82 protein-coding genes are annotated in these 96,814 nt (G+C 61.3%); 39 read left to right on the top strand and 43 right to left on the bottom strand.

All coding sequences use genetic code 11. The features are described 5' to 3' along the window. Positions 1–133: 133 nt before the first annotated feature. From ROG8370_RS07875 to ROG8370_RS07855, 5 genes are all read right to left on the bottom strand, one after another. Entirely contained in the window at positions 134–508 is a 375-nt protein-coding gene (locus ROG8370_RS07875; protein WP_139838077.1) for a hypothetical protein, read from the bottom strand. Positions 509–839: 331 nt separating this feature from the next. After that, positions 840–1,703, bottom strand: a complete 864-nt coding sequence (locus tag ROG8370_RS07870) for a glycoside hydrolase family 26 protein (protein ID WP_245827265.1) — start codon at positions 1,701–1,703, stop codon at positions 840–842. A gap of 220 nt (positions 1,704–1,923) precedes the next feature. Then, a complete protein-coding gene (gene galE, locus ROG8370_RS07865) occupies positions 1,924–2,907 on the bottom strand; it encodes a UDP-glucose 4-epimerase GalE (protein WP_085826531.1) in 984 nt (327 codons plus the stop codon). Then, positions 2,904–3,887 carry a UDP-glucuronic acid decarboxylase family protein gene (locus ROG8370_RS07860; RefSeq protein WP_085826530.1) on the bottom strand — a complete coding sequence of 328 codons (984 nt, stop codon included), beginning with the start codon at positions 3,885–3,887 and terminating at the stop codon, positions 2,904–2,906. Before ROG8370_RS07860 ends, galE begins: the two co-directional genes overlap by 4 nt. 275 nt (positions 3,888–4,162) lie before the next feature. Beyond that, complete coding sequence (locus ROG8370_RS07855; protein ID WP_085826529.1) at positions 4,163–5,386, bottom strand: tetratricopeptide repeat protein; 1,224 nt, start codon at positions 5,384–5,386, stop codon at positions 4,163–4,165. 336 nt (positions 5,387–5,722) lie between these two features. Between ROG8370_RS07855 and ROG8370_RS07850 the strand changes: the two genes are divergently transcribed. After that, on the top strand, positions 5,723–7,498 hold the full coding sequence (locus ROG8370_RS07850) for an SLC13 family permease (RefSeq protein ID WP_085826544.1): 1,776 nt from the start codon (positions 5,723–5,725) through the stop codon (positions 7,496–7,498). Between the two features lie 13 nt (positions 7,499–7,511). On the opposite strand, the gene ROG8370_RS07845 is transcribed toward ROG8370_RS07850, so the two are convergent. The 4 genes from ROG8370_RS07845 to ROG8370_RS21260 all read right to left on the bottom strand — a co-directional run bounded on the left by ROG8370_RS07845 (position 7,512) and on the right by ROG8370_RS21260 (position 14,906). Further along, complete coding sequence (locus ROG8370_RS07845) at positions 7,512–8,852, bottom strand: HlyD family type I secretion periplasmic adaptor subunit (RefSeq protein WP_085826528.1); 1,341 nt, start codon at positions 8,850–8,852, stop codon at positions 7,512–7,514. Position 8,853: 1 nt separating this feature from the next. Then, positions 8,854–10,779: a type I secretion system permease/ATPase gene (locus ROG8370_RS07840; protein WP_245827263.1), complete on the bottom strand. Its 1,926-nt coding sequence runs from the start codon at positions 10,777–10,779 to the stop codon at positions 8,854–8,856. A gap of 157 nt (positions 10,780–10,936) precedes the next feature. Further along, positions 10,937–13,006 carry a type I secretion protein ATPase gene (locus tag ROG8370_RS07835; RefSeq protein ID WP_245827262.1) on the bottom strand — a complete coding sequence of 690 codons (2,070 nt, stop codon included), beginning with the start codon at positions 13,004–13,006 and terminating at the stop codon, positions 10,937–10,939. 151 nt (positions 13,007–13,157) lie between these two features. Beyond that, positions 13,158–14,906: a hypothetical protein gene (locus ROG8370_RS21260; RefSeq protein WP_170925200.1), complete on the bottom strand. Its 1,749-nt coding sequence runs from the start codon at positions 14,904–14,906 to the stop codon at positions 13,158–13,160. A 798-nt stretch (positions 14,907–15,704) separates the two neighbouring features. Here ROG8370_RS21260 and ROG8370_RS07820 point away from each other — a divergent pair. Beyond that, complete coding sequence (locus ROG8370_RS07820) at positions 15,705–16,421, top strand: helix-turn-helix transcriptional regulator (RefSeq protein WP_245827261.1); 717 nt, start codon at positions 15,705–15,707, stop codon at positions 16,419–16,421. A 2-nt stretch (positions 16,422–16,423) separates the two neighbouring features. Continuing rightward, positions 16,424–16,924, top strand: a complete 501-nt coding sequence (locus tag ROG8370_RS07815; protein ID WP_085826523.1) for a hypothetical protein — start codon at positions 16,424–16,426, stop codon at positions 16,922–16,924. On the opposite strand, the gene ROG8370_RS07810 is transcribed toward ROG8370_RS07815, so the two are convergent. Both ROG8370_RS07810 and ROG8370_RS07805 read right to left on the bottom strand, forming a co-directional pair. Further along, complete coding sequence (locus tag ROG8370_RS07810) at positions 16,912–17,637, bottom strand: DUF4386 domain-containing protein (RefSeq protein WP_085826522.1); 726 nt, start codon at positions 17,635–17,637, stop codon at positions 16,912–16,914. The two genes, ROG8370_RS07815 and ROG8370_RS07810, sit on opposite strands and share 13 nt — an antisense overlap. Before the next feature lie 116 nt (positions 17,638–17,753). Continuing rightward, a complete protein-coding gene (locus ROG8370_RS07805) occupies positions 17,754–20,480 on the bottom strand; it encodes a trypsin-like peptidase domain-containing protein (RefSeq protein WP_085826520.1) in 2,727 nt (908 codons plus the stop codon). Positions 20,481–20,775: 295 nt separating this feature from the next. Between ROG8370_RS07805 and ROG8370_RS07800 the strand changes: the two genes are divergently transcribed. The 4 genes from ROG8370_RS07800 to ROG8370_RS07785 all read left to right on the top strand — a co-directional run bounded on the left by ROG8370_RS07800 (position 20,776) and on the right by ROG8370_RS07785 (position 24,740). Then, on the top strand, positions 20,776–21,048 hold the full coding sequence (locus tag ROG8370_RS07800; RefSeq protein ID WP_139838073.1) for a hypothetical protein: 273 nt from the start codon (positions 20,776–20,778) through the stop codon (positions 21,046–21,048). A 30-nt stretch (positions 21,049–21,078) separates the two neighbouring features. Then, entirely contained in the window at positions 21,079–23,022 is a 1,944-nt protein-coding gene (locus ROG8370_RS07795) for a S8 family serine peptidase (RefSeq protein ID WP_212580068.1), read from the top strand. 63 nt (positions 23,023–23,085) lie between these two features. Next, on the top strand, positions 23,086–23,802 hold the full coding sequence (locus ROG8370_RS07790; protein WP_139838072.1) for a hypothetical protein: 717 nt from the start codon (positions 23,086–23,088) through the stop codon (positions 23,800–23,802). Next, complete coding sequence (locus tag ROG8370_RS07785; RefSeq protein ID WP_085826516.1) at positions 23,799–24,740, top strand: ATP-grasp domain-containing protein; 942 nt, start codon at positions 23,799–23,801, stop codon at positions 24,738–24,740. Before ROG8370_RS07790 ends, ROG8370_RS07785 begins: the two co-directional genes overlap by 4 nt. A 71-nt stretch (positions 24,741–24,811) precedes the next feature. Here the strand turns inward: ROG8370_RS07785 and ROG8370_RS07780 are convergent, their stop codons facing one another. Continuing rightward, complete coding sequence (locus ROG8370_RS07780; protein WP_139838071.1) at positions 24,812–26,794, bottom strand: hypothetical protein; 1,983 nt, start codon at positions 26,792–26,794, stop codon at positions 24,812–24,814. A 365-nt stretch (positions 26,795–27,159) separates the two neighbouring features. Between ROG8370_RS07780 and ROG8370_RS07775 the strand changes: the two genes are divergently transcribed. The 5 genes from ROG8370_RS07775 (at position 27,160) to ROG8370_RS07755 (ending at position 33,421) form a co-directional block, all read left to right on the top strand. Beyond that, positions 27,160–28,188, top strand: coding sequence for a Kelch repeat-containing protein (locus ROG8370_RS07775; RefSeq protein ID WP_085826514.1), 1,029 nt, complete (start codon positions 27,160–27,162; stop codon positions 28,186–28,188). Positions 28,189–28,346: 158 nt separating this feature from the next. Next, positions 28,347–30,812 (top strand): Lon protease family protein, encoded by a 2,466-nt coding sequence (locus ROG8370_RS07770; RefSeq protein WP_085826541.1) that lies wholly within the window; start codon positions 28,347–28,349, stop codon positions 30,810–30,812. Further along, a complete protein-coding gene (locus ROG8370_RS07765) occupies positions 30,809–31,573 on the top strand; it encodes a hypothetical protein (RefSeq protein ID WP_085826513.1) in 765 nt (254 codons plus the stop codon). The genes ROG8370_RS07770 and ROG8370_RS07765 overlap by 4 nt, the downstream gene beginning before the upstream one ends. Positions 31,574–31,695: 122 nt before the next feature. After that, the gene (locus tag ROG8370_RS07760) at positions 31,696–32,838 is read left to right on the top strand and encodes a site-2 protease family protein (protein WP_085826512.1); all 1,143 of its coding nucleotides are present in this window, start codon (positions 31,696–31,698) and stop codon (positions 32,836–32,838) included. A gap of 4 nt (positions 32,839–32,842) precedes the next feature. Further along, positions 32,843–33,421: an NAD(P)H-dependent oxidoreductase gene (locus ROG8370_RS07755; protein WP_085826511.1), complete on the top strand. Its 579-nt coding sequence runs from the start codon at positions 32,843–32,845 to the stop codon at positions 33,419–33,421. 66 nt (positions 33,422–33,487) lie between these two features. On the opposite strand, the gene ROG8370_RS07750 is transcribed toward ROG8370_RS07755, so the two are convergent. Next, the gene (locus ROG8370_RS07750) at positions 33,488–33,925 is read right to left on the bottom strand and encodes a host attachment protein (protein WP_085826509.1); all 438 of its coding nucleotides are present in this window, start codon (positions 33,923–33,925) and stop codon (positions 33,488–33,490) included. A 130-nt stretch (positions 33,926–34,055) separates the two neighbouring features. Between ROG8370_RS07750 and ROG8370_RS07745 the strand changes: the two genes are divergently transcribed. Then, complete coding sequence (locus ROG8370_RS07745; RefSeq protein WP_085826540.1) at positions 34,056–35,606, top strand: ATP-binding protein; 1,551 nt, start codon at positions 34,056–34,058, stop codon at positions 35,604–35,606. Here the strand turns inward: ROG8370_RS07745 and ROG8370_RS07740 are convergent. Next, complete coding sequence (locus ROG8370_RS07740) at positions 35,573–36,349, bottom strand: response regulator (protein ID WP_085826508.1); 777 nt, start codon at positions 36,347–36,349, stop codon at positions 35,573–35,575. The two genes, ROG8370_RS07745 and ROG8370_RS07740, sit on opposite strands and share 34 nt — an antisense overlap. Positions 36,350–36,513: 164 nt before the next feature. Here ROG8370_RS07740 and ROG8370_RS07735 point away from each other — a divergent pair, with 164 nt between their 5' ends. Next, a complete protein-coding gene (locus ROG8370_RS07735; RefSeq protein ID WP_085826507.1) occupies positions 36,514–37,236 on the top strand; it encodes a helix-turn-helix domain-containing protein in 723 nt (240 codons plus the stop codon). Positions 37,237–37,315: 79 nt separating this feature from the next. On the opposite strand, the gene ROG8370_RS07730 is transcribed toward ROG8370_RS07735, so the two are convergent. Both ROG8370_RS07730 and ROG8370_RS07725 read right to left on the bottom strand, forming a co-directional pair. After that, positions 37,316–37,747 carry a DUF2267 domain-containing protein gene (locus ROG8370_RS07730; protein WP_170925199.1) on the bottom strand — a complete coding sequence of 144 codons (432 nt, stop codon included), beginning with the start codon at positions 37,745–37,747 and terminating at the stop codon, positions 37,316–37,318. A gap of 21 nt (positions 37,748–37,768) precedes the next feature. Continuing rightward, a complete protein-coding gene (locus tag ROG8370_RS07725) occupies positions 37,769–38,965 on the bottom strand; it encodes an EI24 domain-containing protein (RefSeq protein ID WP_139838070.1) in 1,197 nt (398 codons plus the stop codon). Positions 38,966–39,136: 171 nt separating this feature from the next. On the opposite strand from ROG8370_RS07725, the gene acsA reads away from it, so the two are divergent. The 4 genes from acsA to ROG8370_RS07705 are packed head-to-tail and all read left to right on the top strand — an operon-like array spanning position 39,137 to position 44,362. Continuing rightward, a complete protein-coding gene (gene acsA, locus ROG8370_RS07720; RefSeq protein ID WP_085826504.1) occupies positions 39,137–40,882 on the top strand; it encodes an acetate--CoA ligase in 1,746 nt (581 codons plus the stop codon). Continuing rightward, positions 40,879–42,882, top strand: a complete 2,004-nt coding sequence (pdhA, locus tag ROG8370_RS07715; protein ID WP_085826503.1) for a pyruvate dehydrogenase (acetyl-transferring) E1 component subunit alpha — start codon at positions 40,879–40,881, stop codon at positions 42,880–42,882. Before acsA ends, pdhA begins: the two co-directional genes overlap by 4 nt. After that, a complete protein-coding gene (locus ROG8370_RS07710) occupies positions 42,879–44,120 on the top strand; it encodes a dihydrolipoamide acetyltransferase family protein (protein WP_085826502.1) in 1,242 nt (413 codons plus the stop codon). Before pdhA ends, ROG8370_RS07710 begins: the two co-directional genes overlap by 4 nt. Continuing rightward, on the top strand, positions 44,117–44,362 hold the full coding sequence (locus ROG8370_RS07705) for an acyl carrier protein (protein ID WP_085826501.1): 246 nt from the start codon (positions 44,117–44,119) through the stop codon (positions 44,360–44,362). Before ROG8370_RS07710 ends, ROG8370_RS07705 begins: the two co-directional genes overlap by 4 nt. Positions 44,363–44,378: 16 nt before the next feature. Here ROG8370_RS07705 and ROG8370_RS07700 read toward each other — a convergent pair whose 3' ends face one another. From ROG8370_RS07700 to ROG8370_RS07690, 3 genes are read right to left on the bottom strand one after another with little or no spacing between them, the layout of a single operon-like run. Continuing rightward, positions 44,379–45,593: an efflux RND transporter periplasmic adaptor subunit gene (locus ROG8370_RS07700; RefSeq protein WP_085826500.1), complete on the bottom strand. Its 1,215-nt coding sequence runs from the start codon at positions 45,591–45,593 to the stop codon at positions 44,379–44,381. Positions 45,594–45,598: 5 nt separating this feature from the next. Then, positions 45,599–47,974 (bottom strand): ABC transporter permease, encoded by a 2,376-nt coding sequence (locus ROG8370_RS07695; RefSeq protein ID WP_245827259.1) that lies wholly within the window; start codon positions 47,972–47,974, stop codon positions 45,599–45,601. Continuing rightward, positions 47,971–48,678 carry an ABC transporter ATP-binding protein gene (locus ROG8370_RS07690; RefSeq protein WP_085826499.1) on the bottom strand — a complete coding sequence of 236 codons (708 nt, stop codon included), beginning with the start codon at positions 48,676–48,678 and terminating at the stop codon, positions 47,971–47,973. Before ROG8370_RS07690 ends, ROG8370_RS07695 begins: the two co-directional genes overlap by 4 nt. Positions 48,679–48,907: 229 nt before the next feature. Between ROG8370_RS07690 and ROG8370_RS07685 the strand changes: the two genes are divergently transcribed. After that, the gene (locus tag ROG8370_RS07685; protein ID WP_139838069.1) at positions 48,908–50,710 is read left to right on the top strand and encodes a PHA/PHB synthase family protein; all 1,803 of its coding nucleotides are present in this window, start codon (positions 48,908–48,910) and stop codon (positions 50,708–50,710) included. Positions 50,711–50,859: 149 nt separating this feature from the next. On the opposite strand, the gene ROG8370_RS07680 is transcribed toward ROG8370_RS07685, so the two are convergent. After that, positions 50,860–51,516, bottom strand: a complete 657-nt coding sequence (locus tag ROG8370_RS07680; RefSeq protein WP_085826537.1) for a GntR family transcriptional regulator — start codon at positions 51,514–51,516, stop codon at positions 50,860–50,862. A gap of 169 nt (positions 51,517–51,685) precedes the next feature. Between ROG8370_RS07680 and ROG8370_RS07675 the strand changes: the two genes are divergently transcribed. Beyond that, the gene (locus tag ROG8370_RS07675) at positions 51,686–53,128 is read left to right on the top strand and encodes an NCS1 family nucleobase:cation symporter-1 (protein ID WP_085826498.1); all 1,443 of its coding nucleotides are present in this window, start codon (positions 51,686–51,688) and stop codon (positions 53,126–53,128) included. 117 nt (positions 53,129–53,245) lie between these two features. Here ROG8370_RS07675 and ROG8370_RS07670 read toward each other — a convergent pair whose 3' ends face one another. Further along, a complete protein-coding gene (locus ROG8370_RS07670) occupies positions 53,246–55,969 on the bottom strand; it encodes a cation-translocating P-type ATPase (RefSeq protein WP_085826497.1) in 2,724 nt (907 codons plus the stop codon). Between the two features lie 223 nt (positions 55,970–56,192). On the opposite strand from ROG8370_RS07670, the gene ROG8370_RS07665 reads away from it, so the two are divergent. Beyond that, complete coding sequence (locus tag ROG8370_RS07665; protein WP_085826496.1) at positions 56,193–56,900, top strand: Crp/Fnr family transcriptional regulator; 708 nt, start codon at positions 56,193–56,195, stop codon at positions 56,898–56,900. After that, positions 56,882–57,457 (top strand): DUF4202 domain-containing protein, encoded by a 576-nt coding sequence (locus ROG8370_RS07660; protein ID WP_085826495.1) that lies wholly within the window; start codon positions 56,882–56,884, stop codon positions 57,455–57,457. The genes ROG8370_RS07665 and ROG8370_RS07660 overlap by 19 nt, the downstream gene beginning before the upstream one ends. Positions 57,458–57,464: 7 nt before the next feature. On the opposite strand, the gene ROG8370_RS07655 is transcribed toward ROG8370_RS07660, so the two are convergent. From ROG8370_RS07655 to ROG8370_RS07620, 8 genes are all read right to left on the bottom strand, one after another. After that, a complete protein-coding gene (locus tag ROG8370_RS07655; RefSeq protein WP_085826494.1) occupies positions 57,465–57,734 on the bottom strand; it encodes a hypothetical protein in 270 nt (89 codons plus the stop codon). A 4-nt stretch (positions 57,735–57,738) separates the two neighbouring features. Beyond that, on the bottom strand, positions 57,739–58,287 hold the full coding sequence (locus ROG8370_RS07650) for a cytochrome c oxidase subunit 3 (RefSeq protein WP_085826493.1): 549 nt from the start codon (positions 58,285–58,287) through the stop codon (positions 57,739–57,741). Beyond that, complete coding sequence (locus ROG8370_RS07645; protein WP_085826536.1) at positions 58,284–60,221, bottom strand: nitric oxide reductase activation protein NorD; 1,938 nt, start codon at positions 60,219–60,221, stop codon at positions 58,284–58,286. Before ROG8370_RS07645 ends, ROG8370_RS07650 begins: the two co-directional genes overlap by 4 nt. Positions 60,222–60,230: 9 nt before the next feature. Beyond that, positions 60,231–61,031, bottom strand: a complete 801-nt coding sequence (locus ROG8370_RS07640; protein WP_370738328.1) for a CbbQ/NirQ/NorQ/GpvN family protein — start codon at positions 61,029–61,031, stop codon at positions 60,231–60,233. A gap of 17 nt (positions 61,032–61,048) precedes the next feature. Then, positions 61,049–62,413: a cbb3-type cytochrome c oxidase subunit I gene (locus ROG8370_RS07635; protein ID WP_085826491.1), complete on the bottom strand. Its 1,365-nt coding sequence runs from the start codon at positions 62,411–62,413 to the stop codon at positions 61,049–61,051. 15 nt (positions 62,414–62,428) lie between these two features. Beyond that, the gene (locus tag ROG8370_RS07630) at positions 62,429–62,881 is read right to left on the bottom strand and encodes a c-type cytochrome (RefSeq protein WP_085826490.1); all 453 of its coding nucleotides are present in this window, start codon (positions 62,879–62,881) and stop codon (positions 62,429–62,431) included. A 330-nt stretch (positions 62,882–63,211) separates the two neighbouring features. Next, on the bottom strand, positions 63,212–64,411 hold the full coding sequence (locus tag ROG8370_RS07625; RefSeq protein WP_085826489.1) for an NnrS family protein: 1,200 nt from the start codon (positions 64,409–64,411) through the stop codon (positions 63,212–63,214). A gap of 11 nt (positions 64,412–64,422) precedes the next feature. Then, entirely contained in the window at positions 64,423–66,459 is a 2,037-nt protein-coding gene (locus tag ROG8370_RS07620; protein WP_085826488.1) for a NosR/NirI family protein, read from the bottom strand. A 111-nt stretch (positions 66,460–66,570) separates the two neighbouring features. Here ROG8370_RS07620 and ROG8370_RS07615 point away from each other — a divergent pair, with 111 nt between their 5' ends. The 11 genes from ROG8370_RS07615 (at position 66,571) to ROG8370_RS07565 (ending at position 76,329) form a co-directional block, all read left to right on the top strand. After that, positions 66,571–68,325: a nitrite reductase gene (locus ROG8370_RS07615; protein ID WP_085826487.1), complete on the top strand. Its 1,755-nt coding sequence runs from the start codon at positions 66,571–66,573 to the stop codon at positions 68,323–68,325. A 76-nt stretch (positions 68,326–68,401) separates the two neighbouring features. Beyond that, positions 68,402–69,178, top strand: a complete 777-nt coding sequence (cobA, locus tag ROG8370_RS07610) for a uroporphyrinogen-III C-methyltransferase (RefSeq protein ID WP_085826486.1) — start codon at positions 68,402–68,404, stop codon at positions 69,176–69,178. Next, on the top strand, positions 69,171–69,470 hold the full coding sequence (locus ROG8370_RS07605; RefSeq protein WP_085826485.1) for a c-type cytochrome: 300 nt from the start codon (positions 69,171–69,173) through the stop codon (positions 69,468–69,470). The genes cobA and ROG8370_RS07605 overlap by 8 nt, the downstream gene beginning before the upstream one ends. Then, positions 69,467–70,708: a cytochrome D1 domain-containing protein gene (locus ROG8370_RS07600; RefSeq protein ID WP_085826484.1), complete on the top strand. Its 1,242-nt coding sequence runs from the start codon at positions 69,467–69,469 to the stop codon at positions 70,706–70,708. The genes ROG8370_RS07605 and ROG8370_RS07600 overlap by 4 nt, the downstream gene beginning before the upstream one ends. A gap of 3 nt (positions 70,709–70,711) precedes the next feature. Continuing rightward, positions 70,712–71,701 carry a siroheme decarboxylase subunit beta gene (gene ahbB, locus ROG8370_RS07595; RefSeq protein ID WP_085826483.1) on the top strand — a complete coding sequence of 330 codons (990 nt, stop codon included), beginning with the start codon at positions 70,712–70,714 and terminating at the stop codon, positions 71,699–71,701. After that, entirely contained in the window at positions 71,698–72,159 is a 462-nt protein-coding gene (locus tag ROG8370_RS07590; protein WP_085826482.1) for an Lrp/AsnC family transcriptional regulator, read from the top strand. Before ahbB (ROG8370_RS07595) ends, ROG8370_RS07590 begins: the two co-directional genes overlap by 4 nt. After that, the gene (ahbB, locus tag ROG8370_RS07585) at positions 72,156–72,647 is read left to right on the top strand and encodes a siroheme decarboxylase subunit beta (RefSeq protein ID WP_085826481.1); all 492 of its coding nucleotides are present in this window, start codon (positions 72,156–72,158) and stop codon (positions 72,645–72,647) included. Before ROG8370_RS07590 ends, ahbB (ROG8370_RS07585) begins: the two co-directional genes overlap by 4 nt. Beyond that, complete coding sequence (gene nirJ, locus ROG8370_RS07580; protein ID WP_085826480.1) at positions 72,647–73,864, top strand: heme d1 biosynthesis radical SAM protein NirJ; 1,218 nt, start codon at positions 72,647–72,649, stop codon at positions 73,862–73,864. Before ahbB (ROG8370_RS07585) ends, nirJ begins: the two co-directional genes overlap by 1 nt. Then, entirely contained in the window at positions 73,839–75,401 is a 1,563-nt protein-coding gene (locus ROG8370_RS07575) for a nitrite reductase (RefSeq protein WP_085826479.1), read from the top strand. The genes nirJ and ROG8370_RS07575 overlap by 26 nt, the downstream gene beginning before the upstream one ends. Continuing rightward, positions 75,398–76,099 carry a CbiX/SirB N-terminal domain-containing protein gene (locus ROG8370_RS07570; protein ID WP_245827255.1) on the top strand — a complete coding sequence of 234 codons (702 nt, stop codon included), beginning with the start codon at positions 75,398–75,400 and terminating at the stop codon, positions 76,097–76,099. The genes ROG8370_RS07575 and ROG8370_RS07570 overlap by 4 nt, the downstream gene beginning before the upstream one ends. Then, on the top strand, positions 76,096–76,329 hold the full coding sequence (locus tag ROG8370_RS07565) for a hypothetical protein (protein WP_085826477.1): 234 nt from the start codon (positions 76,096–76,098) through the stop codon (positions 76,327–76,329). The genes ROG8370_RS07570 and ROG8370_RS07565 overlap by 4 nt, the downstream gene beginning before the upstream one ends. A 53-nt stretch (positions 76,330–76,382) precedes the next feature. On the opposite strand, the gene ROG8370_RS07560 is transcribed toward ROG8370_RS07565, so the two are convergent. The 9 genes from ROG8370_RS07560 to ROG8370_RS07520 all read right to left on the bottom strand — a co-directional run bounded on the left by ROG8370_RS07560 (position 76,383) and on the right by ROG8370_RS07520 (position 86,282). Further along, on the bottom strand, positions 76,383–76,763 hold the full coding sequence (locus tag ROG8370_RS07560; protein ID WP_085826476.1) for a c-type cytochrome: 381 nt from the start codon (positions 76,761–76,763) through the stop codon (positions 76,383–76,385). A 32-nt stretch (positions 76,764–76,795) separates the two neighbouring features. Beyond that, complete coding sequence (locus ROG8370_RS07555; RefSeq protein WP_085826475.1) at positions 76,796–77,686, bottom strand: FAD:protein FMN transferase; 891 nt, start codon at positions 77,684–77,686, stop codon at positions 76,796–76,798. Continuing rightward, a complete protein-coding gene (locus ROG8370_RS07550; protein ID WP_085826474.1) occupies positions 77,683–78,195 on the bottom strand; it encodes a nitrous oxide reductase accessory protein NosL in 513 nt (170 codons plus the stop codon). The genes ROG8370_RS07555 and ROG8370_RS07550 overlap by 4 nt, the downstream gene beginning before the upstream one ends. Continuing rightward, positions 78,192–79,013, bottom strand: a complete 822-nt coding sequence (locus ROG8370_RS07545) for an ABC transporter permease (protein ID WP_085826535.1) — start codon at positions 79,011–79,013, stop codon at positions 78,192–78,194. Before ROG8370_RS07545 ends, ROG8370_RS07550 begins: the two co-directional genes overlap by 4 nt. Then, a complete protein-coding gene (locus tag ROG8370_RS07540) occupies positions 79,013–79,918 on the bottom strand; it encodes an ABC transporter ATP-binding protein (protein ID WP_085826473.1) in 906 nt (301 codons plus the stop codon). Before ROG8370_RS07540 ends, ROG8370_RS07545 begins: the two co-directional genes overlap by 1 nt. Next, positions 79,908–81,176 carry a nitrous oxide reductase family maturation protein NosD gene (locus ROG8370_RS07535; protein ID WP_085826472.1) on the bottom strand — a complete coding sequence of 423 codons (1,269 nt, stop codon included), beginning with the start codon at positions 81,174–81,176 and terminating at the stop codon, positions 79,908–79,910. Before ROG8370_RS07535 ends, ROG8370_RS07540 begins: the two co-directional genes overlap by 11 nt. 4 nt (positions 81,177–81,180) lie before the next feature. Beyond that, positions 81,181–83,091: a TAT-dependent nitrous-oxide reductase gene (nosZ, locus tag ROG8370_RS07530; protein WP_085826471.1), complete on the bottom strand. Its 1,911-nt coding sequence runs from the start codon at positions 83,089–83,091 to the stop codon at positions 81,181–81,183. Continuing rightward, positions 83,084–85,273, bottom strand: coding sequence for a NosR/NirI family protein (locus ROG8370_RS07525; RefSeq protein WP_085826470.1), 2,190 nt, complete (start codon positions 85,271–85,273; stop codon positions 83,084–83,086). Before ROG8370_RS07525 ends, nosZ begins: the two co-directional genes overlap by 8 nt. 67 nt (positions 85,274–85,340) lie before the next feature. Continuing rightward, complete coding sequence (locus ROG8370_RS07520; protein ID WP_085826469.1) at positions 85,341–86,282, bottom strand: LysR family transcriptional regulator; 942 nt, start codon at positions 86,280–86,282, stop codon at positions 85,341–85,343. 202 nt (positions 86,283–86,484) lie between these two features. Between ROG8370_RS07520 and ROG8370_RS07515 the strand changes: the two genes are divergently transcribed. From ROG8370_RS07515 to ROG8370_RS07490, 6 genes are all read left to right on the top strand, one after another. After that, complete coding sequence (locus tag ROG8370_RS07515) at positions 86,485–87,372, top strand: amino acid ABC transporter substrate-binding protein (RefSeq protein WP_085826534.1); 888 nt, start codon at positions 86,485–86,487, stop codon at positions 87,370–87,372. Between the two features lie 72 nt (positions 87,373–87,444). Beyond that, positions 87,445–88,167 carry an amino acid ABC transporter permease gene (locus ROG8370_RS07510; RefSeq protein WP_085826468.1) on the top strand — a complete coding sequence of 241 codons (723 nt, stop codon included), beginning with the start codon at positions 87,445–87,447 and terminating at the stop codon, positions 88,165–88,167. Next, positions 88,167–88,823, top strand: coding sequence for an amino acid ABC transporter permease (locus ROG8370_RS07505; RefSeq protein WP_073195565.1), 657 nt, complete (start codon positions 88,167–88,169; stop codon positions 88,821–88,823). Before ROG8370_RS07510 ends, ROG8370_RS07505 begins: the two co-directional genes overlap by 1 nt. Beyond that, positions 88,820–89,551 (top strand): amino acid ABC transporter ATP-binding protein, encoded by a 732-nt coding sequence (locus ROG8370_RS07500; RefSeq protein WP_085826467.1) that lies wholly within the window; start codon positions 88,820–88,822, stop codon positions 89,549–89,551. The genes ROG8370_RS07505 and ROG8370_RS07500 overlap by 4 nt, the downstream gene beginning before the upstream one ends. Positions 89,552–89,561: 10 nt before the next feature. Further along, positions 89,562–90,638: a D-cysteine desulfhydrase family protein gene (locus ROG8370_RS07495; protein ID WP_085826466.1), complete on the top strand. Its 1,077-nt coding sequence runs from the start codon at positions 89,562–89,564 to the stop codon at positions 90,636–90,638. Between the two features lie 141 nt (positions 90,639–90,779). Further along, a complete protein-coding gene (locus ROG8370_RS07490; RefSeq protein WP_085826465.1) occupies positions 90,780–92,468 on the top strand; it encodes a glycoside hydrolase family 26 protein in 1,689 nt (562 codons plus the stop codon). Here the strand turns inward: ROG8370_RS07490 and ROG8370_RS07485 are convergent. From ROG8370_RS07485 to ROG8370_RS07465, 5 genes are read right to left on the bottom strand one after another with little or no spacing between them, the layout of a single operon-like run. Next, the gene (locus ROG8370_RS07485) at positions 92,465–92,797 is read right to left on the bottom strand and encodes a hypothetical protein (protein ID WP_085826464.1); all 333 of its coding nucleotides are present in this window, start codon (positions 92,795–92,797) and stop codon (positions 92,465–92,467) included. The two genes, ROG8370_RS07490 and ROG8370_RS07485, sit on opposite strands and share 4 nt — an antisense overlap. After that, positions 92,797–93,771, bottom strand: a complete 975-nt coding sequence (locus ROG8370_RS07480; protein WP_085826463.1) for a hypothetical protein — start codon at positions 93,769–93,771, stop codon at positions 92,797–92,799. The genes ROG8370_RS07485 and ROG8370_RS07480 overlap by 1 nt, the downstream gene beginning before the upstream one ends. 4 nt (positions 93,772–93,775) lie before the next feature. Then, the gene (locus ROG8370_RS07475) at positions 93,776–94,267 is read right to left on the bottom strand and encodes a hypothetical protein (protein WP_139838066.1); all 492 of its coding nucleotides are present in this window, start codon (positions 94,265–94,267) and stop codon (positions 93,776–93,778) included. Beyond that, positions 94,209–96,209, bottom strand: coding sequence for a hypothetical protein (locus ROG8370_RS07470; protein WP_085826461.1), 2,001 nt, complete (start codon positions 96,207–96,209; stop codon positions 94,209–94,211). Before ROG8370_RS07470 ends, ROG8370_RS07475 begins: the two co-directional genes overlap by 59 nt. An 18-nt stretch (positions 96,210–96,227) precedes the next feature. Beyond that, the gene (locus ROG8370_RS07465) at positions 96,228–96,569 is read right to left on the bottom strand and encodes a hypothetical protein (protein WP_085826460.1); all 342 of its coding nucleotides are present in this window, start codon (positions 96,567–96,569) and stop codon (positions 96,228–96,230) included. Positions 96,570–96,814: the final 245 nt, after the last annotated feature.

Raw genomic sequence — 96,814 nt, 5'->3', positions numbered from 1 at the left:
CCTCAGAAAAATGAGCCTCCGACCCGGCTGCGGCTCATTTTTCTGAGGGTACGATCATAAAGCGATTCTTTCACGCTGAAGCGGGTCCGACTGGAAGTCGGAGGGTTTGCTCCACGGCGTGGATACTAAACCATCAGCGCGTATAGCACTGCGATTTCTTGCCAAATCCCGAGGGGGAACAGATGTATGACCCGTTACCGTGACGCGCGACGTTCGCGGCCAAACGCTTGCGCTCTCGCGTCGAAAGCCGGGCCTTGAGGGCGCGAGCCGGCTTTGAAACGTGATGCCAATCGTATTTCACCGCCGTGGCTTGCGCGTCCGGCGCCGTTTTACCGCCTGCAACCGCAGGAGCGGCCAGAGAAATCAGGGCAGTCGCAACCGCGACAGCCATTGCATGTTTCGGGGTCTTGCTGATCGGTTTCATTGACTCTTCCTTTTCCATGACCTTCGAGAAAGCTCCGCACGCCGCAAAAAGCGGGTAAAAACGTTCCTGTTGTCCACGGATCATCCGTCGATTTTGCCTGTACAGCTTGAACACTGCCTCTATGACAACGGATACAGTGCAACCACCGGCGCAAACAACCATTAGTTGGAATTACACCAGATCACCGTGGCGTTTTTGCGGCCATTGCCGGGCAAAACCGTGCCCTGCGCAAACCAGGTTCACGCCACAGTCGCCGGTTTTCATTAATGAATTATGAAGACCCGGCAGCGCATTTACGGTGGAACATACACCCGCTTCTCGTCGGCAAAAAATTGCCGGCCCGCCCTTCAAACGCAAAAAAGGGCACCGCTTTACGCGATGCCCCACCTGAGCAAGCGGCCAATTCGGGCCGAATTTATTCCGTCACGCGTTTGCCGATGCGCCAATCCGGCAGGCCAAAACCGTCCGGCCAGGGGTAAACTTCGTGCTGGTTGAAATAGACCACACCGACAAGGCTGGGAAACTGGGGATAGATCTGACGCACTTCGCTTTCCCATTTGTCCACATAGGCCTGATTGCCGACATAGCCCAACTCGGCCACCACGATCGGCTTGCCGAATTGCACCGCGCGCTCATAACGCGGCGTCAGGATATCAACAAAGCTCAGCTCCTTGCCGAACTTCTGAATCTCCCAGGCCTGAAGCCCGAACACCGAAAGCCCGACCAGATCGACATAGTCGTCACCGGGATAGAATTCAGGAAGATTTTCATACCCCAGCGGCGACCACATGAACTTTGCGTTCGGCGCTTCGGCCTTGCAGATGTCGACGACGCGCCGATACCCGGCGATGTAATCATCGGGTTTCCAGCCCGCCCAGATGAACTGACTGGTGTAATCATCCATCTCCTGCGCCCAGCGAACGGTAACGGAACTGTCCATCGTGCCAAGCACCGCGCAGATACCGCGCATGTATTGGTCATATTCCCCCGACAAGAGATTGCGCCGCAAGATATCGGGCGAATTGCGCTCGGAGCGCGACCAGGTCCAGGGTTCGATCGTGGCAAGCACCGCGCGATCTCTCTCTATGGCATAAAGATCGGCATCCACGAGGCTAGGCAGGAACACATCCTCCCAAGGCAGGAAGAGATGTTCGATGGCCACTTCCGGGTCGGCTTCAAAGTCGCCGTTCGGATCGTAGACCCCAAACGGCATTTCGCCCGGAGGCGCGGCCGAAACCGGCGTGAAAGGCAAGAGCGCGACGCATGCCGGTAGCAGCACCGAACACCAGCCTGGTTTCATTGCATTTAGCACTGAGGACATGCTTCTCATCTTGTTCTCCTTACCTTTTGGGGGGAGTGAACGGCAGTGCCGCCATCCCGTTGGGATGCATCAAAGGCCAAGACCCGATGCAAGCATGACGTATCGGGGCCTGACCCGAGCAAAAGCGCGACCGGGGCCGGGTCGAGGTTTGGGGCAAGGATCGGGATCACTGGAAAAGTCATGCCACCTCCACCCCAAAGCTTGGCGCCGCGTCGCGGATCAACGTTTCAAGATCACTGCGCTCTGCAGTCAGATCAAGTAGCGCCCGCGCCTTTGACGGATCGGCCACAAGGATCGCCGGATCCCCGATCCGCCGCGGCTGGTGCCTGACCGGCAACCGCTTGCCGCTCAGGCGTTCGATCAAGGCCAGCAACTCCAGCACAGAGTGGCCCTTGCCACTGCCGAGGTTGACGGCGAAACTCTCTGCCCCGGCCTCAAGGCGGGCCAAGGCCGCAACATGGCCACGCGCAAGATCCTGCACATGGATATAGTCGCGCACACAGCTACCGTCAGGCGTGGGGTAATCGGTTCCATAAACCTCGAACTCGGTGATCCGCCCAGAGGCCGCCATCAGCGCCAGGGGGATCACATGGGTTTCCGGCGCATGTCTTTCGCACAGCTCGCCTTCGGGATCGGCACCGGCAGCGTTGAAATACCGTAGCGCGGCAAAGCGCATGCCATGTGCCGCCTCGACGTCGCGCAGGATGTGTTCGCAGATCAGCTTGGTCTCGCCATAAGGATTGACCGGGCGTTGCGGTGTCTGCTCGGAAATCGGGATGATCTCGGGGGTGCCATAGGTGGCGCAACTGCTTGAGAGGATGAACGTTCTGACGTCCCCCTCCTGACAGGCCTTGACCAAGGAAATCATCCCGCCGACGTTGTTGTCGTAATAGGTAATCGGGTGCTTCACGGACTCGCCAACATAGGCAGAGGCGGCGAAATGCATCACCATCTCGATCCCATATTTTGCAAGCGCCGAAGCAACCGCCGCCGTATCACGGATATCGGCCTCGATCAGGGGGCCCCATTTCACCGCCGTCGCGTGGCCCACCGACAAGTTGTCGATGACCACGGGGGTATAGCCGCTGCGCGACAAATGTTTGCAGACGTGGCTACCGATATAGCCCGCCCCGCCTGTCACAAGTACAGGTTTGCCCGTCACTGGATCAACTCGCTCATGCTCTGCCCCTCAAGCTGCCTTTGAAAGTGCGCGATCGTGCGTTCAAGCCCCTCCTCAATGCCGATTTTAGGCGTCCAGCCCAGTTTTTGCTTGGCAGAGGTGATGTCGGGCCGCCGGATTTGAGGGTCATCAACCGGCAAATCGCAATAGACCAAGCGCGACTTTGACCCGGTCATGCGCAGCACGCGTTCCGCGAGGTCCAGAACGGAGTACTCTTCCGGATTGCCAAGGTTGACGGGATGATGGGTCTCGGGCGAAGACGCCATAAGCAGCATCAGGCCGCCGATAAGATCCTCGTGAAAACAGAAAGACCTGGTCTGCGTGCCCCTGCCGTAAATCGTGATGTCCCTGCCCTGCAACGCCCCGATGATAAAGTTCGACACCACCCGGCCATCGTCCTGTCGCATGCGCGGCCCGTAGGTATTGAAGATACGGGCAATCCGCGTGTCGACATTGCGTTCCTGATGATAATCATGGATCAGCGTTTCGGCACCGCGCTTGCCCTCATCATAACAAGCCCGCGGCCCATAGACATTCACATTGCCGAAATAGGTTTCCGTCTGCGGATTGAACGCCGGATCGCCGTAGACCTCGGATGTCGAGGCCTGCAAGAGCCGGGCACCATGGCTCTCGGCGAGTTCCAGCATATTCATCACGCCAATGACGCTGGTCTTGAACGTGTGAATAGGGTCGGCCTGATAGCGCACAGGCGACGCCGGACAGGCCAGGTTGTAAATCTCATCCACAGGTTCATTGATGGTGATCGGGTTGATCACATCATGTTCCTTGAAGCTGAAATTGGGGTGCCCGCTGTAAGTTTTATTATTCTCCAACCGCCCTGAAATCAGACTGTCGATGCAAATCACGCGACAACCGTCACCAAGCAGGCGTTCACATAGCCACGACCCCAGAAAACCGCTTCCACCAGTAACCACCACTGTTTTTTGACTCGTCTTCAACATGCTTAAAACTCCAAATCATTTCGACGGCACAAAGACCTGGCAAATACTAAACTCCAGCCATTTCCCCCCGCGTCCTCCCCAAATTCAGACAACCTCATCGTCAAAGGTTTTCAGGAATCGGCAATGATATAGATCACAAGTGAGGCTTTAATTTCATGCACTTGGCAATCCTAACGTGCGCAAGCAAACACCGAAACAACCTCAAGAAGAAGCCCTTAAGGCACTCGTAACGGGACCGCCCCCCCCAAGGGCGGACCGGCACGGCCTCTCCCTGATCACATCGCCAAAAGCCCGCCAATCACATCCGGATGCATGACCGTGTCACCACATCGACGGTTGTCCTTCAAAGACTGGCATTCGCGCCAGATCGACCGAAGGGTCGCCCGCGTGGCAAGTCCGTTCACCTGCCCCTGATAGTGGCCGCGACGCTTCATGTCCGCCTGCAACAGGTAAATCGCGAAATTGGGATTGGCCGCATATAATTGCTTGCCGAACCACGGCGAGGCGTATTCCTCATGCGCAAAGAAATGGTCGGCGAGCGCTTTGTAATTGCCGACGATCTTTGTTTTCGCCGCATCAATCGAAAGCTTGAATTGCGCGATCTCCGTCGGCGTCAACAGCTCGGAGAACCGCTCAAGATAGCCTTCGGCGCGCTTGGGCTCCTTGCGGATGTTGAGCTTGTTGCCGTCCCTGACAAGGCTCACCAGATGCTTCAGCGCAGGCTTGTTGCCCTGTTCTGCGGCCTGTTCAAGCTTTGCAATCGTCTTGGGGCCGCTGGCGCGCATGCTGATCCCCCACATCTGGCGGGTGGCATCAAGCACTTCGATCCTGGGCGCCCGGGCCTCGCGGGCCAGCGTGGCAAACTCATCGAACTTGCCCCGCGCCCCGGCACCGAGATAGCCGTACATCGCCCCCTCCGCCAAGGTCACCCAGGCCGAGCCCCGTCCAAGCGCGCCCGCGCGCCGCAAATAGGTCTCGCCTGCCTTGGCGTCGCGTTCGCCCCACATCAGGAAAGCGCCGAGGTTTTCCAGCCCCTCGCCATTGCCATCTTTGGCCGCCTCTTCAAACAGAGCCGTCGCGCGCTCGACATCCTGAGGCAACCAGTCGCCGTACAAAAGAAACGACCCCAAAGCGACCTTGGCCTTGGTGTCGCCCGCCGCTGCGGCCTGTTCCAGAAAGGGCAGGCCCGCGTCGACATCGCGCTCGATGATCCAACCGCCGACAAGGTTTTCACCAAGAACGCGCGAGGCCACGATGTCACCGCCATTTGCCGCCTGTTCAAGCAGGCGCCTGCCCGCCGTCACATCTTGGGACACGCCACCAAATCCATAGAAAAGCGCCTCACCCAGATCGCGCTGCGCCGCAAGGTCGCCGGCCTCGGCCCTGATCTTGAGATCGTTCACATCCAGAGACTGGGCGTTTGCAGGCATCGCCATGCACGCCGCCACCACGAAAGAGGCCAGAAGCCCCCGAAACCCACTTGAAGTAAAGTGTCGCATAATCCTCCCCCGAAGTAATGCGCGCGCTGCCTATTGACAGGCCCATAATATCATTAAAGCACAGCTAAGTATCTGGACGCTGTGACATATATCAAAAACAAGCAACTTTAAGTATGTTCTGCAAGGAACGTCTCACAGGACGTACTCATAATTCTTTCAGTATACACACAAAAACGTGAAACGCCAAATTCTGGTTTCTCTCGACCATTTTGAGTTTTGCCGCGACCGGCGCAGACAACGTGCGATCTGCAGGTCATTTCTGCCAACCGACCAGCGAAGTTTGCTTTCTGGAAGTTTCGCTACTAACCATTGTGCAAGCGGGAGAAAATGTACCAAATGCCGTCTGACCAAACCTTGATCTTCGGAATTTTCGCGGTTCTCTTCGTGCTCCTGATCTGGGGCCGCATCCGATATGACCTTGTCGCATTCGGAGCGCTGGTTCTGGCGTCCGGCCTTGGGTTGGTGCCCAAGGACGAGGTGTTTTCCGGGTTTGGCCATGCCGCCGTTGCCATCATCGCGCTGGTTCTCATTTTGTCGCGCGGCCTTGTCGGGTCTGGCGCGATCGAAAAACTCGCGGCGCGCTTGCTGGATGCCGAACGCCCCCTGCCGCTGCATATCGCCATCATGGCAGTGGTCGGCGCGGGCCTGTCGGCCGTCATCAACAACGTGGCCGCCCTTGCCATCCTGATGCCGCTTGATATCGACACCGCGACCAAGGCGAAACGCGCCGCCAGCCAGACGCTCATGCCGCTCTCTTTCGCGACAATTTTTGGCGGGATGATCACCTTGATCGGAACCCCGCCCAATATCGTGATCGCCGCCTACCGTCAGGATGTGCTTGGCGCGCCCTTTGGAATGTTCGATTTTACGCCGGTCGGCCTGGCTGTCGCCATCGCCGGGATCGCCTTTGTCACCCTTCTCGGCTGGCGCCTGCTGCCGACGCGCAAGGGCGCGCTTGATCAGGAAGCCGAATTCGCCAAGGGCCGCTATATCGCCGAGCTGCGCGTCGGTGACAAATCCCTCGAAGAGGCGACCACGGTCGCCGATCTCTACCCGCTTGCCGACGAACACGACCTGCACATTCTGGGGCTTGTCCGGGGCGGCAGGCGACAGCCCGGCTTTGCCGCGAGACAGGAAATCCGCCCCGGTGATTTCATCGTCGTCGAAGGCGAACCAAAAGCGATTGAAACCTTCATGGGCAAAGGCGCGCTGGAGTTTTCGGGCTCTGAAAAGCATTCCGGCGGCGTGGCGTCGGGCGGCTTGATCCTGACCGAGGCGATTGTGCCGGAGGGCGCGCGCATTGCCGGGCGCACCGCGCGCGGCCTCAGCCTGCTGTACCAGCATTCCGTCACTCTTCTGGGGGTGTCGCGCAATGGCCGCCAGTTTCTGGACCGGGTGCGCCTTCTGACGATCAAGCCCGGCGACGTTCTCTTGCTGCTCGGCGCCCCCGAGCGCAGCGCCGCCGCCGCCTCATGGTTGGGTGTGCTGCCGCTCAAGGGCCGCGAAACCCAGGTGGTGCAGCGCTCAAAGGCCGGGCTGTCGATCGCGATATTTCTCGCCGCCATCGGCGCGGCAGTGCTCGGCTGGGTGTCTTTGCCGGTCGCCCTCTCTGCGGCCGTCGTGGCCTTTATCGCCAGCGGCCTTGTGTCCGGGCGCGAGGTTTACGAGTCAATCGAGTGGAAGGTGATCGTTCTTCTGGCAAGCCTGATCCCGCTGGCCGAAAGCTTCGAACGCTCGGGCGGCGCAGAACTTATCGCCTCGCACATCCTTTCGCTGACAGAGGGGTTTCCGGCTTGGGTCTCGCTTTTGATGCTGATGATCGTCACCATGACGCTGTCGGATTTTCTGAACAACGTGGCGACCACCCTGATCGCGGCCCCGATCGCAATCGGCATGGCGAGCGCGACCGGCACCAATCCCGATGCCTGGCTCATGACGGTGGCGGTGGCCGCCTCCTGCGCCTTTCTGACCCCGATCGGGCACAAGAACAACACGATCATTCTTGGCCCCGGCGGCTATCGTTTCGGGGATTACTGGCGGATGGGCCTGCCGCTTGAAATCCTTGTCATCGCGGTCGGCCTGCCGACTATCCTGATCGTCTGGCCGCTGTAACCGGACGAACCGCTCACTGCTCTCGGAAAGCCCGGTTCATGCTGTCGACCACCGGCTTCATCAAGTACTGAATGAAGGTCCGTTCCTCGGTCTGGATCATGATTTCGGCGGGCATGCCCGGTGTCGGGGTAAAGCCGCGCACGCGTTCAAGCTCGGATGGCGGGACAGACACGCGGGCGACATAGATTTCCTGCGGCTGGTCCTGGCTTCGGTCAAGGATCGCATCCGCCGAGACATAAAACACCCGCCCCGACAGGATCGGGGTGGTGCGCGCATTCAGACCGGTCAGCCGCACGGTGGCCTCCTGCCCTTGGTGCACCACATCAATTTCATTGCGGGGGATGCTGACCTCGATGATCAGCGGCTCGCCCGACGGCAGGATTTCGGCAATCGCCTTGCCGCTTTCGATCACGCCGCCAGCCGTGTGATAGTGCAGCGTGACCACGGTGCCCGACACCGGCGCGCGCACCTCGGAGCGGCGCAGAATATTTTCCGCCCGGATCGCCTGTTCGCGCACACTTTCAAGTTCGGACTGAACAAGCTGCAATTCGTCCAATGCCGCGCTTTGGCGCTCGCTGATCGTCTGTTCGATCTGCGCCTGATAGCGTTTGGTCACTTCGGTGATTTCCTCGACTTCGGCGGTCAGTCGCCCGGCCTGACCTTCGGCCTCGGCGATGGCGCGCCGGATCGTATTCACATCGGTGCGCCGGACCAGCCCCTGATCCAGCAATTGCTGCTTGCCGGCCAGATCTTCCTTCAGGATCTCGATCTGCTGACGGGTCGCCGTGAGCTGCATGTCATAGCCCCGCGAGCGCACCGTGAGCGCCTCGATGCTCTGTTTGAGAAGGGCGATGTCATTGCGCAACTGCCGGGACGCGGCATCAAAGGTGATGGTCTGGGCGTCCAGCATCGAAGCCACGTCAAAATCAGAGCGCAGTTTTTGCACATGGGTCGGAAACTCCAGCTTTTCGGCGCCGGAATGTTCGGCCAGAATGCGCGCTTCCATCGCCTCCAGCCGGATCTGGCGCAGGAAAAGCTCGCGCTCGTTGGCAAGCGCCGCGGTCTCGTCAAGCAACAGGATGGGCTGGCCCTTGATGACGGTATCGCCCTCTTCGACCAGAATTTCGTTGATGATCCCGCCTTCGAGATGCTGCACGATCTTGTTGCGCCCGGTGGCCACAAAGCTGCCCTGCGAGATGACGGCGGCGGCCAGCGGCGCGCGAAAGGCCCAGACGCCAAAGCCGCCAAAGGCCATGACGAACAAGACCACCCCGAAAATGATATGGCGCGAGACCGAACGCGGAACCTCGTCATACCATTCGGCGGGTTCGTGATAGAGGGTGACATTGCTCATTTCATGCAACTCCCGAATTGCCATTACCTTGGGCCGTTGGCAGGCTGCCGCCTCCCTTGTTACGTTGCGCCAGTTGTTCAAGCACCTGACGACGCTGACCGAACATGGCGATATTGCCGTCCGCCAGCAGCATGATCTTGTCGACCACACTCAGCAGCGAGGGTTTTTGCGTGATCACGACCACGGTGATGCCATGCTCGCCCGCATGTTTGATCGCATTGGCAAGCGCGCGGTCGCCCGCGGTGTCGAGGTTCGAGTTCGGCTCGTCCAGCACAAGAAAACGCGGATTGCCGAAAAAGGCGCGGGCCAGGGCGATACGCTGTTTCTGACCGCCCGAGAGCGGCGATCCATCGGCCTGCACCATCGTTTCATAGCCATGCGGCAGCATCGCGATCATGTCGTGAACATCCGCCAGCATCGCGGCGTGATAGATATCCTCGTCCCGCGCATCGGCGCGCATGCGGGCGATATTGGCCTTGATCGACCCCGGAAACAGCTGAACATCCTGCGGCAGATAGCCGATGTTTTCGCCCAGTTGCCGCGTGTCCCAGTTGCGCAGGTCCATGAGATCAAGCCGGACATTCCCCGAGGTCGGCAGGATCGAGCCGACCAGCATCTTGCCAAGGGTCGTCTTGCCGGCACCCGAATTGCCGATCACCGCCAGCGACTCGCCGGGATTGAGGCTAAAGGTCAAGCCGTTCAGGATCACCTGCTTGGTGCCTGCGGGCACATACAAAAGCCGTTCGACATTCAGGCGGCCTTCGGGATTTGGCAGCACCAACTTTTCAAAACGCTCCGCCGAATTGAGCATCAGCGCGCGCACCCGGTCATAGGCAGAGCGCGACAGGATAAACCCGTTCCAGCCCTCGATCGAGCCTTCGATCGGGGCAAGCGCGCGCCCGGCGATGATCGAGGCCGCAATCACCATGCCGCCGGTGATCTCGCCCTCGATGGCCAGAAACGCCCCCCAGCCCAGCATCGCGATCTGGGTCAGAAGACGCGCCCCGCGTGACACCGCCGCCCAGACAATGTTGCGATCCTGTGCGCGCACCTGTGCGCGCAGCGAATTGGCGGTGTCCCGCCCCCAGAGGGCCACCGCCTCTGGCACCATTGCGAGTGCGTTGATGATCTGGCTGTTGCGGGTCATGGAATCCAGATGCATGTTCGCCCGGCTCTGCGCCACATTCGCCTCGCCAAAGGGTTTGGCGGTGACCTTTTGGTTGATGAGGGCGATGATCATCAGCAGAATCGCGGTGACCACGACGATCATTCCAAGATGCGGATGCACTAGGAAAATCGCAAAGATGAACAGCGGCGCGAACGGCACATCCAGAAAAGAGATCAACGTGCCCGAGGTCAAAAACCCGCGCAACTGTTGCAGATCGCCAAGGGTCTGATACTGGCGCCCGTTGTCCTGAAGCGAGGCATGCGCTGCCGCACTCAGCACCGGGGCGCCAAGCCGCACCGCCACCTCAACCGCCGTGCGCATCAGGATAAAACGACGCACCGCGTCAAAAACCGCCTGCAGAACCACCGCGCCCACGATGACCACCGTCAGCATCACGAGGGTATCAAGAGACCGGCTTGTGAGCACCCGGTCGGAAATCTGGAACAGGTAGATCGGGATCGCCAGAACCAGAATGTTCGTGGCACAGGTCAACAGCATGACAAAGCTCAGGTTCCGGCGCACGACCCTTACACCATTGTTGAGCTGTTCAACGAATTGATCCGGCGTGGCGCGTTTATGAAAGCTCGACGGGGTGCCGCCCCCGCCGCCACCGCCGCCGCTGCCACCACCCGGCCCGCTCGGCGGCTTGCCGCCGCCATCGGACTTCAGGATCGGGCCTGCGGTGCCCTCGATCTGTTGACCGCCCAACCCCTTGGCCTCGGATCCCTTGCCTTCAATGACGGGTTGGTCCTTGGGCATGACCCTTTGCTCCGGTGTCAGGGGCATCGGATCAGGGTCTCGCACCCTGGAGTGGTCCTCTGATTTATGTGCGGTCTCGGCGTTGTCTGCCTGTGAAGCGGGTCCGGCTTTTGCAAAGCCTTTGGGGTCATTCAAGGTCATAAAAATGGGTTTCCTGTCAGGCAAGCATTGTTTGCATCATGTCGGGCGAAGAAATGCTTTCGGGGGCGGTCGGCGTAATTGCCGCGTCGCTGGCGCCGCTATCGGGCGTCAGCATGTCGTCGGACAAAAAGGCCACCGCCTCGGACGCAAGCGCGGGCATATCCACGCCCAAAGGATCCGCGTCGGTATCAATAAGTTCGGCCTGATAGAGCAGCGCGTCATCGTAAACCTGACCGCCGACCGAGACCTCGGAATCCACCCCGAATTCATTGATCGAGGCGATATTGATCACCGCATTGGACCCGGCCGTGACGTTGACCGCCGCCCCGGTCGCCTGTTCAAATCCGTCCATCGCAAGATGCACCTGGTCGGAATCGCCCAGAATATTGGTCTGTTCGATCCAGTTGACCATGGTCATGTCGCCCTCGATATAAAGCACGCGCAGGATATCGACGCCTTCAAACACGCTATCGTGGGCGACGCTCTGATCAATCGTCAGCCCCCCCGCCGCCAGATGATCGGCCGCAGCGGCAAAGTTGTCCTGCATCTCGCCATAGCTGTCGATCCCGACGCCGCTCACCATCGCGCCGTTGAACACCAGGTTGTCGCCGCCGCTGACCGCACCCGGACCAAAGCCCGAATAGGTCACCGTATCGTTGTCGATTAACACGTTAAGCTGACTGATCCAGTTGACGGAAATCATGTTGCCGCCACAGATGATCAGGTCATAGCCAAAGCCAAGTTCGGACAGATGCGCCACATTCACGACGGTGTTGTCGCCAAGCGCGATATAGGTGTTCGTGCTGCCAAAGGTGATATCGGCGCGGTCGTGATCGGTCTGAAACGTGTATTGGGAAATCTGGTTGATGCTGATCAGGTCACCGTCGATCCGGGTCACGGCCCAGTTGGACGGCAGGCCAAGATCGGGCTCCGCCTCGGGGTCGAGATCGGCGGCCTCGGTCTCGTCCGGCACGGGGACCGAGCTTTCAAATGTCATCGACGCCGCGTTGATCGCGACAGAGTTCAAGGCCTCGCCAATGCGGCCGCTGTCGTGGTCCACCAGAAGGTTGACCTGCACGATGACATCAAGATTAAGCACGTCGCCCATCACCGAAATGAGAGGCGCATCAAGCCAGGCAGAGGTGATCGAAACCTCATTGACCAGGGTATTGGCCCCGGCAACCACCGCATGGCCGGGGTCGATCTCAAAGGGATTGTTGTCACTGTCGCCGGGGTTCAGCGCCTCGAAGGGATCGGGCCATTCGGTGCCGGGCGTTGCATCCTCGGTGCTGTCGGTCCCGCGGGCCTGACTGTCGCCCCCCTCGCCACCAGCGGCCTGCGCCGCCTGAAATGCGGGCATGACATCCTCAAGGCTTGGCAATTCCTCGACGGTCTCGGCATTGACGTGCATCCCCAACGCCTCGGACCCAAGCAGAATGGTCGCGGAGACGCCGCTGAGCGTGCTGGCGTCAGTGGTAAGAATGAGGTCGCGCAGGGTGATTGCATCCACAAGCGCCATGTCACCCGGCAGGATGATCTCCGCGCTGAGCGGGGCGGCAATCGCCGTTGCAATCATGTGATACTGCGCCAGCTGGTCAAGATATGCCGAAGGCGAGATGAACTCCACCTCTCCGGGGCCCATCAACAGAAGGTCGTCATCTGAAAGAAACGCTTGCTGGAACGACAGGACGACCACGCTGGAGGGTGGCTCAAGTGTCAGCAACGGACTTGCCGGTCCCGCGTCGGGCAGGCTGCGGAAAATCATCGGCAATGTATCCGCGAACGGGATCGGGAACGGGTATGAACCGGGCGCATAAAAGGCAGTCGGATCGAAATGAGGATTTCCAAAGAACCCCGCAGAATTGGTCGTCGGCGTCTCTGAATGGCCGAGACCGGGGTTGAAGTCCTTGAGTTCGTGAGTGGCTTTGAATTTGATATCGACTGTTTCCAGAGCGTTAACCTCTGGCTCAGCGGCCTTCAGCGCTTTGAATTTGTCATAAGTGTCGCGCAACCGCTCCTCTTCGAGAGTCGTATGAAAAATACCGATCATATGCGCGACGATTTCCGTCACTTTATCCATAGACATCGCAACCTCGCTTTACGTTCAAATGGTTGCCGGGTTCAGGCTGGTTTCCCGCTGATGGTGCGCAGTATTTTGCGCTCAGTCTGAAAACGCGCCTTTCCTGAAAGGGGTCTGAGCCCAGAGGGCTCCGGGCTCAGACCATGTTGTGTGACGCTTATGCGCCGTCGCTGTCGTCGCCGATGAAGCTCGAGCTGAACGAGCCGCCAACGACCGTCATATCAACGGTGTTGCCAAGCACGTTGGCACCCATGACGATGTTCTGGTTGAACGCCGTGGTGTCGATCTGCGAGGCAGCCGATGCAAAGGATTCGCCGGTCACGAAACCATCATCACCGTTGTTCGACCCCCACATTCCGGCGTTGCCACCGTTGCCGCCACCGCCAACATAGGCGTCACCGCCTGCGCCGGATGTGCCGCCACCGGCCTGGACGCCGCCGACCCACGATTGGCCGCCAAAGCCTGCGCCGGTATCACCGCCCCATGCATGGCCACCATAGCCGTCGCCGCCGTCACCACCGACCGCGCCGTTCTGGCCGCCGTAGCCCGCGGTGCTGTTCAATGCACCCGAGGCTGCATAGGCACCACCGACGTCACCGCCGGTCGAGTCACCGGAGGTCGCTTGTCCGATGCCCATACCCGCTGCGCCAGAGGCCGCACCGGCGTTGCCGCCGTCCCCACCTGCGGCATCCGCAGCGCCAAGACCGGCGCCAATGGCACCCGCGTCGGCATCGCCGGTTTCACCGTTGTTGGCCCCGGCAAGTCCGAGGTTCAACAGGCCAAGCCCGGCACCCAATGCTCCGGCATCGCCGGTATTGCTGCTGTCAGCACCGGCACCCGCCGCACCGCCACCAGCACCGATCGCACCGGCATCGCCACCGTCACCACCTTCGGCATTTGCACCCGAAAGCCCGACGCCGCCGCCAAGGCCTGCTGCGAGCGAGCCCGCATCGCCGCCTTCACCGCCGGTCGCACCGGCACCGGACGACGCACCGCCGAGCCCGAGACCAACACCGACAGATGTCGCCCCGGCGCCATTGGCGCCCGTGCCGCCAGCCGCACCGGCATTTCCGCCGTTACCGCTTGCGCCACCGGTTGCGCCACCTGCGCCGCCGATCCCCAGACCGCCAAGGGCCGCGCCACTATTGGCATTGGCCTGACCGCTGGCCGAACCGCCATCAGACCCGGCAGCGATGCCGTCATCCGCTTCGGCATAGCCGCCCGTGGATGTGTTGGTCTGGCTGAGCGACCCGCTGTTGGATACGCCGCTCAAGCTGTCGTTGTCATAGAGGTTGTTGGATTGCGCGTTGACCGTCGCAGAATCATTCCCCGCCCCGTTCAGCGCATCGTTGAGGATGTCTTCGAGGTTGAGGTCATTGCCGGGGCTATAGTTGATATCGCCCCTGGCCATGATGAAATCACCGGCGTTGGAATGATCCAAGTCGATGTCGGCAAAGTCGTCATCGGTCGGCTCATATCCGGTCAGACCGATATCGACGTCCACGTTGACGTCGGTGTTAGACGTGTTCGTGTTGGCGTTCGCATTGCCGTTGGCGTTGATGTTGCCATTGCCGTTCAGGTTGCCGTTACCGTTCAGGTTGCCGTTGCCGTTGGCATTGCCATTGGAACTGGCGTTCTGGTTGCCGTTGGCATTGCCATTGCCGTTCAGGTTGCCATTGCCATTACCGTTCAGGTTGCCGTTGCCGTTCAGGTTGCCATTGCCGTTGCCGTTCAGGTTGCCGTTGTCGTTGTCATTTTCGGATGACTGCGCCTGAGCCTGAAGCTGGGCCTGAAGCTCGGCTTGCGCCTGACCTTGGCCCTGACCCTGACCCTGACCCTGATCTTGGTCCTGGTGCTGATGACCATGACCGCCCATTGGGAAAAGCAGATTTCTGTTACCAGACATTGTGGTATCTCCGTCAAAGACATCTACGGGATCGCCACTCTATCAAAAGCGATCAACGTGCAGATGTGGTTTTCAATTGGAATGTGGTGTCGGGCGCGTCGGACGATGACTCGATCCAAAGGTCACCCAAGTGCGATTGTGCCGATATCCGTTAAGCATACCCCCTTTTCGCTTGCGTCGAGAGGATCTGCATCGGTTTGATTTGAGATAACGCCCCAAGTCTCTCCCCGGCAAAGCCCCCCAGCATTTGCCATCACGTGGTCGTGACTTGATAAGCTTCACAAAATATGACGGCGCCGGTAAGCCGCACAAAAGGTTAAGCGGCCGAGCGCCAGCATCCTTCTGCTTTCAAAAGATAAATTGAATCTCACCTGTGTGGAAACCGAAGAATTACTCCGAATCTACTAGTCCTAAACGACATGTTTTCCGGCGCGCGTGGCTGTGTTCTCACCGGCGAAAATGTGGAAACAGGCGGATACTGACCGAAAGATATGTTAACATTGTCGTGAGATCACGCCGTTTCAATAAGGCCGTGACCTCAATTTACCGAGTAGATTTTTTTAATAATTCTCATAAAAACAATTGGTTGTGAGGCAAGCACAACAGAAAAAGCGCTTTGGATCCGTGCATCGATGAAACATTCAAGATCAGCGGCTCTACCGGAAGTTGCTTAGCGACGACTGACAATTATCAAAAGCATGGCCGTGAAAACCTGTTTTACTCGGGGTGCTTACGCTGGGGAGACAACAGATGCTCAAACTCGAGGGGGTTTGAAATATCGTTATGTTAAGTGGAGAAATGCCAAACGGCAGAGTTTTCGACGGTTTCTTTGTCGGCAGTCCACTCAGTTTTTCGGATGCCGTTCTGAATCTGGCGGAACGTGAACTCGGGTACCTCAACTTTACCCGGATCGCCGCAGTCGGCGACCTGTTTGACATCGAGGCCGAGGAGCGCACATCGGTGCGGATCATCCTGGTGGATGAAACAATGGTTGGTGACCTTGAACACTTGATTGTCAAGTTGCGCGCCGAATTTCCGAACACGCATTTCGCCTTGGCCTATCGAAATGCAAGCAGTGCCTGCAAAATTGTCGAGTCCACCCATAAAACGCCGGACCTACGGCATGTCGGATTTTTGCCGATGCAAATAGAGGTGGATCGCTGGGTGTCGGTGCTGCGCCTGCTTGTCTGCGGCGAACGCTACGTGCCGTCAGAACTGCTTTCGCCTGAACAATCGCCCCATGCCCTGTCGCCCGGCCCGAGGCCCAATTCACACAGCGAGACCGCCGACGCCGAAGCCACAGCGCAAGACGCGCATCTGACAGATCGGGAATTGCAGGTTCTGCGCTCGGTCGCGGAAGGTAAGCAAAACAAGATAATAGCCGACGAACTCAAGCTGTCGCAGCACACGGTAAAGCTTCACCTGCATCACGTCATCGCCAAGCTTGGGGTGAACAACCGCACCGAGGCCGCGGTCTGGTTCCTGGGAAACAAAGATAAGATCGAAAGGCGCTGATCATGTCCGAGCCGGGACAGCCGATCGACTTTGATGCCTTTTTGCTGCTGATTGGCAAACTCAACTACGCTTGGACCAACACCGAGAGCCTGCTGATCCATCTGATCGCCGGGCTGTCCGGTATGGACAAGGAAACGGCCACGGTCGTCTTCCTGACTCTCAACACCACGCGCGCGCGCATCGACATGGTCGAGCGATTGGCCAAACTTCCCCGGATCAGCCAGGCCGAGCGGGATCGGATGCTTATGCTGACCAAACGGATTCAGGGGCAATCGGCGCTGCGCAATCGCTATAACCATTGTATCTACGCCTTCGACGGCGAGGGCAGCAATCCACGCACGATCCTCATGCGCATAGCAGATCGTAAGGACAAGCTGATGATGGGACAGGTCAATGACCTCGATACCGCCGCCGCCGGACAGGTCGAAGACGCAATCGCCGAGCTGACCCAGATCAACCGCGATATCTGGCAATCCATCGCCGATTTCGACTATCCCGGATAACCGCCCGGCCCGGGGCCACCGCAGATCACCAGCCAGAGCCCAAAGCCGACTTCGCTCAGCGTCACAATTACCAGAAGCGCGATACTCGCATAATCGAGCGCGGCGATATCGGTGAAGGTCAGCTCGACAATGCCCTGCAAAAGGTATCCGAACGCGCCGATAGTCAGGCCCCAGCCCAACGCATGCGGCACACCGCTTGACCTTAGGATCAGCCAGCCAAGCGCAAGCAGGTGCACCCCGAAAAACAACTGCCAGACGAAAACGCCCATCGCATGCGCGTCAAAAAAGACCTGTGCAAGCGCGTTGACCTGCGCCCTCTGCGGCCCGTCCGCCCCGCTCGCCAAAGCATAGGGCATCACCCAGATCAACAGGTTGATCGCCATCACCATGATCATGCCCGCGCGTGCAATCAGGGCAATCAGCGCCATCTTCGGCCCGACAGGGCGAAACAGGTCAAACAGGATGGCGGTGATCGCAATCTCGAACAGGATCACCGCGCAATCGGCCAGAACGCCCAGCTTGAACAGCCCCTGACGGGCAAGCAGGTTGCTCACAGAGGCCGCAGCGTCACCCGCCACGACAAGCTGCGCCGGAACATAGCCGATGCTGAAGCCAGCACAGAGCGCAATCGCAAGGTAAAGGGCGCCCGCCATGCGCGCCGTGCGCCTGTCCCAGTGCGGGAGTGCGTCATAGGCCATGGCATGGTCTTTCATCGCGTGGGTCCTTCGAAACAGGTGGCATGCGGGTTTAAGCTTACCCTGAATGACGCCGCATGTGACCTGACCATTCGTCCTGTTCTGATCTCTAATTTTGCGTGGCTTGGCCGCGTTCAATCCTTGCCAGCTTCTCCAATCTGCATCGGCGCGTCGCGGCTGACCATGCGGATGACAAGCGGCACGTGATCCGAGACATCGCGCGTGAAATCCGCCACCGTCTTGTCAAGCCGCACAATGGCCGCGTCATCGCCGCTGATCGGTGACATGCGCACATCATTGCTGACCACGATGTGATCAATCAACGACCGATACCGCGCGCCTACATAAGATAGCGCGTTGTCGGCGGCATCATCGGTGGTCAGCGTGAATAGGTCAGGCGCATCGGTCAGAGGGCTGAGCACGTCATTGTTCAGGGTCTCGTTAAGATCGCCGCCAAGCACCACAGGCAGCTTTTCGGTCTCGCGGATATCGGCAATCACCTCGGTCAGGATTTCGGCAGCAAGGCGGCGGCGGGCCTTGCTTTGCGGATCACCGAACGCCTTGAGGTGCAGCAGGATCATGATGAACTCCACCGGCTCGCCGCCCTTGGTGTTGGGCGCGACCTTGACGTTGGCGATCAACGGGCGGCGCGGAAAGGCGGTGCGCCCGGTCCCGGTTGTCGCGGCCCAGGCCGATTTGTGGCGGTTCATGATCTTGGCGGAAATGTTCACCTCGGTGGTCTTGCTGTCATAGAGAACGGCAAGATCCTGACGCCCCCTGACGTTGAGGTATTTGTAATCATAGCTCTGCCCAAGCGCCTGAAGCGAGGCAATCAGCCGGTCCATCGCGTCCTTTTGCACCTCGACAAGCCCCATGGCATCAAGCGACAGATGACCCAGCACACCGGCAACCGCTTCCACCCGCGTCTCGGAAATCGCGTCGTTGAAATGTTCGATGTTCCAGAACCCGATATCGGCAAATTCAAGCGAGCCTTTGTATTCCGGAATTTCGACTTCCTGGGTGCTCGACCCGGTGATGCCCGCGATATCAAAGAACCCCAGATGCGGCGAACTGTCGGGGACCGTCGAGAGCAGCTCCAACAACCCCGGTGAGCCGGTCGCCTCGCTGTGCTGGCGGGCCACAAGATGCGACACGATGGCCGCGATCCGCACGCCCTCGTTGGTGGTGACGCCATTCTCGATCCAGCCGGCGTGATGCAGGGCGACCAGATCCCAGGCGTTATTGAACACCGGGCTGCCGGACGATCCCGGCTCGGTATCGGTTTCATACCAGACGACCTTGTCCTTGACCCGCTGCACGTCATTGTTGTGAAGCGCCACCTCTTTCGGGCGGCCGCGCGGGTGCTGCACGATATTGACCTTTTCACCGCGCGTCACCGTCGACGGGCTGCGCAACAGCGGGATCGGATCAAACTCGTCCAGCGCGGGATCGTCACAGCCGACGATGGTGAAATCCAGCTCTTTCGAAGTCACGAAAAACCGGTCCGGATCAAGGTTGACCATCAGGCTTGCGCCGCCCTCTTCAAACCGGAACTCGGCAATCGCTTCGCGGGCTTCCTCCTTGTCGGCGATGACATGGTTGTTGGTCATGATGAACTTGCTGGTGCCGATCAGAAACCCGGTGCCGGACCCGCCCGGCAGGTTGATGCGACAGACCGAAGCCGCCGCATCGGCCCCGCGATAGAGAAAGCTGGCCGGCAGGAAATCGGCCCCGCCCGAGATTTTCTCGAAGTGCTGCGAGATGTCCTGTTCGATCTCCCTGCGTCGGCCTTCGTCTTCGGTCGGCGGCAGGGGCGTTTCCAGCAATTCGCGCCCCCGGAAATCGACCAACTCGCGAAAGGCCTGCGGTTCAAGATCCTGCGCGTCGATCATCGCCTCTTTGCCGGGCGACAGCGGCGCGGTGGTCTCGAACTCGGTGACTGAGCCGAACATCGAGGCAATCACCGAGCGGAATTTATCGGCGGCGTCGGCATAGCCACGGTTGTTGGGGTGCAACTCGTCGTGCCAGTTGTCGCCCACCGCATTCAAACAGCTGACGCGCACGACCGAGCCCGGAAACTCTGCCGCCAGCGTCACGAGGGCCGCGTTGAAGCGGTTGATCATCTCGGCCACGATCTGCGCCTGAAGCGCCTTGTCCTTGATGCCGAGGCTGGCCATCGGCTTGCCGAGCCAGCGGGCGTTGTCGGGCTGGGCGTAATCATAGCCGTGGCAGAGAATTTTCAGCCCCGGAAATTCGGCGAGCAGCGCGGTAAAGATCGAGCGATAAACGCCGATGATATCCTTGAGGCGCTTGCCAAAGGTGGCGTTGGGATAGTCCTTGGCCGCCCTGCCCGCCTTGAACGGATGCACTGCGGTCTTCAGCATGCCGTCGCCCAAAAGGTCATTGCCGCCGCCACTGATCAGGAACACATGCGGCTTTTGCTGGCGCACCGCCTGCATTATCTCGTCCTGATCCAGCATGTCCTGCACCAGATCACCAGCCGCCCCGAGGCTATAGATCGCGAAATCGTCGAACAGCTGGTCGATCACATCGCGCAGCAGGAACGGATACTGAAACCAGCTATCGCCTTCGGACACGATGCGAAGTCCACTCCAGCCGTTGTCGATCTTGCGCTGATACCTTTTCTGGCGGCGGCGTTTGGACATGGCATTGAAAAACCGCATGGCGACATCGGCCTCGACGCCCTCGTCATCCACCAGTTCCGGATTGATCCGCACCTGCGGGGCAAAGGCATCCGAAACGTCGGGCGCCTCCACAAGATAGGCGGCGATCTCCTCGTCCGGGGTGTCGATATCGCGAATTTTGGCTTTAAGCTCCGACAGTGTGATTTGCTGTGTCATAAGGCACCTTTGGGTCTATGGGTGAGGCCCGGAAAACCGGGCAAAAAACCGGCGTGAAAAACCCTTAATACTTGTATTCCCAAAAACATGACCTGGGACTGAAACCGATCATGCCACGGAAAACGCCAAATTCGCGGCGTGATCCGGCAACCGCAGGCAGATCGGCCAATTTTTGCCGGTAAAGCAAAGCCTAGGTCGAAAATCGCGGCCTGAACTGATATTTATCAAGTGGTGCGATCGCAACATCACTACCCTCAAACGTGCATTCACCACGCGTCCGACAGGAGTGTTTCAGTTGACTGAGCCCGTGTTAGTGACAGTGATTTTAAAACCCGTACCGGACCCGTCCGGCACGACAACGATGGCTCATGCCTTTGCCATGCTGAACGACTGGGCAGCCACACAGGATGTGACTGTGCAGCCCCCTGTAAATACTGACGCTGAAACCCTGCGGTTTGCGGCTGTTCTGACCTCTGATGAGGCTCAGGCAGACGCGCTGATTGCGGATCTTTTGGGCAAGGCGTTCGTTGACACCAGTTACAGAAAGCCAGCTGACGCCCTTCCCTAGGTCATTTTCAACCAAGGAGGAGGTCAAGACATGACTGACGACACATTGAACACCGCGCCGCCATCGCCGCGCGAAACCATCGTTGTGATGCAGCCCGACGCGGGCCTGCGGTCTTCTGCCGGACGATTTGAGACAACCACGGCCGAGCCGGTCTCGGACCTGGAAAAGGTTCTGAAGAAATACAAGGCCAGCATGTTGCCGATGTTCGGCAGCACCGAAGAACGCGTCGAACTTGAAATGATGGAGGAATCCGCCGAAAGCGATGCCCCGATGCCAGAGTTGAACCGGTTCTACAGGCTCGACGTCGAAGACGCCAAAGCCGAAGAAGCCGCCGAGGCCCTGGTCAAGCTAAGCCAGGTCGAGGCCGCCTATGTCAAACCCGGCGCAGAGCCCCCGGTGATGCTGGATGACGACCCCGTACCGGGCCTTGACGAGCCGCCCGTGACGCCGAATTACGTGTCGCGTCAGGGTTACCTCGATCCCTCGCCCACAGGTGTGGATGCAAGGTGGGCCTGGGCACGCGGCGGCGGGCGCGGCCAGAACGTGCGCATCATCGACATCGAAGGCGCCTGGCGCTTTACGCACGAGGACCTGCGCCAGATGCAGGGCGGCGTGGTCGGCGGCACCCAATCCACCAATATCGGCTGGCGCAACCACGGCACTGCGGTGCTTGGCGAATTTTCCGGCGATCACAACAGCTTTGGCATCTCGGGCATTTGTGATCAGGCCACGGCATCGGCGGTGTCGATCTTTGGCGGCATGGGTTCGGCGGGGGCGATCCGCCATGCCACATCGCGGCTGCGGCGCGGCGATGTGATGCTGCTCGAACTGCACCGTCCGGGGCCGCGTCACAACTTTCAGTCACGCGGCGACCAGAAAGGCTATATCGCGATTGAGTGGTGGGAGGACGATTTCGCGGCCATCCTCGCCGCAACCCGGCGCGGGATCATCGTGGTCGAGGCCGCCGGCAACGGCGCCGAGAACCTTGATGACAACCTCTATCAGGTGCGCCCCGCCGGATTTCCCGGCAGCTGGACCAACCCGTTCCGTCGCTCGAACCGCGATTCCGGGGCGATTGTCGTCGGGGCAGGCGCGCCGCCGCCCGGCACCCATGGGCGCAACCACGGGCCGGATCGCTCGCGGCTCGACTTCTCGAACTATGGCGCGCTGATCGATGCCCAGGGCTGGGGCCGCGAGGTCACGACCTGCGGTTACGGCGGGCTTCAGGGCGGGAGCGAAGACGTCTGGTACACAGATACCTTCTCGGGAACATCCTCTGCCTCGCCGATCGTGGTGGGGGCCATCGGCTCGTTGCAGGGCATGGCCCGCGCCCGTGGCACGGCGGTTCTCAGCCCGGCCAAGGTGCGCCAGTGCCTGCGCACCACAGGGGCCGCGCAAACCGACGGACCGGGGCGCCCGCGCACTCAGCGCATCGGCAACCGCCCCGACCTCAAGGCGCTGCATCGCTGTGCGTTCGGCCCGGTCATCAAGGCCAAGGAAATCACCAAGGAAACGGTGAAAGAGATCGAGAAGGTCAAGGAACGCAAAGAGTTCATCAAAGAGCTGAAGGAAAAAGACCGCAAAGAGGTCAAGGTGAAGGAATTCAAGGAGGGTAAGGACAACAAGGAGATCAAGGAATTCAAGGAGAAGGACAAGGATCGCTTTGAAAAGGCCCTTGAAAAGCGCTTTGACAAGCAGCTTGAGAAACAGGCCGAAAAACAGGTTGAAAAGCAGATCGAGAAGCAGGCCGAAAAGCAACGTGAAGGCGGCCTGACACCGGGCGGTGGTGACATCGAGACCCGCATTGCCTCGCTTGAGGCGATGGTCGGCGACCTGACGCATTTCATCACCTCGGAACTGCGCCCCGATCTGGCACAGGGCGCGCAGGATTACGCGGGGGACTACGATGACCCCGAACTTGCGGCGCAACTGGCCAAGGATGAAAAGGACAGCAAAGACACCGAAACCTTCTGATCCCATCCCGGTGGCCCCGCCGCGATCTTGGCGGGGCCAGCCCTTTAGGTGAAAGCCATTGATATGATACTATTTTTATGCTCGCCCAACGATATATCGGCGCGCCATTTCGTGACCGGCCTGCGGCGCCATCATGGTCTCGCCGCTCAGATCATCACCCCGCAGGAATTGGTCTATGCCCCTGATATGGAGCATCGGCTAAACGGCACCGACACCTTTAGCAGCGTGACGCTAAAATCGCACGGCACGCTCGACAGCCGTTCGATCACCGGCGTGGTCAACCGGCTGGAGTTTCTGCCCGACGCGCATCTGGCGCGGGTCAATGCCACGGACCGCGCCTATAGTCAGCAGGAGTTGCTGGCGATCTGGTCAAGCTGGATAAGTGCGCTGCCCTGCCCCGTCATCAACCGGCCAACGGCGATTTGCGTGACCGGGCCGCTCTTTCACCCCGCCATCTGGCAGCACCACGCCGCCGCGGCGGGCCTGCCGACGGCACCGATGCTCTATGACGTTGATCTGCCCGATCCGGTGGCGCCCGCACCGATGCACTCGGTGATCGTCTGCAAGGACCAATGCCACGGCGCATCCCTGCCGCCCGGTCTGTTCGGGGCCTGCTGCGATCTGGCACGCCTTGCCGGGCTCGACATGCTTGAGGTGATGTTCGGTCAGGGGCCGTCGGGCGCGGTGTTTTCGCATGCCTCGCCGATCCCTGACCTTGGCCGCGCACAACCCGGCCTTTTGGCACAGGTGGCGCACATCTTTCAGGAGGGTGCGCCATGATCGTGCTGGCCGGATTACCCGATGAGCCGCCCCTTGCCCGCGTCGCGACCGCGCTGGATGATCTCGGCATTGCCTTTCGCATGATTGACCAACGCCGCCACGCCGATCTGCATCTCACCTTTGATCCGGCGGGCGCGCAGGGCGTCTTGCAGGGCAATCTGCGCTGTGCGGGACAAGACGATATCGCCCTTGAAGAGGTCACCGGCCTTTATCAGCGGCTGCATTCCGACGAGAGTTTTCCCGAGCTGTGCAAGCTGGCGCAGGACGATCCGGCGCGGCAACGGTTTTCGCGTTTCGTGACGCTTTTCACGGTGTTTTCCGACCTCTGCACCGGCAGGGTTCTGAACCGGACACCGGGGATGGGCACCAATAATTCCAAGCCGTTTCAGGCCCAAATCATTGCCCGCGCCGGTTTTGGCATTCCGCGCACCCTGATCACCAATGCCCCGGAGCGCGCCCGCGAATTTGTAGAGGATGCAACGACGCAGGGCCGCGAGGTGATCTTCAAATCCGCCAGTGCAGTGCGCTCGATTGTGCGCAGCGTCACGGCCGATGATCTGGCCCGGCTTGATCATTTGCGCATCTGCCCGGTGCAGTTTCAGGAGCGTGTCGAGGGCCGCGATGTGCGGGTGCATGTGGTCGGGAGCGAGGTCTTTGCCACGCGCATCACCACCACGGGCGTCGATTACCGCTATGCCAGCCGCGACGAGGGCGGCTCTACCGAGCTTGAGCCATTCGACCTTCCGCCCGAGGTGGCGAAGCGGGCCGTTGCCCTGTCGCAGATGCTTGATCTGCCGCTGGCGGGCATTGATCTGCGCGAAACGCCCGACGGCGATTGGGTGTGTTTCGAGGTCAACCCAAGCCCGGCCTATTCCTATTACGAGGCCAATACCGGTCAGCCGATTTCAACCGAGATCGCGCGGTATCTGGCGGGCTGATCGACCGAATGCACACGAAAAACGGCCCCCGTTCCGCTTGGGAACAGGGGCCGTTCGCATCGCGCACCGCCCTAGCGAGAGACGCAGAACGAGCGCCACATCGTCGTGTGCCGACTAACGGGGCTAAAGTAATTCGCGGCGGGGACAAAGTTGAGCTGGATCGCCCGATCCCAGGCCCGGAAATGCACCGTGAAACCGCACACATCCGGCAATTCGGTCGGAACGCTTTGCGCCGCCGCAACGCTTGCATAGGCCGCCGTCAGATCAAACCCGGTCTTGAGCGGCACAAGGATTGAATTCGGCGGCTGTGTACCCGTGCCATCAAGATCGGCCCGCCCGTCATCAAACTCGGGCTGATCGGCCGCAGTGGTGATCATATGGGCACCAACCACAAATCCACCCGACCAGCGCAGATCATATTTCCAGAAATGATCGTCATTGATCCGGCCCTTCATATCAAGAACCACAGGTTTGCCATCGCCTTCGACCTTGCATTGATCGCCAAGCGGCGAGGTCGCAGAGGCGCGGTAGATGTCAAACCACATATCGCCGGTGCCCGAGAAGGTCTGCAACAGGTTGTCCGGCAGGCTGATGCGGTCATTGTCGATCTGAACGCTCACCGCGCCGCTCACGTAGGTGGGGCTCGCAGCCCCGATTTCACGCATCACGAGGCGCACCCGCACCAGGGCATCACTTGCCCCGGCGGTCGAATCCCAGACCGCCAGGCTCGGCGGATCACCGCAGCCATCAAAGCGGCGATAATCCGTCACCGCGAACCAGCCAAGCGGGTCGCTGTCATAGACATCGTTGCGTGAAATCGGACAGGGCGACGCGGGAGTAGGGCGCACTATCCGGCGCCAGTTGTCGCTTGCGGGATGCACGACACCGGGATCGGCAAAGGTCGGAAACCCCGCGCCCTGGTCGATCTCTACCCGGTACTCGTACTTGGCAAGCTCCGGGCAGTTCACCACTTCGGGCATCGAGCCCTGAATGCGGATGTCATTGGCAAAAGGCCGCTGCGTGACCCCCGCAAAATCGGCAAGCCCGGTTGTAGGGTCGATCACCCCGACCTCGACGTTGCTGATGAAGGTGATCGACGGGGGCGCGCATTGCACCACGTCCCCCACGGTCTCATGCAGGGCATCAAGGCCCAGATCGCGGGTTGCCGGTTCCAGTGTTTTCAGCAGATCCCCCGCCTTGAGCCAGATCGACGGCCCCGGTTGAAGCACATCGCCATCGGTAAAGGGCACCCGCCCAAAGCCGACGATCTCGGTCGACATCAATTCGACCGGGACGTTTTCAATCGGGTCGAGCGCCGGGGTAAAGGCATCAAGCCCGTAATCGGCGCCGCGCACCGGAACACCGGCAGGAAGGGCCGGCAGCAGCGAGGCATTCGAGCGCACAATCACGCCGTCACGCGCCGACAAAAGATCCCCATCCAGAAACATCGGCTTGCCGATTTCCGGCGGCGTGCCTTCGGTCGAAAACCAGATGTCGATATCCAGTTCCTTCAAAAACCCCGCAAGCTGATCGGGATTGTCCCGAAGCCTGCCGGTGCGGGCCAGCTCTGCAAGACGGCGCAGCCGATCCTCCTTGCCGATGAGCGTGACCGCATCAAGGCCAAGATCAAGGGAACGCGGCAGCTTGAACCGCGCCAGAAGCGCCGCGTTGGGAATAATCCCGCCATTGGTGAACAACAGATCGCCCGCCGTGAACTGATCGCCGTTGGGGCTATCGAGTTCGGTGGAAAAGGCAATCAATTCACGTTTTTCATCGACCGCCGCGACCGCATCAAGACCAAGGTCGACCCGCGCAATATCGAACCGGCGGATCAGATCGGCGTTGCGCCGACAAATCCGCGCGCCCGTGGAAACATGCCAGGCCAAGAGGTCGCCATCCGAGATGATCGGATTGCCATCCGCGGGTTTCGGCCCTCGTGTCAGAAAATCCTCGGACGTTGAAAACAACAGGCCACTGCACGGATCGTCCTGTGCAAGGGCGCCACCCGGCAAACCGGCGACCGCCAGGAAAAACCCTCCGAAGGCTGCGGCCAACAACGGCCTCAATCGGAAACTGTGGTGTGAGACGTATTGAACACTCATCGACATAGCGAGGTCCTCCAATAAATATCCTCTGAGGCCGCCAAGGGTAGGCGGAAATTTTTTGTCGGAATTGACCGCAATCAATGCAGGGTTGTTTCAACCAAGGAATGACTACCGCCTAACGGAAACTGGCGAAACTTTGCCTGTTTGATGTTTCACCCGCCCAAGGGCCGCCAAAGGCCGCCGCCCGGCGCACCCATCGCGAGCCTCGACCGATTGATGCGAATCAACTTGAGGGTGTTGGAAATGCGCCACCATGGCCTCCGCGCCATGACCGCAAAACCGGGCGGGCGCATCGGATTGCAAGGAGGGTGATCATGCCATCTGTGTTTTGGAAGTACGTGCCGCTCAAGCCGATTTTCTACAATGGGCTGAACAAATTGTTCGGGCTGCGGTTTCTGAGTTGGCACACGCAAGCCCCGCTCCCGGTGGCGCGCCGCAACCCAAGTGCGGTTGTGGTCAATGACAAGATTTATGTCTTCGGCGGCGACGAGTTTGAAAAATATGTCGATGGCTACCTGATCACGATCCCGGGCGCGGACGTGTTGGAATACGACATGGCGAGCGGGGCATGGAGCACGGTAGGCACGATGCCCACGCCTCGCTCGCATTGTGCGGCCCTGCGATACGGCGCCACCAAGATCTGTGTCGTCGGCGGGTTCTCAAAAGAGCCCTATTCCTGGGGAAAGAGCAATGCGATCCAGATCTTCGATGTCGCCACAAAGACCTGGTCCTCGGGCGGCACGATCCAGATGCCGACAACCCTTTATGCGGCGGTCTTGATCGAGGATCGCTACATTTACGCCTTTGGTGGCCTTGGCGGCGAGGCCAGCGGCTTTCACCACTCGAATTACGTCTATCGTCAGGATATCGTGGACAACCTGTCGTCCTGGCCGGGAACCTACACCCCGATGCCGACGCCGCGCTATGGGCTGAGCGCGGTCGTGGGCAAGGATGGGTTAATCTATGCCCTCGGCGGGATGAACGATGCCGGTGCGCTCGCCACGGTCGAGGCCTATGACCCCGCCGCGAACACATGGCAAACCCGGTCGCCCATGCTCATGGCGCGCCGCCAGTTCGACGCCGTGGTCGGGCCAAACGGCCACATCTACGCCTTCGGCGGCATGAGCATGGGCGCCGCAATTCCATGGGCCGAGAAATACGATCCAACTACCGATAGCTGGTCGCCTCTGCCCGACCTGCCGGGCGCGCGCATGGATCACGCGGCCGTCCTTGCGCCGGACAACAGGATTTTCGTCATTGGCGGCCAGGAAAAAGACGGCTGCTTTGCCGATGCCGTGTTTCTGGACGCTGTCATCGCGTCCTCAGAGCCGGTCACCGATTGATCATCCGCAAAGATCGAAATCCGGCCTGATTGATCAACATCAAGGGTCTGCGGCGCGATCCATGTCACACAAAAGGTCTCGCGGAAGGGCGCAAGCCCGTCAGATCGCACCCCATTTTGGCGAGGGGCAACAGACGCCTGAGATCAGAGGCCCTCATCATGGCAAAGAAGAAACCCAAGGCAGATTTGCTCCCGACAGGGCTCGCGCCCGAGGTGCTGCGAGTGGAATGCGATCCGGGCGACATTGGCTTTGAGACCACCGCCAATCTGCGGTCCGTGCAAACCATGATCGGGCAGGACCGCGCCATCGACGCCATCAACCTTGCGGCCCGTATCGCGCATAAGGATTTCAACATCTACGTTCTGGGCCGCATGGGCATGGGCCGTCATGAAACCGTGTCCAAGCTGATTTCCGAACAGGCCGCTGACCGCCCTGCCCCTTCGGATTGGGTGTATGTCAACAATTTCGACGCGCCGCACAAACCCAACGCCATGCAGCTTCCGGCGGGCTCGGCGTCGCGTTTGAAATCCGCCATGCAGGATCTGGTCGACGATCTGGCCAACGAGATTCCGGCGCTGTTTGAATCCGAGGAATATCAGACCCAACGCCGCGCCATTGAAGAGGAATTTGGGCAAAGACACGAAGAGCCGATTGCGGAATTTGCCGAGCGTGCCGCGAAAGACGGTGTCGCCCTCTTGCGCACGCCGATGGGGTTCATGCTGGCCGCAATCATTGATGGCAAGCCGATAAAGCCCGAGGTCTATGAGGCGCTCGCGCCAGAAGAACGCGAAGAAATCGACGCCAAGGTGGAGCGGCTGCAAGACCAGCTTGCCGACGTGCTTCGTCATGGGCCGCAACTTGAAAAGGAATACCGCCAGCGGATCGAAGAGTTGCATGCCGGGCTGGCCGAGCGGGTCGTGTCGCTTCGGGTCAAAGAGGTCGCAGATCAGTTCAGGAAAATTGCCGAGGTCGGCACCTATCTCGAACATGTCCGCAAGGACATGATCTCGAACGCCGAGTTATTTCTGATCTCCAAGGAAGAGGAGAACAACGGCCCCTTCCCCGAAGTGATCCGAAAATTCCACCTTGAGCCACAGTTTGACAGATACGCCGTCAACATCATGGTCTCGCATGATGTCTCAAAGGACGTCGCCGCGCCGGTTGTCAGCGAAGACTTGCCAACCCTGCATCACCTGACCGGCCGGATCGAGCATATTTCGGAAATGGGCACGCTGGTGACCAATTTCACCCTGATCAAGCCCGGCGCCCTGCACCGCGCGAATGGCGGCTTTCTCGTGCTTGACGCCGTGCGCCTCTTGTCCGAGCCCTACGCCTGGGAGGCGCTCAAGCGCAGCCTGCAAAGCCAGTCGATTTCGATCACCTCGCTTAGCGACCGGCTTGGCCTTGTGTCGACCATCTCGCTTGAGCCGGACCCGATCCCGCTCAACCTTCGGGTGGTTCTGATCGGCGACCGGCGCCTGCACATGCTGCTTTGCCTGCTCGACCCGGAGTTCAACGAGCTGTTCAAGCTTCAGGCCGATTTTGAGGATGACCTGCCCAGAACCGCCAAGAACACCCGCCTTATGGCGCGGGTCGTCGCGGGCTATGCCCAACAGGAAAACCTGCGCCCGATGAGCGCGGCGGCGGTCGCGGCGCTTCTGGATCAGGCGGTGCGGCTGGCCGATGACAGCACGAAATTCACCCTGCAACTTGGCGCGCTCAAGGACGTGATGCGCGAGGCGGATCACTATGCCGGGCAAGCGGGCAAGGAGCAGATCACCGACGCCGATATTGCACAGGCCATCAATCAGGCCGACAGACGCGCCTCGCGCATTCAGGAGCGCCTGCAAGAGGCGGTCGCGCGCAAGACCATCCTGATCGACACCGCCGGATCGGTGGTTGGACAGGTCAACGGCCTCTCGGTGGTCGGCACCGGCCAGCATTACTTTGGCCGCCCGTCGCGTATCACCGCGCGCGTCAGGATGGGGGCCGGCAAGGTGATCGACATCGAGCGCGAGGTTGAACTGGGTGGCCCGCTGCATTCAAAGGGCGTGCTGATCCTTGGCGGTTTCCTGGCCTCTCGCTATGCGCGTGACGTGCCGATGTCCCTGCATGCCAGCCTTGTGTTTGAACAAAGCTATGGCGGTGTCGACGGCGATAGCGCCTCGTCCGCCGAGCTTTACGCGCTGCTCTCGGCCCTGTCCGGCGTGCCCATCCGGCAAGGGTTTGCGGTCACCGGATCGGTCAACCAGAATGGCGAGGTTCAGGCCATCGGCGGCGTCAATGAAAAGATCGAAGGTTTTTTTGACACCTGCAAGGCGCGGCGGCTGACCGGCGATCAGGGCGTTCTTATCCCGGCGGCGAATGTCGAGCATCTGATGCTGCGCCGCGATGTCGTCGAGGCGGCAAGAGCCGGTAAATTCAGGGTGATTGCGATCAAGACCATCGATGAAGGCATCGAGGCCCTGACCGGGCGCGTGGCCGGCAAACGCAAACGCAGCGGCGCCTTTCCCGAGGGCAGCATAAATGCGCTTGTGGAGGCGCAGCTAAAGACCTTTGCCGAGACCCGACGCCGCTTTGTCAAGGATGTCGCGGCCCCGCCAAAGCCGGAGGATAGGACGTGACCACCCCGCCGCGCGCCGAAACCCGCATCCTGATTGGCGCCGGGTCTTTTGCCGATGCAACCGCCGCCCTCAAGATCCTCGGCCGATTGGCGGGGGGGGTGAATGTCGCCTTTGGCGGGCTGTTGATCGAAGACCGGGACATGCTGAACATCTGTCAGATTCCAAATCAACGGGTTGTGTCGGCCAGCGGCACGCTTGTCTTCGCCCCAAGCCCGGCACAGCTTCGCACCGTCCTTGAGGCCGATGCAAAGGCCTTTCAGCGCTCCCTCGCAGAGATTGCCGGGCCTGCCGGTGCCGCCTGGAGCTTTGAGCATTCTATCGGCGATCTTGTGCAGCAAGCCCTGACGGCCTCTGCCGGGTGGGACATCGTCGTGGTCGGGCACCGAAGCGTGCATCCGATGCGCGGCAAGATCATTTCGCTCAGGGCCGCGCCGGTGGCGGATGACGCGCTTGAGGCGTTTTCCGATCAGCTGGCCAGCGCCCTGGCAGTCGACCATCTCCTGTTCTCGGTCGGTGGCCAATCCGATACCACACCCCGGTCACATGCCTTTGCCGACCTCGACGGCGCACTGGCGGCTCTGGCGCGCATGAATGTTCAGGCGGTCCTGCTTGACCTCGCGCACGGGCCAGTCCGCACTCCGGATCAGCTGCGTCAAGTGCTTGAGGTCGCGCGCTGTCCTCTGTTTGTGTTCGGGGCGGCGGGTTCGGGCGATCAACTTGAGCACAGCACGCAAATCCCGCCCAGCCAAGACCGCCCCTAGACCCGCCGCAAGGCGCAAATTCGCTTCTTCCCCGGCACAACAAAAAGACTGCGCCGTTTGAGCAAGATCAACAAATCGACGCATCGTCTCGCTAGACTGGCAGCAAGAAATGAGGGGTGGCCATGTTCAAGAACGCCGTCAAGATATTCACACTCAACAAGTTTGACATCAAGGTTGATCCAAGCTGGCTATTGATTGCCGCGCTGATCACCTGGAGCCTGTCACGCCAGTATTTTCCAAACGTCCTTCCGGGGCAGACAAGCGATGTCTATCTGGTCATGGCGATTGCCGCGATGCTGTGTTTTTTCGGCTCGCTCCTGCTGCATGAGCTGGCCCATTCGGTGGTGGCCCGAAGCTATGGGTTGCAGATCAAAAGCATCACCCTCTTTCTTTTCGGCGGCGTGGCCGAGCTTGCATCCGACCCCCAAACCGCCGCCGTGGAGTTTCAGGTGGCCCTGGTCGGCCCGGTGATGAGCTTTGCACTGGCCTTTGGCTTTTGGGTGTTTGCCGGGGTCGTGGCGATGGCGTCGATGCCTGCACCGATCATCGAGGTTCTGTCCTATCTTTCGGTCATCAACCTTGTGCTGGCGTTGTTCAATCTTGTCCCGGCCTTTCCGCTGGATGGCGGTCGTGTGTTGCGCGCCTATCTGTGGCATCGCAACGGCGACATCCTTCGCGCGACCGAATTGGCGGCGAAATCAGGCGCGGTTTTCGCCTATGCCCTGATGGCCCTGGGCCTGTTGGCGCTCTTTCAGGGCGCGACGGTGACCGGGCTTTGGCATATCCTGATTGGCGGTTTCGTGCTTTTTGCCGCAAGAGGAAGCTATCAGGCGCAATTGATGCGCAGCGCCTTTGACGGCAAAACCGTCAAGGCCCTGATGACCAGAGATCCGGTTGTTGTCGGGCCGGACATGACGCTGAACGACATGTTCAACCTGATCATGTTGAAACACCGCATCAGCTTTGTTCCGGTGGTCGAGGATCGCGTTCTGCTTGGTCATATCGACACGGCGGTTCTTACCGGGATCGACCGGGAAAACTGGGCCGACACCCGCGTCGGCGATGTTTTCACCACGCTGGACGTGTCAACCAGGGTGCGCTCTGACCTGCCGATCAGGGATCTGATATCGCTTATCGCCAAGACCGGGCGGCGGAAGTTTCTGGTGACAGACAATCACGCCTTGCTCGGGGTGATCACCCTGTCGGATTTGACGGCCTATCTCCACCTCTCGGCAATGCTTGCCCATCCATCCAAGGGCGGTTGAGGTCATGACTGAAATCCTGATCATCCAGGGCCATCCCGACGCCTCGGAGACTCATCTGCGCCATGCGATAGCTGAGGAATATCGCAGCGGCGCCGAGGCCGCAGGCCACCGCGTGACGGTGATTGATATCGCCCAGCAGGATGTGCCTTTTCTGCGCACGCAGGCGGAGTGGGAAGGCTCGGATTGGCCACCTATCTGCGCCCCGGCGCAGGCCGCGATTTCGGCGGCAGAGCATCTGGTCTTTGTCTACCCTCTCTGGATAGGGGATGTTCCTGCCCTGCTGAAAGCCTGGATCGAACAGGTGTTTCGCAAGGGCTTTGCCTTTGAGATGGACCGGCACGGATGGCATCCTGCACTTCGCGGAAAATCGGCGCGGGTGATCGTGACCATGGGTATGCCGGGCTTCGTTTACCGATGGTTCTTTTTCGCGCATTCCCTGCGCAGCCTTGATCGCAATATCCTAAAGTTCTGCGGCATCCGCCCGGTCCGCTGGAGCATCCTCGGCCATGCCGAAGACCCAAACGGACGGGCGCAGACCCGGTTTCTGGCAAAGGCCAGACAGCTTGGCCTGCGCGCCCGCTGACCGTTTTCGGGGGCCACTCGTAAAGCCCCCGATCACAGAATTCATCTCGACCGTTTCAGGGCCGAGCTAGGTGGCGATGATGTCGTCCAGATGCCTTTGCAGGCTGTCCAGCGGCACATTCGACAGATCCTTGGAGATTTCACCCACAATCACGCCTCGCACTGGCGGCGTAAGCGCCTTGCGCATCACCCCGAGCATATGCGGGCCTGATACCATCACGAGCCGGTCAAAGTCTTTTCTGGCAAGCGAGACCTCAAGATCACGGGCAATCTCCTTGGCGAAGACCTGATCGGCGTATTCTTGCGGGTCACCCTGATCGACCGCGCTGATGCCCGGCCCGGCGCTGCTGTGGCCAACCCCGGCCTCGGATGAAAACCCGGTCGCGGGTTTAGCACTCCAGGCCTTATCCTCCAAGACGGCAAGCCCTTTGCCCGGCCCTCTATTGACCACGACACTGGCATTGCGCGCGTCTGCCAAAACTACCCAAGTCACAATCGGTTTCATGTCACACTCCAGAATTTATATCTTCGTCCTTTGTCGCAGATGATGGCGCCCGGACCTTGAGCAATATCAATTGTGACTTGCGTTAAACCTCGAGATGTTGGCACGCTTGGGAAACAAGACGGGACAGAACGTGGAAAACACCGCCCAGGACAGCGCATTGCTGAATGCAATCATGGACGCCGCCGTTGACGCGATGATCATATCGGACGCGCGGGGCGTGATTCTGCGTGCCAATCGGGCCGCAGCGCAGATGTTTGGATACGATATCACCGAGATGATCGGGCAAACCATCAACCTTCTGATGCCCGAAGCGTTTGCCAGCCTGCACGACGGGTTCATGTCGCATTACACCCGGACCAGCGAGAAACATATCATCGACACCGGCCGCGATATCAAAGGTCAGCGCAAGGACGCAAGCGTTTTCCCCCTGCATATTTCCGTTGGCGAAACAGAGACGGCGGGCGGCGCGATGTTCGTCAGCATCATGCATGACCTGACCTATCGCCATGCGACCCAGGCGGCCCTTTCCCGGTCACAACGCCTTGACGCCATCGGCCAGATGACAGCGGGAATTGCCCATGATTTCAACAACCTGCTAACGGTTGTGATCGGAAATCTCGAATTGCTGGAAATGCGCGGGCCAACGGACAAGCAGACGCCGCTGATCCGCGACGCGATGGATGCCGCCGAACTTGGCGCCGATCTGACTTCGCGGCTGATGGTGTTTGCGCGTAAAAGCAACCTCAAACCGGTGGAATCCAACCTACGTGACCTTTGCAAGGTGGCCTTGAACCTCCTCAAGCGCACCCTTGGTGCAGCCTATCGCATAAGAACGGATTTCGCGGCGGATCTGAAACCCGTCATGGTCGATCCGGTCGAATTGAAAGCGGCGCTGATCAACCTTGCGCTGAATGCACGCGACGCCATGGGGCAAAAGGGCGAATTGCTGATTTCCCTTGCCAACGTCACGATCGACGACACTTATATGGCGCAGGAAACCGACATAGAGTCCGGCGAATATGTGCGCCTTTCGGTAAGCGATAATGGCAAAGGCATGACACCCGAGGCCCAGCGACGCGCCTTTGAACCCTTTTTCACCACAAGGACCGAAAGCGGCGGCACCGGGCTTGGCCTGTCCATGGTTTACGGCTTCGTGCGCCAGTCCGGTGGCCATATCACGCTCTATAGCGAACTCGGCCACGGCACGAGTTTCGGGCTGTATTTTCCGGTCTCCGGCATTTGTGCCGCCCCCGAGAGCGACGAGGTCTTTCAACAGCGCGAGGGCGCCTTGCCACATGGTCATGACCAGGTCGTGCTTGTTGTCGAGGACAATCCCAAAGTGCGCCAGCTTGCGGTCGATCGCATCCGCAAGCTTGGCTATCACACCGAAGAGGCCGAGACCGGCGATGCCGCCTTTGAAAGGCTACAGGCGGGCTTGCAGGCGGATATCGTGTTTTCCGATCTCGTGATGCCCGGCAAGCTGAGCGGATACGAGCTTGCCGCAAAGGTTCAAACAGAATTTCCGTCAATCAAGGTCCTGTTGACATCCGGCTATGCAAGCGATGTGGTCACCGCAAAAATGCAGCATTCGCAAAGCCAGAATATCCTGCACAAGCCCTACCATCACGCCGATCTGGCGCAGCGGCTTCAGGCGCTTTTGGTTGCGCCATCCGAGGATTGAGTGATCTCCACATCGCCGACAAAGGTATAGCCGATACCGCGCACGGTCTTGATCAGCTTGGGTTCTGACGGATCGCGTTCGATCTTTTTGCGCAGGCGCGCGACCTGATTGTCGATGGTGCGGTCAAGCGGGCTCCATTCGATACCGCCCACCAGATCCATCAACTGATCGCGCGACAAGACACGTTTCGGGCGTTCCAGAAACACCTTGAGCAGCTTGAAATCGCCCGTCGTCAGCCCACAGTCGGTGCCATCCCTGTCCAGCACCTCAAGCCGATCCGCCAGAACGGTGATCCCGTCAAAGCAATACCTGCCGCCGCTCTCGCCCTGTGCCGTCACAGGTGCGGCGTCAACGGGGTCGTCCGATACGGCGGGGCCACTGCTTCGGCGCAGAACGCTGCGCACGCGGGCCACCACTTCGCGGGTGTGAAACGGTTTGGTGATGTAATCGTCAGCACCGATTTCCAGGCCGACGACGCGGTCAATCACATCGTCTTTGCCACTCACCATGATGATCGGCACCTGCGACGTGGCGCGGATCGCGCGCGCCACTTCAATACCGTTGTCGGCGCCAAGATTGATATCCAGCGTGACAAGGTCGGGCGCAAAGGCCTTGATTTGCTCAAATGCCTCTTCGGCATTCATGGCCTCGCACACGCCGAGGCCTTCACCCTCCAGAACATTGCGCAGGAGGGTTCTGATCTTTGGATCGTCATCAACAACAAGAATCGTCTTGCGCGTCATCGCTCAGCCTTCTCCGGAAATTTGCAGATACAGACAGTCGAACCATTAATCAGGGGATATATGCCCCTTCGATACAAATTGATGCAAAACTCATAACATCCAGCCTAACCCCTATTACAATGGCTGTCCAAGTTGACCTCATTAAACCTTAGGGGGTCCTGCCAATGTATGTCACTATTTCATCTGAACAAGCAAACAATGCGCGGCCGCTTCGCTCTGCAAGCAAGCAGCCGACACCTATTGCCAAGGCTTTCAAAGCTGGCGCCAACCTTTATTTCGAAGGCGACAGAGTCGAACGCATTTACCAGGTATGCTCTGGCGTCCTGCGCCTCACTCGCCTGCTCGAGGATGGCCGCCGTCAGGTGATCGCCTTCGGCTTTCCCGGTGATATTGTTGGATTTCCCTGTGATGGGCGGTATCATACCGATTGTGACGTTCTGACCGAAGCGCGGTTGCAGGCCTACCATTTGTCGGCGCTGGAAGGTGAGAGCGGCAACCCGGAGCTTCACAAGGAACTGCTTCAGGCGGCCCTGCGCGAGATAAGCGCCATGCAGGATCACTTCATGATGCTTGGGCGTAAATCCGCCATCGAAAAGGTTGCCTCATTTTTGTGCGTCCTGACTGAAAGAATGAGCAGGGACACAGGGCCACGCAATCAGGCGTTCTTGCCGATGAGCCGCTCAGACATTGCCGATTTTCTGGGCCTGACCACGGAAACCGTCAGCCGCACCCTGAGCCAGCTTCGCAAACGCGGGATCATTGCGATCAACAATATCCATACAATCATGGTCTTGCAGCCCCAGGCGCTGTTCGGGCTGTCGCAAGGGCATGAAGGCATGGATTGCCCGACAAAGCCCGACCTGCACGGTCTCGCGCGGGCCTGCTAAAGCATGTTGCTCAAAAGCGGGAACCGGTTTTGAGCGTCTCGGACATGCTCTGACGTCACAAACACGCCCGCCAGCGCCCTCAGGGCGCTGGCCACAACGACCGGATATCTTCGGACAGGCTGACGCGGACATCGTGAATTTCGCCCGCGCTCAGACGGTCATTCAAGAGCGCAAAGACGCATGCGATATCTTCCGCTCCGCGATATTCATCGGTGTTTTCCATCTGTGAGGCGATATAACCTGCGAAGGCTTGAGCCCTGCGCTCCTTGATCGGTGTTTTCTTGGGCATCCAGCCCTCAAAGAACATGCCCCGGATCAACAGAGGAAGCTGCGCGGAAAGCTGTGCAAGCTCATCCGGCGACAGGTGATCGCGCAGATGTTGCAAGGTCACCCGCAACAGCCGCAGCACGCTGCGGCTTGAATACCACCCCAGACGCGCGGTCAGGTCGTTGATCCATTCGTGGGTCAGGTGAACCGTGTGGTCAATCACTTCGAGACCTTGGGCAGACATGCGTATTCTCCTTTTGCGGGGTCAAGTTTTGGTAGGCTTCATGTCGACATCAAGCGACTGGCCCGAGTTGCCTATGAAATGGGTCAATAGCGTCGTGGTCATCGCGCCGATCCCCAGGAGAACAAGGGTGTAATTCGCCACCCAGCCGACAAAGGGGATAAAGTTCAACAAGGCGATGACAATGATCGCTCCCGCGAACACCACGAGGCGGGCCGCCGTCCCGGCCTCGGGATCGCCCCCGAAGCCAACCCAGACACGCATCGCCACCGCATAGGCCCCAAGCGCATAGCCAAGCGTCCATGCCGCGATGATGCCGAGCACGACAATCGGCACAAAGGGCAATCCGACAATCGTCAGACCGGTGACCGGCACCATGCCGAACAGGACCGACAGCCCGGCAATCCCCGCAATCAGGGTCCGGCCGGGGCCTGCGACAATGCTTTTGCGCATGGCCTCAAGACGTTTCGGCATGACCCCGAGCGCAAGCGCGCCGAGAGCGACGAAAAACAGCAGTGAAATGATGAACCCAAAGACGATCGAGGCGAATGTCGGCAACATCGGCATTTCCCGCATCCGGCCCATATCCACGAACTCATCCCACACCTCAAGGGGCGACAGTTTCTTGAACACCACGCGGCTCGCGGGGGCCACTTGCTCGGGCACGTCAATTCTGTCTTCCATGCTATAGGTGAGCGTCCCTGTGACGACCGCCTTTGGCCCAAAAGACAGGGTCTTGGCAAGAATACGCACATCCCCCGTGATCGGCGCGTTCAGCACGACCTCTCGCCCGCTCACGGACAAGGCACCCGCAACTGGCCCCTCGATGGTGACGGTCTTGCCCAGAAGACGCGCATTGCCACTGGTCTGCGCGCTGTCTTCGGTGCGCAGGCTAATGCCGGCGGCCGTAAGATCGCGGGCAATCGCCCCGCGCAAAACAACCGTCGCCCCGAACGCATAAAGGTCTTCGCGCGTGTCGGCGCTGACCGAGACATCGAAACCGGCCACGTGCAAATCCCCCTCGCTCACGCCACGCGCCACCGCCGATTGCGCGGCGATAAAGCTGTCGCCTTGGGTATCGAGTGTCTCGGTGATCGACGCTCCGGACATGAAGGTATCGCTGCCGCTCCGGGTCACCGTGACCGGTTCGCCCAAAGCGGGCAGAGCAAGCCCCACAAGCAAGCAGAGGGCTGCAATATGTCGGGACAGGGAAAGAGGCATGGTGGTCTCCTGAAGGTTTCGCATCAGACTCTCGAAGTCATACCCCGCTTGCCCGCTGCGCAATTGACGCGGATCAATCCGGCACCGAACCCGAATTGATCTTGATCATCCGCGCGCCAAAGCAACGGTCTAACATTGTTCTGGATCAGTGCGCCGAGGACAAAACCAGACATGCCAGAGGACACCATCATCAAGTCAGAGGCGGCGGCAAAAGCCGCAAATATGGTCGACTACGCAGCCACCTATGACAGCTTTCGCTGGGAGGACGCGCGCCGCGAGATTGATGGATTGCCGGGCGGGCACCTCAACATCGCCTATGAGGCGATTGAGCGGCATGTCGCGGCCGGTCACGGCGCGCAGGTGGCGCTGCGCTGGATCGCGAAATCCGGTGAGCGGACCGATTACACTTATCTCGAGCTGTCGCAGCTGACCAATCGCTTTGCCAACGTGCTGCGCAGTCACGGCATTGAAAAAGGCGCGCGGGTCTATTCGCTGTTGGGGCGCACGCCCGATCTCTACATCGCGGCGCTTGGCACGCTAAAGGCGGGCTGCGTGTTCTGCCCGCTGTTTTCCGCATTTGGCCCAGAGCCTATTCGCGCGCGGATGGAGATCGGCGGCGCGAATGTCCTGATCACCACGGCGCGGCTTTACAAACGCAAGGTCAGCGCCCTGCGCGATCTGCTGCCGGATCTGCGCCATGTGTTTCTAAGCGATGGCATGGCAGAGGGCACCGACCAACTGTCGCCCCTGATGGAGGCCGCCTCGCCCGAGTTCACCGCCGAACCGATGCACCCCGAAGACACCGCGCTTTTACATTTCACCTCTGGCACCACCGGTAAGCCCAAGGGCGTGGTGCATGTGCATGACGCGGTTGTGGCCCATCACATGACCGGGCGCCTCGCGCTCGACCTGAGGCCCGGCAATACCTATTGGTGCACCGCCGATCCCGGATGGGTGACGGGCACCTCCTATGGCATCATCGCGCCTCTGAGCAACCGCGTGACGATGATAATAGACGAGGCTGAATTTGACGTGGCCCGCTGGTATGACATCCTCGACCGGGAAAGCGTGAACGTCTGGTACACCGCGCCCACAGCGATCCGGATGCTGATGAAGGCGGGCGTTGAGGCCACCAAAGGGCATGATTTCTCGTCCCTGCGGTTCATGGCCAGTGTCGGCGAGCCGCTGAACCCCGAGGCGGTGATCTGGGGCAATGACGTCTTCGGCATGCCATTCCACGACAATTGGTGGCAGACTGAAACCGGCGGCATCATGATCGCCAATTTCGCCGCGATGGATGTCAGACCCGGCTCGATGGGCAAGCCGCTTCCGGGGATCAGGGCGGGCATTGTCGAGGTGACAGAGGATGGCCTTTGCGAGGTAACCAAGCCTCTGGCGATAGGCGAGCTGGCGTTGCGCCCGGGCTGGCCGTCGATGATGCGCGGCTATCTGCACGAAAATGCGCGGTATGAAAAATGCTTTCGCGACGGCTGGTATCTCACCGGCGATCTGGCGATGCGCGACAGTGACGGGTATTTCTGGTTCGTGGGCCGCAGCAATGACCTGATCAAAAGCGCCGGCCACCTGATCGGCCCGTTCGAGGTTGAAAGCGCGCTGATGGAACACGAGGCCGTCGCCGAGGTCGCCGTCATCGGCGTGCCCGATGAAACGGCTGGCGAGCGGGTCAAGGCCTTTGTCGGGCTGAAACCGGGCTATGCGCCCACCGAAGAGTTGATGCTTGAGCTAAGCGGCCATGCCCGCAAACGGCTTGGCCCCGCCGTTGCCCCGAAAGAAATCGCGTTTCGCAAGAACCTGCCGAAAACCCGAAGCGGCAAGATCATGCGTCGCCTGTTGCGGGCGCGCGAATTGGGCCTGCCGGAAGGCGACATATCGACATTGGAAAGTGATGAGCAATGACAGCGCCCCCTCTCAAACCCCGTCTCGATCATGACCACGTGCGCGACCTGCTCAAGGCGATGATCCGCATCCGCCGCTTTGAAGACAAATGCGCAGAGCTATATACCCAACAGAAAATCCGCGGCTTTCTGCATCTCTATGACGGGGAAGAGGCGATTGCCGCGGGCATCATCCCGCTTCTGGGTGCGCAGGATCGGGTGGTGGCGACCTACCGCGAGCATGGTCATGCCCTGGTGCGCGGCATTGCGATGAGCCACATCCTGGCCGAAATGTACGGCAAGGCCGAGGGCTGTGCCGGGGGGCGTGGCGGCTCGATGCATCTCTTTAGCCGCGATCACCTGTTTTACGGCGGCAACGCCATCGTGGGCGGCGGCTTGCCGATGGCCGTGGGCCTTGGTCTCGCCGACCGGATGGAAGCGCGCGATAGCGTGACGGCCTGTTTTTGCGGCGAAGGCGCCGTTGCCGAGGGCGAGTTTCACGAAAGCCTGAACCTTGCCGCGCTCTGGGGGCTGCCGGTTCTGTTTGTCTGCGAAAACAACGGCTATGCCATGGGCACAGCCCTGAGCCTGTCTGAATCGCAAACCGACATCAGCGCAAAAGCCGCCTGCTATGGCATAGAGAGCGCCTCGGTCGACGGCATGGATGTCGTCGCCGTCGAGGTCGCCGCACGCCGCGCCCTGCGCCACATCGCAGAGACCGGCCAACCCTATTTCCTTGAATGCCGCACCTATCGCTTTCGCGCCCATTCGATGTTTGACGCCCAGCTTTACCGCTCCAAGGAAGAGGTGGCGGAATGGCGCGAAAAGGGGCCGATCCTGCGGTTTCAGACATGGCTTGATCAAAACGGGCTGCTGCATTCGGATGAGGTCTCAAAAATCATCGTCGAGATCGACGAAGAGATCGCCACGGCCGTCGCCTTTGCCGAGGCCGGGACAGACGAGCCGCTGGAAAGCCTGACGCGGTTTGTCATGTCGCCCGAGCGCCCGGCCCCGCCCGCGCCCGTTAAACCCGGCCCGATGATCCCGACCACCTATCGCGAGGCCGTCCGCGGCGCAATTGTCGATGCCATGACGCGCGACCCCAAGGTGTTCTTGATGGGTGAGGATGTCGGCCATTACGGCGGCTGCTATGCGGTCAGCAAGGGCCTGCTGGATCAATTCGGCCCCGAGCGGATTCGTGACACGCCCCTGTCGGAATCCGGCTTTACCGGGGCCGGGATCGGCGCGGCAATCGCCGGAATGAGCCCGATCGTCGAGGTGATGACGGTCAATTTCTCGCTTCTGGCGCTGGATCAGATTCTCAACACCGCCGCCACCCTGCGCCACATGTCCAACAATCAGTTTGGCGTGCCGGTGGTGATCCGCATGGCGACGGGGGCCGGCAAACAGCTTGCGGCGCAACATTCGCATTCGCTTGAGGGCTGGTATGCCCATATTCCGGGATTGCGCGTGCTGGCCCCCGCCACGATGGAGGATGCGCGCGGCATGCTCTGGACCGCCTTGCAAGACCCTGATCCGGTGCTGATTTTCGAGAACGTGATGCTTTATAACCGCGAGGGCGAGATTGCCGAAAACGCCGGTCCCGTCGATATCGACCGCGCCGCGATCCGGCGGGATGGCAGCGATGTCTCGCTGATCACCTATGGCGGCTCGCTGTTCAAGGCGCTTGAGGCCGCCGATCAGCTGGCCGAGGCGGGCATCTCGGCAGAGGTCATTGACCTGCGAAGCCTGCGACCGCTCGACATGAAGACGATCATCGCCTCGGTCACCAAGACCCGCCGTGCGGTGATGGTCGATGAAGGCTGGAAAAGCGGAAGCCTCGCGGCAGAGATCGGCATGCGGCTGGCCGAAGACGCCTTTTACGACCTCGACGCGCCGCTTGCCCGCGTCTGTAGCCAAGAGGTGCCGATCCCCTATGCACAGCACCTCGAACAGGCCGCAATCCCCCAGACCGCGCGGATCGTCGCGACGGTCAGACAGATAATGGACACCACGCCATGAGCGCATTTCTCATGCCCTCGCTTGGCGCAGATATGGAGGCCGGAACCTTGGTGGAACAGTTGATGTCGCCCGGCGACAACGTAAGGCGCGGCGATGTAATCGCCGCTGTCGAAACCCAGAAAGGCGTGATCGAAATCGAGGTTTTCGAGGATGGCGTGCTTGAGGATTGGCTTGTCGATCCGGGCACCAAAGTCCCGGTCGGCACGCCGCTCGCGATGATCCGCTCAGCGGCAAACAGCGCCGCCGACCCGGACACGCCAGAACCCGAAGCGCCCCAGCCGCATGATCCCAAACCCGCATCTGTGCCGCGCGAAGACCCTGCGCCGCACGATCCTGCGCCTAAAGGGCCGGGCCCGGAAGTGCCGGCGCCAGAGGGGCCCTTCCCCGAAATCCCGATGCCCGAAGACCGCGCCCGAAGCGAGGTAAAGCCGATCCAATCCCGCCCACGCATAAGCCCGGCGGCGCGCCGTCTGGCGGCGCAGACCGGGGTTGACCTAAGCCGCCTCGCCCCCGGCGCGGCTAGGCCGATCACCCGCTCGGACATCGCGGCCATGGCCAAGCCGAAGCCCGAGGCGCAAAGCGACATGCGCGCCGCCATCGCCGCCGCCATGAGCCGTTCCAAACGCGAAATCCCGCATTATTACCTGTCCCATACCGTCGATCTGACCAAGGCAGAGGCCTTTATCACCGCCGAGAATGCCACGCGCGCGCCGGATGAAAGGTTGCTTTTGGGCGTGCTTTATCTCAAGGCGCTTGCCCGCGCGGTGAAAAAGGTGCCGGAAATGAACGGCACGTTTGAAGAGGGTCACTTTCATCAAAGCGAGGCGGTGCATGCGGGTCTTGCCATCGCGCTGCGCAGCGGCGGATTGGTGGCCCCGGCCCTGTTTGACACCGACAGGCAAAATCTTGACGACCTGATGACGTCGATGCGCGACCTGATCGCGCGGGTGCGCGCCGGGCGCTATCGCGCGCGCGAGTTGTCAGATGCCACGATCACCCTCACCAGCCTTGGGGATCGCGGCGTGGATCAGCTTTACGGCGTGATCTATCCGCCGCAGGTGGCGATTGTCGGGGTCGGAACCCCGGCCCTGCGCCCCTGGGTCGAGGGCAAGAAAGTCGTACCGCGCCTCACCGCCACACTCACGCTTGCAGCCGATCACCGGGTCAGCGACGGCCGCCGTGGCGCGCTGTTTCTCAGCGCAATCGCCAAGCACCTGCAAGATCCGGAAACGCTATGACAGAGACAAACATTGACGCCGCCCTCGCCGAAGAACTTCACCGCATCGCGCCTGATATCGCGCTGGATGACATCGACCGCACGCAGGATCTGCGCGAGGAATTCGATATCGATTCAATGGATTTCCTGACCCTCGTCACCGCGCTTGGCAAACGCTTTGACCTCGACATGCCCGAGGCCGATTATCCGAAAATGCAAAGCTATGACGCCTTGCTGGCGTATTTGCGCAGCAAAATGGCATAGGCGGCAAATCGGCCAATCACTCGGACACAAGCGCCTCGATTTCCGTGCCTTCCGCGATCTCTTCCGCGGGGTGTAGGATCACGGTTTCGCCCGCCTCAAGCCCGCTCAGGACCTCGGCAAAAGAGGTGTTGCGCCGCCCGATCTCGAGGCGTCTCAGGCGCGCGGTGGTTCCCTCGGCCACGAACACCGCCCAACTGTCGCCTTGCCGAAAGACGGCACTCAGCGGCACGGCAAGAACATCGTCGCTTTCCCATTCAACCGCGCGCAGGAAAACCGAAAACCCGTCGCCAAGCTCGGGGCGTTGCTCGGGCGGGGTTATCAGGTCAAACACCACATCGACGCGCTGTTCTTCGATGCCGAGGGCCGAAACCTTGGTATAGGCCGACGGCTCGATCTTGGAAATCCGCGCCTCAAGCGGGTCATCGCCGCCCCAGCGTTCGACAATCGCGCGATCGCCCAGATCAAGGCGGACGGCATCGGTCGACAAAAGATCGGCGACAATCTCAAGGTCATCGGGCTGACCCACCGACAAAAGCCGCATGCCCGCAACGACGGGGCGTTCGCTTATGACGTCGATCTCAAGCACCCGGCCATCCGTCGGCGCGGTGAGTTGCAGGCAACAGCTCCCCTCGCCGTCGCCGCCCGCGTCGCCCGGTTCGATCAGGGCCGCGCGGGCGCGTTCAAGCGCGCTATTGGCCATCTCAAGCCCGGACACGGCGGCGGTTTCGGCGGCGCGTTTCATGCCAAGCATCTGTTCTGAATCCTCAAGCCGCATCTGCGAGGCCACACCGCGTTCGACAAGGGCCTTGCTGCGGTCGTATTCGCGCTGCGCATGGGTCAGATCCTCTTGCGCCTCGCGCACCCGGCTGCGGGCGACCTGAAGCGCGGCCTCGGCTTCGCGCACGGCGGCCTCGGCCTGAATGCGGCTGCGCGGGTCAAGCAGGTTTGAGGAAAGCGGCTCGACCACGGCGACCACGGTTTGCCCGGCAATCACCCGGTCCCCGACCCGCACCGGCGCGCGCAGCGCAGTGCCGGTGATCGGCGACGAGACCTCGTAAACCTCGCGAATGCGGGTTTTGCCATCGGCATTGATCGTCACCTGCATCGGGCCACGCGTCAGCCTGTGCAAATCCACCGCAACGGGATCGGTGTGCAGCGTGACATAAACCAGCGAAGCAACAATCGCCGCACCGATAAAGCCAAACACAAAATTGCGCGATGTCAGGGCCATTTGTCTTACTCCCGTGTTTTCATGACCTGAACAAGGTCAAGCTGATCAAGTCGACGCCGCACAATCAGCGACGACAGCAGTGACGCCGCCAGCACGATAAGGCTGGCGCGGGCAAATCCCGAAGGCTCAAGCACGAGCGGGATCGCGTAAAGGTCGCTGCTCGACCCCCGAACCAGGGCCGCCGCGATGCCCGAGCCCAAAAGCCAGCCCAGGGGCTGTGCCAGCACCGCAAGGATCATGGTTTCGCCGATCAGGATGAAGGACACCTCGCCACGCGTGAACCCCAGAATACGCAGGCTGGCCAGTTCGCGCGCCCGCTCCGAGAGCTGAATGCGCGCGCCGTTATAGGCGACGCCAAAGGTGATCAGCACCGCGATCACCAGATAGATCGTGGTCATGATTGTGACGTTATAGCTGATCGTGTCCTGAAAGGATTGGCGCATTTCGGTGGTCATCACCAGACCGCCAAGCTCTGGCGTGCTTTTGAGAACCGCGTGCAAGGCCGGGATCTGGCGGCTATCCAACAGAACGTTTGCCGCCGAAATCCGCGGCGCCTGCCGCAACATCGCATTCAGGGTTTCAAGATCCATATAGGCGCCAAGGCCGACATATTGCGTCACGATGCCAACCACGCGCACGCGGTGCGTCTCGGCGCGCCCGCCCTTGAATTCGGCCTCGATCACATCCCCGACCCGAACCTCGAGCTGTGACGCCAGACGGCGTGACAACAAAATCCCATCCTTGGGCGCCGTGATCACGCGACCGGCACTATCGACGACGCGCGCCAGATCAACACCAGGGCGGTGCGCCTCGATGGCGACGTCCTTTTCAAGGTGGCCATGGCGCAGGATCGCGGCCTGAAACTGCTGGCCCTCGGCCACAAGAACGCCGGGCAGATTGGCAACCGCCGCAAGCGCGGTTTCCGGGATATCAGGGGCAAAGAACAGCGTGGCATCCTGGCGGTTGGTTTGCTGAAAGGTCTTGTCGATCATCGCGTCCAATGCATCCTCGAAAAAGCTCGACGCGATCAGAACCGCAACCGCAAGCGCCAGACCAAGCGAGGTAAACCCAGAGCGCAGCGGCCACCGCATCAGGCTGCGCAGGATCATCATCATCGGCTGTGACAGGTGCAGGAGGGCCAAAAGACGATCCAGAACCGTCCGCTTGAAGCGCGGCGGCGCGGGCGGCGCCATCGCCACGGCGGGGGGCAAACGCGCAGCCCCGAGGGCGCTTTTGCTTGCGCCCACCGCCACGCTGACAAGCGCCAGAACCCCCGAGATCGCATAGGCGTTAAAGGACATCCGATAGACCAGATAGGGAAAGTCGAAGAAGTTGGCATACATCTGCGCCACCGCATGCGACAACCACGTGCCCACGCCCCAGCCCAGAAGCGTGCCGGCAACCGCGATCAGCCCCGCCAGCAACAGGTAATGCAGGCAGACCTCGGCGTTGGAATAGCCGATCGCCTTCAAAAGCCCGATTTCGGCCCGGTCCAGAGCGATGATCCGACCGATCACCATGCTGACGAGAAAGGCCGCGATACCATAGAAAATCGGCGGCAGGATCATCGCGCCGGTGCGCTGCTGTTCGATCTCGGCGTCGATAAAGCTATGCGAAATCTGCTGGTCGCGACCAAAGGCCCCAAGCCCGCCATAGGGCTTGAGAAGGTCATCCACCCGGTCGATCACGTCCTGTTCACTGGCCGAGGGGTCAAGCTTGAGCGACACGCTGTTGAAGGCGCCCTGCATGTCAAAGGCGGCCGACACCGCGCGTTCGGACATCCACAAAATGCCAAAGGTCTTGTTGTCGGGCAAAAGGGCGCCGGGACCGATGGTATAGATGAACTCGGGCGACAACAGCATGCCGGTCAGGGTAAGTTCGCGCTTCTGCCCGTTGAGATTGGCAAAAAAGGTATCGCCGAGGCGCAAGCCGTTGGCGCGCGCAAAAGGCTCGTTTACCGCCACCTCGTCGCTGCGCGTCGGCGACGGAAGCCGCCCCTGACGGACGATCGGCAGGTTCAGCATCACCTCGCCGTTGACCGGCAGCGACAGGATGCGCCCGGTGATCGTTTCAAGACGGCCCGGAACATCAAGGATCACATGTTCGTCCACCCGCGCCGCGACACTGCGCACGCCGTCGATATCGCGCATCGCCGCGACAAGCGATTGCGGCGCGCGATTGGCACTGGCAAAGACATCGGCAAACCGGTTGCGCTGATAATAGGCGGCACGCGTATCCTCAAGCGCGCCATACATCCCATAGGTGGTCAGCAAGATCGCCACCCCGCAGGCCAGCACAAGCGCAATCGCGATCGCCTGCGCCCACAAGCGGCGAAAATCGCGCAGCAGCTTTTTATCGAGCGCGCGCATCGGACCGATCACCACGAAATCTCTGAGGGCGCGATCTGTGCCTCGTTCACCTCGACCCGCGCCACGCGCCCGTCCTGAAAGTAGATCACCCGATGCGCCATTTTGCGGATCATCGCGTTGTGGGTGATCACCGCCGTCGTGGTGCCAAGGGTGTCGTTGATGGCCTTGAGCGCCTCAAGCACCTGCACGCCGGTCTTGCTGTCAAGCGCGCCGGTCGGCTCGTCACAGAGCAAGACCTCTGGCCGCTTTGCAATCGCGCGGGCGATGGCGACGCGTTGCTGTTCGCCGCCCGACATCTCGGCCGGGAAATGATCCAGCCGATGCCCGAGCCCGACCATCTCAAGCGCCTCTTCGGCGGCCATTGGATCACGCGCGATATCGGTCACAAGCTGTACGTTTTCGCGCGCGCTCAGGCTTGGGACAAGATTGTAGAACTGAAAGACAAAGCCGACATGATCGCGCCGATACCGGGTCAACCCCCGGTCGCCAAGCGCGGTCAGCTCCAGATCGCGAAACCAGACCCGCCCTTCGGTGGCATGATCAAGACCGCCGAGAATATTCAGAAGGGTCGATTTGCCACTGCCAGATGGGCCAAGCAAGACGCTCAACTCGCCGGCAAAAAGCTCAAGATCAATCCCGGCCAACGCATGAACCTTAAGTTCACCCGTATCATAGACCTTGGTCACGCCTTGGGTTCTGAACACGATTTCGGGCATCGTTCCTCCTTGTGGCTTCACACTAGCCCGCCCGCCGGTTCGGACCTTGATGTAGCGCAACCGCCCGGTCCTAAATGCGTGGCGGCAGAGGCCATTTGCGACCGGGCAAGCGGTTTTGAGCCATTCCCCCCTGACGCAGATCAATGCAACGCGCCGATGCCATGCCTATGGTGCAGACGCTGCGCCGCGCAAGATGTTTGGGCGGCTCCCTTTTGCGACAGGAAAAACCATGGCCAAAACCACCCCAAAGCCGGTTGCCAATCTGCCTGTCACGGTCACGGCAAAGCCCGACGAGATTGTACCACGGCCCGTGGCGCATCCGCACAAGAACCTTGACCGGTCCATTCGCGCCGCGCTTGCCCATACAACGGGGGGTGTTTCGCCCTATTCGGTGTCACAGGCCTGGAACGACTGGGCGCTGCACCTTGCCCGCTCGCCCGGTCGCCAGCTCGAGCTTGCCGAATGCGCCCAGACCAACGCCCTCAAGATGATGTTCTATGCGACCGGCGCCCTGAGCGGCAAAGACACGCCCGCCCCCTTCGCCGCCAAGCCCCATGACCACCGCTTTGCCCATGACGCCTGGGACAATCCGCCGTTCAACCTTTGGAAACAAGGCTTTCTGGCAGTGCAGGACTGGTGGGATCACGCCACCGACACCACCCGCGGGCTTGATCCGCAGGATGCAGAGCGCACCCGCTTTCAGGTGCGCCAGATGCTCGATCTGATGTCGCCCTCCAACTTTCCCGGCACCAACCCCGAAATCATCGAAGAGACCATCCGCGAGGGCGGGCGCAACCTGATCGAGGGCGCCAGCCATTTCACCGAGGATGTGATGCAAACCCTCACCCAGACCCACAAACCCGCGCCCGAGGGCTATCAGATCGGCACCGATCTGGCCTGCACGCCGGGCGAAGTGGTGTTTCGCAATGACCTGTTCGAGCTTATCCAATACACGCCCAAGACCAAGACGGTGCGCGCCGAGCCGGTGCTTTTCGTGCCTGCATGGATCATGAAATACTATATCCTCGACCTGTCACCGCAGAATTCGATGATCAACTATCTGGTTGGCCAGGGCTTTAGCGTGTTCATGATTTCGTGGTGCAATCCCACGGCGGATCAGGCCGACTTGTCGCTTGAGGACTATCGCAAACGTGGCGTTCTGGCGGCGCTTGACGCGATCAATGCGATTGTGCCCGATCAAAAGGTCCACGCGAACGGCTATTGTCTTGGCGGCACCCTGCTTGCCATCACGGCGGCCACCATGGCGCGAGACGGCGACGACCGGCTGGCCTCGGTCACGCTGATGGCGGCGCAGGTGGATTTTGCCGAGGCGGGCGAGCTTTTGCTGTTTGTCGACGAAAGCCAGGTCGCCTTTGTCGAGGACATGATGTGGGAACAGGGCTATCTTGACCGCCCCCAGATGACGCGCACCTTTGCCTCGATCCGCGCCGAGGACCTGATCTATACCCGCGCCGTGAACCGCTATTTCCTTGGCAAGGACGACCTGCCGACGGATATCACGGTCTGGAACGGCGATACCACCCGCATGCCCGCGCGCATGCATTCAGAATACCTTCGCGGGCTGTTTCTGGAAAACCGGCTGACGGCGGGGCGGTTTGCCGTCGAGGGGCGGGTCATCGCCCTCAAGGATATCGCCGTGCCGATGTTCGTCATCGCAACCGAATCCGACCACATCGCGCCATGGAAATCGGTTTACAAGACCCAGCTCTTCACCGATTGCGACCTGACCTTCGTCTTGACCAAAGGCGGCCACAACGGCGGAATCCTGAGCGAACCCGGCCACCCCGGCCGCCATTTCCGCATCGGGCACAGGGCACCGGGGGCGCTTTATCGGGGGGCTGATCGCTGGCTTGCCGCGCACCCGAGCGAGCCCGGATCATGGTGGCCGAAATACGCCGCCTGGCTTGGCCGGAAGAACCCGCGCAACAGCCCCCTGCCCCAAATGGGAAATCCCGACGCCGACCTGGCCCCGCTTTGCCCCGCGCCCGGAACCTATGTTCACCAGATGTGAGGCGCGCGAAGGTCAGGTGCGTGGCGCAAAACGCGCTTTTGCCGGATTCTTCATGACGTTCTGCTTTGCAAATTACGCCACCAGGTTTTGGCGGGTCGCCTCGCAGTCAACGTGCCTTGGCTGATCGAAAAGCGAATAAAATTAGGATGTCACGCAACGCCCCACCAACGCAACGTCTGTTGGCAGTGAAATCGGATTGCATGCTCAGCGGCACCAACGTCACGGCCTTCCAGGGCATCAATGATTGAAAGGTGCTCTTCCATTGCAGATACGATGCGGTCTTGAACAAACGGGCGCGCGTTCTGGATGATGGCAATGCGCATCCGATTGGCGTCATAGGCGGCCGCAAGCTGGAGATTGCCGAGCCCCTCGACCAGATAGTTGTGCAACGCCAGGTCAACTTGAATGGCCTTTGCCGGAAGATCGTTTTCCGCGCCATTGTGGGCCGCGTGCAACATGTCATCGTGCAGCGCCCGCAGGGGTTTCAGCTCCGAAAATGCACCGTCAGCGATCCGCCGTCGTGCGCCTTCCATGTCCAATACCATCCGAAAATCGAGACAGTCCCGAATGGTTTCGGGGCGCGCTTCCATAACTTGAACGCCGCGTTTCGGAAATGTGGACACCAAACCGAGTGCGCTGGCCTGCTTGACGGCCTCGCGGATCGCCGCAATCGGGCAATCAAGCATGTCGACCAGTTGCGTCATCGACAGGAACTGGCCGTCTCGCAATTTCCCCGTTCGAAGCGCGGCCCAAAGCGCATGTTGCGCTTTTTCCGCTGAGGGTTGGCCGTCAGTATGCTGACTCATTTGTTTGCCCCGCTGCGACATTATCAACTAAGTCGGCAAAGTGTTAACTGAGTTATTTGATAGTATATTACGTAAGATACCTAGTAACATTTCAGTTGCAAGTTCAATTTGGACAGACACCTGCAGAGAACCGAAATTCTACCCGATTGCCGGGTTCAGGGAGAAAAAAATGGCTTCAATTGATGACGCGCACGTCGCGCATGGCGGTACGATGGACCCGGACGGAAACATACTCAATCCAGCCGGTGCCGACGAAAAAACCTGGGGGTGGTTCGCCATCTTCAACATCTGGGCAAACGATATTCAGTCGCTCTTCGGGTATTCCCTTGTGGCATCGCTGTTCATTTCGTTTGGCGTCGGTGGATGGACAGCATTCGCAGCTTTGATCACAGCCGCGTTTTTTGTCATGTGGATGGTCAACCTGTCTGGTGCTGCCGGTGAGAAATACGGCATTCCCTACCCGGTCTTCGCCCGCGCGAGCCTTGGAACTCAAGGCGCAAAGCTCCCTGCTGTTCTTCGCGCGGTTGTGGCGGTGTTCTGGTACGGCGTTCAGGTCTATTTTGCCTCGACCGCGCTCGCCCTGCTGATCCGTTCGCTCACAGGTACAAGCGGCGGAGCCGAGTTCCTCGGGCTTACAGGTATCGACTGGATTTCCTTCATAATCGTCTGGGGTTTTCATATCGTTGTTTTCTGGCGCGGGATGAATTGGGTCGAGACTTTCCTGAACATTGCCGGCCCGTTTGTGTATCTGGTGATGATAGGCCTTGTGGTTGTGCTTTGGCAGCGCTCTGACGGTCAGCTTCTCTCGGCCACAGCGACGATCTTTGCCAATCCCGAAGGCACGGCCTGGACAGAGTTTAAAGGGTTCATCGCCATCGTTGGCACGATGGTCGCCTATTTCGCGGCTGTCATGATCAATTTCAGCGACTTCTCGCGCTATGCCAAGGACAAGCGGACGATGAAACTGGGCAACCTGGCCGGTCTGCCGTTCAACATGATTTTGTTCTCGGGACTGGCGCTTCTGACGACCGGCGGGGCCGCAGTGGTCTATGGCGAAGCAATCATCAATCCGACAGAAATCATCGGGCGCACCGACAGCGTGCTTCTTGGAGTTATTGGCGCGATTACCTTTTTCGCCGCGACGGTCGGGATCAACTTGGTTGCAAACTTCGTTCCAGCGGTCAACGGCATCGCCAACCTGTCCCCCGAGAAGATCAGCTTTCGCAAGGCCGGCTTGATCACATCACTGTTTGCCCTGGTGATCGGCGGATTGTGGGTAAGCTTCATCAGTCAGGTTGGCATCAGTGGATTTGTCAACACGCTCGGCGCAGTGCTCGCACCGATCTTCGGCATCATGATCGTCGACTACTATGTCCACCGTAACGAGCAATTGCGTGAAGCAGATCTCTACAACATGGAGAGCGGCATCTATCACTACGACAACGGCTGGAACAGCGCCGCCGTCAAGGCGTTCGGTGCGGCGGCGATCTTTTCTGTCGCGACCGTCTGGATCCCGTGGTTCGAGATACTGTCTGGCTTCAACTGGGTAATTGGCGCCCTGCTTGGCGGCGTAATCTATCACGCATTGGCCAAGGACCACGTGAAGGTTTGACCTTGGTCTGGCCGGTGGAGCTTAGCGCTTTGCCGGCCAGCCATCTGGCTGGATTGAGCTCATTCTCATGCACCAGTGGTATGGCGCGAAGGTCAAAGTGACCTCACGTTCCACACGTCAGGCGGCGGCCTGACGGGCGCTGTATCGCAGGCCCAACGCGACCTTCGCGATTTGCCCAAGCAGCAATGGCACAAGGCTCATTGCGAGGATCAGCACCCACGCAGGAGCGTCCGGCATGTTCAGGTCAAGCGCCTCGGCCACGGGGGGGATGGCAAGGGCGGCAATCAACGAGACGGTGCTTAACGCCAAAGCCCCCCAGACAAAGCCGTTGCGGGTAATTTCATTCAGGAACAGGCCCGACCTTGGGTCACGCATATTGAAAACATGCCAAAGCTGCGCAAAGGCAAGCGTCAGGAAAGACACCGTCACCGCGGCCTCGGGCGGCATGCCCAGATGGCTTTGGGCCACAAGAAAGGCCGCAAGGGTGGCGGCGGCGATGCTCACGCTCTGAAAGACGATGGCGAACCAGATCGAGCCCGTGACGATCGGCTTTGCGGGATCACGCGGCGGGCGGTTCAGGACATTGTCGCGCCCCTCACCGACGCCAAGGGCGAAGGCGGGGAAAACATCCGTGACAAGATTGAGAAACAGGATTTGCAGCGGCATCAACGGCAGCGGAAGCCCGACAAGGATCGCCCCGCCGATGACCAGGATTTCACCGAGATTGCACGACAGAAGATAGCCGACAAAGCGCTGGATATTGCGGAAAATCACCCGCCCCTCGTGGATGGCCGCCACGATTGACCCAAAGGCATCGTCGCGCAGCACCATCGCCGCCGCCTCGCGTGCAACCTGTGTGCCGCGCAGCCCCATCGCCACGCCGATATCGGCCTGTTTGAGGGCTGGCGCGTCGTTCACCCCATCCCCGGTCATGGCCACGATATGCCCGGCCTTTTGATAGGCGGTGATCAACTCCAGCTTTTGGGCGGGGCTGACGCGGGCAAAGACATCCGCCCGGCGCATGCGCTCAAGCTCGACCTCGGACATCTCGGCAACCGGGGGCATGTTTGCGCCTTCGATCACCACCGGCTCGCCCCTGGTCAGGGTGACGGCCTTGGAGATATTCCTGGCCGTCACCGCATGATCGCCGGTCATCATGATCACCCGGATGCCAGCCGAGCGGCAATGTTCAAGCGCCAGCGGAACCTCTTCGCGCGGCGGGTCAAACAGCCCGAGCAACCCCAGAAAGGTCAGCCCCGCATACTCGGCATCCTCGGCTGCGGCCAACCCACGTGTCGCGACCGCCAGAACGCGCATCCCGCCTGCGGCCATCTCATCGGTGCGCGCGTTCCAGAATGCCAGTGCCTCACCGTCAAGAGCAAGCAATGCGCCCTCGGGGCCGCGCATCTTCGAGCACGCCTTGAGAACGGCCTCGGGCGCGCCCTTGACCCACATGACAAGCCCGCCATCCGACTGATTGACCGAGGCCATCAGCTTGGTCGTTGAATCAAACGCAATTTCAAGCCGCCTTGGATGGCGAGCCTGACACTCCTGTTGCGACATCCCGTTTGCCTGCGCGCCAATCAGCAACGCCTGCTCCAACGGGTCGCCGGTATGCTTGGCCTCGCCATCGCCAAGCTCGGCATTGTTGCAAAGCACCGAGGCCATGAGGATATCGTCAAGACAGGCCCGATCCGTCACCGCGCTCTCGCCGGGCATTTGCGCCACGAACCGCCCGTCATCGGGCGCCAGAACATAGGCCCCGTCGGCGCAGTCGATCCTTTGAAGCACCATGTTGTTTTCGGTCAAGGTGCCGGTTTTATCGGTGAAGATCACGGTGGTCGCGCCCAGTGTTTCAACCGCCGACAAGCGTTCAATCAAGGCGTTGTGCCGAGCCATGCGCCACATCCCGCGCGCCAGTGCCATTGTCGCCACCACAGGAAGCCCCTCTGGGATGGCCGCAACCGCAAGCGCGATCGAGGCCTCGATCATCAGGAATGGATCGCCCCCCTTGAACACGCCAAGCGCCCCAAGGGCGGCCACGACGACAAAGGTGAATTTGATCAACTGACCGCTCAGACGTTCAAGCTGTCGCTCCAGCGGCGAGCGCTCGGGGGTTGCGGTGTCGACCAGCTCGGAGATCCTGCCAAGCTCGGTATTCACCCCGGTGGCAACCACTACGCCGATGGCGCTGCCGCGGCTGACGGATGTGCCCTTGAAGGCCATGCACGACCTGTCGCCAATCGGGCAATCCGGCGCGACGGCGGCGGTGGATTTGTCAACGGCGAGGGATTCGCCGGTCAGGGCGGATTCATCAATCGCGAGGTTTGATGCCTCCAAAAGCCGCAAATCCGCCGTGACGACATCACCGCCCTCAAGCACGACGATGTCACCGGGCACGATGTCCACCGCAGGCCGCAGAACAGAACGCCCATCCCGGCGCAGACGCGTGGTAAGGTTGCCCAGCTTGCGCAGCGCCTCCATCGAGCGGGCGGCGCGCCATTCCGTGGTAAAGCCGATGATCGCGTTGAGAACCAGGACCAACCCGATGGCGATGCCCTCTTTCCACTCGCCAAACGCCAGGGCAATCACCGCCGCCGCCAGCAACAGCAGAACAACCGGGCTGTCGAACTGGTGCAAGAGCACCTGCGCGGCGTTCTTCGGCTTTTTGGTGGTGATCTGGTTTGGACCGACGCTGGCCAGCCTTGCCCCGGCCTCGCCCGATGTCAGCCCCTCGGCCAGCGACGTCTTGTATAGAGCGGTAATGTCGCGCACGCTCAGAGCATGCGGCACCGAGGTCAAGACGCCCGCGTGATGCGGATCGGGCCGTTTGTGCGTCATGTCTTATCCTTGTGCGGCCATACGGCAAAGACGAATCGACCTCGCCTTGGTGCGGCGGATCAGGGGCCAGAGCACTCTATCACCACGCCGCCGGGGTGATTTGCGGCAAGTCAATCTTTGCCCTCGCCGGGAAAGCCGGTTCTTCCCATGAAAACAGCCATCGTTAAGGTGGATTTCTGCGACATTCCTTGTATAGCTGTGGCGAAACAAAGAGTTTGATCCAATGGATAAATCCGAGAGCCTTGCCATCGCCCGAGACTCGCTCTTGCTGCGCAGCCTGCCGGTTGGCGTGGCCGACAGCCTGTTATCGGACGCCGTTTTCAGGGATGTGTCGCGCGGCGAAACGGTCTTTCTCCAGGGCGACCGGGCGCAGGTCATCCATGTGGTTCTGGATGGCTGGGTCAAACTTTACCGCGTGTCCCCCAGCGGGAACGAGGCCGTGGTGAATGTCTTTACCCGCAGCCACAGCTTTGGCGAGGCGGTGGCGTTTCGCCAACAGCCCTACCCGGTGTCCGCAGAGGCGGTGACCGATTGCACCTTGCTGCTGATATCGGCGCGCAGCTTCATCTCGATCCTCGAACACGAGCCCGAGCTAAGCCTCGCGGTCATTGCCTCTACGTTTCAGCACCTTCATGATCTTGTCAACCAGGTCGAACAGATCAAGGCCCAGACCGGGGCGCAGAGGGTTGCCGATTTCCTGATCGGTCTTTGTAAATGCCATGACGGCTCCTGCGAGGTGACCCTGCCCTATGACAAGGCGCTGATTGCCGGGCGCTTGGGGATGAAACCCGAAAGCCTGTCGCGGGCCTTTTCCAAGCTCAAGGCGGTCGGTGTGCGCGTGTCGCGCCACCAGGCCACGATTGATGACATCGAGACATTGCGGGATTACTCCGAGAAAGACCCCGCCGATTCATGGAGCAAACCCCTGTGAGCAGACTGGAAAACGCCCTTGCGGCGATTGACGCCGCCAATGCGCATGACCCCGACACAAGCCAGGGCCACCCCGCAGCACAGCTTTACGGCCAGCGGATGAGCGCCGAACTTGACCGGCTTTTCCCCGCCGCCTCCGAGGCTTTGAAAATCGCGGCGCGGGGTCAGCATATCGAACGTTGGGTGTTGAAAAGAAAAGACTTTCCCGAAGGGCGCGACGGCTATCTAAGCTGGCGCACCGCCTTGGCGAAACATCACGCCACCCGCGTGGGTGAGATCATGGCCGACGCAGGGTATGACAGCCAGGACATTGAAAACGCACAGAAAATGATCCGCAAACAAGGGATCAAACGCGACCCGGAGGTTCAGGCGCTTGAGGATGTGATCTGTTTCACCTTCCTGAAATGGTATTTCGCGCCCTTCGCCCCCACGCAAACCCCGGATAAACTTGAGACCATCGTCACCCGGACCGCGAAAAAGATGTCCGCAGAGGGGCGCGCACGGGTGTTGAAGGAATTCGACCTGCCCGAGGATTTGGCGGCAAAATTCGCGATCTGACGCGGCGCTAAAGCAGGCCCGGCAACAGGTAAAGCCCCAGCAAGAGCAAACAGAACACCCCGAGCGATATAGCGAAGCCGCGCCGCCAGAACGGGGCCGCGTCAAGTCTCAGATAAGTCGTCAGGATGATCCGCGCCTTGAGCCAGGCCAAGCTCAGGACAAGCATCCCCGCGCCGGCCTCAACCTCGCGCGGCCAGTGCCAAAGCGAGATCGCCGTCGCCCCGAGGCTGAGGCCGATAAGCGCGCCCCAGGCGCGCAAAAGAGGGTCGCGGATCATGGTATCACCGCAGCAGGTAAAGAACCGGGAAAAGGATCACCCAGACCAGATCGACCATGTGCCAGAAGGCCGCCCCGGCCTCGATATTGCGAGGAGTGTCTTTCCATGCGACCAGCAGCAAGACCAGCACCCCGGCCACCACATGCGCGGCGTGAAAGCCGGTCAGCAGGTAATAGAAGGTGAAAAACGGATGCGTGTCCCAAGTGATGCCCGCCGCCGCCTTCCCCGCATAATCAAAGCCCTTGATCAGCAAGAAGACCACCCCAAGAAGCGCCGCCGCCACAAGAGCAAGACGTGCCGGGCCGCGCTGCGCATCCTCGCGCAGGCGCAGCGCCCAAGCGGCGAGCGCGCCACTGGTCACCAGCACCACGGTGTTGACCCCGGCCCCGGTGCGATAAAGCGCGTCCTGCGCGGCACCAAACCCAGCGGGATCACTGGCCCGCACCGCCAGAAACGCCGCCAGCCCGGCGCCAAAGACCAGAAGCTCGCTGACAATCAGAACCCAGATCATCAGGTCGCCCGGCAGGTCGTCAAACACGCTCGCGTCACTCATCCCCCAACCAACTCGCGATAGATCAGAGGCAAGGCCTCGGTCAGGCGTTCCGGGTTGGGGATCACGTGAAACCCGCCCCGTCCGAACATCCGCGCGAACCAGCTTTTGGCCTGTTTGTCGACGGTGATGCCAAAGACCGACTGCCCGGCACGGCGCGCCTCGCGCACTGCCATGGCGGTATCTTCGATCCCGTGGCGGCCCTCGTAGTGGTCAAGATCGTTGGGCTTGCCATCGGTGATAACCAACAGCAGGCGGCGTTTCTTGGATTGCCGGGCAAGCTCGGCCGAACAATGCCGGACGGCCGCACCAAGCCGGGTGTAAAATCCGGGCTTGAGCGCGCCAATCCGGCTTTCGATCAGACCATTCATCGGCTCGCAGAATTCCTTGCAGGTCTGGATATAAACCCGGTCGCGCTTGAGCGACGAAAACGCGTGGATGGCAAAATCATCGCCGCAGGCGTCAAGCCCCCAGGCCAGGGCCGCGAGGGCCTCGCGCTCGATATCAATCACCGCGCGATCGCCCACCGCACTTTCGGTCGAGCGTGAAATATCCAGCAGGATCGACACCGCCAGATCACGCGCCTGCGGCCGGGTCTGGCGCCAGATACGTTCACTGCCCGCACCATTGGCCAGAATATCGACCTGCGCGCGCACCGCGGCCTCCATATCAAGCTCGTCACCGTCAAGCTGCGCCGGGATCGACACGCGCCCGGGGCGCAGCGCCTCGAACTGGCGTTTGACATGGGTGATGCGGCGCATGGCGCGCGGGTCGTCGCGAAAGGTCGGCACGCCGTCGCCCGGCGGGGCGGTGCTATGCAAAACCCGCACATGATCGGGCAGGTACACGCCAGTGCGCACGTCCCATTCGGGATACATAACTTTGCCGGAAAGCCGTTCACGATCAACATCTTCCGGGGCAAGGTCAAGGTGAAGCTTTAACCGGGTGGCCGGGGCCTTGGAAATTTGACCAAGCCCGATTTCATCCTGATCGTCGGCGGCCTTTTTGGCGCTATCAGGGTCGTCATCATCGACCCGCCGGTTCAGGTTCAAAAACTCGGCCCAACTCAGGATCGCCTCGAATTTATGCAGGATCAGACTGTCGCGGCGCTCGGCCTGATCGGCGTTGCGGCGGCGCGCGCGGTGGGTTCGGTCACTGCCCTCTTCGGGAGGGCCTTCGGTGTCTCGGCTCTCAACCTCGCTGCTGGCCGAGAGGATCAGCTCGCGCAGGTCGGGCCAGAGCGGCACCGGCTGAAACGAGCGATAACCGCGCGGCGCGGTGATTTGTGACAGATCGCCCGTGTCGAGCGCGGTTTTGAAGGTCTGCGCAAGCGCCGACAGGTCTGAGCGCCCCCCCAGAAAGTGGCGCACCAACGCCTCGACCGCCTGTTCATTGCGTGGCAGGTTGTTGGCGTGCCGACTGTGCAGCGTGGCCGAGGCAAGCCCGGAGTGCAAAGCGCGCAGGCCCGGCGCAGCCGCAAGCGCGGCGCGGGTCATCGCGAGGGCAGAGCGCATCGCCAAAAGGTCCGCGCGCAGGGGATCGCCATCAAGGACATGCGCGGGTGCATGGGCCACTACAGCCGTGAGCCAAAGATAGAGCGCCCCGTTGGTGGCCCGGTCCGGAAAGATCGCAAGGCGCTCGGGAAGGCGCAACACCTCGCCATCAAAGCTGGCGCGCGCGACAAGCTCGGCCTCGGTCCCCAGACGGCGCAGGAATTTAAGACGGTGCTGGCTGACCTCGGGCGAGACCGCGCGGATTTCGACCGAAGGCGCGCCACCCAGCCCCCGAAAAAAGACTGCCAGCCGCCCGCTGACCTCAGAGAGGTCAACCGCGGCTCCGTGATGCACAAGTGGTGCATCGAGGCGACTGGCAAAAGCGTGCCACAGTTTCCCGATGGTTTCTTCGGGCTCCCATGGCTCAAGTTCGATCCGGATCATGGCCATGCCTCACCCAAAGACAGCCGTTACCAGATCGAGGAGCCCGCGTTTTACATCCGCATCATCGGTGAGCGGCTCGATCATCGTCGCCTCGATGGCGCGATCAATCGGCATGCCCTGCGCGATGAGGGTTGCGGCATAGATGACAAGACGGGTTGAAACCCCCTCTTCAAGGTCCTGCCCTTTCAGCGCACGCAGCTTGCCCGCAAGACGCACCAGAGGGGCCACACGATCCGGCGAGAGGCCGCTTTCCTGGGCGACCACCTTGATTTCAAGATCGGGCGTGGGAAAGTCGAACTCCATCGCGACAAAGCGCTGTCGGGTCGAGGGTTTGAGGGTCTTGAGGATATTCTGATAGCCCGGATTATAGGACGCCACGAGCATGAAACCGGGGGCGGCCTCAAGCTCTTCGCCGGTGCGGTCGATGGGAAGAATGCGCCGGTCATCGGTCAGCGGGTGCAACACCACGGTGACGTCCTTGCGGGCCTCGACCACCTCGTCGAGATAACAGATCGCCCCCTCGCGCACCGCGCGGGTCAGGGGGCCGTCGACCCAGACGGTTTCGCCGCCCTTGAGCAGATAACGCCCGATCAGGTCCGCCGCCGAGAGGTCATCATGACAGGCGACGGTATAAAGCGGGCGACCAAGCCTTGCCGCCATATGGGCCACGAAGCGGGTTTTGCCACATCCGGTCGGCCCTTTTAGAAGCACCGGCAAGGTATTGTCGAAGGCAGCCTGAAACAGGGCGCATTCATCGCCCTGCGCGAGGTAGAACGGGGCGTCTGCCGCCCCGGTCCGGTTTTGGGTCATGGCTCCATCCATCGGCTTCACTCCGCCGCGACCGAGGTATCAGCCGAGATCACCTCTTTGCGCGGCACGAGCAGCGCGTAAAGGAAGAGCAGCAAGCCAAGGAAGACCACAACGCCAGAGCCAAGCCGCATCCAGTAGAAGATGGCGATGGAGTCCTGGACATCCATAAAGTAATCCCCGACCACGCGCTGCATGTGGGTCTGAACCGTGCCCGCAAATGTCAGCGTGAAGGTCATGAACACCATGCCCCCCGACATCAGCCAGAACGACGCCATGTTGAGCACCTGATTATAGGGATCGCGATTGCGCAGGATCGGCATGGCATAGGTAAAGATCGCCAGGTTGAGACAGACATAGGCGCCATAAAAGGCCAGGTGCCCATGAGCGGCGGTGATCTGTGTGCCGTGGGTGTAATAGTTGACCCCGTGCAGCGTGTGCAGAAAGCCCCAGACCCCGGCCCCGAAGAAGGCCAGCGTGGCACAGCCCAGTGACCACAAAAGCGCAGCCTTGTTGGGATGGTCGCGTCGCCCTTTCCAGACCATGACAAAGGCAAAGGCCATCATCGCGAAGAACGGCACGATTTCGAGGCTGGAAAAGATCGACCCGATCCACTGCCAATAGCCCGGCGAGCCGATCCAGTAATAGTGGTGACCAGTGCCAAGGATGCCCGAGAACAAAGCGGCGGCGACAATGACATAAAGCCATTTCTCGACCACTTCACGGTCGACCCCGGTCAGCTTGAGCATCAGGTAGGCCAGGATGGACGCCATGATAAGCTCCCACACACCCTCGACCCAGAGGTGCACGACATACCACCAGTACTGCTTGTCGAGCGCCAGATTCTCCGGGTTGTAAAAGGCGAACAGGAACAAAAGCGCCAGCCCCCAGAGCCCCAGCAACAGGATATTGGTGATCGCGGTCTTGCGGCCCTGAAGCACCGTCATGGTGACGTTGTAAAGAAACAGCAAGGCGGCCACGACGATCCCGGCCTTGACCCATTTGGGTTGCTCCAGAAACTCGCGCCCCTCCTTGCCCAAAAGCCAATTGCCCTCAAACAGGTTGAACACATAGGTCAGCACCACGCCCAGAGTGCCCACAACAAGGATGATCAGTTGCAGATAGGCGATCTTGGGCGAATGGATTTCGCGCTCGGCCTCTTCGGGGATCAGGAAATAGGCGGCCCCGAAAAAGCCCAGAAGCAGCCAAACGATCAGAGAGTTGGTGTGCAGCATGCGCACGATGTTGAACGGTAGAAGTTCCGACAGGGTGTTGGGCATCACATAGATCAGCCCCGCCAGCAGCCCGCCCAGGATCTGAACCAGAAAGAGCGCCAGGGCGACACCGAAGTAGGCCAGCGCGATTTTTTGGGATTGGTATTTCATTTGAATGGTCCTTTCTCAGCCCGCGTCGTTCGGGGGCCAGCCCTGTGCGTCGATGGAATCGACCCACCGCAGGAAATCGGCAAGCGCACGGGTTTCCTCGGGGTTCAGATCAAAGCGTGGCATCTGTCGGCGCCCTTCGACGCCGCTTGGTTGCGCCTTCATCCAGCCGTCCAGCATCTCGAACGCGCCGTCCGGGTCATCGGCGACACCCCAGCGGGTTGTCACATTGGCCAGTTCAGGCGCAAAATACGCCCCCTCGCCCATGATCGTATGACAGTTGATACAGGCGTGTTTTTCCCAGAGCCGTTTGCCATGCGCGACGCTTTCGGTCAGCGTCTCGGCGTTTGTCGAGGTAGTGACGATATAGCGGTGCGAATGGAGCGACAGCCCCAGAAAGATGATGATGAAGAACAGCGACCCGCCATAAAAGATATTCCGGGCCATGCTCTTGGTCATGACATCGCGCATTGCGATCTCCTTTGCGCGTTAATGCGAATGCGCTCACTCTGCGGGGGGACTGCGCGGCGATCCTTGACCAAAGTCAACGGCTGGCGAAAAGCGGTGAGGGTTCGGGGCCGGAGTTAACGTTCTGTCCCACGGAATTTTCCAAAAATTCCGATCCGGAAGATGTCCATTTTCCGGTCCGTTTTCTTTAGAGGAAACGGACCGCGTATAGAGTTTCAAAGGGAGCGTTTGAGCCGGTTTTATTCTCTAATCTATCGATGGGCGTTTTCAACAATACATCGAAAGGCCGCCCGTCGGCTCGGTTGGACATGACCCCGGACAGCGGACAGCACCTTAATTGGCGCGGTCTTTACGAGGGCCTACAAAAGCGGGCCAAAGCGAGACGGTAAAGAGGCTGAAGGCCGCAATCCACAAGGCGCCGGTGACCAGCAAGACCGGAAGGTAGATACCTGCCGACAGGTTGGAGGCAAGCCAACGCAGCCCCGCAGCGAGACCAATCAGCCCATAGGCAAGAGCGACTGCGCGCGGGGCAACAAGGGCGCGCCCTGTATGGCCAAGAATGGCACGGCTCATCACCGCGACGGTCATCCCACCCACTGCGCCGATGCCCAGAACATGCAGGCCCGCCACCTCGCTGCCGTGCCCCAACAGGCTGCTGCCCCAAAGGACAAGGCCAAGCCCCAGCATCGCCATGCCAAGGTGCAACGCCCAGAGGATCGGTTGACCAAGCGTCCAGCAGGGCCGCCAAAAGCTGATGCGCAACAGGTGCAATGCCCCTCCGAGAATGGCCAATGCGCCGGTCAGCGTGTCGGGCAGGCGCAAGAGCAGCGCGAGCGGCACAAGGGCAATCGTCACACTTCCCGAAAGATCAACAGGCTTGCGCGATGTCGGCAGGGTGACCTCGGCCACGCCTGCCCGCTTCATCGCGTTGCGGGTAAATCCCGGCGTCACCCGCCCGCCGAGCACGGCAATCATCAAGCAAAGCGACAACAGCCCGACGCGCAGCCCGGTGTAGAGAGTGTCATCCGCAAGGCCGATCCATTCCAGATGCACCATAAGGTTGCCCGCCCAGACAAGGCTCAGAAAGGCCAGAAAGGCAACGTTCTGCGGCTTTGGGCGACGCAAGAGCATCAGCGCGATCTTGCCCCCCAGCAGCGGCAGAAAGGCAAGGTCGATGACCGCGACGGCAACGGGCGGCAAGCTGCCCGACATCCAGACCGCCAGCCGCCCCGCCAACCAGACCAGGGCAGCGGCGGCGACAAAGAGCTTGGCGGTGTCCTTGCTGCCGGTCCAATTGGGCACCGCCGTCAGGAAAAACCCGCCAAGCGCGGCACTGGCATAGCCAAAGACCATCTCATGCGCGTGCCACAGGTAGGGCGCGGCGGCAAAGGGCATGGCGGGCGCGCTGCCCGAGGCGAAATCAAGACCAAGCCAGATCTCCCACACGGCCAGGGCGAAAACGGCGTAAAGCCCGGCGGCCAGAAAGAAGACGCGGTGAGGCTCGCAAAGCACACGTTTCAAAGCAGCGATCATATCTGTGCCTCCTATTTGCGCGCCCGGCGTTTGAGAACCGGACAGGTTGCGGCATCGTTCATCACCACCTGACAGCGCAGGCAGAGCACGCATTCGTTTGCGTTGATCCGGCCAAGCGGATCAATCGCGCCGACGGTGCATTTGGTTTCACACAACCGGCATTCGCGACCGCATTGCGGGCGCCGGTGCAGCCAGTCAAACACCTTGAGCTTGGCCGGAAGCGCAAGTGCCGCCCCCAGCGGACAGAGATAGCGGCAATAAAACCGCTCGATGAAAAGCCCCGCCACAAGCAGCGCCAGCACAAAGCCCACAAACGGCCAGGCCCGCATCATCCGCATGGAAATCGCGGTCTTGAACGGCTCGGCCTCGGCCAGACGCAGGGCAAGGTCCATCGAATAAAAGCTGAGTGCGAGGATCGCCAGAAACAGCGTGTACTTGATGATCCAGAGCCGCTCGTGGATCGCGTGGGGCACGGCGATCTGCGGCACACGCAAGCGGCGCGCGGCGAGATTGCTAAGCTCCTGCAAGGCGCCAAACGGGCAGAGCCAGCCACAGAAAACGCCGCGCCCCCAAAACAGCAGACCAAGCGCCACACCGCCCCAGAGGGTGAAGATCACCGGCTCGATCAGGAAGGTCTCCCAGTGAAAACCGCTCAGCAGCGATTGCACAAAGGCCACCACCTGCACCACTGAAAGCTGGCCGTTGAGCACCCAACCAAGCCAAATCAGCGTGGTGCCAAGAAAGCCCAGCCGAAGCCCAAGCCAAAGGCGCGGGCGGCGCACCAGCCATTCCTGCAACAAGAGGATCAGCGTCAGAAGGGCCATCATCGCCATCACGCTGGCGACCTCGAACCGCTTTTCAGTCCAGCGCGATTGCCAGAGCGGCGCAGGTTCAGGCGGGGGGGCGGTGATATAGGCAGAGGGTAGGACGTAGGTAAGCTGGGTGGTAAAACTGACCGCGCCGGCCCCTGAGGGGCGCGACGCGGTCAACTCCAGCGTGAAGGGCAAAAGCGGATCAAACCCCTCGCCCGGCAGATGAAAGATGCTGCGTTCCTTAAGGGGCGGCGCATCCGGGGCGGCAAGTTTGTCGATGCGGGTATAGCCCGATTTGACCAGCGCGATGCGCGTTTCCCCCTGCACCACCACCAGCCGGTCAAAAACACCGCTGCGCCGCCAGTTGGTGCCGCGATGCGAGGTCAGCCCCGAAGACGCCACGAAAAGCGCCGTTTCCCCCGGTCCAAGCGCGCCCACCGTGCGGGTGAATTGCTGTTGTCCCAGGATGTTGCGCCCGATTCCCGGCGGATCGAGCAGCGCCATGTAAAGGTCGATGAACGGCGTCTCGCCGGTCGGCACCGGCACCTTGGCCCCGGTCATCGCGCGGCTGGCCTCGGTCAGTGTGACGCTGCGCCGCGTGATCGCGCCCTGCGCCATCAGCGCCGCCCAGCTTTGCGGCTCAAAACTCACCCTGTCGATCCCGCCACCGGGCAGAACGCCACGCGCAATCGCCAGCGTGCGCGCCGTGCGCAGGATCGAATCGCGGATAACACCCGTCGAGACGGTCGCGCGCGAAATGACATCGGGCATATCGGGGCCGGTTCCGGGGCCCTCGGGATTGGAAAGGTCAACCCCGGCAAAGCCGCCGACGAATCGGGCAATATCACGATCCGACAGGCCAAGCGTCAGGATCGGCTCGGCGTGGCGCATCAATCTGGCGCCCGCGATACGGCCAGTGGTGTCGATCGCCACGAGCACATCCAGAGGCCGCCCGGAATATCCGACCGACCCCGTCACCGCCCAAGTCGAGGCGATATATCCCACAGTGCCAGAGGCATCCGACACCAGCCAGCCCGGCACCGGCTCGCCCTGATGCTGCACCACCGGCGCCTCTGCCAGACCGAACAGCCCAGCAGCGATGGCGCGCGTCGGCACCGCCGCAGATACCGCGCCATCGGCCCGCGTGCGCAGGTCGCCCTGCGCCTGCGCCACAGATGCCAGAGGCGCCAGAGCAAGCCAGAGATGACAGGCGATGAAAAGGGCAATGCGGATCATGGGCCGACTGTCGCGCCGCTGCGCCGTCAAAGCGTTGACTAAAGTCAAGGAAGTGCGCGCGCGCTCCCCCCACTCTTGAGGGGCCTCACCAGCGGAATTGGAGTAACTCAAATGAAACCCAAGAATGCCACATGGCGTGTCACGCTCTTGTCGAGCGCCGCCATTGCCCTCGGGCTGGCGGCCTCCGGCGCGATCGCGCAGGAAAAGCCCGCTGACCACGGGGATGACGCTTCGGCGGCCTATCAGCCCAGCATGACGACGCTCGGCCAGATCCAGGTTGAAATTCCGGGCCGCAAGCCCGGCGACCCGGTGATGACCCCCAGTGAATACCAAAAGGCCAACACGATCTATTTCGAGCGCTGCGCCGGCTGTCACGGTGTGCTGCGCAAGGGGGCGACGGGCAAGGCTCTGACGCCTGACGTGACGCGCGAAAACGGCTTTGAGTACATCAAGGATTTCATCACCTACGGCTCACCTGCGGGCATGCCCAACTGGGGCACCTCGGGTGATCTGACCGAAGACGAAGTCGACATGATGGCGCGTTATATCCTGCTTGACGCACCAGCGCCGCCAGAATTCGGCATGCCGGAAATGAAGGCCAGCTGGAAGGTGCACGTCGCGCCCGAAGACCGCCCGACCGAGAAGATGAACGACTGGGATATCGACAACCTGTTCTCGGTGACCCTGCGCGACTCTGGCGAGATCGCCCTGATTGACGGGGCCAGCTATGAAATCAAGTCGGTCCTCAAGACCGGCTATGCCGTGCACATCAGCCGGATTTCCGCCTCTGGGCGCTATCTGTTCGTGATCGGCCGCGACGCCAAGGTCAACATGATCGACCTCTGGATGGAAAACCCCGATACCGTGGCCGAAATCAAGGTCGGCGCCGAGGCGCGTTCGGTCGAGACCTCCAAGTTCAAGGGCTATGAGGATAAATACGCCATCGCCGGGGCTTATTGGCCGCCGCAATTCGTGATCATGGATGGCGATACACTTGAACCGCTGCGGATCAAATCGACCCGTGGCATGACCTATGACGAACAGACCTATCACCCCGAACCGCGCGTTGCCGCTATCCTGGGCTCGCACTACAAGCCCGAGTTCCTGGTCAACGTCAAGGAAACCGGCAAGATCCTGATGGTGGATTATTCCGACATCGAAGCCCTGAAGATCACCGAGATCAACGCGGAACGTTTCCTGCATGATGGCGGTCTGGACAGCACGCAGCGCTATTTCCTGACGGCCGCCAATGCGCGCGGCAAGGTCGTGGTGATCGACACCAAGGAAAGCTCGCTTGTCTCGGTAATCGAGACCGAAGGCCAGACCCCGCATCCGGGGCGTGGCGCCAATTTGATCCACCCGACCTATGGGCCGGTCTGGGCAACCTCGCATCTGGGCGACGATACCATCGCCCTTATCGGGACCGACCCCGAGGGTCACCCTGATCAGGCGTGGAAAATGGTGCAACAGCTTTACGGTCTGGGCGGCGGGTCGCTGTTCGTCAAAACCCATCCCACCTCTGAGCACCTTTATGTCGATGCGCCGCTCAACCCCGATGCCGAAGTTTCAGGCTCGGTTGCGGTCTTCAAGCTGGCGGATCTGGCCGACGAAGAGCCGGAATTCACCGTGCTGCCCATCGTCGAATGGGCCGGGATTGCCGAAGGCCAGCCCCGCGTTGTGCAAGGCGAATTCAACAAGGCCGGAAATGAGATCTGGTTCTCGGTCTGGAATGCCAAGGACCTTGAATCGGCCATCGTGGTGATCGACGACAAGACGCTTGAGCTCAAGCATGTGATCAAGGACCCGCGCCTGATCACGCCAACGGGCAAATTCAACGTCTATAACACCCGCGCCGACGTTTACTGACGCGCAGGCCGGGGGCCCATGCCGGGCCCCCGACCCTTCCCCATGATATTTGACCGCCAGCCAAGGAGCCAGCACCATGACCGCGACAGGCAAAGTTCATCTGATCGGGGCCGGCCCCGGTGCCGTTGACCTGATGACGCTGCGCGCGCTGACGATGCTCAAGGGCGCCGATGCGGTGGTCTATGACCGGCTGGTCAGCCCCGAAATCCTGGCCCTGTCGCCGATGACCGCCAGAATGGTGCCGGTCGGCAAAGCCCCCAAATCCCACGCCGTGCCGCAGGATCGCATCAACGAAATTCTCTACGAACTGGCCTGTGAGGGGCTGACGGTGGCCCGCCTCAAGGGCGGTGATCCGATGATATTCGGGCGCGGCTCCGAAGAGGCCGCCTATCTGATGGAACGCGGGATCGCGGTGGAATATGCCCCCGGCATCACCGCAGCTCAAGGCATGGCCGCCGCCACCGGCGTGCCGCTCACCCACCGCGGGCTGGCCACCGGGGTGCGCTATGTCACTGGCCACCGCGCCGCCGATGCCCGGCTTGACCTCGACTGGAAAAGCCTGGCCAGCGAAGACACCACCCTTGTGGTCTACATGGGCGTCGCAAATATTGCCGAAATCGCCCTCAACCTGATGCGCGAAGGGATGCCCGGCGCCCTGCCGGTGCTGGCGGTATCGAATGTCACCACCCCGCGCGAAACACGGCTTTTGTCGCGACTGGACCGGATCGGCCTTGACGTGGCGCAAGGCCCGCTGCGCGCGCCGGTGCTGTTTGTGATCGGCCATGTTGTCTCGCTTTGCCACGCCGCCGACGCCCTGCCGGTGGATCTGCCCGAGGTGATGGTGGGTGAATAGGCTGACCCTCATACTGGCGCTCGCCGCCACCCCGGCCCTGGCCGACCCTGACCCAAAGGCCCTCAAGCGGCTGGTCCGTCAGGATTGCGGCTCGTGCCACGGGATGACGCTCAAGGGGGGGCTTGGCCCCGACATCCGCCCCGCGTCGCTTGCGCATTATCGGCGCGACGACCTCACAGACGTGATCCTTGACGGCCTCCCCGGCACGCCGATGCCGCCCTGGCGCCCCCTGCTCAGCAAGGATGAGGCCGCCTGGATTGCCGATTATCTTCTAGAAGGTGACCCCGAATGACCCCAGTCCCCCTGTCCCCCAACACGGTCGAGAACCGGCACGGATCTGGCATTCACCGTTCCCGAAATACTCCCGCCGGAGGCCTCCGCACCCGCATTCTTGCACTGTCGCTGGCGGCTCTTGCGCTCTGTGCGCCGCCACTTCCCGCCTCGGCGCAACCGACCGGTGATCTGGGGCTGGTGGTGGAACGCGCCAGCGGGTCGCTTTTGGTGGTGGATCAGTCCGAGCGCGCCAGCATCGGGCGCATCACCGGACTTGGCGATCTTTCACATGCCTCGCTGGTCTACTCCCCGGACGAACACTTCGCCTATGTCTTTGGCCGCGACGGCGGGCTGAGCAAGGTGGATATTCTGGCGCAAACCATCACCGCCCGCGTGATGCAGGCGGGCAATTCCATTGGCGGCGCGATCTCGGATGACGGGCGTTTCGTGGCGGTCTCGAACTACGAGCCCGGCGGCGTGCGCGTCTTTGATGCCGACACGCTCGAAATGGTGGCCGACATCCCGACCGGCAGCAAGACCATCGGCCTCGTGGATATTCCGGGAACCCGGTTTGTCTTTTCCCTCTGGGACGCGGGCGAGACATGGATTGCCGATCTCTCGGGCGAGACCGCGCAGATCACCAGGATCAAGGGCATGGGCACCAACCCCTATGACGCTCTGGTCACCGGCGACGGGCGCACCTATATCGCCGGGCTGTTCGGCGAGGATCACCTGAGCGCGCTGGACCTCTGGCAGGAGCATCCAGAGCCGCAGGTAATCCTGCCCGGCTATGCCAAGGGGCGCGAGGGGCTGCCGGTCTACAAGATGCCGCACCTGGAAGGCTGGGCCTTGGCAGGACAGGATTTCGTGCTGCCCGCCATGGGCCAGCACGAGGTGCTCTGGGTCGATGCGCGCAGCCTGCAGGAAACCGGCAGAACCGCCACTCACGGACAGCCGGTTTTCGCCATTTCCCGCCCCGACGGGCGCCACGTCTGGGTCAACTTCGCCCATCCGCTGAATGACACAGTACAGGTGATCGACAGCGTGACCAAAGGGGTCATCCACCAGTTTACCCCCGGCCCCGGCGTCTTGCACATGGAGTTTACGCCGCGCGGTCACGAGGTCTGGCTGTCAGTCCGCGACGCCGGAAAGGTGATGATCTATGACACGGAAACCTTTGAAAAACTGGGCGAAATCGCGGCTGAAAGCCCCTCGGGCATCTTTTTCACCGCCCGCGCCCACCGCATGGGGCTTTGAGAGATGCAAGGGGTAAATGACCCGATTGATCGCGCGCTTCTGAACGACTGGCAGCGGGATTTTCCAATCACCGAGCGGCCCTTTGGCGTGCTGGCAGAGCATCTCGGCACCAGCGAGACAAATGTGATCGAGCGGTTGCGTGCCCGCGTCGAGGCCGGTCAGGTCACCCGGTTGGGCGCCACCTGTGCGCCCAATACCATATCGGCCAGCACCCTCGCTGCGGTGGCCGCCCCCGAGGACCGGATCGAAGACGTCGCGGCGATCATCGGCGCAGAGCCGGGGGTGAACCACTCCTACCTGCGCGAACACGACTGGAACCTGTGGTTTGTCGCCACCGGCCCCGACCGGGACCATGTGGATGCGGCCCTCGCCCGGATCGCGCAGCGCAGCGGGCTGCGCGTGCTCGACCTGCGGCTGGTGCGGCCCTTCAACCTTGACCTCGGCTTTAGCCTGCGCGGTGAAGATCCGCGCGCGCCTCAAAGCCAAGCGCCGGAGACGGACGTGTTGCAGCCCGGCGACCGCGACATCGTGCAGGCGTTGATGCGGGGCCTGCCGCTTGATGCGCGGCCCTACGCGGCGATCGGAAACATGCTGGGGCGCAGCGAGGCCGAGGTGATGGCACGGATCAGGGTGCTGAGCGCGGCGCGGATCATCGCGCGCCTCGGGGTCATCGTGCGCCACCGAGCGCTTGGCTGGCGCTCCAATGCGATGGTGGTCTGGGATCTGCCGCACGAGGCCATCACCCGCGCCGGCCCGGTGCTGGCCGCACACCCCGGTGTCACCCTGTGCTACGAGCGCACGCCGGTTGCCGGCGTCTGGCCCTACCGGCTCTATTCCATGATCCACGCCCAAAGCCGAAAGGACGCCCTTGCCCGGCTGGCAAGCGCCGCCGCCCTGCCCGAGTTGCAGGGTGTGCCGCATCTGGCGCTGTTTTCAAGCCACTGTTTCAAACAGACCGGCGCCCTCGTGGCGCAGGAAAGGACAATCGCATGACACCTACCGCGCCTCTTGATGCCACCGACCGGCTGATCCTGAACCATCTGCAAGAGGGCTTTCCGATTGCACCCGATCCGTTTGAAATCGTCGCGCAAGAGCTGGGGCTGGAAGAGGCCGATCTTCTGGCGCGGCTGGAGCGGATGAAAGCCGAGCGGATCATCACCCGCTTTGGTCCGTTTTTTGATGCCGAGGCGATGGGCGGGGCGTTTTGCCTCTGTGCCATGGCCGTACCAAAGGCGGATTTTGAAACGGTCCTGACCAAAGTCAATGCCCGCCCCGAGGTGGCACATAATTATGAACGCAGTCACCACCTCAACATGTGGTTCGTTCTCGCAACCGAATCCGCGCCAGAGATCGAGGCGGTGGCCAAATCGCTGGAGCAGGAAACAGGGCTGCGCGTGCTCTGTTTCCCGAAGCTCCGGGAATTCTTCATCAGGTTCAGGGTGGCCGCATGAGCATCGATTCCACAGACCGCCGGATCATCGCCGCCACGCAGGCCGGCCTGCCGCTTGTGCCACAGCCCTACGCGGCCGTGGCGCAGGAACTGGGGCTTGGCGAAAGCGAGCTCTGCAACCGCCTGCGCGCGATGCACGATAGCGGCATCATTCGCCGGGTGGCCGTGGCCCCCAACCACTATGCGCTTGGCATGCTGGCCAATGGCATGTCGGTCTGGGACATCGACGATGCCCGCGTAGCGGACCTTGGCGCGCAGGTCGGCGCGCTCGACTACGTGAGCCACTGTTACGAGCGGCCCCGCGCCCTGCCCGACTGGCCCTATAACCTGTTTGCGATGATCCACGGCAGCAACCGCGACGAGGTCGAGGCCAAACGACAAGAGGTTGCCGCGCTATTGGGCGGGGCCTGTCGCGGCAGTGACATTCTCTATTCGACACGCATTTTGAAAAAGACCGGGCTTCGGCTCCGGTCAAAGGAGGGCCACTGATGTTTCGCCTCTCGGAATATATGCAACAATTGGTAAATCCGACACCGGTGCGCGCGCGGCGCGGCACGGGGGCGGTCAAGCCGGTGGTGATCTGGAACCTGACCCGGCGCTGCAACCTGAAATGCCGCCATTGCTATACGGTCTCGGCGGATGTCGATTTTCCCGGCGAGCTGAGCCACGAACAGGCGATGGGCGTGCTGGATGATCTGGGGGATTTCAATATTCCGGCGCTAATCCTGTCGGGCGGCGAGCCGATGGGCCGGTTCGATTTCTTCGAGCTGGCCGAGGCCGCGCGCAAGAAGGTCCGGTTTCTGGCGCTCAGCACAAACGGCACCCAGATCCACGGCGAGACCGCCGACCGGGTGGCCGAAATCGGGTTTCAATATGTCGGCATTTCCATCGACGGGATTGGCCGCACCAATGACTGGTTTCGCGGTGTTGATGGCGCCTTTGATCAGGCCGTACGCGGGGTGCGCGAATGCAAGAAGCGCGGCATCAAGGTGGGCCTGCGCTTTACCCTGACCCGCGACAACGCCGCGCAGCTGCCTGATTTACTTCAGCTTTGCGATGACGAGGGCGTGGATAAATTCTACCTCAGCCATCTTGTCTATGCCGGGCGCGGCGACAAGAACCGGGGCGAGGATGCGGTGCATGCCCATACCCGCAAGGCCCTGGACGAGCTGATTGATCGCGCCTGGGTCGGCGTGGCCGAGAATGCGCCGCTGGATATCGTGACCGGCAACAACGACGCCGACGCGGTCTATATGCTGCGGTGGGCCGAACGGCATTTTGACGAGGCGCGCGTGGCGCATCTGCGCGACCATCTTGAGGCCTGGGGCGGCAATTCCTCGGGACTGGGCGTGGCCAATATCGACACGCTGGGGCGGGTGCACCCGGATACCTATTGGTCCGATTACACCGTCGGCAACGTCAAGGTCACGCCGTTTTCAACGCTCTGGACGGGGGAAGACCCGATGCTGGCGCAGCTGCGCTTGCGGCCCCGCCCGCTCAAGGGGCGCTGCGGGGCCTGCGCGTTCAAATCCGTCTGCGGCGGCAATACCCGCATTCGCGCGCTGCAACTGACCGGCGATCCCTGGGCCGAAGATCCGGCCTGTTACCTGAGCGATCGCGAAATCGGCGTCACAGGTGCGGGTGAGCGCCTGACCGTAACCCCGTTCAGAGGCAAGAAACATGACCCGATCCATCGCTTTAACTAGCGCGCTTTTGCTGGGCACAATTTTTTGGGGGGTCGTGTCGGCCAAGGCCGATCCGGCGCAGATTTACAGCACCGAGTGCGCCGCCTGCCACGGGGCCGACCGGCTGGGCGGCACCGGGCCTGCGTTGATCCCCGAGACATTGGGCCGGATGCGCGGGCCGAACCTTGAAAAGGTGATTACCCATGGTCGGGTGGCGACCCAAATGCCCGCCTTCGACGCGGTGTTGGGGGCGAATGACATCACCGAGCTGGCGGCCTGGCTGCATACACCGCTGGCGCAGGTGCCCGACTGGACCGCCGAGCAGATTGCGCAAACCCGCTGGTTTGATCCCGATTACAGCGCCGCAGCGGCACCGGTGTTTGACGCCGATCCGCTGAATATCACGCTGGTGGTGGAAACCGGCGATCACCATGTCAGCGTTCTGGATGGCGACACCTTTGCGGTGCTCGACCGCTTCGAGACGCCTTTTGCCGTGCATGGCGGCCCAAAATTCAGCCCCGACGGGCGCTATGTTTTCATCATGTCGCGTGATGGCTGGGTGCAAAAATACGATATCTGGTCGCTGCATCAGGTCGGCCGTGTGCGCGCCGGGCTGAACAGCCGCAACATCGCGATCAGCGCCGATGGCGAACATCTTGCGGTGGCCAATTACCTGCCGATGACGCTGAGCCTGCTGTCGACCAACGATCTGAGCGTTGAGCGGGTGATGCCGGTCGTGGGCAAGGATGGCACCAAAAGCCGGGTTTCGGCGGTCTATCAGGCCCCGCAACGCCAGAGCTTTATCCTGGCCCTGAAAGACACCCCCGAAATCTGGGAGGTGGCGACCACCCCCGACGCCGAGCCGGTCTATGAAGGCTTCGTGCACAGCCGCGAGAAGGGCATGATCGAGGCGATCCCCTCGTCCGAGGGGCTCTTCGCCCGCCGCCGGATCGAGATCACCGAGCCGCTGGACGATTTCTTCTTCACCGATGATTACCGCCACCTGATGGGCGCGGCGCGCAACACCGGACGCGGCGTGGTGGTGAACCTGAATGTGGGCCGCGAGATTGCCGAATTGCCGCTGCCCGGCATGCCGCATCTGGGGTCCGGCATTTCGTGGCTGCGTGACGGCCGCCGCGTGATGGCCACGCCGCATCTGAAAGAGGGCATGCTGTCGGTGATCGACACCGAAACCTGGCAGCTGATCCAGACCATCAAGACCGACGGGCCGGGCTTTTTCCTGAGAAGTCACGAAAATTCGCCCTACTTCTGGGCAGACGTGTTCTTTGGCCCAAACAAGGACGTGATGCATGTGATCGACAAGCAAAGCCTTGAGATTGTCAAAACCCTGCGCCCTGTTCCGGGCGCCACGGTGGCGCATGTCGAATTTACCCGCGACGGCAGCCATGCCCTTGTGTCGGTCTGGGAAGACGACGGCGCGGTCATCGTCTATGATGCCAGAACGCTGGAAGAGGTGACCCGGCTGGCAATGCGCAAACCGTCTGGAAAATACAATGTTTTCAACAAGATAACATTCTCGGAAGGAACAAGCCATTGAGCAGCAGCGCAATCATCGTCAGCCACGGACAGCCCTCTGATCCGGACCCGGCCGAGGCCACGCTCGCGGCCCTTGCCGCCGAGGTGGCGCGCGCCCTGCCCGGCTGGCAGGTTGCAAGCGCGACCTTGGCCAAGCCCGGCGCGCTTGAGGCCGCATTAACGGCGGCGGGGCCGCATCCGCTGGTCTATCCGCTGTTCATGACCGCCGGCTGGTTCACCGGCGACGAGCTTCGCAAGCGCCTGCGCGACAGGCAGGCGGATATTTTGCCGCCTCTGGGGCTTGATCCCGGCCTGCCGGGGATGGCGGCAGATGTGCTGCGCGCCACCCTTTCCCGCGAGGGCTGGCAGCCCGGCGAGAGCCGACTTTTCATCGCCGCCCACGGCTCTGGCCGCAGCCGCAATTCGGCGCGCGACACGCAGGCCTTTGCAAGCGCCCTTTCGCAACTGATTGCCTTTGCCGAGATCCGCGTCGGCTTTGTCGAAGAGGCGCCCTATCTGGCCGATGTGGCGCTTGATCTTGGCCCCAAGGCGATCTGTTTGCCGTTCTTTGCCGCGAGGGGCGGCCATGTGATGGATGATATCCCCGAGGCGCTGGACGCGTCGGAGTACAAAGGTGTCGCGCTCGCGCCAATCGGCTGCGCGCCCGAGGTGGCCAGGCTGGTCGCGCGGGCGTTGGAGACGGCGAGGGTGAACGCATGACCGCCGCAGGCCCCAATTTGACCCGGCTCTACCTGTTGCTCTACCCGTTCACCGCATTGGCGGTGGCGATCAACCTGTTCATGCTGGGCTTGATGTGGCAGGCGATTGGCCTGCCTGCACTCTCGCCGGTGAGCGCGCTTCTTGCCTGTGTTCCGCTGGCCCTGCCGGTCAACTGGTGGGTGACGAAATGGGTGCGCGGCCTGATGGACGAGGCCGAGGGGCGCAAATGAAAACGGCCGCCCCGGCGTGATGCGAGGCGACCGGTGACGGCGGGACCGCCGCGTTATTCGAAGGTCGCCAGATAGGCGATGACGTCTTCGATATCATCGTCCTTGCGCAGCCCGGCAAAAGACATCTTGGTGCCCTTCATATATTTCTTCGGGCTGGCCAGAAAGGCGCTCAGCTCTTCATTGGTCCAGACAAGGCCCTCGGCGGCGCGCTCCTGCAGGACCGATGAGTATTTGAAATCCTCCAAAGCCCCTGCCGGTTGCCCAACGATGCCATTCAGAACCGGGCCGACGCGGTTCTTGGCGTCCTCGCCCACCTGATGGCAGGCCTTGCATTTCTTAAACACCTTCTCGCCCGCCTCGGCGTCGCCATCGGCAAGGGCCGGCGCGCCAAGCGCCAGGGCCAGTGCGGCGGCTGTCATAAGGGTGGTTTTCATGGGTCGTTCTCCTCTTTGGTTGGGGATGAATGTCAGGCAATGATTTCGATTTTCGCGCCCGCAAAGCGCGCCACAGCCGCTTGCGCCGACGGCCCGTCAAGCAGGCAAAGCGCGGTCGAAAGCCCGTCCGCCAAAGCCGCGTTCGGCGCCGACAGGCTCACGATGCTGTGGCGGGGCACCTGCCCCTGCGGGCCAAGGATATGGCCCTGATCCCCCGTCAGGCGCGTGCCTTTGGGCGCCGATGTGGCGAGGGCGCGGTCGCTCAGGGTGATGCGCTCCAGGATGTCGCCCTCTGGCGTGGCAATCCCGGCCTGCCAGGGGGTGCCGTCGGGGCGATGACCGCGCCCGACGATTTCACCGATATCCACAAGAATATCGCCAAACCCCTGCCCGCCAAGCAGCGCCGCGATACGGTCGGTGATCTCGCCCTGCGCAATACCGTTGAGCGTCAGCGCCATGCCGGGCCGCTCAAAACGGATTTCCTGCGCATCAAAGCGCAGCCCCTCCCAGCCGACAGAATGCCGCGCCGTGGCGACATCGCCGCCATTGGCATGGGCGCTCCAGAGCGGCTGAACCGTGGGATCAAAAGCACCTTCGGTCGCGCCGTGTATCCTGCCCGCCAGCGTCAGAAGGCCCAGCAATTCGGGCGGCGGCGCAACAAGGCGACCGGTTTGATTGAGCCGCACAAGCGCGCTATCGGGGCGGTAAAGGCTAAAGATACGCTCAAGCCGCGCAAGCTCGGCCTCAAGCCGGGCAAAGACCGGGCGGGCGTCAATCGCGCTTATGCCGACAAGCGTCACCGAGGCCGGGGCACCAAACGCAACCCCGCTCCAGCGCGCGGTTTGCGTCAACGCCATAGCCGCGCCCGGAAGGGCAATGGCGGCGGCCGAAATGCTCAGGAAACGGCGGCGGGTTGGGGTCATGTCGGGGCCTCCTCGTTGAAAATGACATCGACCGGGGCAAGCACAAGCTCCGCCGGAATCTCGGAGAGGGTCATCACCTTGCCGCCTTTGCGGGCGGCGAAATCCTTGGCTGCGGCGGGGTCGGAAAACGGCACGATTTCGGGCGCCCCCATGCCGCCGGTGACATCGGCCCCCACCACGAAGCTGACCGTTTGCGCGGCGACCCAATTGTCGATGCCGGGGCTCTCCCAACTTTCCGCCGCGCCCATGTCGCTGACGTAAAAGGCAAGGATGTCGGCGTCGCGTTCGGGGCCCTTCACATAGGCAAGTGCGTCGCGCATCTGCGCGAAAAAGATCGGCTCGGGCAGGCCCTTGAGATGGATTTGCGCCTTGGGGCCGGGGTGATTGTCGACCTGCATCAGGCAAAAATGGCTGAGCGCGTCGGCGGTCATGGCGATCGGATCGGGCGCTTGCGCCGTCTCCTCTTTACAGGCCGCAAGCAGCAGGGTTGCAAGCAGAAGACGTTTCATGGCTCGACCCTCGCAAAGGCGGCGCGGGCCAGCCCGAGGGCCAGAAGAGGCCAGAGGAACAGCGACATCGGTGCCGCCCAGACCGGCAGTGCCGCCCCGGCCCCTGCCATGCCCGAGACCAGCGCCACCTGCTGCGAGCCGGCCACGTTCCAGAGTCGAAACGCATCCGCCGGGTTGGCGGCCAGAAGCCAGGGAAAGACGTAACTTGTGAACGCCCCACCATCGTCAAACACCAGCGCCCCCAAAAGCCCCAGATCATAAAGCACCACCAGCACCAGCCAGAGGCCCACGGCAAGCCCCGCCGCCCCGGCAACACTATTCGAGAGCGCAGAGGCGACATAGCCAAGCGCCAGAAAACACGCCCCCAGAAGGATCGCCGTCGCAATGAGCCGAACCAGCGCCAGCACGCTTTCAGCACCGGCCCCACCGGCCAGCGCCGCCGCAATCCCCGCCGAGGCAAGGCCCAGCGCAATGGCAATGCTCAGCACCAAAAGATGGGCCGCGAATTTCCCCAGGAGCATCTCTCCCCGGCTGAGCGGATAGGTCAGCACCAGCCCCAGCGTGCCGCGCTCGGCCTCGCCCGCGATGGCGTCAAAACCGATCATCAGCGCCAGAAACGGCGCGAGATAGACCGCGAGCGTCGTCATCGACGCCACCGACACAGTCAGCAGATCAACCCCGAGCGTGCCCGTCGGCGCCGATCCCGCAAAGGTCAGCGCCAGCGCGAACAGCGTCATCAAAGAGGTGGCCGAGACCAGCCAGCGATTGCGCCGCTGAATGCGAAACTCGGCCATGGCGATGGCTAGGATACGGGCAATCATTGGCGGGCCTCCCCACAATAGTGACGGTAGATATCCTCAAGGCTGGGCGGGGCCATTTCGACGTCGCGCACCGCGTCGCCAAGCCCCGAGATGCGCGCAAGCTGGGCCATCTTCTGATCGCCGCTACAGCTGAGCTCGACCGCACAGCCATTGACCCGCGTGCCGCCCAGTTCGGCATGGACATGCTCCGCCGCCCCGTCACGCGCCGTCAGGCGGATACGGGTCGGAAGGCCCGCCTTTTGGCTGAGACCCGGCAAGGTATCGTCGGCCACCAGCCGCCCCTTGCGCATGATCGCGATCCGGTCGGTGCGCGCCTCAAGCTCGGTCAGGGCGTGGCTGGCGATCAGAACGGCGGTGCCGCCTGCGGCCATCTCCGCAATCACCGCGTAAAGATCGTGGCGCGATATCGGGTCAAGCCCACTGGTCGGCTCGTCCAGCAGGGCGACACGGCGACGCCCCAGCAGGGCCTGCGCCAGCCCAAGGCGTTGCCGCATGCCCTTGGACCATGTGCCGATGCGCCGGTCGGCGGCCTCGGCCAGACCGACACGCTCAAGCAGGGGGGCAACGATCTTGGGATGCTCGCCCGCCAGCCGGGCAAAGGTCGTGAGCTGTTCGCGCCCCGTGAGTGATTTGTGAAAAGCCACCTGTTCGGGCAGATAGGCGGTGGCGCTGCGTGCGGCCATGCTTCCGGGGGGGTGACCGTCAACACGGATCTGGCCGCCACTGGGCCGGATCAGCCCAAGCACAAGCTTGATCAGGGTGGATTTACCGGCGCCGTTATGCCCCAGCAAAGCGACCCGCTCCCCGGCGGCAAGGCTAAGGTCGATGCCGCCAAGAACCTCGGATTTGCCATAGGTCTTGGTCAGGGCCGAGATCGTGAGGGCGCGCCTGTCATCCGTCATGTCGTCTCTCCCAATCTGGCATCGCGATCTCCTTGGGCCGCATCAGCGGGGCCTTGTCGATCACCCCGCCGGGCAAGAGCGCCGGAAAGGCCGATTGCGCCCATTTCACCAGCTGAACAGCCGGCGCGCCCAAAAGCAGCCGCGCCGAGGGCTGGGTCCAAAGGATATGATCCATGCTGTCGTTGGGGCGATAGGGCGTGTCGGCAAGCCCGTCGCCATTGAGGTCATAGGCGGCGAAATCGGACCAGTAGTTGCCGATGCCGCCATCGCTCCAGTCAAGCCATTTGGAACCGACATATTTCACCTGCGTGCGATTGCCGACAAAGGCATTGCCGCTGATAGCGTTGCGCTCGGAGCCGGCGGTGAAATGCACGCCGATGCCGCAGCGCTCGAACCGGTTGCCGGTGACCCGGTTCTTATGGGCGTTATAGATGAACAGACAGCGGTCGCCGCCGTTTCTGACAAGGTTGCCGCGCACCTCGGAGCTATTGGTGTAGTTCAGCATGATGCCGTGCTCGGCATCCCCCAGAGAGACATTGTTCAAAAGCCTGAGGCCCTTGGAAAACATCACCGCATAGCCAAGGTGATTGCCGATCGACAGATTGCCCCTGACCTCGGATTTATTGGCGTACATAAAGTGCACCGCAAAGCGCAGGTCGCGAAAGCGGTTGCCGACGAAAGCATTGGAATGCGAGGTGTTCACGAAGATGCCGTCACGGCCCCAGCGGATATCGTTGCCCACAACCTCCGCCCCCCGCGCATCCCAGAGATAGACAGCATTGCCGCGCGCATTCATGCGGTGATCCTGTCGGCCTTCGATGGTGTTGCCTGCGACCTCTGCGTTGCGGGCGCCGTGGATATCGACGCCGTAAAGGTTGCCGTTCAGGTGGTTGCCGATAATGCGCGCGCCGTCCGCCCCCTTGAGAAGGCGAATGCCGCTATCAAGTGCCTCGTGATCGCTGCCTGATCCGGTGAGGGTACAGCCGGAAATGGTCACCTCCGGCGCGCGAAGCGTCAGAACACTGCCCTGCCCGCCCGCGTCAATCTCGGCGCCCGCCGCGCAGTCAATCGTCACGGGGCGCGTGATGTCCAGCCCGCCCTGATGGCGACCGGGGCCAAGGCGGAGGGTATCCCCCGCCCCGGCGGTTTTTATGGCCAGCGCCAGCGCCCCACCCCCGGCCGGCACAGCCCGCTCCTCTGCCACGGCAAGGCCGGGCAGCGAAAGGCAAAGCGCCAGAAGGGGGGCGAGGCACCGCATCGGCTCAGGCCTCCCGCGGCTCGACCAGCATGCGACCGCGCATTTCCATGTGCAGCGCATGACAGAACCACTGGCAATAATACCAGTGAACGCCCGGACGGTCGGCGGTAAAGGTGACCGAGGCGGTGGCCTGCGGCCCGACTTCCATCGCGACACCGTGGTTTGACAGGGTAAGCCCGTGGGTCACGTCATCCACATCATCAAGGTTGGTGACATAGATCGTCACCTCATCCCCCTGTTTGACCGTGAACTTTTCAAGGCTGAACATCGGCGCCTGCGACCACATGTAGACCCGCACCTTGTTGCCGTCCCGGATCGGCTCATCGGCGCCGTCCTCTAGCACGACCCCATCGGCGGCGGCCTGTTTGCGGGCGTCTTCCCACATCGGGTCATCGCGGCTCCAGACACTGGCCGGGTTCACCTTGGAGCGATGTACGATGATACAGTCATGCGGCTCGGCAAAGGTAGGGCCGTCATGCACCACCGGCATGTCATCCTGGGTAATATCCAGAAGCTGTTCGTTCTCGGGCTTGAGCGGCCCGACGTTCAGGAACCGGTCCTTGGAGAACTTGTTCATCGAGATCAGCCATTTGCCATCGGCCTCTTTGGTTTCGCCCATCGAGGTATGGTTGTGCCCCGGCTGATACATCACATCGGTCTTGTGAAGGATCGGATCGACCGCCTCGCCCGAATAGGCGCGGATTGCCTTGTCCATGCTCCACTTGACCACCTGGCTGTCGAGAAAGAGCGTGGTGTAACAATTGCCCTTGCCGTCAAAGGCGGTGTGCAATGGCCCGAGGCCAAGTTCAGGTTCGGCCACGATGCAGGAGCGCGGATCGGCGTCCTGATCAAACAGCGCATCGACCTTGGTCACATCAATCACCGAACAGGTCGGCGACAGCTTGCCGTTGATCACCACGTGCTTTTGATCCGGCGCGGTGTTCACGCCATGCGGGCTGTTGGGGATGGGCACATAGCGGGTGTATTTCTTGTTCTTGCCCTTGCGCCCGTCAAGCACCTTGACGCCGTTCAGCTCCTGGTAATCGCCTGCGGCCACACCGGCCTCGATTTCCTTGATGTTGAAGATCACACAGTGGTCGGTCTCGCTTTCGGTCATCTCGGCAAGGGTCACACCCATTTCCGAGTTATAGCTGGTCGAAAACGCATACTTGCCCTGATAATCCGCATCGACGTTATCAAGGTTGCCCGAGACGATCACCTGCCAGGCGATCTCCATCGTGTCGCCGTCGATGGCGGTAAAGATGTTCACGTATTCTTCGGGATTGTCGAGAATAGAGCCATCGTTGACCAGCGGGATCTCGTGTTCGCCATTGGCAAAGACATAGCCGGTGCGCGGATATTTCTGCGTCCGCAGCCCGTGAATATCGCCGGCATTGGGGATTTCGATGATCTTGTCGCATTTCATCACGTCGCAGCGCACCCGCGCCACGCGGGTGTTGGCCTTGTCGTTCATGAACAGATAGCGCCCGTCATAGGTGCCGTCGGTGAAGGACATATGCGGGTGATGCAGATCGCCGTTGTCATAGGTTTTCATGTTGCGGGCGGCGAGATACTCTTTGGTTTCGGGCATGAGGCCCTCGGTCAGAACCTTGAGCGACTCGTTGGTCTGGCCCCAGCCGGTGGCCGAGCAGCGGTTGAACACCGGCACACGCATCAACTCTCGCATGGACGGAAAGCCCAAAATGCGAAGCTCGCCCGCCTGGCCCGAGGACCAGAAGCCGTAGTATTCATCCAGCTCACCGGGCGCGAGGGCGTATTTGCCCGCCGCCTGTGCCGGACCCGCCCCGGCAAAAAGGCCTGCGCCTGCGCCGGTCGTGGCCGCAAGCGCGCCGGTGGCCGTGGCCCCCAGCATGCCGCGGCGGGTCAGTTTGAGGCTATCCTTGAAATCAGACATTAGAGGTCTCCTTTTCTTCCTCTTGCGAACCAAGGGCGCGGTTCATCGCGCCTTTATTGGCCTCGGCACTTGCGTGATCACGCGCGCGCCGCTTCAGTTGCCGGATAATCACCGGGCATTTATCGTCGGACTGGTACAAAACCTGGCAATGCAGGCAGTTCACACATTCGTTGGGGTTGATCTCGCCTGTCGGGTGGATCGCCTGCACCGGGCACTCATTGGCGCAGGTCTGGCAGGGGCTGCCGCAATCGCGATAGCGCCGGAGCCAGTCAAACATCCGCATCCTGGCCGGGATCGCCAGCGCCGCGCCGAGCGGACAGAGGTAGCGGCAATAAAACCGCTCCACGAACAGCCCGATCCCGAGAAGGACCACGGCAAAGACGACGAACGGCCAGTCGCGCACGAACTTGAGGATGATCGCGGTTTTGAACGGCTCGACCTCGGCCAGTTTTTCCGCCATCGGGATCGAGGCCAGCGAGACCCCGAATAGCCCCAGAAAGATCATGTACTTCAGCGGCCAGAGCCGCTCGTGCAGACCCCAGGGCAGTTCCCATTGCGGCAGCTTGAAAAACCGCGCCACACGGTTGGTCAGCTCTTGCAGCGCGCCAAACGGGCACAGCCAGCCACAATAGGCCCCCCGGCCCCAGAAAAGCAGCGCGGCGGCGACGGCAAACCACTGGATGAACACCAGCGGGTCCATCAAAAAGGCATTCCAGGTGAACCCGCTGCGCAGTGACCCGGCCAGCGCCATCAGGTTCACGACGCTAAGCTGCGCATTGGCATACCAGCCGATGAAAACCAGCGACATGCTCAAAAACCCGATCCGGAACCAGTAATAGGCGCGCGCGTGGCGGGTGATCTGAAGCTGAAAGAAAAACGCTAGGGTCAGCACGGCAAGCATCGCACCAAGCACGGCGATCTCGACCGTCTTGTCGCGCCAGATCCGCTGCCAGAGGGCGGTTTTGGCGGCGGCCTCTTCCTCCGAGGCGTTGGCCACCGGCAGAGCGGTCAGCGGCACGAGATAGCGTTCAGGAAGCCGATAGCCCAGGTCATAGGTGATAAAGGTTTTCTCGACCGCGCCAACCGCGCGCTGCACCAGAAGCTGAAGCCGCCACGGCTCTGCCGGATCAAAGCCGCTTGCGGCCGGGATGCGGAACAGGTCAAGCTCGTTGAAACTCGGCGCGCCGCTCGCGCTGATCTCGCCAAGGCGACGGTGATCACGGTCAAAGAACCGGACCGAGCGGTCGCCCTGAATAAGCTGTATCCGGTCGAAAATCCCGCCCCGGACATAGCCCGAACCCTTGAAGGAATAGCGCCCTCGACCGGCGACCAGAATGGCATGCTCGCCTTCGCCAAGCCAGTCCTGAAGGTTGGCGTATTCGGCCTCGCCCAACAGGCTCTGGCCGATGGTGGGCACGCTGACAAGGGCGGCGCGCATGTCGATAAAGCTATCTTCCGGCGCGCCGGGTTCGGGGCGGGCGGCGGCGCGGGCATCGCCGGTTTCGCCAAAGGCGCGGTTGATTTGCCCCACGTCCAGCATCAGCCCGCGCACCGAGCCGTCACCGGTCAGCGCCTGCCAGTCGCGCCGCGCGCCGTCCTCTTCGCGAAGGCTGCGGGCCGGGCCTGCCTGCACCACCGGCGCCAGCCCGCCCAGCCCAAGCGCGCGCGCCACCTTTAGCCCACCGCGCACAAGGCTGTCGTCGATCACCATGACCGTCACCGTCGCCCCCGATATGATATCAAGCTCATGCGCCGTGCCCGACGCGGCCGCCTCGGCCTTGAGGTCAAGCCCGGCGTAGCCCTCGATCACGCGGCGCATCTTGGATTCGGGAATGCCGATCAACACGATCGGTTCGGAATGCTTGACCAGAACCGCGCCGGTCATCACCGCATCCGGGTCAATCGCGGCAATCACATGGATGGGCTTGCCGGAATACCCGGTGGTGCCGGCAAAATCGGATGTCAGGAACGCCCAGGCAACGATCTCGCCACCCTTCAGCACCGGCGCCACCGGAACGTCGTCGCGCAGCGCGCCAAAACCGTCGGCCTGCGGCACAAGCTGATCGGCGGTAACCTCGGACAGGAATCGCGCCAGCAAGGCGGGCTCGGCGGCACGCGCCACAAGCGGCGACGCGATCAGCAGCGCGAGTGCGATCAAACTCTTGAGCGTCTTTGCAAACATCTGGCCCCTGCTTTCAAAACATGGACCAATGGATAAAGCAGCCCCCGCACAGGGGCGTTGACCAAAGTCAAGGGTCGCCCGATCGGCCGTCAGGCGGGGGGGTGCCACGCTCCAGAATATCGGAAATCTCCTGGCAAATGGCGTCGATGGTCGGCGTGAATTCGGCTAAGCTTTTGGTGCGCAGACGCAGGATCGTCAGGTCAAGCTCGGTCGTGGGAAAGCCCAGATCGGTGATCTGCACCAAATGCCCGGCGTGCAGATCGTCGGTGGTCGCGGTCATCGGAAGCCAGCCAACGCCAAGGCCGCACCTGATGCTTTGCTGAATGGTCTGCGTCAAACCGGACACCAGCTTCATCGACACCCGGAACGGAAGCGCCGGCAAAAGCGCCGATCGCGTCAGATCGCCCAGAAAGACCTCGGACGGGTAAGTGATCAGCGGCAGCGCCTCGTCGCGGGCAATCTTTTCCTTGAGTGGACCAATATAGTCAGGCGCGCAGACCGGGATAAAACCGTCGCGCCCAACGGTAGTACGCTGTACCAGATCGCGCGGAGGGTTGAGACGCCGCGTTTCGGTTTCGTAAAACAGCGCGGCGACCACCTCTTCCGTCATCAGCATCTGGAAACAGGATTCAAGATTGGCCGAGCGCAAACGAATGTCATGCACCGCCATCACATCACCCAGCGCCGCAAGCGCGCGCGGCAGGATATTGGCGGAAATGGAATGCAGCGCGGCAAGCCTGAGCGGCTCGAACGGCTGGACCGCAAAGGCATCGGCAAGGCGGTTCATCGCCACAAGCCCGGTTTCAAGTTCAAGCTTTTGCGACTTGAGAAACGCCGTCGGCCCCGAGGGGCGGCGCGTGCGATCAACAAGCTCGGCGCCCAAAAGGTGCTCCAGCGCCTGAAGCCGCCGCGAATAGCCCGACTGCGACGCATTTCGGGTCTGCGCCGCAAGCGAGATGCTTCCGGTTCGGATCAGGGCAAGAAGGTCGAGAATCGCGTTTTTATCCATGACATCTCATTTGCATGCGCTTTTCGCATATTAGATTGCGATCTTAGCGCTTTTAAAGTGAGAGTCTTGCATTAATTTCGGGCACACGCACCCGAATCCAACCGGGCTACGGGCCGAAATTCACGCGCCGCGCTGACAACATTTGCTTAATCAGGCGCCTTCGGTCTTAATGGTGAAAAACCAAAAAAGGGAGATACCAACCATGAACCTTCGACTAAAGATGCTTGCCGCTGCGGCGGTCACGGCCGTCGGCTTTGCCGCACCGGCCTTTGCGGATGCCGGCGACAGCCCGACGCTTCAGCGCATTCAGGAACGCGGCGTGGTCAGCATCGGCCACCGCGAAACCTCGATTCCGTTTTCCTATATCGGCGAGAACAACGAGGCGGTCGGCTATTCCATCGACCTCTGCCTCAAGATCGTCGAGGCCATCGAAGAGCAACTCGGCGGCGACAAGCTTGAGGTCCGCTATGTTCCGGTCACCGGCCAGACCCGCATCCCGCTGATCGCCAATGGCACGATTGACATGGAATGCGGATCGACCACCAACAACCTGACCCGTCAGTTGCAGGTCGAGTATCTGCCCACCACCTTCATTACCGGCACCAAGCTTGCCTCCAAGGTCAGCTCGGGCATCAGCGAACTGGAAGACATGAACGGCAAGATCATCGGTCTGGCCGCGGGCACGACCAACGAAAAGGCGATCAAGGCCGCGATCGAGTCCAAAGGTCTTGATATCAAGATCGTCCCGGTCAAGGATCACAGCCAAGGCTGGCTGGCGCTCGAAACCGACCGCATTGATGCCTATGGCTCGGATGACGTGCTTCTCTATGGTCTGATCTCGAAGGCGTCCGATCCCTCGGCCTATCAGGTCACCGGCCGCTATCTTTCGTTTGATCCCTATGCGCTCATGGTTCAGCGCAACGATTCAACCTTTGAACGTCTGGGTCGCGTGACAATGGCCGGGCTCATGCGCTCGGGCGAGATGGCGGATATCTATGCCAAATGGTTCGAGCCGGGCCCGACCAAGATCAACATGCCGCTCTCCGATACCCTGCGCACCGCCTTTGAAATTCAGGCCCTGCCCGAATAAGCGCGCGTAACCACGCAACAAGATGGGGCGGATCACTGGCCGCCCCATCCACAATAAGGACCGGGGGATCGCATGAATTATAATTGGGACTGGGGCATTTTGTTCCGCGACCCCTATCTTGGCTGGATCATTCAGGGGCTTGGCTGGACGCTTGCGATCTCTCTACTTGCCTGGATCATCGCCTTTTCGCTTGGCTCGGCCCTCGGGGTGTTTCGCACCGCAAGCAGCCCGGTCTTGCGCGCCCTTGCCACCACCTATGTCGAGATTTTCCGCAATATCCCGCTGCTGGTGCAGCTGTTCCTGTGGTATTTCGTCTTCCCCGAACTGTTGCCGGATGACTGGTCGCGTTGGGTCAAGCGCGACATGCCGTTTCCGGCGCTGACCACCGCCGTTGTGGCCATCGGGCTTTATACCGCCTCGCGGGTCTGCGAACAGGTCCGCTCCGGCATCGAGGCCGTCGGCCCCGGCCAGCGTCAGGCCGGGCGCGCCATCGGCATGAGCGAAGTGCAGGTCTATCGCTATATCCTGCTGCCGAATGCTTACCGCATCATCATCCCGCCGCTGACCAGCGAATTCCTGACGATCTTCAAGCAATCCTCTCTGGCGCTGACCATCGGCGTGGTCGAACTGACCGCGATGACCCGCCAGATCGAGGAATACACCTTTCAGGGGTTTGAGGCCTTTACCGCCGCCACCATCGTCTATTCGCTGGTGACCTTCACCGTGATGGCGGTGATGCGTCAGGTGGATCGGCGCACCGCCCTGCCGGGTACATTCTCGAAAGGGGCCGCATGATGTTCGATCTCGACTTTTCCGTCATTCCCGCCAATTCATCGCTCTTGTGGGAAGGCATGAAAATGACCTTCCTGCTGACCGGGCTTGCGATTGTCGGCGGCATTGTTCTGGGCACCTTCCTGGCTTTGCTGCGCATCGCCAAAGTGCCGGTCCTGGCCCAGATCGCGGCCGCCTATGTCAACTTCTTCCGCTCGCTTCCGCTGATCCTCGTGATCTTCTGGCTGTTCTTTCTGGTGCCGCTGATCCTCGGGCGCCCGGTCGGGGCATTTTCCTCGGTGCTGGTGGCCTTCATCATGTTCGAGGCAGCCTATTACTCTGAAATCATCCGCGCCGGCATCAATTCGGTGCGCCCCGGTCAGATGGCGGCGGCGCGCGCCATTGGTCTGACCTATGGGCAAAGCATGCGCTATATCGTGCTTCCGCAGGCGTTTCGCGCGATGACGCCGATCCTGCTGACGCAGGCGATCATCCTGTTTCAGGACACCTCGCTTGTCTACGTCGTCGGCCTGCGCGACTTTCTTGTCAGCGCCGAAATCGTCGCCAACCGCGATCAGAAACTGGTCGAGATGTTCCTGTTCGTCGCGGTGGTCTATTTCGCCTTCTGTTTCACCGCCTCCATGGGCGTCCGCTTCCTGCAAAAAAGGCTCGCAACATGATTGAGATGAACTCCGTCAACAAATGGTACGGAAAGAATTTTCAGGTTCTCAAGGACTGTAGCCTGAGCGTCGCCAAGGGCGAGGTGATCGTGGTCTGCGGGCCGTCCGGGTCCGGCAAGAGCACGCTGATCAAGACGGTGAACGGGCTAGAGCCGATCAACAGCGGCGAGATCACCGTGGCGGGCACAAGCATCACCGCAAAATCGACCAACCTTGACAAGATGCGCTCGAAAATCGGGATGGTGTTTCAGAACTTCGAGCTGTTTCCGCATATGAACGTGACCGAGAACATCAAGCTTGGTCAGACCAAGGTTTTGGGCCGCAGCCCCGCCGAGGCCGAGACCAAGGCGCTTGCCCTCCTGGAGCGGGTCGGGCTTGCCGAACAGGCCCATAAATACCCCTCGCAACTTTCCGGGGGCCAGCAACAGCGGGTGGCGATTGCCCGTGGCCTCGCGATGGAGCCGATGGCGATGCTGTTTGACGAGCCGACCTCGGCGCTTGACCCCGAGATGATCAATGAGGTGCTTGATGTGATGGTCGGGCTTGCAAAAGAGGGCATGACGATGATGGTCGTGACCCATGAAATGGGCTTTGCCCGCAAGGTCGCCGACAGGGTCGTGTTCATGGACCACGGCGAGATTGTCGAAGATGCCACCTCGCAGGATTTCTTTGGCTCGCCGCGCAGCGAACGGGCGCAAGAGTTCCTCTCGAAAATCCTCAACCACTGAATATGCGCCGATGGCACTCCATGACCTGAGCGAACTCGATCTGTTGCCCGGCCTTGCGGAGTATCCGAGGGCCGCGCTGTTTTCCACACCCCCCGAGATCGAGCCCCTGCCCCGGCTTGGCGCGCGCCTTGGGATTGCTCTGGAGGTCAAGCGCGACGACCTTTTGCCCATCGCCATGGGCGGCAACAAGGTGCGCCAGCTGGAGTATTATCTCGGCGAGGCGCTTGCCCAAAACGCCGACAGCGTTCTGATCACCGGCGCGGTTCAGTCGAACTTCGTGCGGCTCTGCGCCGCCAGTGCGCGCAAACTTGGGCTGGAGCCGCATATTCAGCTGGAAAACCGCGTACCCAAGGACGACGCGGCCTATGTCCGGTCGGGCAATGTCTTGCTCAATCAGCTTTTGGGCGCGACGATCTATCCCTATGTCGGCGACCAGAGCGAAGCCGCCGCCGATGCCAATCTTGATGCCATCGCCGACGATCTGCGCCGCGCGGGAAAGTCGCCCTATGTGATCCACCTTGGCACCGGCCACCCGCCGCTTGGCGGGCTTGGCTATGCCCGCGCCGCCGCCGAGATGTACCTTGATTATCAATCGCGCGGTGAATGGCCCGATCACGTCGTTCTGGGCTCTGGCAGCGGCTTGACCCATGGCGGCTTTCTCGCCGGGGCGCGGGCCGTCGGCTGGGATGTCGCGGTGCATGGCATCTGCGTGCGTCGCCCGGCACAGGAACAAGCCCCCCGCATCCTTGCCCGCACCCGCGAGATTTGCACCATGCTCAGCTCTGATTGCGAGATCGCGCAGTCCGACATCAGGGTCGACGACAGCACGCTTGCCCCCGGCTATGGCCAGATGAACGCCAGCGTCAGAGATGCGATCAGATATGGCGCCCTTGATGAAGGCCTTCTTGTGGATCCGGTTTATACCGGACGCGCCCTCGCGGGTCTGATCGCCCTGACCCGCAGCGGCGTGATTGCGCGCGGGCAAAGGGTGGTCTTTATCCACACCGGCGGCTTGCCGGCGATTTTCGCCTATCAGGATGATCTGCGTGCAGGGGACGATCAGGGTGGCCCGGACACCGGGCGGTGAGGCCGGGCAAGGACCCCTCAGACGGCGCATTTTCCGGCAATGTCCAACCGACGCGGCGCGCAATCAGTCCGCCACCGCCACAGAATTCTTGAATTCTCGCGGCCCCGAGGGCATCCTTGAGGAATATTTTTAGAAACCTTTTTGGATCAGGATCATGACGAAAGCCTGCTGTGGCACCTGAAGGTTCCCCGTGGCTATACCTCGAAAGTGGCGCCCGACAAGCTGGTGTTTCCCGGCGACAGCATGATCAACACCCCGACCCCGCCCGCGACCCATACCGCCGTTGACCTTGAGGGCTATGTCGACTGCTGGATTACCGACATGGAATGCGCCACAAGCCTGCGCCCCAAGCTTTACGGCTTCGATTACGGTCGTGTCGCGGATATCGTCGAGGCGTCCCTTGGCATGGTTGACGGCGTCGAGAGATTTGAAAAGCGCCTCATCACCACGATACCCCAGACCCAACGCGCCGGCACGCCAAGCATCCCCTCCGAAAAGGCGATGATGAAGGATCTGATGCTATCGGCCTATGCCAAGGGCGGCAAGGTCTGCCTGAGCTATCACATGCTCAACCCGTTCCTCACCCCGGCCGACAACAGCGGCGGGGCTGATCCGCTAAGGTATCATGCGAGTCTGGACGAAACGCATCTGGACTCCGCACAGTTTCAGACCGAGTTCGCCGCGCAAAGTGGCACCGTCGACAGGGGCAGCCGCGAGATGGGCCGGTTTCTGGATGATCTGCTTGGTCACGCAATGGCCGACGGCAAGGATATCTATGTGCGCCTGCTGCACGAACCCAAGATCGATTACTTCTGGTGGGGAGAGGCGGACGGGCACAACGCGAACGCCTATATGGCGAATTTCATCTCGCTCTGGAACGCAATGGTCGCCGCAATCCTTGACGAGATAGATGAGGACCGCCGCGCGCGCGTCAAGTTCGTGTTCTGCATGAACGGCAAGCCAACCACAGGTGAGTTTGAAGACGACCTTGATCGCTACTTTCCAACCGGGGCCGCGAGCGCAGCCCTTTCCGCCTTCCTGAACAGTATCGCGGTTCTGGGACTGGATTATTACGAAGAACCCGGAAAAGACCCGACCGCCTCGCATCTTGCGGATCAGTACGACCGGCTTGTGGCAAAGGTGGCCGCCGTGAACGCAGCGTTTGGTCTTGAGTGGGGCCACGCCCTGACCGAAGTCGGTATCAGAACCGCCTTCAAGGGCAAGCTTTACGGCGAGTACAACAGCGGGCTTTCTATTTTGACCAACGAAGAAAAGGAATGGCCCGCCGACAAGCGCACCTTTTTCAATGACGTTGTCTTTGCTCTCGCCAAGCGGGCCTCGAGCAAATGGGTCATGTTCTGGGTCAACCGGCTTGGGAATTCGGCGTTTTCGGCGCTGACCCCGTCAACCGCGATCGGGGCGACCTTGCGCTATGGCGAAACCGATGTCTTTACCCACGCCGAGGGCCAGTTCTTTTACCCGATGCTGCCCTCAGAGCCCTTTTCCATCGAGACCTATCAACAGGGTTTCGTCGACGCCGCAGGCGTGCAGCAGAAGACCTTTGTCAAGATCGCGGCCACAGATCCCGCCCTGCTTGACCAGATACCCGGTGCCTTGCAAGACGGCAGAAGAACGTCCCAGGCAAAGGCCTATCAAGATGCGGTGACGGATTTCTTCCGCCTCGTGCCAACCTACATCAAGACCTTGAACGCAAGCGGCGTTCTGGCGGTCGAGGCCTATCAGAGAGGCACTCTCTCACGGCCGTTTTTCTCGCAGAGCCCGGTGCCCCCCGATCCCAATGCCCCCGACATTATTTTCGACACGCTTTAGGCGTCGTCTTCCTCGATAAAATCGAATTGCAGCCCCGGCCCGGAATGGCCGCGACCAGCATCCTTGTGGTGCCCGACCCAAAAGTGGTTGTCGTCCTCCCCGGCCCCGGCGGCGAATTTACGAATCCGGCGCACCCGAAGCCCGGTGCGCGGCACCTCTTCTTCCATCAGGCGTATGGATTCACCAACAATTCGCGAGCGGTACTGCGGGTTTGCCCGGCTGGCATCGGGGTCTATGCGCCCGCGCCGCAAGAACACCTCGCCGTTTGTCGGGGTCAGGTTGATCTGCACCGGCACATAGGGAATCCAGTTGGCAGGCACCTCTGACATCAGCCGAAAACCGGCGACCTCCTGAGAGGGGTCACCTTCGCTGTCACCACCGCCCTGCGTATCGCCATTGCGGATCGTGTCACCGTCCTCGGTGGTATAGGCATGCTCCTAGGCCCAAACCAGGTTGGCCTGTTCATCACGCACGAAACGCACATCTTCAAGGACGTCGTTGTAAAGCACATCAAGCGCGATATTCGGCGCAAAGAGAGAGGCGCCCGACAGCCCCCCTTGCCCGCCGCCGGGTCAAGCGCGAAGACCCTCCAGGCCTTGTCCTCGATCGGCTTGAGCGTGGTCGTGACCCCGAAACTATCGGTCACCTTCAGCGACCCGATCTCACGCACCGACCCCGTGGGCATCGGCGCCGGGATCATGTACCACTTGTTGATATCGGTATAGAAAAACTCGGGCAAAAGCGTCGAGAGGATACTTGGCTCTGCCTCGCGCGGGCTATCGAAATATGCGCCCGCATCTTCGATCTTCCACCAGCGCGGATCAGGCGCGCCGCGAAATGTCATTTGCGTCGGCACAAAGGTCTGGGGATCGTCGTCTATCGGGGTGGCATCCTCGAATGTCTCAACAAGATCAAACTGATACCAGTCAAGCTGAAACCCGGAATACTCCGAGGCCTGTAACTGGTGGCCCGTCGTGCTGAGCCCGAATTCGTATTCCAGCGCCTCGCGGCGCCAGGCCGAGGCATCGCTGTCCTCGCTGTCCTCCGCTTCGACAAAGCGCTCCAGCGGTTGCCTGCGGTCAACCTCTTGCGGCTTGCCCTGCCGTTGCAGGTGGGTCACCGGAAAATGCCGACTCTTCACCTCGATCTCGGCAAGCGCGCCGCCGTTTTCGGCCTCGAACTCGCCGGTCTGCCATTGCCGCACCAGAAACCAGAGCGGGTCCTTTACCCGCGCCGACAGGGCCTCGGCGATATTGACCGACCGGTTCGAGCCGTGAAGCTGTTGCTTGTCTTGAGCTGCCATGGCATTACTCCTTCACCACGCCAAAACCGCGACGCTCCCAGAGTGCCGCGGCAGAGGTGCCCATGAGATTGAGACCACCCGCCACATCGACCATTTGCAGCGACAGACCGTTCAGGCCGATGGCACTTACGGTGTTCTTGAGGGTCTGTCGCGGAATGCGTGCCTGGAATGTCTTGTCGACTGGTTTGTGCGCGATCACGTTTGAACCGGGCAAGGCCGCGCCCGGAAAGGCCCTTACATGGCTCGAGAGGGCGCGGATCTTCATCCATTCGATGGCCTCAAGCACAAGCTCTGCCGCGCGGGTCTGCGTCCAGGTCACGTAGTCATCGCTTGGCGCCACCCCAAGCAGGATCGCATGCGGCGCCTCGCTTTGCGGGCTGTCATAATTGATCGCGATCCCTGCCGGTTGGGTCTGGCTCGGGCGCTGGATGCTCCACTCATCGCACACGATGCCGCAGACCGGGCTTTTGGCCTCCATAAGCCGTGTGTCGCTCACAAAACACGCCGTGATGGCGGACCTCTGGCGCATCCTCTGGCGGGCGCGGATCGGCCTGCGGGTCGGTGGGGTCAATGGTCGCCGCACGCTGCGACTTGAACGCAAGGAACGGCCCGGCCAAGCGCGCCAAATGCCCCGCGCGCCCGACATTCGGGCGATGCTCATCCCAAGGCGCAAGCCCGTCCGCGACCGCGATCTGCGGCTCGACCAGGGGCGTCAACCTGTTCGTATTGCGTGGCACCGGCGGCAAGATGATCATCGCCTCGCCGTCAAGCGCCTGTCGCAAGGCCGCATCACAGCCCTGAAGATCGGCCTTCGCCTCGGCCAAAGCGGCATGCCCCGATGCCGGGTGATCCTGCATGGCCCGCGCCAGCCGCGCCTGCTGCCCGGCAATCCGCCCTGTCATATCCCCAAGCCGCCCGATCACCCCTTCGGGATCATCGACCGCCTCAGGGGTCGTGAAATGGCGCAGCGCCTCGGGCGCGCCGTAATCTGCCAAAGGCTCCAGAAAGCGACCAAGCAGAACCGCGCGATGCTGTTCCGCCCGCGTCATCTGGCCGTCGATGCTGGCCTGATCGGCCCCGCTGTCGATGAGGCGGCGCGCCTCAAGCACTTCGGTTTCAAAGACCGCGACGGCATTGATCGCCGCGCCCAGATCGCTCTTCATCCGCGTGTCCAAGATGCCGATGCGCTGTTGCAGGGCGTCGATGCCATATTGCACCATGCCAATCGCCTCGGCCTCGGGCAGCTCGCCCTTGCGGGTATCGGCACTGGCATTGAGGTCGCCATGCTCAAGACTGCGCCCGGTCTTGGCGGTTTTGCGGATCAGCTCTGCGCGTTGCAACAGCTCTTGCAACGGCGGGCTGCCCGCGCTCAGGTTCACGTCAAACGTCAACGCCGCCCCTGCGGCAAGATCGCCAAGCTGCGCCGCCAGTTGCGGCTGTTGCGAGAGTTTCCGGGCAATCTCGGCTTTGGCACGCACCTGAATTTCACTGACCCCGCCGATCACAAGATCAATCGGCGTCATGCCAAGGTCATGTTTCAGGCGCATCGAAACGCTGGTCGCTGGCGCCGCCCCCGTGGCCCCGGCAACGGGCACCGAGAGGGCCATTTCAAGCCGCGCGTTTTCAAACCCGTCCAGCACGCGGCGCGCAAATGCCGCCAGTACCGGTTCGCCGATCTCTCGCGGCGAGGCCGCCGGGTCCGGGTCGGTTTGCGGCATCAGGATCGAGACGCGGTAGGATGAGCCCTGACCCTGACGCTGAGTTTTGAGGAAGATCGGCACACCGGGGGGCGGATAGCCCGACAAGACCTGCAACCACGCGTTGGCCGCGTCCGCCTGTCCAAGGGCGCGGCGGTGCACGGCCTCGGCCATCACGACATCGCAAAGCGCATCAAGATCATCCTCCAGCAGGGCGCGCAACGCCTTGAGCGGCTCGGGGTGCGTATCGGCGACAAAGGCCAGCCCGTCGAACACCCGGCGCGCGCCGATATCGTCATTGCGCTCGCCCTGCAAAGGATAGCGCGCCCGCAGTTGCAAGATGAAGGTGTCGTGCTTGTTGTCATGAAGCCAACGTTCGCCGCGCAGGCCAAGCCCTTCCTGAAGGTCATGCCCCTTTGACAGCAAATCCATCAACTTGAGCGCGCGGCGCGTGCGCTTCGAGATTAGGTTGATCTCGAACGCCCCGCCGCCGCGATGGCGCAGATAGGCCGAGCGCAGCAACGCCGCCATCAGCGCCTGCGGCACGCTCGGGGCCTGAATATAGCCATCGCTGCCGCCGGTTTTCGAGGCCGGGCGCAGCTTGCCGATAAACCCGTAATACCCGGCGGCGAGCCCGGTTTGCCCGGCTTGGCGGTCCGCCTTGAGCCGCGCATAGGCAAGCCCGGTGGCAAAGGCATCAACCCGGTGCTGAAAGAGATCGACAACCTCGCAAAGCAACACTTCAAGGATCGCGCGACCCTACTGGCGGGCGGCAATCGTTTCAAGATGGCTCAGCGCGGCGGCATAGCTCTGATTGAGAGAGGCCACCTTTCGCAGGACAGCGCGGTCAATGGATGTGGCCCAGGGGCTGCCCGGCTTGATCTGGCCCGCCGAAAGGGCGCTAAGCCCCGACAGGCTCTTGTTCACCGCCAAGAGCTGACGCCGCAGGCCAGCGTCGGAGACCTGCTCGATGTCGACAAACATCTCCGGGCGCTTGGTATTCTGCGGGTCCACCCGGCCGCCAAACTTGCCGAAAACATCCTTGAAGACCGGCGTCTTGATGTTGCGCTCAAGCGTGAGCCGGGCCAGCCGGTACAGCAACGGCCAGCGGCGCGCGCGGCTATCGGGATCGACAAGCTTGTCCAGCGGATGTTCACGCAGCGCCTTGAGGTAATTCAGAGGTGGTCCTAGTTTTTCGACCAGTTTGCAGCCCTGTTAAGGTGGATCAGGGTTTCATGTCAGGCTGCTAATCTCGTTGGTTCTGTTTTGCTTGCATAGGCCTCATTCGGGGTCAAGATGCCGTGGGTGGAGTGCGGCCGTTCGGCGTTGTAATAGGCCAGCCATTT

The organism is Roseovarius gaetbuli (genome assembly GCF_900172365.1).
GTDB classification, from domain to species: domain Bacteria; phylum Pseudomonadota; class Alphaproteobacteria; order Rhodobacterales; family Rhodobacteraceae; genus Roseovarius; species Roseovarius gaetbuli.
The sequence above is the reverse complement of the archived record's forward strand: the minus strand, read 5'-3'. Positions and strand labels throughout refer to the sequence as shown.

What these genes read in the sequence shown, in the direction of transcription:
- ROG8370_RS07875 (WP_139838077.1), bottom strand. Translation starts at nt 508, where the DNA reads ATGATCCGTGGACAACAGGAACGTTTTTACCCGCTTTTTGCGGCGTGC.
- ROG8370_RS07860 (WP_085826530.1), bottom strand. Translation starts at nt 3,887, where the DNA reads ATGTTGAAGACGAGTCAAAAAACAGTGGTGGTTACTGGTGGAAGCGGT.
- ROG8370_RS07855 (WP_085826529.1), bottom strand. Translation starts at nt 5,386, where the DNA reads ATGCGACACTTTACTTCAAGTGGGTTTCGGGGGCTTCTGGCCTCTTTC.
- ROG8370_RS07850 (WP_085826544.1), top strand. Translation starts at nt 5,723, where the DNA reads ATGCCGTCTGACCAAACCTTGATCTTCGGAATTTTCGCGGTTCTCTTC.
- ROG8370_RS07845 (WP_085826528.1), bottom strand. Translation starts at nt 8,852, where the DNA reads ATGAGCAATGTCACCCTCTATCACGAACCCGCCGAATGGTATGACGAG.
- ROG8370_RS07840 (WP_245827263.1), bottom strand. Translation starts at nt 10,779, where the DNA reads ATGCCCAAGGACCAACCCGTCATTGAAGGCAAGGGATCCGAGGCCAAG.
- ROG8370_RS07835 (WP_245827262.1), bottom strand. Translation starts at nt 13,006, where the DNA reads ATGTCTATGGATAAAGTGACGGAAATCGTCGCGCATATGATCGGTATT.
- ROG8370_RS21260 (WP_170925200.1), bottom strand. Translation starts at nt 14,906, where the DNA reads ATGTCTGGTAACAGAAATCTGCTTTTCCCAATGGGCGGTCATGGTCAT.
- ROG8370_RS07820 (WP_245827261.1), top strand. Translation starts at nt 15,705, where the DNA reads ATGCCAAACGGCAGAGTTTTCGACGGTTTCTTTGTCGGCAGTCCACTC.
- ROG8370_RS07815 (WP_085826523.1), top strand. Translation starts at nt 16,424, where the DNA reads ATGTCCGAGCCGGGACAGCCGATCGACTTTGATGCCTTTTTGCTGCTG.
- ROG8370_RS07810 (WP_085826522.1), bottom strand. Translation starts at nt 17,637, where the DNA reads ATGAAAGACCATGCCATGGCCTATGACGCACTCCCGCACTGGGACAGG.
- ROG8370_RS07805 (WP_085826520.1), bottom strand. Translation starts at nt 20,480, where the DNA reads ATGACACAGCAAATCACACTGTCGGAGCTTAAAGCCAAAATTCGCGAT.
- ROG8370_RS07795 (WP_212580068.1), top strand. Translation starts at nt 21,079, where the DNA reads ATGACTGACGACACATTGAACACCGCGCCGCCATCGCCGCGCGAAACC.
- ROG8370_RS07790 (WP_139838072.1), top strand. Translation starts at nt 23,086, where the DNA reads ATGATACTATTTTTATGCTCGCCCAACGATATATCGGCGCGCCATTTC.
- ROG8370_RS07785 (WP_085826516.1), top strand. Translation starts at nt 23,799, where the DNA reads ATGATCGTGCTGGCCGGATTACCCGATGAGCCGCCCCTTGCCCGCGTC.
- ROG8370_RS07775 (WP_085826514.1), top strand. Translation starts at nt 27,160, where the DNA reads ATGCCATCTGTGTTTTGGAAGTACGTGCCGCTCAAGCCGATTTTCTAC.
- ROG8370_RS07770 (WP_085826541.1), top strand. Translation starts at nt 28,347, where the DNA reads ATGGCAAAGAAGAAACCCAAGGCAGATTTGCTCCCGACAGGGCTCGCG.
- ROG8370_RS07760 (WP_085826512.1), top strand. Translation starts at nt 31,696, where the DNA reads ATGTTCAAGAACGCCGTCAAGATATTCACACTCAACAAGTTTGACATC.
- ROG8370_RS07755 (WP_085826511.1), top strand. Translation starts at nt 32,843, where the DNA reads ATGACTGAAATCCTGATCATCCAGGGCCATCCCGACGCCTCGGAGACT.
- ROG8370_RS07750 (WP_085826509.1), bottom strand. Translation starts at nt 33,925, where the DNA reads ATGAAACCGATTGTGACTTGGGTAGTTTTGGCAGACGCGCGCAATGCC.
- ROG8370_RS07740 (WP_085826508.1), bottom strand. Translation starts at nt 36,349, where the DNA reads ATGACGCGCAAGACGATTCTTGTTGTTGATGACGATCCAAAGATCAGA.
- ROG8370_RS07735 (WP_085826507.1), top strand. Translation starts at nt 36,514, where the DNA reads ATGTATGTCACTATTTCATCTGAACAAGCAAACAATGCGCGGCCGCTT.
- ROG8370_RS07730 (WP_170925199.1), bottom strand. Translation starts at nt 37,747, where the DNA reads ATGTCTGCCCAAGGTCTCGAAGTGATTGACCACACGGTTCACCTGACC.
- ROG8370_RS07725 (WP_139838070.1), bottom strand. Translation starts at nt 38,965, where the DNA reads ATGCCTCTTTCCCTGTCCCGACATATTGCAGCCCTCTGCTTGCTTGTG.
- acsA (WP_085826504.1), top strand. Translation starts at nt 39,137, where the DNA reads ATGCCAGAGGACACCATCATCAAGTCAGAGGCGGCGGCAAAAGCCGCA.
- pdhA (WP_085826503.1), top strand. Translation starts at nt 40,879, where the DNA reads ATGACAGCGCCCCCTCTCAAACCCCGTCTCGATCATGACCACGTGCGC.
- ROG8370_RS07710 (WP_085826502.1), top strand. Translation starts at nt 42,879, where the DNA reads ATGAGCGCATTTCTCATGCCCTCGCTTGGCGCAGATATGGAGGCCGGA.
- ROG8370_RS07705 (WP_085826501.1), top strand. Translation starts at nt 44,117, where the DNA reads ATGACAGAGACAAACATTGACGCCGCCCTCGCCGAAGAACTTCACCGC.
- ROG8370_RS07700 (WP_085826500.1), bottom strand. Translation starts at nt 45,593, where the DNA reads ATGGCCCTGACATCGCGCAATTTTGTGTTTGGCTTTATCGGTGCGGCG.
- ROG8370_RS07690 (WP_085826499.1), bottom strand. Translation starts at nt 48,678, where the DNA reads ATGCCCGAAATCGTGTTCAGAACCCAAGGCGTGACCAAGGTCTATGAT.
- ROG8370_RS07685 (WP_139838069.1), top strand. Translation starts at nt 48,908, where the DNA reads ATGGCCAAAACCACCCCAAAGCCGGTTGCCAATCTGCCTGTCACGGTC.
- ROG8370_RS07680 (WP_085826537.1), bottom strand. Translation starts at nt 51,516, where the DNA reads ATGAGTCAGCATACTGACGGCCAACCCTCAGCGGAAAAAGCGCAACAT.
- ROG8370_RS07675 (WP_085826498.1), top strand. Translation starts at nt 51,686, where the DNA reads ATGGCTTCAATTGATGACGCGCACGTCGCGCATGGCGGTACGATGGAC.
- ROG8370_RS07670 (WP_085826497.1), bottom strand. Translation starts at nt 55,969, where the DNA reads ATGACGCACAAACGGCCCGATCCGCATCACGCGGGCGTCTTGACCTCG.
- ROG8370_RS07665 (WP_085826496.1), top strand. Translation starts at nt 56,193, where the DNA reads ATGGATAAATCCGAGAGCCTTGCCATCGCCCGAGACTCGCTCTTGCTG.
- ROG8370_RS07660 (WP_085826495.1), top strand. Translation starts at nt 56,882, where the DNA reads ATGGAGCAAACCCCTGTGAGCAGACTGGAAAACGCCCTTGCGGCGATT.
- ROG8370_RS07655 (WP_085826494.1), bottom strand. Translation starts at nt 57,734, where the DNA reads ATGATCCGCGACCCTCTTTTGCGCGCCTGGGGCGCGCTTATCGGCCTC.
- ROG8370_RS07650 (WP_085826493.1), bottom strand. Translation starts at nt 58,287, where the DNA reads ATGAGTGACGCGAGCGTGTTTGACGACCTGCCGGGCGACCTGATGATC.
- ROG8370_RS07645 (WP_085826536.1), bottom strand. Translation starts at nt 60,221, where the DNA reads ATGATCCGGATCGAACTTGAGCCATGGGAGCCCGAAGAAACCATCGGG.
- ROG8370_RS07640 (WP_370738328.1), bottom strand. Translation starts at nt 61,031, where the DNA reads ATGACCCAAAACCGGACCGGGGCGGCAGACGCCCCGTTCTACCTCGCG.
- ROG8370_RS07635 (WP_085826491.1), bottom strand. Translation starts at nt 62,413, where the DNA reads ATGAAATACCAATCCCAAAAAATCGCGCTGGCCTACTTCGGTGTCGCC.
- ROG8370_RS07630 (WP_085826490.1), bottom strand. Translation starts at nt 62,881, where the DNA reads ATGCGCGATGTCATGACCAAGAGCATGGCCCGGAATATCTTTTATGGC.
- ROG8370_RS07625 (WP_085826489.1), bottom strand. Translation starts at nt 64,411, where the DNA reads ATGATCGCTGCTTTGAAACGTGTGCTTTGCGAGCCTCACCGCGTCTTC.
- ROG8370_RS07620 (WP_085826488.1), bottom strand. Translation starts at nt 66,459, where the DNA reads ATGATCCGCATTGCCCTTTTCATCGCCTGTCATCTCTGGCTTGCTCTG.
- ROG8370_RS07615 (WP_085826487.1), top strand. Translation starts at nt 66,571, where the DNA reads ATGAAACCCAAGAATGCCACATGGCGTGTCACGCTCTTGTCGAGCGCC.
- cobA (WP_085826486.1), top strand. Translation starts at nt 68,402, where the DNA reads ATGACCGCGACAGGCAAAGTTCATCTGATCGGGGCCGGCCCCGGTGCC.
- ROG8370_RS07600 (WP_085826484.1), top strand. Translation starts at nt 69,467, where the DNA reads ATGACCCCAGTCCCCCTGTCCCCCAACACGGTCGAGAACCGGCACGGA.
- ahbB (WP_085826483.1), top strand. Translation starts at nt 70,712, where the DNA reads ATGCAAGGGGTAAATGACCCGATTGATCGCGCGCTTCTGAACGACTGG.
- ROG8370_RS07590 (WP_085826482.1), top strand. Translation starts at nt 71,698, where the DNA reads ATGACACCTACCGCGCCTCTTGATGCCACCGACCGGCTGATCCTGAAC.
- ahbB (WP_085826481.1), top strand. Translation starts at nt 72,156, where the DNA reads ATGAGCATCGATTCCACAGACCGCCGGATCATCGCCGCCACGCAGGCC.
- nirJ (WP_085826480.1), top strand. Translation starts at nt 72,647, where the DNA reads ATGTTTCGCCTCTCGGAATATATGCAACAATTGGTAAATCCGACACCG.
- ROG8370_RS07575 (WP_085826479.1), top strand. Translation starts at nt 73,839, where the DNA reads ATGACCCGATCCATCGCTTTAACTAGCGCGCTTTTGCTGGGCACAATT.
- ROG8370_RS07565 (WP_085826477.1), top strand. Translation starts at nt 76,096, where the DNA reads ATGACCGCCGCAGGCCCCAATTTGACCCGGCTCTACCTGTTGCTCTAC.
- ROG8370_RS07560 (WP_085826476.1), bottom strand. Translation starts at nt 76,763, where the DNA reads ATGAAAACCACCCTTATGACAGCCGCCGCACTGGCCCTGGCGCTTGGC.
- ROG8370_RS07555 (WP_085826475.1), bottom strand. Translation starts at nt 77,686, where the DNA reads ATGACCCCAACCCGCCGCCGTTTCCTGAGCATTTCGGCCGCCGCCATT.
- ROG8370_RS07550 (WP_085826474.1), bottom strand. Translation starts at nt 78,195, where the DNA reads ATGAAACGTCTTCTGCTTGCAACCCTGCTGCTTGCGGCCTGTAAAGAG.
- ROG8370_RS07540 (WP_085826473.1), bottom strand. Translation starts at nt 79,918, where the DNA reads ATGACGGATGACAGGCGCGCCCTCACGATCTCGGCCCTGACCAAGACC.
- ROG8370_RS07535 (WP_085826472.1), bottom strand. Translation starts at nt 81,176, where the DNA reads ATGCGGTGCCTCGCCCCCCTTCTGGCGCTTTGCCTTTCGCTGCCCGGC.
- nosZ (WP_085826471.1), bottom strand. Translation starts at nt 83,091, where the DNA reads ATGTCTGATTTCAAGGATAGCCTCAAACTGACCCGCCGCGGCATGCTG.
- ROG8370_RS07525 (WP_085826470.1), bottom strand. Translation starts at nt 85,273, where the DNA reads ATGTTTGCAAAGACGCTCAAGAGTTTGATCGCACTCGCGCTGCTGATC.
- ROG8370_RS07520 (WP_085826469.1), bottom strand. Translation starts at nt 86,282, where the DNA reads ATGGATAAAAACGCGATTCTCGACCTTCTTGCCCTGATCCGAACCGGA.
- ROG8370_RS07515 (WP_085826534.1), top strand. Translation starts at nt 86,485, where the DNA reads ATGAACCTTCGACTAAAGATGCTTGCCGCTGCGGCGGTCACGGCCGTC.
- ROG8370_RS07510 (WP_085826468.1), top strand. Translation starts at nt 87,445, where the DNA reads ATGAATTATAATTGGGACTGGGGCATTTTGTTCCGCGACCCCTATCTT.
- ROG8370_RS07505 (WP_073195565.1), top strand. Translation starts at nt 88,167, where the DNA reads ATGTTCGATCTCGACTTTTCCGTCATTCCCGCCAATTCATCGCTCTTG.
- ROG8370_RS07500 (WP_085826467.1), top strand. Translation starts at nt 88,820, where the DNA reads ATGATTGAGATGAACTCCGTCAACAAATGGTACGGAAAGAATTTTCAG.
- ROG8370_RS07495 (WP_085826466.1), top strand. Translation starts at nt 89,562, where the DNA reads ATGGCACTCCATGACCTGAGCGAACTCGATCTGTTGCCCGGCCTTGCG.
- ROG8370_RS07485 (WP_085826464.1), bottom strand. Translation starts at nt 92,797, where the DNA reads ATGTCAGAGGTGCCTGCCAACTGGATTCCCTATGTGCCGGTGCAGATC.
- ROG8370_RS07480 (WP_085826463.1), bottom strand. Translation starts at nt 93,771, where the DNA reads ATGGCAGCTCAAGACAAGCAACAGCTTCACGGCTCGAACCGGTCGGTC.